99 protein-coding genes, 1 tRNA gene and 2 riboswitches (1 of these 102 running past the window's edge) are annotated in these 115343 nt (G+C 71.2%); of the genes, 40 read left to right on the top strand and 60 right to left on the bottom strand.

Translation table 11 applies throughout. From position 1 onward, the window contains the following. Positions 1 to 188: 188 nt before the first annotated feature. From ACFQPD_RS01945 to cobI, 7 genes are all read right to left on the bottom strand, one after another. The gene (locus ACFQPD_RS01945) at positions 189 to 422 is read right to left on the bottom strand and encodes a hypothetical protein (protein WP_385897876.1); all 234 of its coding nucleotides are present in this window, start codon (positions 420 to 422) and stop codon (positions 189 to 191) included. A 302-nt stretch (positions 423 to 724) separates the two neighbouring features. Then, entirely contained in the window at positions 725 to 1234 is a 510-nt protein-coding gene (locus ACFQPD_RS01950) for a hypothetical protein (RefSeq protein WP_385897879.1), read from the bottom strand. 143 nt (positions 1235 to 1377) lie between these two features. After that, positions 1378 to 1710, bottom strand: coding sequence for a hypothetical protein (locus ACFQPD_RS01955; RefSeq protein ID WP_385897882.1), 333 nt, complete (start codon positions 1708 to 1710; stop codon positions 1378 to 1380). A gap of 106 nt (positions 1711 to 1816) precedes the next feature. After that, positions 1817 to 3043 carry a CbiX/SirB N-terminal domain-containing protein gene (locus ACFQPD_RS01960; RefSeq protein ID WP_385897885.1) on the bottom strand — a complete coding sequence of 409 codons (1227 nt, stop codon included), beginning with the start codon at positions 3041 to 3043 and terminating at the stop codon, positions 1817 to 1819. Further along, positions 3040 to 5589 (bottom strand): precorrin-3B C(17)-methyltransferase, encoded by a 2550-nt coding sequence (gene cobJ / locus ACFQPD_RS01965; protein ID WP_385897887.1) that lies wholly within the window; start codon positions 5587 to 5589, stop codon positions 3040 to 3042. Before cobJ ends, ACFQPD_RS01960 begins: the two co-directional genes overlap by 4 nt. Next, positions 5586 to 6416, bottom strand: a complete 831-nt coding sequence (gene cobM / locus ACFQPD_RS01970; RefSeq protein ID WP_385897890.1) for a precorrin-4 C(11)-methyltransferase — start codon at positions 6414 to 6416, stop codon at positions 5586 to 5588. Before cobM ends, cobJ begins: the two co-directional genes overlap by 4 nt. Further along, positions 6413 to 7291 (bottom strand): precorrin-2 C(20)-methyltransferase, encoded by an 879-nt coding sequence (gene cobI / locus ACFQPD_RS01975; protein WP_385897893.1) that lies wholly within the window; start codon positions 7289 to 7291, stop codon positions 6413 to 6415. The genes cobM and cobI overlap by 4 nt, the downstream gene beginning before the upstream one ends. A 29-nt stretch (positions 7292 to 7320) precedes the next feature. Next, positions 7321 to 7447, bottom strand: a riboswitch (cobalamin riboswitch). A 156-nt stretch (positions 7448 to 7603) separates the two neighbouring features. On the opposite strand from cobI, the gene ACFQPD_RS01980 reads away from it, so the two are divergent. Beyond that, positions 7604 to 8611 carry an alpha/beta hydrolase gene (locus ACFQPD_RS01980; protein WP_385897896.1) on the top strand — a complete coding sequence of 336 codons (1008 nt, stop codon included), beginning with the start codon at positions 7604 to 7606 and terminating at the stop codon, positions 8609 to 8611. A gap of 131 nt (positions 8612 to 8742) precedes the next feature. Here ACFQPD_RS01980 and ACFQPD_RS01985 read toward each other — a convergent pair whose 3' ends face one another. The 3 genes from ACFQPD_RS01985 to ACFQPD_RS01995 form a co-directional block, all read right to left on the bottom strand. Further along, positions 8743 to 10197, bottom strand: a complete 1455-nt coding sequence (locus ACFQPD_RS01985; protein ID WP_385897899.1) for a cobyric acid synthase — start codon at positions 10195 to 10197, stop codon at positions 8743 to 8745. Positions 10198 to 10306: 109 nt separating this feature from the next. Further along, positions 10307 to 11254 (bottom strand): cobalamin biosynthesis protein, encoded by a 948-nt coding sequence (locus ACFQPD_RS01990; protein WP_385897902.1) that lies wholly within the window; start codon positions 11252 to 11254, stop codon positions 10307 to 10309. 71 nt (positions 11255 to 11325) lie between these two features. Then, the gene (locus ACFQPD_RS01995; RefSeq protein WP_068751614.1) at positions 11326 to 11673 is read right to left on the bottom strand and encodes a carboxymuconolactone decarboxylase family protein; all 348 of its coding nucleotides are present in this window, start codon (positions 11671 to 11673) and stop codon (positions 11326 to 11328) included. Between the two features lie 120 nt (positions 11674 to 11793). Between ACFQPD_RS01995 and ACFQPD_RS02000 the strand changes: the two genes are divergently transcribed. After that, the gene (locus ACFQPD_RS02000; RefSeq protein ID WP_385897907.1) at positions 11794 to 12621 is read left to right on the top strand and encodes an aldo/keto reductase; all 828 of its coding nucleotides are present in this window, start codon (positions 11794 to 11796) and stop codon (positions 12619 to 12621) included. A 153-nt stretch (positions 12622 to 12774) separates the two neighbouring features. On the opposite strand, the gene ACFQPD_RS02005 is transcribed toward ACFQPD_RS02000, so the two are convergent. Continuing rightward, the gene (locus tag ACFQPD_RS02005) at positions 12775 to 13434 is read right to left on the bottom strand and encodes a TetR/AcrR family transcriptional regulator (protein ID WP_385897909.1); all 660 of its coding nucleotides are present in this window, start codon (positions 13432 to 13434) and stop codon (positions 12775 to 12777) included. Between the two features lie 133 nt (positions 13435 to 13567). Between ACFQPD_RS02005 and ACFQPD_RS02010 the strand changes: the two genes are divergently transcribed. Continuing rightward, positions 13568 to 15841 (top strand): glycoside hydrolase family 3 N-terminal domain-containing protein, encoded by a 2274-nt coding sequence (locus ACFQPD_RS02010; RefSeq protein WP_385897912.1) that lies wholly within the window; start codon positions 13568 to 13570, stop codon positions 15839 to 15841. Positions 15842 to 16420: 579 nt separating this feature from the next. Here ACFQPD_RS02010 and ACFQPD_RS02015 read toward each other — a convergent pair. The 5 genes from ACFQPD_RS02015 to ACFQPD_RS02035 all read right to left on the bottom strand — a co-directional run bounded on the left by ACFQPD_RS02015 (position 16421) and on the right by ACFQPD_RS02035 (position 21167). Continuing rightward, a complete protein-coding gene (locus tag ACFQPD_RS02015) occupies positions 16421 to 17464 on the bottom strand; it encodes a hemolysin family protein (protein WP_385897915.1) in 1044 nt (347 codons plus the stop codon). Further along, the gene (locus ACFQPD_RS02020) at positions 17457 to 18821 is read right to left on the bottom strand and encodes a hemolysin family protein (protein WP_385897918.1); all 1365 of its coding nucleotides are present in this window, start codon (positions 18819 to 18821) and stop codon (positions 17457 to 17459) included. The genes ACFQPD_RS02015 and ACFQPD_RS02020 overlap by 8 nt, the downstream gene beginning before the upstream one ends. Positions 18822 to 18894: 73 nt before the next feature. Beyond that, entirely contained in the window at positions 18895 to 20142 is a 1248-nt protein-coding gene (locus tag ACFQPD_RS02025; protein ID WP_385897921.1) for an MFS transporter, read from the bottom strand. An 8-nt stretch (positions 20143 to 20150) separates the two neighbouring features. Then, positions 20151 to 20510, bottom strand: a complete 360-nt coding sequence (locus ACFQPD_RS02030; protein WP_068751620.1) for a metalloregulator ArsR/SmtB family transcription factor — start codon at positions 20508 to 20510, stop codon at positions 20151 to 20153. Positions 20511 to 20561: 51 nt separating this feature from the next. Next, positions 20562 to 21167 (bottom strand): CueP family metal-binding protein, encoded by a 606-nt coding sequence (locus ACFQPD_RS02035; protein WP_385897924.1) that lies wholly within the window; start codon positions 21165 to 21167, stop codon positions 20562 to 20564. 213 nt (positions 21168 to 21380) lie between these two features. Between ACFQPD_RS02035 and ACFQPD_RS02040 the strand changes: the two genes are divergently transcribed. Both ACFQPD_RS02040 and ACFQPD_RS02045 read left to right on the top strand, forming a co-directional pair. After that, positions 21381 to 23486, top strand: a complete 2106-nt coding sequence (locus tag ACFQPD_RS02040) for a copper-translocating P-type ATPase (RefSeq protein ID WP_385897925.1) — start codon at positions 21381 to 21383, stop codon at positions 23484 to 23486. A 120-nt stretch (positions 23487 to 23606) separates the two neighbouring features. Beyond that, positions 23607 to 23780: a hypothetical protein gene (locus ACFQPD_RS02045; RefSeq protein WP_385897928.1), complete on the top strand. Its 174-nt coding sequence runs from the start codon at positions 23607 to 23609 to the stop codon at positions 23778 to 23780. A gap of 71 nt (positions 23781 to 23851) precedes the next feature. Here ACFQPD_RS02045 and ACFQPD_RS02050 read toward each other — a convergent pair whose 3' ends face one another. Beyond that, positions 23852 to 24880 carry a LacI family DNA-binding transcriptional regulator gene (locus ACFQPD_RS02050; protein WP_385897931.1) on the bottom strand — a complete coding sequence of 343 codons (1029 nt, stop codon included), beginning with the start codon at positions 24878 to 24880 and terminating at the stop codon, positions 23852 to 23854. Between the two features lie 239 nt (positions 24881 to 25119). Here ACFQPD_RS02050 and ACFQPD_RS02055 point away from each other — a divergent pair, with 239 nt between their 5' ends. Continuing rightward, positions 25120 to 26577: a hypothetical protein gene (locus ACFQPD_RS02055; RefSeq protein ID WP_385897932.1), complete on the top strand. Its 1458-nt coding sequence runs from the start codon at positions 25120 to 25122 to the stop codon at positions 26575 to 26577. A 91-nt stretch (positions 26578 to 26668) separates the two neighbouring features. On the opposite strand, the gene ACFQPD_RS02060 is transcribed toward ACFQPD_RS02055, so the two are convergent. Continuing rightward, positions 26669 to 29113 (bottom strand): hypothetical protein, encoded by a 2445-nt coding sequence (locus ACFQPD_RS02060; RefSeq protein WP_385897935.1) that lies wholly within the window; start codon positions 29111 to 29113, stop codon positions 26669 to 26671. Beyond that, the gene (locus ACFQPD_RS02065; protein WP_385897937.1) at positions 29110 to 31683 is read right to left on the bottom strand and encodes a glycoside hydrolase family 2 protein; all 2574 of its coding nucleotides are present in this window, start codon (positions 31681 to 31683) and stop codon (positions 29110 to 29112) included. The genes ACFQPD_RS02060 and ACFQPD_RS02065 overlap by 4 nt, the downstream gene beginning before the upstream one ends. 141 nt (positions 31684 to 31824) lie before the next feature. Between ACFQPD_RS02065 and ACFQPD_RS02070 the strand changes: the two genes are divergently transcribed. The 5 genes from ACFQPD_RS02070 (at position 31825) to ACFQPD_RS02090 (ending at position 37214) form a co-directional block, all read left to right on the top strand. Beyond that, positions 31825 to 32865 (top strand): LacI family DNA-binding transcriptional regulator, encoded by a 1041-nt coding sequence (locus ACFQPD_RS02070; RefSeq protein WP_068751628.1) that lies wholly within the window; start codon positions 31825 to 31827, stop codon positions 32863 to 32865. Between the two features lie 110 nt (positions 32866 to 32975). Next, a complete protein-coding gene (locus tag ACFQPD_RS02075; RefSeq protein WP_385897940.1) occupies positions 32976 to 34271 on the top strand; it encodes an ABC transporter substrate-binding protein in 1296 nt (431 codons plus the stop codon). Continuing rightward, the gene (locus ACFQPD_RS02080; protein ID WP_385897942.1) at positions 34268 to 35209 is read left to right on the top strand and encodes a carbohydrate ABC transporter permease; all 942 of its coding nucleotides are present in this window, start codon (positions 34268 to 34270) and stop codon (positions 35207 to 35209) included. Before ACFQPD_RS02075 ends, ACFQPD_RS02080 begins: the two co-directional genes overlap by 4 nt. Beyond that, positions 35206 to 36099, top strand: a complete 894-nt coding sequence (locus tag ACFQPD_RS02085; protein ID WP_078919782.1) for a carbohydrate ABC transporter permease — start codon at positions 35206 to 35208, stop codon at positions 36097 to 36099. Before ACFQPD_RS02080 ends, ACFQPD_RS02085 begins: the two co-directional genes overlap by 4 nt. Further along, complete coding sequence (locus ACFQPD_RS02090; RefSeq protein WP_385897945.1) at positions 36096 to 37214, top strand: SGNH/GDSL hydrolase family protein; 1119 nt, start codon at positions 36096 to 36098, stop codon at positions 37212 to 37214. Before ACFQPD_RS02085 ends, ACFQPD_RS02090 begins: the two co-directional genes overlap by 4 nt. A gap of 56 nt (positions 37215 to 37270) precedes the next feature. Here ACFQPD_RS02090 and ACFQPD_RS02095 read toward each other — a convergent pair whose 3' ends face one another. From ACFQPD_RS02095 to ACFQPD_RS02135, 9 genes are all read right to left on the bottom strand, one after another. Next, positions 37271 to 39886: a cellulase family glycosylhydrolase gene (locus ACFQPD_RS02095; RefSeq protein ID WP_385897947.1), complete on the bottom strand. Its 2616-nt coding sequence runs from the start codon at positions 39884 to 39886 to the stop codon at positions 37271 to 37273. A gap of 103 nt (positions 39887 to 39989) precedes the next feature. Further along, positions 39990 to 40541: a hypothetical protein gene (locus ACFQPD_RS02100; RefSeq protein WP_385897950.1), complete on the bottom strand. Its 552-nt coding sequence runs from the start codon at positions 40539 to 40541 to the stop codon at positions 39990 to 39992. After that, entirely contained in the window at positions 40538 to 41821 is a 1284-nt protein-coding gene (locus ACFQPD_RS02105) for a DUF58 domain-containing protein (RefSeq protein ID WP_385897952.1), read from the bottom strand. The genes ACFQPD_RS02100 and ACFQPD_RS02105 overlap by 4 nt, the downstream gene beginning before the upstream one ends. Next, positions 41821 to 42795, bottom strand: a complete 975-nt coding sequence (locus ACFQPD_RS02110; protein ID WP_385897954.1) for an AAA family ATPase — start codon at positions 42793 to 42795, stop codon at positions 41821 to 41823. The genes ACFQPD_RS02105 and ACFQPD_RS02110 overlap by 1 nt, the downstream gene beginning before the upstream one ends. Next, positions 42792 to 43301, bottom strand: a complete 510-nt coding sequence (locus tag ACFQPD_RS02115; protein ID WP_385897956.1) for a hypothetical protein — start codon at positions 43299 to 43301, stop codon at positions 42792 to 42794. The genes ACFQPD_RS02110 and ACFQPD_RS02115 overlap by 4 nt, the downstream gene beginning before the upstream one ends. Next, positions 43298 to 44020 (bottom strand): DUF4129 domain-containing protein, encoded by a 723-nt coding sequence (locus ACFQPD_RS02120; protein WP_385897959.1) that lies wholly within the window; start codon positions 44018 to 44020, stop codon positions 43298 to 43300. Before ACFQPD_RS02120 ends, ACFQPD_RS02115 begins: the two co-directional genes overlap by 4 nt. Further along, on the bottom strand, positions 44017 to 44823 hold the full coding sequence (locus tag ACFQPD_RS02125) for a mechanosensitive ion channel family protein (RefSeq protein WP_385897961.1): 807 nt from the start codon (positions 44821 to 44823) through the stop codon (positions 44017 to 44019). The genes ACFQPD_RS02120 and ACFQPD_RS02125 overlap by 4 nt, the downstream gene beginning before the upstream one ends. A gap of 56 nt (positions 44824 to 44879) precedes the next feature. Continuing rightward, positions 44880 to 46142 carry a fatty acid desaturase family protein gene (locus ACFQPD_RS02130; protein WP_385897964.1) on the bottom strand — a complete coding sequence of 421 codons (1263 nt, stop codon included), beginning with the start codon at positions 46140 to 46142 and terminating at the stop codon, positions 44880 to 44882. 8 nt (positions 46143 to 46150) lie between these two features. Further along, positions 46151 to 47266: a ferredoxin reductase gene (locus tag ACFQPD_RS02135; protein ID WP_385897967.1), complete on the bottom strand. Its 1116-nt coding sequence runs from the start codon at positions 47264 to 47266 to the stop codon at positions 46151 to 46153. Between the two features lie 68 nt (positions 47267 to 47334). On the opposite strand from ACFQPD_RS02135, the gene ACFQPD_RS02140 reads away from it, so the two are divergent. Further along, entirely contained in the window at positions 47335 to 48930 is a 1596-nt protein-coding gene (locus ACFQPD_RS02140) for a phytoene desaturase family protein (RefSeq protein ID WP_385897970.1), read from the top strand. Positions 48931 to 48945: 15 nt separating this feature from the next. Here the strand turns inward: ACFQPD_RS02140 and ACFQPD_RS02145 are convergent, their stop codons facing one another. The 3 genes from ACFQPD_RS02145 to ACFQPD_RS02155 are packed head-to-tail and all read right to left on the bottom strand — an operon-like array spanning position 48946 to position 50839. Next, positions 48946 to 49452, bottom strand: a complete 507-nt coding sequence (locus tag ACFQPD_RS02145) for a hypothetical protein (RefSeq protein WP_385897972.1) — start codon at positions 49450 to 49452, stop codon at positions 48946 to 48948. A gap of 30 nt (positions 49453 to 49482) precedes the next feature. Beyond that, the gene (locus tag ACFQPD_RS02150) at positions 49483 to 50031 is read right to left on the bottom strand and encodes a histidine phosphatase family protein (protein WP_385897975.1); all 549 of its coding nucleotides are present in this window, start codon (positions 50029 to 50031) and stop codon (positions 49483 to 49485) included. A gap of 4 nt (positions 50032 to 50035) precedes the next feature. Continuing rightward, positions 50036 to 50839, bottom strand: a complete 804-nt coding sequence (locus tag ACFQPD_RS02155; RefSeq protein ID WP_385897978.1) for a spermidine synthase — start codon at positions 50837 to 50839, stop codon at positions 50036 to 50038. A gap of 36 nt (positions 50840 to 50875) precedes the next feature. On the opposite strand from ACFQPD_RS02155, the gene ACFQPD_RS02160 reads away from it, so the two are divergent. Beyond that, a complete protein-coding gene (locus ACFQPD_RS02160; RefSeq protein ID WP_385897981.1) occupies positions 50876 to 52183 on the top strand; it encodes an MATE family efflux transporter in 1308 nt (435 codons plus the stop codon). A 520-nt stretch (positions 52184 to 52703) separates the two neighbouring features. Then, positions 52704 to 53900, top strand: coding sequence for a PQQ-dependent sugar dehydrogenase (locus tag ACFQPD_RS02165; RefSeq protein ID WP_385897984.1), 1197 nt, complete (start codon positions 52704 to 52706; stop codon positions 53898 to 53900). Position 53901: 1 nt separating this feature from the next. Here ACFQPD_RS02165 and pdxH read toward each other — a convergent pair whose 3' ends face one another. Beyond that, positions 53902 to 54546, bottom strand: a complete 645-nt coding sequence (gene pdxH / locus ACFQPD_RS02170; RefSeq protein WP_068751646.1) for a pyridoxamine 5'-phosphate oxidase — start codon at positions 54544 to 54546, stop codon at positions 53902 to 53904. Positions 54547 to 54629: 83 nt separating this feature from the next. Here pdxH and ACFQPD_RS02175 point away from each other — a divergent pair, with 83 nt between their 5' ends. Together ACFQPD_RS02175 and ACFQPD_RS02180 are read left to right on the top strand one after the other, a co-directional pair. Next, positions 54630 to 55004, top strand: a complete 375-nt coding sequence (locus tag ACFQPD_RS02175) for a hypothetical protein (protein WP_385897987.1) — start codon at positions 54630 to 54632, stop codon at positions 55002 to 55004. A gap of 46 nt (positions 55005 to 55050) precedes the next feature. Then, positions 55051 to 55677 carry a DUF1707 domain-containing protein gene (locus tag ACFQPD_RS02180; RefSeq protein ID WP_385897990.1) on the top strand — a complete coding sequence of 209 codons (627 nt, stop codon included), beginning with the start codon at positions 55051 to 55053 and terminating at the stop codon, positions 55675 to 55677. A 61-nt stretch (positions 55678 to 55738) separates the two neighbouring features. Here the strand turns inward: ACFQPD_RS02180 and clpB are convergent, their stop codons facing one another. Beyond that, positions 55739 to 58309: an ATP-dependent chaperone ClpB gene (gene clpB, locus ACFQPD_RS02185; protein ID WP_385897993.1), complete on the bottom strand. Its 2571-nt coding sequence runs from the start codon at positions 58307 to 58309 to the stop codon at positions 55739 to 55741. A 110-nt stretch (positions 58310 to 58419) separates the two neighbouring features. Here clpB and treS point away from each other — a divergent pair, with 110 nt between their 5' ends. Further along, the gene (treS, locus tag ACFQPD_RS02190; protein WP_385897995.1) at positions 58420 to 60660 is read left to right on the top strand and encodes a maltose alpha-D-glucosyltransferase; all 2241 of its coding nucleotides are present in this window, start codon (positions 58420 to 58422) and stop codon (positions 60658 to 60660) included. A gap of 36 nt (positions 60661 to 60696) precedes the next feature. Next, entirely contained in the window at positions 60697 to 61656 is a 960-nt protein-coding gene (locus ACFQPD_RS02195; protein ID WP_385897998.1) for an L-lactate dehydrogenase, read from the top strand. Here ACFQPD_RS02195 and ACFQPD_RS02200 read toward each other — a convergent pair. Genes ACFQPD_RS02200 through ACFQPD_RS02210 form a run of 3 tightly spaced genes read right to left on the bottom strand, consistent with a single transcriptional unit; the run spans position 61653 to position 63307 of the window. Then, positions 61653 to 62222, bottom strand: coding sequence for a hypothetical protein (locus ACFQPD_RS02200; protein ID WP_068751650.1), 570 nt, complete (start codon positions 62220 to 62222; stop codon positions 61653 to 61655). The two genes, ACFQPD_RS02195 and ACFQPD_RS02200, sit on opposite strands and share 4 nt — an antisense overlap. Next, the gene (locus tag ACFQPD_RS02205) at positions 62219 to 62356 is read right to left on the bottom strand and encodes a DUF2277 domain-containing protein (RefSeq protein ID WP_385898000.1); all 138 of its coding nucleotides are present in this window, start codon (positions 62354 to 62356) and stop codon (positions 62219 to 62221) included. The genes ACFQPD_RS02200 and ACFQPD_RS02205 overlap by 4 nt, the downstream gene beginning before the upstream one ends. Positions 62357 to 62395: 39 nt before the next feature. Beyond that, positions 62396 to 63307, bottom strand: a complete 912-nt coding sequence (locus ACFQPD_RS02210) for a PfkB family carbohydrate kinase (RefSeq protein ID WP_385898003.1) — start codon at positions 63305 to 63307, stop codon at positions 62396 to 62398. Between the two features lie 109 nt (positions 63308 to 63416). Here ACFQPD_RS02210 and tdh point away from each other — a divergent pair, with 109 nt between their 5' ends. Continuing rightward, complete coding sequence (tdh, locus tag ACFQPD_RS02215) at positions 63417 to 64445, top strand: L-threonine 3-dehydrogenase (protein WP_068751653.1); 1029 nt, start codon at positions 63417 to 63419, stop codon at positions 64443 to 64445. A gap of 7 nt (positions 64446 to 64452) precedes the next feature. Next, complete coding sequence (locus ACFQPD_RS02220) at positions 64453 to 65652, top strand: glycine C-acetyltransferase (protein WP_385898005.1); 1200 nt, start codon at positions 64453 to 64455, stop codon at positions 65650 to 65652. Between the two features lie 182 nt (positions 65653 to 65834). Here ACFQPD_RS02220 and ACFQPD_RS02225 read toward each other — a convergent pair whose 3' ends face one another. Beyond that, positions 65835 to 66746 carry a type IV toxin-antitoxin system AbiEi family antitoxin domain-containing protein gene (locus ACFQPD_RS02225; protein WP_385898008.1) on the bottom strand — a complete coding sequence of 304 codons (912 nt, stop codon included), beginning with the start codon at positions 66744 to 66746 and terminating at the stop codon, positions 65835 to 65837. A gap of 326 nt (positions 66747 to 67072) precedes the next feature. Continuing rightward, positions 67073 to 67168, top strand: a riboswitch (TPP riboswitch). On the opposite strand from ACFQPD_RS02225, the gene thiM reads away from it, so the two are divergent. The 5 genes from thiM to ACFQPD_RS02250 all read left to right on the top strand — a co-directional run bounded on the left by thiM (position 67161) and on the right by ACFQPD_RS02250 (position 72810). After that, positions 67161 to 67961 (top strand): hydroxyethylthiazole kinase, encoded by an 801-nt coding sequence (gene thiM / locus ACFQPD_RS02230; RefSeq protein WP_068751656.1) that lies wholly within the window; start codon positions 67161 to 67163, stop codon positions 67959 to 67961. It overlaps the preceding riboswitch by 8 nt. Further along, positions 67958 to 68638, top strand: coding sequence for a thiamine phosphate synthase (gene thiE, locus ACFQPD_RS02235; RefSeq protein WP_385898011.1), 681 nt, complete (start codon positions 67958 to 67960; stop codon positions 68636 to 68638). Before thiM ends, thiE begins: the two co-directional genes overlap by 4 nt. After that, positions 68635 to 69486: a bifunctional hydroxymethylpyrimidine kinase/phosphomethylpyrimidine kinase gene (gene thiD, locus ACFQPD_RS02240; RefSeq protein WP_385898013.1), complete on the top strand. Its 852-nt coding sequence runs from the start codon at positions 68635 to 68637 to the stop codon at positions 69484 to 69486. Before thiE ends, thiD begins: the two co-directional genes overlap by 4 nt. Then, positions 69483 to 70169 carry a TenA family protein gene (locus ACFQPD_RS02245; RefSeq protein WP_385898015.1) on the top strand — a complete coding sequence of 229 codons (687 nt, stop codon included), beginning with the start codon at positions 69483 to 69485 and terminating at the stop codon, positions 70167 to 70169. The genes thiD and ACFQPD_RS02245 overlap by 4 nt, the downstream gene beginning before the upstream one ends. A gap of 82 nt (positions 70170 to 70251) precedes the next feature. After that, complete coding sequence (locus tag ACFQPD_RS02250; RefSeq protein WP_385898018.1) at positions 70252 to 72810, top strand: glycogen/starch/alpha-glucan phosphorylase; 2559 nt, start codon at positions 70252 to 70254, stop codon at positions 72808 to 72810. A 51-nt stretch (positions 72811 to 72861) separates the two neighbouring features. Here the strand turns inward: ACFQPD_RS02250 and ACFQPD_RS02255 are convergent, their stop codons facing one another. Genes ACFQPD_RS02255 through ACFQPD_RS02275 form a run of 5 tightly spaced genes read right to left on the bottom strand, consistent with a single transcriptional unit; the run spans position 72862 to position 77557 of the window. Further along, positions 72862 to 73656, bottom strand: a complete 795-nt coding sequence (locus ACFQPD_RS02255) for an ABC transporter ATP-binding protein (protein WP_385898021.1) — start codon at positions 73654 to 73656, stop codon at positions 72862 to 72864. After that, positions 73649 to 74668 carry a FecCD family ABC transporter permease gene (locus ACFQPD_RS02260; protein ID WP_385898023.1) on the bottom strand — a complete coding sequence of 340 codons (1020 nt, stop codon included), beginning with the start codon at positions 74666 to 74668 and terminating at the stop codon, positions 73649 to 73651. Before ACFQPD_RS02260 ends, ACFQPD_RS02255 begins: the two co-directional genes overlap by 8 nt. Then, positions 74665 to 75639: a FecCD family ABC transporter permease gene (locus ACFQPD_RS02265; protein WP_385898026.1), complete on the bottom strand. Its 975-nt coding sequence runs from the start codon at positions 75637 to 75639 to the stop codon at positions 74665 to 74667. Before ACFQPD_RS02265 ends, ACFQPD_RS02260 begins: the two co-directional genes overlap by 4 nt. Beyond that, positions 75636 to 76685, bottom strand: a complete 1050-nt coding sequence (locus ACFQPD_RS02270; RefSeq protein ID WP_068751664.1) for an iron-siderophore ABC transporter substrate-binding protein — start codon at positions 76683 to 76685, stop codon at positions 75636 to 75638. Before ACFQPD_RS02270 ends, ACFQPD_RS02265 begins: the two co-directional genes overlap by 4 nt. Before the next feature lie 29 nt (positions 76686 to 76714). Then, a complete protein-coding gene (locus ACFQPD_RS02275) occupies positions 76715 to 77557 on the bottom strand; it encodes a siderophore-interacting protein (protein ID WP_385898028.1) in 843 nt (280 codons plus the stop codon). A 93-nt stretch (positions 77558 to 77650) separates the two neighbouring features. On the opposite strand from ACFQPD_RS02275, the gene ACFQPD_RS02280 reads away from it, so the two are divergent. Beyond that, positions 77651 to 78241: a DUF1707 domain-containing protein gene (locus tag ACFQPD_RS02280; protein ID WP_385898031.1), complete on the top strand. Its 591-nt coding sequence runs from the start codon at positions 77651 to 77653 to the stop codon at positions 78239 to 78241. Between the two features lie 4 nt (positions 78242 to 78245). Here the strand turns inward: ACFQPD_RS02280 and ACFQPD_RS02285 are convergent, their stop codons facing one another. The 4 genes from ACFQPD_RS02285 to dnaK are packed head-to-tail and all read right to left on the bottom strand — an operon-like array spanning position 78246 to position 82304. After that, positions 78246 to 78665: a heat shock protein transcriptional repressor HspR gene (locus tag ACFQPD_RS02285; protein ID WP_385898034.1), complete on the bottom strand. Its 420-nt coding sequence runs from the start codon at positions 78663 to 78665 to the stop codon at positions 78246 to 78248. Between the two features lie 2 nt (positions 78666 to 78667). Next, a complete protein-coding gene (gene dnaJ, locus ACFQPD_RS02290) occupies positions 78668 to 79825 on the bottom strand; it encodes a molecular chaperone DnaJ (RefSeq protein ID WP_385898037.1) in 1158 nt (385 codons plus the stop codon). Between the two features lie 32 nt (positions 79826 to 79857). Beyond that, positions 79858 to 80457 carry a nucleotide exchange factor GrpE gene (locus ACFQPD_RS02295; protein ID WP_228383449.1) on the bottom strand — a complete coding sequence of 200 codons (600 nt, stop codon included), beginning with the start codon at positions 80455 to 80457 and terminating at the stop codon, positions 79858 to 79860. Then, positions 80454 to 82304, bottom strand: a complete 1851-nt coding sequence (dnaK, locus tag ACFQPD_RS02300; RefSeq protein WP_385898040.1) for a molecular chaperone DnaK — start codon at positions 82302 to 82304, stop codon at positions 80454 to 80456. The genes ACFQPD_RS02295 and dnaK overlap by 4 nt, the downstream gene beginning before the upstream one ends. A gap of 210 nt (positions 82305 to 82514) precedes the next feature. On the opposite strand from dnaK, the gene ACFQPD_RS02305 reads away from it, so the two are divergent. After that, positions 82515 to 83531 (top strand): beta-propeller fold lactonase family protein, encoded by a 1017-nt coding sequence (locus tag ACFQPD_RS02305; protein WP_068751669.1) that lies wholly within the window; start codon positions 82515 to 82517, stop codon positions 83529 to 83531. Between the two features lie 3 nt (positions 83532 to 83534). Here the strand turns inward: ACFQPD_RS02305 and ACFQPD_RS02310 are convergent, their stop codons facing one another. The 7 genes from ACFQPD_RS02310 to mptB all read right to left on the bottom strand — a co-directional run bounded on the left by ACFQPD_RS02310 (position 83535) and on the right by mptB (position 91375). Then, a complete protein-coding gene (locus ACFQPD_RS02310) occupies positions 83535 to 84575 on the bottom strand; it encodes a glutathione synthetase (protein WP_068751670.1) in 1041 nt (346 codons plus the stop codon). Then, the gene (locus ACFQPD_RS02315) at positions 84572 to 85744 is read right to left on the bottom strand and encodes a flavohemoglobin expression-modulating QEGLA motif protein (RefSeq protein WP_068751671.1); all 1173 of its coding nucleotides are present in this window, start codon (positions 85742 to 85744) and stop codon (positions 84572 to 84574) included. The genes ACFQPD_RS02310 and ACFQPD_RS02315 overlap by 4 nt, the downstream gene beginning before the upstream one ends. Then, entirely contained in the window at positions 85737 to 86501 is a 765-nt protein-coding gene (locus ACFQPD_RS02320) for an N-formylglutamate amidohydrolase (protein WP_385898043.1), read from the bottom strand. Before ACFQPD_RS02320 ends, ACFQPD_RS02315 begins: the two co-directional genes overlap by 8 nt. Positions 86502 to 86553: 52 nt before the next feature. Beyond that, on the bottom strand, positions 86554 to 87966 hold the full coding sequence (thrC, locus tag ACFQPD_RS02325) for a threonine synthase (RefSeq protein WP_385898045.1): 1413 nt from the start codon (positions 87964 to 87966) through the stop codon (positions 86554 to 86556). 18 nt (positions 87967 to 87984) lie between these two features. Then, positions 87985 to 88860, bottom strand: coding sequence for an ABC transporter permease subunit (locus ACFQPD_RS02330; protein ID WP_385898047.1), 876 nt, complete (start codon positions 88858 to 88860; stop codon positions 87985 to 87987). Then, a complete protein-coding gene (locus ACFQPD_RS02335; RefSeq protein WP_385898050.1) occupies positions 88860 to 89834 on the bottom strand; it encodes an ATP-binding cassette domain-containing protein in 975 nt (324 codons plus the stop codon). Before ACFQPD_RS02335 ends, ACFQPD_RS02330 begins: the two co-directional genes overlap by 1 nt. A gap of 74 nt (positions 89835 to 89908) precedes the next feature. Continuing rightward, complete coding sequence (gene mptB / locus ACFQPD_RS02340) at positions 89909 to 91375, bottom strand: polyprenol phosphomannose-dependent alpha 1,6 mannosyltransferase MptB (RefSeq protein WP_385898053.1); 1467 nt, start codon at positions 91373 to 91375, stop codon at positions 89909 to 89911. Between the two features lie 95 nt (positions 91376 to 91470). Between mptB and ACFQPD_RS02345 the strand changes: the two genes are divergently transcribed. Genes ACFQPD_RS02345 through deoC form a run of 6 tightly spaced genes read left to right on the top strand, consistent with a single transcriptional unit; the run spans position 91471 to position 96638 of the window. Further along, on the top strand, positions 91471 to 91848 hold the full coding sequence (locus tag ACFQPD_RS02345; RefSeq protein WP_068751677.1) for a VOC family protein: 378 nt from the start codon (positions 91471 to 91473) through the stop codon (positions 91846 to 91848). Further along, a complete protein-coding gene (locus tag ACFQPD_RS02350; RefSeq protein ID WP_385898055.1) occupies positions 91845 to 93203 on the top strand; it encodes an NAD(P)/FAD-dependent oxidoreductase in 1359 nt (452 codons plus the stop codon). Before ACFQPD_RS02345 ends, ACFQPD_RS02350 begins: the two co-directional genes overlap by 4 nt. Before the next feature lies 1 nt (position 93204). Then, on the top strand, positions 93205 to 93675 hold the full coding sequence (locus ACFQPD_RS02355) for a DoxX family protein (RefSeq protein ID WP_385898058.1): 471 nt from the start codon (positions 93205 to 93207) through the stop codon (positions 93673 to 93675). Between the two features lie 40 nt (positions 93676 to 93715). Next, positions 93716 to 94441 (top strand): response regulator transcription factor, encoded by a 726-nt coding sequence (locus tag ACFQPD_RS02360; RefSeq protein ID WP_068751680.1) that lies wholly within the window; start codon positions 93716 to 93718, stop codon positions 94439 to 94441. Next, positions 94438 to 95892: a sensor histidine kinase gene (locus tag ACFQPD_RS02365; RefSeq protein ID WP_385898061.1), complete on the top strand. Its 1455-nt coding sequence runs from the start codon at positions 94438 to 94440 to the stop codon at positions 95890 to 95892. The genes ACFQPD_RS02360 and ACFQPD_RS02365 overlap by 4 nt, the downstream gene beginning before the upstream one ends. A 50-nt stretch (positions 95893 to 95942) precedes the next feature. Then, positions 95943 to 96638 (top strand): deoxyribose-phosphate aldolase, encoded by a 696-nt coding sequence (deoC, locus tag ACFQPD_RS02370; protein ID WP_385898064.1) that lies wholly within the window; start codon positions 95943 to 95945, stop codon positions 96636 to 96638. Positions 96639 to 96643: 5 nt separating this feature from the next. Here the strand turns inward: deoC and ACFQPD_RS02375 are convergent, their stop codons facing one another. Continuing rightward, a complete protein-coding gene (locus tag ACFQPD_RS02375; protein ID WP_385898066.1) occupies positions 96644 to 98518 on the bottom strand; it encodes an ABC transporter ATP-binding protein in 1875 nt (624 codons plus the stop codon). Positions 98519 to 98641: 123 nt separating this feature from the next. Between ACFQPD_RS02375 and dcd the strand changes: the two genes are divergently transcribed. After that, complete coding sequence (gene dcd / locus ACFQPD_RS02380; protein WP_385898068.1) at positions 98642 to 99217, top strand: dCTP deaminase; 576 nt, start codon at positions 98642 to 98644, stop codon at positions 99215 to 99217. Positions 99218 to 99957: 740 nt separating this feature from the next. On the opposite strand, the gene ACFQPD_RS02385 is transcribed toward dcd, so the two are convergent. Together ACFQPD_RS02385 and ACFQPD_RS02390 are read right to left on the bottom strand one after the other, a co-directional pair. Further along, positions 99958 to 101406: a DUF222 domain-containing protein gene (locus ACFQPD_RS02385; RefSeq protein ID WP_385898070.1), complete on the bottom strand. Its 1449-nt coding sequence runs from the start codon at positions 101404 to 101406 to the stop codon at positions 99958 to 99960. Between the two features lie 581 nt (positions 101407 to 101987). Continuing rightward, positions 101988 to 103628, bottom strand: coding sequence for an aminotransferase class I/II-fold pyridoxal phosphate-dependent enzyme (locus ACFQPD_RS02390; protein ID WP_385898073.1), 1641 nt, complete (start codon positions 103626 to 103628; stop codon positions 101988 to 101990). 234 nt (positions 103629 to 103862) lie between these two features. On the opposite strand from ACFQPD_RS02390, the gene ileS reads away from it, so the two are divergent. Further along, the gene (gene ileS, locus ACFQPD_RS02395; RefSeq protein WP_385898076.1) at positions 103863 to 107012 is read left to right on the top strand and encodes an isoleucine--tRNA ligase; all 3150 of its coding nucleotides are present in this window, start codon (positions 103863 to 103865) and stop codon (positions 107010 to 107012) included. Positions 107013 to 107033: 21 nt separating this feature from the next. On the opposite strand, the gene ACFQPD_RS02400 is transcribed toward ileS, so the two are convergent. Both ACFQPD_RS02400 and ACFQPD_RS02405 read right to left on the bottom strand, forming a co-directional pair. Next, positions 107034 to 108029: a Gfo/Idh/MocA family protein gene (locus ACFQPD_RS02400; RefSeq protein WP_068751687.1), complete on the bottom strand. Its 996-nt coding sequence runs from the start codon at positions 108027 to 108029 to the stop codon at positions 107034 to 107036. A 50-nt stretch (positions 108030 to 108079) separates the two neighbouring features. Beyond that, positions 108080 to 108718, bottom strand: coding sequence for a YceH family protein (locus ACFQPD_RS02405; protein ID WP_385898079.1), 639 nt, complete (start codon positions 108716 to 108718; stop codon positions 108080 to 108082). 89 nt (positions 108719 to 108807) lie between these two features. On the opposite strand from ACFQPD_RS02405, the gene ACFQPD_RS02410 reads away from it, so the two are divergent. Then, complete coding sequence (locus tag ACFQPD_RS02410) at positions 108808 to 110082, top strand: aspartate kinase (RefSeq protein WP_068751689.1); 1275 nt, start codon at positions 108808 to 108810, stop codon at positions 110080 to 110082. Between the two features lie 42 nt (positions 110083 to 110124). Beyond that, positions 110125 to 111504 carry an N-acetylglucosamine/diacetylchitobiose ABC transporter substrate-binding protein gene (ngcE, locus tag ACFQPD_RS02415; protein WP_385898081.1) on the top strand — a complete coding sequence of 460 codons (1380 nt, stop codon included), beginning with the start codon at positions 110125 to 110127 and terminating at the stop codon, positions 111502 to 111504. 3 nt (positions 111505 to 111507) lie between these two features. On the opposite strand, the gene ACFQPD_RS02420 is transcribed toward ngcE, so the two are convergent. Further along, entirely contained in the window at positions 111508 to 113121 is a 1614-nt protein-coding gene (locus ACFQPD_RS02420) for a helicase HerA-like domain-containing protein (protein ID WP_385898084.1), read from the bottom strand. 39 nt (positions 113122 to 113160) lie between these two features. Between ACFQPD_RS02420 and ACFQPD_RS02425 the strand changes: the two genes are divergently transcribed. Together ACFQPD_RS02425 and ACFQPD_RS02430 are read left to right on the top strand one after the other, a co-directional pair. Continuing rightward, on the top strand, positions 113161 to 113454 hold the full coding sequence (locus tag ACFQPD_RS02425) for a type II toxin-antitoxin system VapB family antitoxin (RefSeq protein ID WP_068751692.1): 294 nt from the start codon (positions 113161 to 113163) through the stop codon (positions 113452 to 113454). A 28-nt stretch (positions 113455 to 113482) separates the two neighbouring features. Further along, positions 113483 to 114019 (top strand): LytR C-terminal domain-containing protein, encoded by a 537-nt coding sequence (locus ACFQPD_RS02430; RefSeq protein WP_385898086.1) that lies wholly within the window; start codon positions 113483 to 113485, stop codon positions 114017 to 114019. Between the two features lie 66 nt (positions 114020 to 114085). Here the strand turns inward: ACFQPD_RS02430 and ACFQPD_RS02435 are convergent. Further along, a tRNA-Ser gene (locus ACFQPD_RS02435) sits at positions 114086 to 114173 on the bottom strand. A 184-nt stretch (positions 114174 to 114357) separates the two neighbouring features. On the opposite strand from ACFQPD_RS02435, the gene ACFQPD_RS02440 reads away from it, so the two are divergent. Continuing rightward, positions 114358 to 115343, top strand: the 5' portion of a protein-coding gene (locus tag ACFQPD_RS02440; RefSeq protein WP_385898087.1) for an MFS transporter. Its footprint extends 196 nt past the window's final position; the window shows 986 of its 1182 coding nt (coding positions 1–986); its start codon is at positions 114358 to 114360; its stop codon lies off the right edge, out of view.

The following is a 115343-nucleotide window of genomic DNA, read 5'->3' on the forward strand; positions in this document are numbered from 1 at the left end:
CTGCACGGCGAACTCGGCATGCGCACCCCGATCGAGATCGAGGACGCGTACTACGCTGACCTCGAATCAGGCCTCCCGGCGACCGCCGGACAGGGAAACCGATAGGAACGAAACCCAGGCCGATTCACATGAGCGGATGTCGGGCCTGCTGTGGGGGCGAACGGTTGGGTCCGCCGTGCACCACCTCGTCAGCGCAGTAGTAGCTCGCCAAACCAGAGAGTTACCGCAGTGAGAGCAAAGAAGAGCTCATCCCAAAGCGTGACCCGGTTAGCAACCCACCTCACTCTGACCAGCACCCATTTCAGGAGTAGATACAACAATCCGCCGATCATGGCACCCACGACTTGTGCCACCGCCCAGTACATCTCAACATCAGCGAAGAAGACCGTGCCAACGATTCCGACGATCGACGCCAATCCCACGACCGTAAGGGTAACTAGCGACAACGTGGCCCCGACGGGGTCCGTTGAGGGGTCCCGCACTTGATCGCGCACGTCCCGAAACGATGGCGCTGGTGCGCCTAACCACCGATGGACCAGCCCAAGAAGCAGCCGCCACGAGAGGAAGACCACGCCTACCCACCTGCTCTCACGGGACCCTCGCTCCGCAAACGAGCAATGGCCGCGGCCCCAAGAACAACTAGTGTCCCACGAGGCCGAGCGTCCACAGGTGAGGTTCACGACGAGCACCGGGTGCGGCATGAGCGGACGTGGTGCTGGTCCTGTCATCGGTGGAGAGCGTCTTCGTCGCGGCGCCAATCGGAGAAGTGGACCATCGGTGCAGCCCTGGGCTGTACGAGACTCTGCTGCAGCCTCGTCATTGCGTACTCGAGGTAGGAGACCGAGATCGCCCTCCAGTACGGATGAGGTTCGGCGAGCGGGAAGTCAGCCATACTGGCGTCCAGGGAGGCGAGCGAAACGCCGCCGAAGTAATTCCCGACGGCCGCACGCACGTCAAAGCGAACGCTGCGTATCCCCGGAGGAAGTGTTGAAGCGTGTTGCATGCACAGCGACTCAAACTCATTCACGGCCGCAGCGACGTCCTCCGAATCCCAGCTCCGCACGCTGGACTCGTGCAGCAACGCGCGCAGTCGCGCCAGCGAAGGAAGGAGCCTGTCCACGGCCGCGGCATGGGCGTTGGTCGCACGTTGTGCCCGTAGGGTCCACCGAGCGACGAGCCAGGATCCGACGAGAGAGACGACGACTGTGAGGACGCTCTCCACCATTTCTGACATTTGCATGGGGCAATCCTCTCCGGGAGCTCCGACAGAAGCTCAGAGGTGCCCCGCCCAGATAGAGCAACCCGCCTCCTGGACAGGCAGATCAGGTAGCTCATCGCGGCAGTTGAGTGCGTCACTGGCCGTAGGAGAAGCGGCGGTCAGCGAACAGCAGGTGGTTGAGTCGTCTTCCGCATGTGTCCGAGCTTGCTGGCGTCGGGTTCCTCGTCGGGCGTCGACAGGATGAACCGCAGCAGCGTGCCACCGTCCTTGGGGCTGAGCTCGAGGTCCACGAGGTCGTTGGGCCGCGAGGGCCACAGGGAGCTCCACTGGACACGGTGCGGCTCGTGACTGCTGAGGATGACGGGTGGCACCTCGTCGTCCAGGAGCACCAACCAGGGACGCGCACCGGGAAGGCCTGGGTGTGTCAGGGAGGTGAACACGACGTGCGGCGGCGCCGGCAATTGTCGGGTCCTATCTCCCAGGATCTGCATGGGGCAAGGCTAGACAAGGGTCCGTGAGCGTCGCGCGAAAGCTCGCTTCTCGGCATGAGCGGAAGTAGCCCGGCGCATTCGGGCAGCACGCTGGAACGAGAGCCGGTCATTCACCTTGAGTCGAGTGTGGCGGCTCCGAGAGTGCCGCCACGATCGCATCGCGGACATCGCGCGTTCGTCGCGGCTCCCGGTTCCCTACCACGCCCACCGTCACACCCCGCACCTCCGCCGTCGCCGGGGTCCACGCCGAACCGCCGCGGGCGTCGTCGGCCCGCACGCAGAACGTGTGCCTCAGCTCCGCGCCCTCCGCGACCCTCGCGTTCACCTCCGGCGAATCCGTGGCCGCCATCACGTACCAGGTGCCGTCGAGGTCGGCGTCGCCGAACTCCCGCGCCAGCCAGGTCAGCCGACCGGCGTCGGCAAGGGCCTCCACGGCCCGCGTGACCGACGGCGCCACCACCCGCACCCGGGCACCTGACTCCACCAGCCGCGACACCCGCCGGCTGGCCACCTTGCCGCCCCCGACGACGAGCACGTCACGCCCACCCAGCATCAGCCCGGCCAGGTAGGCCGGCGACCCGCCCTCCGACACCGGAAGCGTCTCCCGGTAGCGCTCGGCCACCACGTCGGCCAGCGCCGCGCACGCCCCGATCACGTTGGCCACCCGCACCTCCGCGTCCGGGTGCGCCCCCTGCCACTCCGCGGCCTGCTCTCGGGTCCAGCCCTTGAGCCGGCCCGCGAACAACCAGTGCCCCATCACGACGATGCGCCTCGCGCCGTGCGCGTAGGCCCGGTCCAGGGCCTCCGGCAACGACGGCCTGGTCACCTGGATGAACGCGGACTCGACGTCGGCCCACCCGCCCCGCTCGTAGAGCAGCCGCGCCACCCGGAGGTGGTCGGCGTTCGCCTCGGGCACGAGCGCGCCTCGGCCCACGAACACCACCGTCGTCTCGCCGGGGACCCACTCTTCCGCGGCCTCCGTCAGCCGCGCCTCGACGGCCTCGATCAGCCGCGGCTCCGGGCCCAGGTGCCGCGCGTATTCCACGCGGCTGCCCGGCACCCGCGCCGTCGCCTCGGCGATGAACTGCGGGATGTCGGAGCGGACGTGGCCGCCGGTGCCGAGCATGAGGGGCACGACGACGGCGCGGCGCCCGCCGTCGGCCAATGACGCCACCAGCGCATCGGTGATGGTGGGCTCCGCGAGCTCGACGTAGCCGACCGTGACCGGGACGCCGGGCAGCCGCTCCGCGACCAGGCCTGCCAGCTCCTCGCACTGCGCCACGCCCTCGCCCACGCGGGTGCCGTGGGCCGCGATGATCAGCGGCACGCTCATGCGTCCACCTCCTCCACCGTGTCCGGCATCCACTGGTAGTCCCGCGGGGTGACGATCAGCCGCCGCCCGCCGCCCGAGGTGACGAACCTCGTCGTCGACGATCCCACCACCACCAGCGAGTTCATGTCCACCCACTCGGGCTGGAACTCGGCCAGCGTGCTCATGATCACCTTCTGCCGCGGGCGGCACGCCTGCTGCACCACCGCGACGGGGGTCTCCGGTGAGCGGTGAGCGCCGAGGATTTCGAGCGCGCGCGGGAGGTGGGCCGTGCGGGTGCGCGACCGGGGATTGTAGAGCGCGACGACGAAATCGCCGACGGCGGCGCCCTGCAGCCGTCGCTCGATGTTGGGCCACGGGGTGTGGAGGTCGGATAGGGAGATGGTGGCGTGGTCGTGGCCGAGCGGCGCGCCGAGGATCGCGGACACGGCGAGGCTGGCGGTCACGCCGGGCACGATGTCGACGTCGATCCCGTCGGTGCCCTGCTCCAGGACGGGGCTGGCCATGGCGTAGACGGCGGGGTCTCCGCCGCAGACGAGGGCCACGTTCTCGCCGTTGCGTGCGGCCTCGATCGCGGCGGCGGTGCGGGCCTCCTCCGTGCCCATCTTGGAGGCCATGACGCGGACGCCGGGGCGGATGAGGTCGCGGATCTGCTTGACGTAGGGGCCGTAGCCGACCACGAACGTCGCCTGCTCGAGTCGCTGCTTGGCGCGCGGGGTGAGGAGGTCGCGGACGCCAGGGCCCAGCCCCACGACGCTCAGCCGCCCGCGGGCGGGGATCCGGCCGACGGCGCATGTCGCGTCGGTGCTGCGCTGCTTGGCCACGATGAGCTCGGCGCCATGCGCGAGGACGGAGGCCTCGGCCACCGACGGCGTTCCGACGTGCCCCTCCACCATCGCGCTGGGCGTCGGCACGGGTTGGGCGGCGAGCTCGTCGGCCGGGTAGTCGATGAGCTTCACGCCCAGCTGCTTGACGAGTTGGAGCAGCCCGATCTCGCCGGCCTTGAGGTCGACGGTGGTGATCGCGGCGACGGACTCGAGGGCGAGGCCGTGCTCGGCGAGGGTGCGCTCGAGGAGCTCGCGGAGGTGGGCCACGTCGGTGCCGCGGTTGCAGCCCATCCCGACGACGAGGCTCTTCGGGTGCAGGACGACTACGCCCCCCGATTCGTGCGTCTTCGGGGCCTCATCCCCACCGCTGGCTGAGGTGGCGCGGAGCGCCCTCGAAGCCTCAGAAACGCTGGCCTCACGCCCCACCGGAGTCGCGCTGAACGGTTGCGCTTCATAGGCTTCGAGGCCGCTTCGCGGCACCTCAGCCAGCGGAGAGGGTTGCGCTTCATAGGCTTCGAGGCCGCTTCGCGGCACCTCAGCCAGCGGATGGGGTACCTCAGCCAGCGAATCGGTCACGACGATCGTCGCAACGGGGTCCTCGGCGTCCGCCGACACGTTGGCGGGCAGCGGAGGAAGCGGCCACGGCTGCGACTTTTCCACCCGCACGGGGCGACCGTCGAGGATGGCCCTGGTCACGCCCGCGACGTCGCCGTGATACGCCCACCCGAGCGTGTCGAGGGCGGGGATGTTGAGCGCATCGGTGGCGGTGGTGAGCACCGGCGTGCCCCCCGTCGCCCCGGCGATGCGCTTGGCCAGGTCGTTGGCGCCTCCCGCGTGCCCGCCCACCAGCGGAACCGCGAACCGGCCGGCCTCGTCGACCACCACCACGCCCGGATCTTGGCTCTTGTCCGCGAGCAGCGGGGCCAGGATCCGGGCGGTGGCGCCGAGCGCGAGGTGGGAGACGATGAGGTCGCACTCCCGCCACGCCCGCACCAGTCCCTCGGCGGCCGGGCCGTCGTACCGGCGGGTGGCGGCGCCGAGGACTGCGTCGATCGCGTCGGCGTGCCGGCGCGCGGCCTCCGAGTTGGTGACCTGCCCGATGACCGGGCCGTCGGCGTCGCGCTCCTCGGGCACGGAGTCGTCGAGGATCAGCACGACGTTCGGCTCCGCCACCTGCGCGACGGCGGCCTCCTCGGCGCTCAGCTCGCGCACCCGCTGATCCGGCTCCCCGAGCCTCTCCGCGACCACGTAGCGCCGCGGCCACCCCTCGAGCGCCGCGGCCAGCTCGCGGACCCCGGCGCCGGGCCCGGTCAGCACCGCGACCTTGGGGTGCCGCCGCGCCGCTGCCACGGCGTCGTCGATGGGCCGGCCGTGGGCCGAGACCACGACGGCGTCGTCCCAGGGCAGCGCGACGGCGGCGAACGCGGCCGCCACCGAACTGACCGCCGGCGTGACCGCGAGGTCAAGGCCCTCCTCGCGGAGGCGTCGGACGATGCCATGGAATCCGGGGTCGCCGCTGGCCAGCACCAGCGCGTCGTCGCCGTCGGGCAGTGCCTTCAGCCGTTCCACGGCCGGGCTGAGCGCGCCAAGGAGGACGCGGCGCTCGTCGGGAACGCCGAGGGCGTCGAGGTGGCGCCGCCCGCCGACGACGAGCGCCACCCGTCCGGCGAGGCTGCGGGTGGCCGGCGAGATCTCGCCGAGGTAGCCGTGCACGTGGATCATCGGTCCTCCTCCAGGACGCCGCGGGTGCCGTGTTCGCGCAGGTCGGCCTGCGCCTCGGGTTCGGCCGCGCGGTACTCGTGCCGAAAGCCGGGGTGGTAGAGGTGGCTGCGGGTGGCGAGCGGGCCCTCGGCGAGCGCCGGCCCGACGAGGACGACGGTGTGCTTCCACAGCTTGTGCTCCCGCATGGTCTCCGACAGGTCCTTCAGCTCGCAGCGCAACATCAGCTCGTCGGGCCAGGACACCTGGTAGCCGACGATGCACGGCGTCTCCGGCGGGTAGCCGCCGGCGAGCAGTTCCTCCTGGAGCGCCTTGTTGCGGGCGGCCGAGAGGTAGAGCGCCATGGTGGTGCCGTGGGCGGCGAACCCGCGGACGGTCTCGCGCGGCGGCATCGGGGTGCGGCCGCCCTCGAGGCGGGTCAGGACGAGACTCTGTGACACCTCCGGCACCGTCAGCTCGACCTCCATGCGCGCGGCGGCGGCCGAGTAGGCGGAGACGCCCGGGACGGACTCGAACTCAAGGCCGAGCTGGCGGATGAGGTCGCGCTGCTCGGCGGTGGCGCCGTAGATGGCCGGATCGCCGGTGTGGACGCGGGCCACGAGGAGGCCCTCGGCGCGGGCGCGGCGGTAGATCGGCTCGATGTCCTCCAGCGAGGCCGACGCGGAGTCGACGAGCTCGGCCCCCGGCTTGGCGCCCGAGACGATCCCGGGGTGGACCAGGCTGGAGGCCCAGATGATGATGTCGGCCTCCGCGATCACGCGGGCGCCGCGGACGGTGATGAGGTCGACCGCGCCGGGGCCGGCGCCGACGAAGACGACCTTCCCGGTCACAGCCGACCCCCCGTCGTCGAGCGGCTGGGGGCCGCCAGGACGGTGGAGAAGTAGGGGGCGGACTCGCCGTCGGCCAGGTCCGAGAGTCGGACGAGGCGCTGGTTCGGCAGCGAGACGTCCACACCCATGACGGCGTCGCGGTCCTCGCCGCGCAGCAGCTCCGCGACCTCCGGGAGGCGCCGCCCGCCCTTGTAGGCGACGGTGGAGTCGGCCATGGCGAGCACCTCGCGGAGGCGGTCCAACCCGGCCGTCACCGGGACGAGAGCGAGCACCTCCTGACCCTCGACCAGCGGCGTGCGGCTGGCCGCCGCCAGCGCCTGCATCGCGGTGATGCCGGGGATGACCTCGACTTCCACGTCGGGCAGCTGTTCGACGACGTGCGCCGCCAGGTAGGAGAACGTGGAGTAGACGCTGGGGTCGCCCACGGTGGCGAACGCGACGATGGCGGCGCCGTCGACGAACGCATCGACGGCGGCCTGGGCAGAGGTCAGCCACGCCTGCTTGCGACGCGGGGAGACTCCCGACTTGTCGGCCATGGAGAAGGGGACGCGGACGATCCGTGTCGCGGCGTCTGGGCAGGCCGCCTCGACGATCCGTTCCGCGCGGCCGGGCCCGTCGCCGGACTCCTCTGTCGCGGGGACGAGGATTGCGTCGGCTGCCTCAAGGGCGCGCACCGCCTTGACGGTGATCAGCTCCGGATCCCCGGGGCCGACCCCGACACCGATCAGCCGGCGCCCTCGCCGCTCCCTGAGCGCTGCACTGAGGTTCTCGAAGTGGAGGGCCGGGCGCGAAGCGTCCAGCCCGTCTCGAAGGGTCGTGACCGAAGCGTCGGGCTCAACGTGCCCGTCGTCGTGGGGAATGGTGGGTACGGTCATCAGCCGTGGCCTCCTGGGGTCGCTCGCCCGAATGGTTGGCCGCGCAGGCCCGAGTTCCTGACTCCCCCCATCTCGGGGTCACAGTGGCGGCACCGTCCCGGACTCACACCGGGTTCCTCGACGTCGCCTGCGCGCAGCCTCAGTCTGTCAGAGCCCGCAGTTCGACCTGACTTGGGGTCGTCTAGCAGATTCGCGCCTCCGAGCCGTCTGCGGCGGCGCCGAGCGGCGCTCCCCGCGGGCGGGCGGGGAACTAGGGTGGTGGCATCGAGAAGGCGGGGTCGGATGAAGAGGTTGTTGGCGGCAGCAGGGTGGGTGGCGACGGGCGTCGCGCTCGGCGTCGGGGCCGTGGCGGGGGCCACCGCCTGGACCCTGAACGGGCCGAGGCGCCCCTGGCCGAACTACACCTTCACCCCGTTCGAGGTGGGGGCTCCGTCGGAGGACGTCACCTTCACCGCAGCCGACGGAGTTCCCTTGGCGGGCTGGTGGCTCGACCAGCCAGCGTCGTCCACGGTCGTCGTCTGCGCCCATGGCCATCGTGGCAACAAGGCGGACATGTTGGGGATCGGCTCGGGTCTGTGGAGGGCGGGCCACAGTGTCCTGCTCTTCGATTTCCGTGGCAACGGAGATTCCGGTGATGGCCCACAGTCCCTCGCCCACCACGAGCAACGGGACCTGAGTGCCGCCTTGGACCTGGTGCGCGAGCGTCGCCCGGACGCCCGGATCGCCGTCGTGTCATTCTCGATGGGCGCGTCCACGGCCATCCTCACCGCCGCTCAGGATTCCCGGATTGAGGCTCTCGTCGCCGATTCACCGTTCGCCACCCTCAGTGACGTCGTCGCCACGGGATATCGCCGACACCGCCTGCCGAGCGAGCCGCTCATCCCGATCGCCGACCTGGCGAACCGATTGCGCTACGGCTACGCCTTCTCCGAGGTCCGTCCTCTCGACAGGATCGGCGCGATCTCCCCTCGCCCCCTTCTGCTGCTACACGGGACGAACGACAGGGTCATCCCCTACGACCACGCGTTGCAGTTGGCCGCAGCAGCGGCCCCGGGGCCGGTCGAGCTCATCACCTTCGACGGCGCGGACCACTGCGGCGGCTATTTCGCAGACCGTGCGGCCTACATCGCGCTGGTGGCAGATTTCCTTGACCGTTGGCTAAGTCGTCAGCAGGATCTGCTCGCGGGCGGGACGGACCTGACTGAGTCGCGCGATGGATCGAGCACGTCAGCCAACAATGTGGGCTTCGTGCGCGGCACCACACCGATCCCTGAGGAGCGCGCGTCGCGAAGCGACCGCGTGCGTCTCGAAGGGTCGTGACGCGACACCCTCAGGCAAACTCCCAGTCAGGTCACGCTACGACCCTTCGAGACGGCCCAGGCCGCTTCGCAGCTGGGCCTCCTCAGAACGAGAAGGCCGCCACTCGCATGTCACCACGCGAAGGCCGATCGTCAGCGGGCCAGTCCCAGGAGGGCATCGAGGTCGGCGTGGGCCTCCAGCGCGTCGGCGACCGTCTCGATCATCGACTCCCGCCGCGCCGCGAAACCTGGCGACTCCGTCGGCGTCCACGACACCCCTACGGCATCCGCGACCCCTGCGAGCCACGCCCGGCGGAACCCGTCGGACTCCAGCGATCCGTGCCACATCGTCCCCCACACGGCGCCGGACCTGACCCCCTCGAGGAACGGCTCGTGCCCGTCGTCGACCCGCACCCGCCCATGGTGGATGACGTAGCCCTCGACGTCGTGCCCCCGCCAGCTTCCCGACGGCCGGCCCAACACCTTCTCCGGGTGGAACACCGTGTCGCCGGGCAACAGCCCCAGGCCGGGGACCGCGCCCGGGTGGCCGGCCTCGACGGGGTCCGTGATGGTGCGCGTCAGCATCTGGAAGCCCCCACAGATCCCCAGCACCGGCCGCCCCTCCTCGGCGCGTGCCTCGATCGCGGCCGCTATCCCCGTCTCCCGCAACCACGCCAGGTCCGTCAACGTGGACCGCGACCCCGGCAGCACGGCGAGATCCGCCGCCGCAACGGTGGCTGGATCCGTCGTCACCACGACGTCGACCCCCGGCTCCTGGGCCAGCGCATCGACGTCGGTGGCGTTGGAGATGCGCGGCAGGCGGACGACGGCCACCCGCAGCGTCCCGCTCCCCGGGGGCGAGACAGGCCGGGCGTCGCCGCGCCACCGGCCGACCTCAAGCGCGTCCTCGCCGTCGAGCCAGACGCCCGGCAGCCAGGGCAACACCCCGAACGACGGCAGCCCGCAGCGGCGGGTGAGCTCGGTCAGCCCAGGGTCGAGGATCGCCTGGTCGCCACGGAACTTGTTGATCAGGTATCCGGCAAGCAGGGCGCGGTCCTCGTCGTCGAGGAGGCCCCAGGTGCCGTAGATGGAGGCGAGCACCCCGCCGCGGTCGATGTCGCCGACGAGCACCACCGGCAGGTCGAAGGCCCTGGCCAGGCCCATGTTGGTGTAGTCGCCGTCGCGGAGGTTGATCTCCGCCGGGGAGCCGGCGCCTTCGCAGATCACCAATTCGTGCTCGGCGGCCAGGTCCCGGTACGCCTCGTGGGCGGCCTCGGCCAGCAGGCGCCGGCCCGTGGCGTACTCCCCCGCCTCCAGTGCGCCCGCGGGCTCGCCGCGGAGCACGACGAAGGAGCGCCGGTCGCTGCCGGGCTTGAGCAGCACCGGGTTCATCGCCGACGTCGGCGTCTTGCCCGCCGCGATCGCCTGCAGGTACTGCGCACGCCCGATCTCCGCGCCGTCGGCGCACACCATCGAGTTGTTGCTCATGTTCTGCGCCTTGAACGGCACCACGTCGATCCCGCGACGGCGTGCGGCCCGGCAGAGGCCAGTGACCACCAGGGACTTGCCCGCGTCGGACGACGTGCCCGCAATGAGGATCCCGGTCATGCGCCACTCCCCTCCGAGACTTGTTCCAACAGCGTGCCCGCAAGGTCGCGTTTCCTAGGCTTCGAGGCCGCTTCGCGGCACCTCAGCCAACGGGATGCGAGCACCGCAGTCACCGGGAGCTCCTCAGCAAGCGGACTGAGGTGACCGCCAGGGCGGCCAGTCCCGTCGCCATCGCCGTCACCACGCCCACCAGCCGGGCCGCCCTCCGCACGTCGGCCGCGCGGGGGCGCGGGCCGTCGCCGAGGAGGCCCCGCTGCTCCACGCGGGAGAAGTACACGTTGCGTCCGCCGAGCTGCACGCCCAGGGCGCCGGCCCAGGCCGCCTCGCACCAGCCGCCGTTGGGCGACGGGTGGTTGCGCGCGTCGCGGCGCAGCACCCGCCAGGCCTCCGCCGCCGACCCGCCGACGACGGGCGCGGCCACACAGGCGAGCGCACCCGTGAGGCGGGCCGGGATGTAGTCGAGGGCATCATCGAGCCGCGCCGAGGCCGTCCCGAAGCGGGCATAGCGGTCGTTGCGGTGGCCCACCATGGCGTCGAGCGTGTTGACCGCCCGGTGGGCGAGAAGGCCGGGGATCCCGGCGACGGCACCCCAGAACAGCGACGCGACCACGGCGTCGGCCGTGTTCTCCGCCATGGACTCGACGGTGGCGCGGGCGAGCTCCAGCTCATCGAGGCCGGCAGGGTCGCGGCCGCAGAGGTGGCCGAGCCGGGCGCGGGCGCCGTCGAGATCGCCGTCGTCGAGGCAGTCAGCCATCAGCTGGCCCTCGCGGGCGAGGCTGCGGGCGCCAAGGACCGCCCAGGTGGCGAGCGCGGTGGCGGCGACGTGGGCGACGGGGTGACGGCGGGTGGCACGCTCGGCCACGACCCCTGCCGCGACGATCGGCGCCACCGTCGCGGCAGCGAACGCGGCGCCTCGGGCGCGGTCGTCGGCGTACAGGAGCTGCTCGACGCGCGACGCGAAGGTCCCGAACCACGCGACGGGGTGGTGTCTGGCCGGATCCCCAAGCACGGCGTCGGCCGCCACCCCGAGGACGATGCCGAGCGCGCGCGTGATCACGGCGCCGACGCTAGCAGTAGCCAGAGGCGGGTCTGGCGGGCGCCTCGGGAAAGGCTCCAGGTCCCGGAGCGCTACTCCAGGAACTCCAGGAAGGCGTCCATCGCGCGCGGGCCGTAGACCGTCGCGGGGCCGCCCCGCATGAGAATGGCCACTCCGAGCGCCTCCGCCACCTCGTCGGCGGTCGCTCCTGCGCGCGCCGCTCCGCGGGCATGACTGGCGATGCACCCGTCGCACTTGTCCGTCACGCCGATCGCGAGCGCGATAAGTTCCTTGGTCTTCGTGTCGAGCGCGCCCGGGCCGAGCACCGCCTTGTGCATGGCCGAGTAGCCGGCGTACACCTCCGGAATCCGGGAACGCAGTTCCTTCGCGGGCCCCTGGAGGTCCTGCAGCACCTTCTTGCCGTGTTCGTGGGTGGTCATGTCTCTCCTGACTGCCGTAGCGCATGGTGAGCCTTGACCAATTATCGGCCTCCCGAGGCACCGACATCGGCGGCCGGCGACATTCCCGCCGAGGCTTGGCCGGTCCGCAAGAATAGGCGCATGACAACGCTTGCTCCCCGAATTCCCCTGACCGGCGGCACTGCGATCCCGGCGATCGGCGTCGGCACCTGGCCGCTCAACGACGACGAGGTCCGCGCCATGTGCCTGACCGCGTTCGAGATCGGCTACCGCCTCGTCGACACCGCGGAGAACTACCGTAACGAGGCAGGAGTCGGGCGGGCGGTGCGGGAGTCGGGGCTGGCTCGCGAGGAGGTGTTCGTCACCACGAAGTTCAACAAGACGTGGCACGGCGACGCCGTCGCGGGCGTGGAGGGAAACCTCGGCCGACTGGGCCTCGAGTACGTCGACCTGGTCCTCATCCACTGGCCCAACCCGGACCAGGACCTCTACGTCCGGGCCTGGGAGGGGTTGATCGAGGCGCGAGAGCGAGGGCTGACCAAGGCGATCGGGACGTCGAACTTCAAGCCCGAGCATCTGCAGCGGCTCATCGACGCGACGGGTGTCGCGCCCGAGGTGAATCAGATCCAGTGCAATCCGTTCACGCCGCGGACACAGGAGCGCGCGTTCCACGCCGAGCACGGCATCCTGACCGAATCGTGGGCGCCACTGGCGGCCGGCAACGGGCTGGCCGAGCACCCGACCGTGAGCGCCGTGGCCGCCGCGCACGACGTCACCGCGGCGCAGGTCGTCCTGGCCTGGCACATCCAGCAGGGCCTGCTTCCCATCCCGAAGTCGTCGAACCGGGAGCGGCTGGCGGAGAACTTCGCCGCGCTCGACGTCCGCCTGACCGACGACGAGGTGCGTGCGCTCACCGCGCTGGAGAACCCGGACTACCGCGTCGCGGACTCCGACCGCTTCGGCCACTGATCCCCCACCGGGCCGCCGGCCCGGCCCCCCTCTGACGCCTGCGATAACTCACGGCGCCTGCCCTCCGGGGCAGGCGTCTGAACACAAGGCAGGCGGCGCCGAGGCGCCTGCGCTACAGAGCAGGCGCCGGGATGCAAGGCAGGCGCCTGTCGGTCAGATGCGGTTGAGGAGGTCCTGGACCGCCGCCCTCGCCTCCATCGCGTTCTGGCCACTGATCTCGCGGAAGGCCTCAGTAATCTCCTCGGTGAGGTCGAAGTCGCGGCGGATCAACCAGTTCTGCTGCAGCCCGTCCCACACCGCGACGAACTGCCGGGCCATGCGGACCGGATCACGATCCGGGTGGGCCAGGCCCGCCGCCTGCCGGGCCTTCATCAACTCCACCATCTCCGCCATCACCCGCTCGTAGTGGCGCTGGAAGAACGCATGGGCCGGGTGCGCCGGGTCCTGCGCGGCCGACGCCAACGCCACCTGCAACTGGAGCCGCTTGTCCTCGCCGGGAGAGCGGTGGGCGAGGTGGTCGATGAGGTCGCGGAACTCCCCGGGCGGAGCCAGCGGCCGCTCGACGTCGACGTCCTGGCCCTCGCCGTCGATGAACCCCTCGAAGTACTCGATGGCCGCCACCAGGAGGTGATCCCGGGTCGGGAAGTGGTACAGCATCGTCCGTTCGAGCATGCCGGCCCGGGCTGCGACCGCCGCCGTCGTCAGCTGCGGGTGCCCCACCTCCATCACCACCTCGTAGGCCGCCTTGGCGATGGCTGCGCGCTTCTGAGCGGACTTCGCGTACGGGCCACGCTTCGACGGTGTTGTCGACACAGCCATCTCCTTCAAACTTCTCCCCATCCCCAACCTTGAGCCCTCATGATACCGATAGTCAAGCTTGACGCTTCTTGAACTATGCTGTTCACTACGATTTGAATCGTCGCCGCCGACACCACTAAGGACCTCCATGACCGACGCCCCCGCCTACCGCGACTCTGCCCTCTCCGTCGAGGAGCGCGTCGAGGACCTTCTCGGACGCCTGACTCTGGAGGAGAAGGCCGGTCAGCTGACGCAGTACTTCTACTTCGGGCGGCCGGACGCCACGGACGCCGTCGAGGTGGATCTGGAGTCGCTCCCCGATGAGCAGCGCCAGTTCCTCGAGTACCCGGCCTATGTGGAGCGGGAACTGCACGCCGGCCGGGTCGGGTCGCTGCTGTTCGTCAAGAACGCCGCCCAGGCCAACCAGCTGCAGCGGCAGGCCATGGACGCCAACCGCCACGGCATCCCCCTGATCTTCGGCTACGACGTCATCCACGGCTTCCGCACCACCTTCCCCGTGCCCATCGCGGTCGCGGCCAGCTGGGACCCCGACGTGGCCGAGCAGGGCCAGCGGGTGGCCGCCCGCGAGGCGCGCGCCGTCGGCATCAACTGGACGTTCGCGCCAATGGTGGACATCGCGCGCGACCCCCGCTGGGGCCGGATCATCGAGGGCGCCGGCGAGGATCCCTGCCTCGGCGGGGCCATGGCTGCCGCGCAGGTGCGCGGGTTCCAGGGCGACGGCGGCCCTGAGTCCCTCCTTGCCGGCCCCAAGCACTTCGCCGGCTACGGGGCCGCGCGCGGCGGACGCGACTACGAGGATTCGGACATCTCCGACGCTGAACTCCGCAACGTCTACCTCCCGCCCTTCAAGGCGGCCATCGACGCGGGTGCCAAGAACGTCATGAGCGCCTACATGGACCTCAACGGCGTGCCCGCCAGTGGGAGCCGTTGGCTGCTGACCGACGTGCTGCGCGACGAGCTCGGCTTCGACGGGTTCGTCGTCTCCGACGCCAACGCCGTGCGCTCCCTGGAGACACAGCACTTCGCCCGCGACCTCACCGACGCCGGCGCCCGCGCCGTCTACGCCGGGCTGGACATGGAGATGGCCATGTTCGACGCCTCCTACGCCCGCCTCCCGCAGGCCGTGGCAGACGGGCTGGTCGACGAGGCCACCATCGACCTGGCCGTCCGCCGGGTCCTCACCGCCAAGTTCGCCGCCGGCCTGTTCGAGAACCCCTTCGTCGACGAGTCGACCACCGCGTCGATCCTCGGAGACTCCACCCATCGCGACGTCGCTCAGGCCGCCGCCGAGCGCACCGCCGTCCTGCTCAAGAACGACGGCGCCCTCCCGCTGCGCGCCCCGTCGTCGATCGCGGTCCTGGGTGACCTCGCCGACTCGCAGCGCGACATCCTGGGCCCCTGGATCTTCGACTTCGACGTCACCGAGTCGGTCACGATCCTCGACGGCATCCGCCGTCGCGCCGGTGAGGGAACGCGCGTCGAGTTCGCCCCGGCCACCGCCGTTGCCACCCGCCTGTTCCCGTCGATGTTCGACGCCCACGAGGCGGGCCAGCTCCCCCGCACCCCCGAGGGCTTCGACGAGGACGCCGAGCTGGAGCGCGCCGTCGCCCTGGCCGTCGAGTCCGAGGTTGCCGTCGTCGTGGTGGGCCAGCCGCAGAACATGATCGGCGAGAAGGCCTCGGTCTCCACGCTCGACCTCCCGGGCCGCCAGCTCGAACTGCTGCAGCGCGTTCACGCCACGGGCACCCCGATGGTGGTGCTCGTGATGTCGGGCCGCCCGCTGGACCTGCGCTGGGCCGACGCGAACGCCGACGCCATCGTCCAGATCTGGTACCCGGGCGTGCGCGGCGGAGATGCGGTCGCGCGGGTGCTGTTCGGCGACGTCTCCCCCGCCGGCCGATTGCCCTTCACCTGGCCGCGGCATGTGGGCCAGGTGCCGATGGTGCACTCGCACTACCGCACCTTCCAGCCCGAGGAAGCGGACAAGCGCTACTGGGACGAGGAGAGCACCCCGCTCTACCCGTTCGGACATGGCCTCACCTACGCGACGGTGGAGTACTCGGACCTGCGGGCGCCGTCGAGCATCGCCGTCGGGGAGACGGGCACGGTCGCGGTGACCCTCACCAACACGTCCGAGGTGGACTCCGACGAGGTCGCCCAGCTGTACATCCACCAGCGCTACGGCACCTCAACCCGGCCGGTTCGCGAGCTCAAGGGCTTCCGTCGGGTGCACGTGCCGGCGGGTGCGTCGGTGGACATCGAGTTCGAGCTCGGTCCGGACCAGCTGCGCTACTGGAGCGCCGCGACCCGCACCTGGGTGCAGGACGCCACGGTGATCGATGTCTTCGTCGGCGGCAGCTCCGCCTGCGAACTGACGACGTCGCTTGAGGTCACCGCCTGACCCCCTCGCTCACTGACGTCGCGGGCAGTTCCGTTCACTGAGGTCGCGGGCCGACGGCGCAGCCGGCGCGCCCGAGTCTCGAAGTCGCCGCTCCCTCGCTCACTGAGGTCGCGGGCCGACGGCGCAGCCGGCGCGACCGAGTCTCGAAGTCGCCGCCACAGGCGGCGATCACCCTGCCCACAGAGATGGGCACCTCCGGTGCCCGCTTCGAGACTCCCCCGCGGCGACTGCGTCGCCGGGGCGGAACCTCAGCGAGCGGGATCGCGGCGACTGCGTCGCCGGGGCGGAACCTCAGCGAGCGGGATCGCGGCGACTGCGTCGCCGGGGCGGAACCTCAGCGAGCGGGATCGCGACGACTCCGCCGGGGCGGAACCTCAGCGAGCGGGATCGCGGCGACTGCGTCGCCGGGGCGGAACCTCAGCGAGCGGAACTCTCCACTGCCTCGCCGGGGCGGAACCTCAGCTCACGGGGACCGTGAGGAGCCGGACGGGACCCACCAGCCCGTAGTCGCGGACGTGGGTGTGCTGCATCGCCTCCATGCACAGATGCAGCTCTCCAGGAAGCGGAACGTAGACGCCCCTACCCCCGCGACACCGTCGCCGCATCCTTGACCTCGCCGATCAGACGCTCGACGACGTCCTCCAGCATGGCGGCGCCGATCGTCTCGTCGCCGTCGACGACGAGGGCGAAGTGCGTACCGCCCGCCTGCATCGCGGCCAGCGCGGCCTCGAGCGTCGTGTCCTTGGCGATGGTGGCCAGTGGCCGCACCACGTGATCGTCCAGAGGCCGCGCGGCCTCGTCGTCCGACAGCCCCAGGAAGTCCTTGAGGTGGACGTAGCCCAGCACTTCTCCATCCTCGGCTGTGACCGGGAAGCGAGAGAAGCCCGTGCGGACGAAGGCGGCCTCGACGTCGCTCGGGGACGCGCCCCGCGGGACCGTTTTGAGGGAGTCCAGCGGCACCATGACCGCCTCGACCGTCTCGGTGCCGATGGTCAGGGAGCCGCTGAGCAGCTGGTGCTCGCGATCCTCCAGCAGGCCCTCCTCGCGGGACTCGGCGATGAAGGCCGCGACCTCGTCGGCGGTGAACGCGGAGGCCACCTCCTCCTTGGGCTCCACGCGCAGTAGCCGGAGGACCGCGTTCGCGATCCAGTTGAGCAGCCAGATGAGGGGGCGCAGCACCACGACGATGCCGTAGAGGATCGGCCCGAGGAGGAGCGCCGAGCGCTCGGGCCCGGCGATGGCGATGTTCTTGGGCAGCATCTCGCCGAGGACCATGTGGAGGAACACGACGATCGCCAGCGCGATGATGAAGGAGACCGTGTGCAGCGCGGCGCCCGTGATGCCGACGGCGGCCAGCGGAATCTCCAGCGCGTGGGCGACGGCGGGCTCGCCGATCGCACCGAGCCCGAGGGAGCACATGGTGATGCCGAGCTGCGCGCCGGCCATCATGAGGGAGACGCGCTCCATGGCCCGCAGCGTGATGCGGGCGGCGCGCGAGCCGGCGGCCGCACGGGGTTCGATCTGGGTGCGGCGAGCGGCGATCAGCGCGAACTCCGCGCCGACGAAGAACGCGTTGCCGATCAGCAGCGCGATGGCGATCAGGATGGCGGTCGCATCAAGCATTCTGCTCACCCTCCTCGAGATCCTCGACGGCGAGGGTCAGCCGATCGACCCGCCAGCCGTCCAGCCGCGTGACCGTGAGCCGCGCCTGCGCGGGCGACGGAAGCCCGTCGTCGTCGGGGCGGGACTCGTCGCGGACAGCCAGGACCACCTCGTCCCCGATGCGGGGGAACCGCTCCAGTTCCTCGGTGATGAGGCCGCCGAGCGTGTCGGACTCGCGCCCCTCCGGCAGTTCCAGATTGAGCGTCTCGCCCACCTCGTCGGGCCGGAGGAGGCCGGACAGCGACCACCGCCGCTCCCCCAGCTCGCGGTAGGCGCGTGTCGGGCGGTCCTGCTCGTCGTCGATCTCGCCGACGATTTCCTCGACGACGTCCTCGAGGGTCACGATCCCGTCGGTGCCGCCGTACTCGTCGACGACCACCGCCATCTGCACGCCGCGCCGCAGCACCTCGAGGACCGGGCCTAGCGGCATCGTCGACGGGACGGCCCGCAACGGGCGGATCAGGCCGGCCACCGGGGTGGTCGCGCGATCCGCGGCCGGCACCGCGACCGCGTCCTTGAAGTGCACGACGCCGCGGACGTCGTCGACGCTGTCGCCCATGACCGGGAAGCGGGCGTGCCCGGTGGCGCGCACGGCGTCGAGGACGTCGGCGGCCGTCTGGTCAAGTTTCAGGAAGCGGACTCGCGGCCTGGGGGTCATGGCGTCGGAGGCGGTCCGCTCACCCAGGGCGACGGAGTGCTCGAGACGGCGCGCCAGGTCCTCGTCCAGGAGCCCTTGCCGGGCGGAACGGGCCGCGAGCGCCGCCAGTTCCTGCGCCGACCGCGCGGATGCCAGCTCCTCCTGCGGTTCCATGCCGAAGGCCCGCACCAGCCGGTTGGCGGTGCCGTTGAGGAACCACAGCAGCGGCCGACTCACCCAGGTGAAGGCGCGCTGGAATCCGACGACGGCCCGGCCCACCTTCAGCGGCTCGGCGATGGCCCAGTTCTTGGGCACCAACTCACCGAAGACCATCTGGACGACGGTCGCGATGAGGAACGCGGCTGTGAAGGCGACCACGGAGGCGGCCTCCTCGGGCAGACCGACGGCCTCGATGGGCACCTCGAGCAGCGCCGCGATGGACGGCTCCGCGATGAAGCCAACGACGAGGCTGGTGATGGTGATGCCGAGCTGGGCGCCGGACAACTGGGTCGACATGGTGCGCAGCGCCTCGCGGAGCGACGCGGCCTTGGCGTCCGTCTCGGAGAGCCGGGACACGGTCGGCCGGTCCACCGTCACCAGCGCGAACTCGGCGGCGACGAACGTGGCGTTCGCCGCGATCAGTATGACGACGGCGGCGAGGAGCAGCCACTCGACGATCATCGCCCGCTCTCCTGCGTCGCGGAGTTGGGGGCGGGTGGGGCGGCCCCGAAGGGCGAGGGACTATGACCGTCGTTCACGCGTCGATCATATGCGCGCCGCGCCCCGGCTCCGGGATCGTCGCGCGATTCGGGGCCCAGGCACGGGCCGCCCACACCACCCCCGGCACCGCGACCGCGACCAGAACGAGCGCCACCCCCGGCAGACCGAGGAGCGCTCCACCCACACCGGCCAGCGGGTAGGTGACCAGGTAGCAGGCATGCGACAGCGAGAACTGCGCGGCGAACACCGCGGGGCACGTCTGCTCCGTCGAGTTGCGGCGCAGGAGCCGGGCCGACGGCGTCAGCACCGCGGACGTGGCGGCACCGACGGCGAACCACAGCCCGAGCAGCACCGGCCAGGCGCGCTCGGCGTCGACCCACGCGAGGACGGCGGCGGCCGCGGCGAGGGCCATGGGGAGGACCGCGGCCCCCGCGAGCATCACCCGGAGGTCTGGCCGGCGGTCGAGCAGGCGAGGGACCGCCAGCGCCACCAGCATCGACCCGGCGCCGTAGGCCGCCAGCAGCAGCGCGACGTCGTCGTGCCCCCGGCCGAGGTCCGTCCCCACGATGACCACGGAGTTGACGATCACCATCGCGGTCGCCGCGGCGACAACGAGGTTGATCCCGATCAGGCCGCGCAGCTCGACGGACGCCCAGAACTGCCGGGTGCCGCCGGTCAGCCGGCTCAGGAACGGCGCCGCGGGCGGCGCGGCCACCCTGGGGATCGTGGTCGCCGCCACCAGGACGGAGGATGTCGCGAAGCCCGCCACCGTGCCGAGGAAGAGGATCTGGTACCCGGCCACCGTCAGCAGGAGCGCGGCGAGCATGGGGCTGACGAGCGCCTCCATGTCGTAGGCCAAACGCGACAGCGACAGCGCGCGGGTGTATTCACGCTCGATCGGCAGCACCGTCGGGATGAGCGCCTGGAACGCGGGCGTGAAGGTCGCGGATGCCGACTGCAGCAGGAAGATCAGCACGTAGATCTGCCACGCCTCGGTCACCAACGGCAGAGACAGCGCCACGGCGGCCCGCACCAGGTCCGCGGTGATCAGCAAGGGCTTGCGGGGCAGCCGAGCCACGAGTGCCGAGATGACCGGCGCGACTCCCACGTAGGCGACCATCTTGATGGTCATCGCCAGGCCCAGCACCGCGCCGGCCCGGTCCGGCGCGACATCCAGGGCCAGCAGCCCGAGGGCGACGGTGAGCAGGCCGGTCCCCAGGAGGGCGATCACCTGGGCGGCGAACAGGTGCCGGTAGGTGCGGTGGCGCAGCACGGAGAGCACGGTGGCGCTCAGGCTTCGTGCGAGTGGTGCAGGGGCAGTTGACCGGCCGAGGCGACGGAGTGCTCCGCCTGCCTGACCGCCTCGATGACGACGCTCAGGGCGTGCTCGTCCGCGAGCTTGTACAGCACGCGCGTGCCGTCCTGGCGTGTGGTGACCATGCGGGCCATGCGCAGCCGCGCGAGGTGCTGCGAGACGCCCGACGGGTTCTTGGCGACCGCCTGCGCCAGTTCGCCCACCGACAGTTCGCCGGCCGCGTCCAGGGTCAGGATGATCCGGATCCTGGTGGGGTCGGACAGGAGGCTGAGCACTTCCGCGGCGAGGTCGACGAACTCCGCGGGGACTGAGTTAATCTTCTTATCCGCGTGCATACGCAGATACTAACGCACCGCAGGGCGTCTAGACCCTGCGGGACGCCCTTCCTACGCCAGCTGGAGGGTGGTCAGGCAGGTGGGGCCCTCGGGATCGGAGGAAAAGCGCGTCTCAGCGCGCTGACCGTCCTTGGTGACCACAACCGTCCCCGCGACGTCCTTGGGGATCCAGAATCCGACGAATCCGTTGGCGTAGGTGGTGGCGGCCTCGTCGACCAGAACCTCACCGTCGTCGGTGGTGATTGTCACGTGGACCTGCTCCCCGGCCAGCTCGCCCCGGCAGGTTCCGAGATTGTGGAAGTAGCACTCGTGCGTGCGCGTCACATACGGCGCCAGCGAGAGGTAGAACTCGTCGCCCTCGAGCGGCAGGGCCGCCTGCGAGGCTCCGTCGCTGAGGAGCACCTCGTCGTAGCGGACCGAGGCCGCCAGCGGCAGGGGTCGCGCCGCATCGAGCTGGTCGAGCGCCTCCACGACCTCCCGACCCGAGCGCCCCTCCAGCCCCTGCGCGGCCAGCAGCGTCCCGGCGTCGACGGTGGCAACGCTGGGCGACGACACCGCCTGGCTCGTCGCGGGGCCGGCCTCCGACGCCGAGCAGGCGGCGAGCGTCAGCGACGCCGAGCACACGGCGGCGAGCAGGGCGGGTCGAAGTCGGGGCATCAGGGTCCTCCAGGGCGGTCGATTTCACGTGGTGTCCACCCTGCCCCATGCCCGGCGTGAATCCAGCGGGTGAACGGTCAAGATCCGGTCAAGATTGCGGGTCACACCTAGCGAAGGGTGGTCAGCATCCCGACCTCCGCGTGATAGCTGCTGTCGCAGTGCAGCATCTACTGATCTATTGATTACTACCCCCTGGGGGTATATAACGGACGCATGGAACACACCGGACACCATGACCACTCGACACACGGACAGGCGATGCCACAGGGCCACGCCCACTCCGCCGTCGACGAGAAGCAGGTCCACTCCCACGGAGAGCACGCCGGGCATTCGACGGCGATGTTCAAGAACCGCTTCTGGGCGTCCCTGGCGCTGACCATCCCGGTGGTGATCTTCAGCCCGATGGTGGCGCACCTGCTCGGGTACCACCTGCCGGAGTTCCCCGGCTCCACGTGGATCGCGCCGATCCTGGGCACAGTGATCTTCGCCTACGGCGGGGTCCCGTTCCTCAAGGGCGGGTGGCGCGAGCTGAAGACCCGGCAGCCGGGGATGATGCTGCTCATCTCGTTGGCCATCACCGTCGCGTTCGTTGCCTCCTGGGTCACCACGCTCGGCGTCGGCGGCTTCGAGCTCGACTTCTGGTGGGAGCTGGCCCTGCTGGTGACCATCATGCTGCTCGGCCACTGGATGGAGATGCGGGCGCTGGGTGCGGCGTCGTCGGCGCTCGACGCGCTGGCGGAGCTGCTGCCCAACGAGGCGGAGCGGGTGACCGACGACGGCACGCTCGTCGTCCCGATCGCCGAGCTGGCGGTCGACGACGTGGTGCTCGTCCGGGCAGGCGCCCGGGTGCCCGCGGACGGGACGATCGTCGACGGCGCGGCCGAGTTCGACGAGTCGATGATCACCGGGGAGTCGCGGCCGGTGGCGCGCGGCGAGGGCGAGCGCGTCGTCGCCGGTACCGTCGCCACGGACAACACGGTGCGGGTGCGGGTCGAGGCCACCGGGGACGACACCGCCCTGGCGGGCATCCAGCGGATGGTGGCCGACGCTCAGGCCTCGTCGTCACGGGCACAGGCCCTCGCCGACCGGGCGGCCGCGCTGCTGTTCTGGTTCGCGCTCGGCGCCGGCATCCTGACCGCCATTGCGTGGACGCTACTCGGCAGCCCGGACGAGGCCGTGGTGCGGACCGTCACCGTCTTGGTGATCGCCTGCCCCCACGCGCTGGGCCTGGCGATCCCGCTTGTCATCGCGATTTCCACCGAGCGCGCGGCCAAGAACGGCGTGCTGATCAAGGACCGGATGGCGCTGGAGCGGATGCGCACCATCGATGTGGTGCTGTTCGACAAGACCGGCACGCTGACGGAGGGCGCCCACGCGGTGACGGGTGTCGCGGCGTCCGGGGTGTCCGAGGCGGAACTGCTGTCGCTCGCGGCGGCGGCCGAGGCGGACAGCGAGCACCCCGTCGCGCGGGCCATCGTCGCGGCGGCCGCCGCGCACCCTGAGGCCTCGGGCATGCGGCGGCGTGGGACGGACTTCTCGGCCTCCACCGGCCGCGGGGTGCGGGCCACCGTCGACGGCGCGGTGATCCAGGTGGGCGGGCCCACCCTGCTGCGTGAGCTGGGCCTGGAGACGCCGTCGGCTCTCACGGAGCAGACCGACTCCTGGTCCGGGCGAGGAGCCGGCGTGCTTCACGTCATCCGCGACGGCGAGGTGATCGGCGCGATCGCCGTCGAGGACAAGGTGCGCGCGGAATCGAGGGCGGCGGTCAGGGCGCTGCAGGATCGCGGCGTGCGGGTGGCGATGGTCACCGGCGACGCGCGGCAGGTGGCCGACGCCGTCGGCGCCGAGCTGGGCATCGACGAGGTGTTCGCCGAGGTGCTGCCGCAGGACAAGGACACAAAGGTCACCGAGCTGCAGGGTCGCGGCCTGACCGTGGCGATGGTGGGCGACGGCGTCAACGACGCCCCCGCGCTGGCCCGAGCCGAGGTGGGGATCGCGATCGGGGCAGGGACGGACGTCGCGATGGAGTCGGCCGGCGTGGTGCTGGCGGGCAACGACCCTCGTGCCGTGCTCTCGATGATCGACCTGTCGCGGGCCAGCTACCGCAAGATGATCCAGAACCTGGTCTGGGCGGCGGGGTACAACATCGTCGCGGTGCCGCTTGCCGCGGGAGTGCTGGCGCCCCTCGGGTTGGTGCTGTCCCCCGCCGTGGGGGCGGTGCTGATGTCGCTGTCGACGATCATCGTCGCGCTGAACGCACAGCTCCTGCGCCGCCTGGACCTCGACCCAGCGCGGTTATCCGCAGGAGGGGCAGCCTGACCGCTCGTCCGGCGGATCTGATGGCGACTACGCCACCACTTCCACCGGACGAGACAGCGGTATGCGCGACGCGGTCCGCACCTGCCGGCAACGTGCGCCATCCAGGGGTGGTGCCCGCCGATGGAGGTGATCCGGCGGCTCGGGGTGCGGACGCGCAAGGAGATCGAGGTGGAGCGGACCGCCTTGAAGGCGCTGCGCGGCGACTTCCGCGACCTCACGTTCGACGGCGACGACCCCGCGGCCGCCGCCCCGGCCGCCCTCGAGGCGGCGGAGCGGGAACAGAAGGGACGCTGAGCAGGACCGGCGGTCTTAGTTGGTAGATCTGGGTGGGAGTACCCGCCCAGATCTACCCAACAGAGGCGACCTCACTCGGGCAGGGGCGCAGACTCGCGGACCACGAGCGACGGCTGGAACACCGTGCTGGAGTGGTGGTGCATCCTCGACTCGGCCATGCCTTCCGACTCTCTGATGAGGTGGTCGACGGCCGCCCTGCCGAGATCGGACATCGGCTGGCGGACCGTCGTCAGTGGCACCGAGGCGCTCCGCGCCACCGACGTGTCGCCGTAGCCGACCACGGCCACGTCCTGCGGGACCCGCAGGCCGGCGCGAGTCAGCTCGTTGACCACCCCGACCGCGAGCTGGTCGTTGACGCAGAAGACCCCGTCCGGACGGGGATCCATGGCGAGCAGGGCCCGCGCCGCCTCCCCGCCGCCCAGGAAGTCCGAGGAGTCGGCATGGACCACCGCCGGTTCGACCGACACTTCGTCGGCGGCCGCAGCGTCGCGAAAGCCCTGCAGCCGCCGCTCCGCCTGCGGCACCCCGACCGGACCGGCGACGAACGCCAGCCGCCGACGCCCTAGCGCCACCAGATGACGGGCCGCCATGCGCCCCCCCTGCACGTCGTCGATCGACACCGAACAGCCGTCATGCTCCGAGGCGGGCCGGTCGATGAGCACCAGATGCATGTCGAGGGCGCGCAGCCTGCGGAGATGGCGCTCGTCGGCCATCCGCGGGGCGATCAGTGCACCGATGGACCGGTGCCGCGCAAGGGTCTCGAGCTGTCTCACCTCGCGGTCAAGGTCGTCGCCCGTGTCGAACAGGAGCATGGCGTGACCGTGCTCCTCGGCCCGCCGGGCCACCCCCTTCGCGATCTCGGCGTAGAACGAACTCGCAATGTCAGGGACCACCAACCCGAGCAGTCGGCTGCTGCCGCTGCGGAGCCGGGCGGCACCCTCATTCGGCACGAACCCCAATTGGCGGATAGCCGCCTGGACCCGTCGTCGGGTCGCGTCCGCCACGCTCTCGGGGCGATTGATCGTGTTCGAGACAGTCCCGGACGACACTCCGGCCGCCTTGGCCACGTCACTGAGCGTGACCTTGCCCGGCTTCGCCACTCGTGCCCCTCTCCTGCTCGCGGCACGAACTGTACCCTCCTGAAGCCGACCCGCCAGCAGCCGGAGTGAGGCCAGCATATCTGAACCGCTTCAATCTTGATCAGTTGTTCAGAGACCGCACCCACGCGCCGGATCTGCCGTACTTCCTGGTAGAAGCGCATTGACCAGGCCGACCGTGCCAGCTACGGTTATTGAACCGGTTCAAGTTACAGCGACGCAGGAGTCGCGGAAGGCAGAACATGTCGATCATCGAACGTAGGAAACCGCTGACGGCCCGGGTGGGCATCGTCTCGGTCGGGCATCACGTGTACTGGGGGCAGTTCGAGGGGCTGCTGGAGGACATGCACCGCAAGGCGGCTGTGCTGGAGGGCAAGGTGGCCTGCCACGGCGTGGAGGTGGTGAACTTCGGGCTACTGGACGAGGCGCAAGGCACCTACGCGACGCTCCCGCGAATCCGTGCGGCCGATCTCGACCTGCTCCTGGTCGACATGGTGACCTACGCGACCTCGTCGACGTTCGGCGCCCTCATCCGCGCGCTGGACATCCCCGTCGTCCTCGTCGCGCTCCAGCCCCGAGCCGCCCTCGACTACGCCAACGCCACGACCTACATGCAGCTGAGCAACGACGACTTCTGCTCCGTCCCCGAGTTCGCCGCCGTGGCCGTCCGCATGGGCAAGCGGCCCCCGGAAGTGATCATCGGAACGCTTCACGACGATCCGGTCGCAGACGCGGAGATCGCCGAGTGGTGCCAGATCGCGAAGGTGTACCGCAGCCTGCGCACGGCGCGCATCGGCCTGATGGGGCACGTGCTGGAGGCCATGCTCGACATGCACACGGATCCGACCGCCCTCACGTCCGCGTTCGGCAGCCACGTCGTCCTCTGCGAGCCCGAGGACATCCTCCGGCACTGGAGCGATCCCGATCCGGCACTTGTCAGCGCCAAGAAGGAGGAGATCCTGGAGTTCTTCGACACTCCCGATCCGGTCTCGGACCCCATCACCATGCGGCTCACCGACGGCGACCTCCACACGGCCGCCCGGGCCGCGGTCGCACTGGACGGCTTCGTCGAAGAGAAGAACCTGGACGGCCTCGCCTACTACTACGAGGGCCTCCCGGGGTCCGAGACCCGCACCCTGATGACGAACCTCATCGTCGGCAACTCCCTGCTCCAGGCTGCGGGCTTCCCCATGTGCGGCGAGTTCGACATTAAGACGTGCGTCGCGATGATGGTGATGGACCGCCTCGAGATCGGCGGCAGCTTCGCGGAGTTCCACCCGATCGACTTCGAACGCGACGCCGTCCTCGTCGGGCACGACGGCCCCCACCACATCAACATCGCCGAGGGGCGCCCCGCGATCCGGAGCCTGCGCAAGTATCACGGCAAGCCTGGCGCGGGCGCGAGCGTGGAGTTCAACATCAAGGAGGGCCCCATCACGATGCTGGGCAACACGATCACCTCCGACGGGAAGTTCAAGTTCGTCGTCGCCGAGGGTGAATCGCTGCGTCTTCCCGTTCCCCCCACGGGAAACACCAACACGCTGGGCCGCTTCCGCCCGGACGTGCGGACGTTCCTCAAGCGCTGGGTGGCCGAGGCCCCCACGCATCACTACGCCCTCGGCGTCGGCCACCACGCGGAGACCATCTCGAAGGTCGCCGACGTGCTCGGCATCGAGTCGGTCGTCGTCGCGCAGGACTGAGAGATGAAGGCCGGGTGGACGCTCAGCGTTCACCCGGCCTCAGTGCCGTCTCCGCCAGCGGGATGCCTGTGCTCGGCAGAGACTGCGCCCCTCAGCGCGTCTCCTCCCACATGATGGTGATCTCGCCGGTCAGGCCATCGACGATCACGTCCTGTCCGTCTCTCCTCCAGGTGACGGCCCCGCCCGGCTCGGGCGCCGCGTTGAGGTCGACGACGTGCCCGGCGACGGTGGCCTCCACGGCCCCCGTGCGACGCGGCAGCAGGACCGTCACGCGGGCGTGACTCAGCCCGCTCACGGAGATCCCGCGCGTCATGAACGCCGGGAATGGCGCCACGTCGCGGCACTTCACCACGCCGGCGGCGGCCTGGTCGACGAGGACCCGGCACTCCACATGGAAGGACTTGGGCAGCTGGTGGACGCTCATGCCCTCCTCCATCCACGCCTCGCGCTGCTGCAGGAGGGGGGCGCCGCCGGGGAGGCGGAGGCGCACGGACGTGGTGGTGTCGGGCAGGTAGCCGCTGAACCAGTACGCGTTGTCGTGGCGGTGGATGGCCTGGACGACGCGGCCGGAGCCGGGGCCACGAAGGTCGTGCGAGACATGGATGCCCGCACGGCGCAAGAGACGCAGCATGACCTCGCCCGGATGCGCGTAGCGCTCCGGGTCGGGCGACTGATGGTGACGTACCCCGCGGTCGTCCGGATCCGAGTAGGTGACCGGCGACGAGCCACGGACCCACATCACGCGGCCCTGCCCCAGCGGTCGATCGCTCGCGTAGACACGCTCACCATCCTCGGAGCGCGCGCTGGCGACGACGGTGGCGCCACCGGGCGCCGCCACCTCGGTCACAGGGCCGGCGGAGAGTCGCGCGGCGTGGGCAACCGGCAACCCTGAACCCTCCTCGTCGACGCCCGTCAGCGACAGGGTCCCGGCGACGCCGCCGTCGGCGACCTCCAGCCCGAGGAACTCGCGGCCGTCGGCCCCGACTGCCGACACGGCGCCGTAGGCCAGCACCGTTCCGCCTGCGGCGGCGTGACGGCGCAGGTGCTCGACAACCGCGGCCGTCAGGGCCCCGGCCGGAACGACGAGCACACGGCCGTCGACGGCGCCGTTCGCGACGGCCACGGCGAGGTTGTCCGTGCTCACCACGGTGTTGAGGGGCAGGCCGGCGTTGACCGCCGACGTCAGGTACCAGTCCTCGAAGTGTGGTCGGTTGATCGAGGTGGGATCGGCCGCCATCGCCTGGTGGTACTCGCGGAACGGATACACCCACACCAGCGGGCCCGCCTCGTCCGGGTGCGCCTCGAGCGCCGTGACGACGTGACCCGACACCTCCCGGCCGCAGCGGTCATCCAGGAGGCCGTGGCACGTGTCGATCGACAGCACGTTGACCTCGTCGGGGGGCTGGGTGCGCCCGTCGGCGTCGAGGCGGGCGATGCTCAGGGGAAGGTAGATGTCGAACGGCTCCCGGTGGTAGAAGTCCCACCACGGCTGCTGCCAGAACCAGGGGTCGTTGGCGTAGAAGCGGAACCGGTAGCCCTCCGCATCCGCCGGCAGCATCGCGATCCGCGACATGAAGCCGGTGATTTCGATACCGAAGTCCTCGTTCAGCGGCCCCCAGGGCGAGTTGGGGGGCGGGGAGGAGATGTACCCCCGCTCGTACACCTCAAGGGCCGGCACCGAGTCCGCCCCGATGTCGATGCCCGCGGTGTGGTTCGTCCCTCTGACCTGGACGGGGAAGGTCAGGTGGCGAGACAGGTCTGCCCAGAAGCCGAGGGCCCGCTCGCGGAGTTCCGGCGTCCGCTCGGCGGCGAACCTCTCCCCGTCGAAGGACTCCCCCAGTTCCGACCAGGCATAGGAGCTGAACCCGAACCCGTTCGACAGCCACAGATAGTCGAATCCCAGCGCGGCCAGGTAGTCCTGGGCCTGGCGCCCCAGGAACTCACCGAAGGTCGTGCCCTCGGGGATCCCGGTGGGAAATGCGGCGTACGCGTGGTCGTCGGCGGACAGCACCGAGAAGTGCCGCACCATGGCGATGATGGGCCCGATGCCGACGTCCTCGCCCCTGGCCACGATCTCGGGATGGCGGTGGTACTTGAACTCCGACGGCGCGAACTCCGGCCCCGGATCGAACGTGGCCCCGACCTGGGTGGGGATGCCACGTCGACGACCCTCGGCCTTGATCTCGGCGACGAGCCGGGCGAGATCGCGGTAGGTGACGTCAGGCGTGTTCTCGGCGAACGGGATGGCCCGCCGACGGGGCGGCTTCCATTCCCCGTACGGGGCGGTCTCGGTGTTGTTGAACCCGATGAACCGGGCCCACTCGAATCCCTGATCGAGGTCCCCGGCCCAGTCGAGGATCTCGCTGCCGTCGGAGGCCCACAGCAGCACGGAGCATTCCTCGGCTACGTCGAGCAGGACCGACCAGTCGTCGAAGATGCGTTGGACGGTGGACGACAGCGTCTGGGCGCCGAAGTCGGCGAACGGCTTCAGCGACACCTCAAGATTGGCCCGGCGCAGCGCGGTCGGTCGGCTCATCGGGCCAGGCTCTCACGGCGCGCGGCCGCGCGGAGGTCGGATCCGTCGATCCCCACCGGCTGCGGGGATGCGCCTCCGGTCCGCCGCTGGCGGGGGGCGACCAGGTCGTTCGCCGTTCGCAGCACCGGCGCGCCAGTCAGTCTGGTGGTGAGGTGCGGCCTCGTGGACGAGACGGTGAATACCACCTCGTCGCCGGGGAGCAGCGTCACGAGCCCGCGGTCGACGGTGGCGTCCGGGTCGGCGTGGTCCACGAGCAGCGTCAGGTCCTTGGTGAGCGCGTGGGCCGTCACGGTCACCCGGTATCCCCCTGCCAGCTCCTCCGCGGTGGCGGTGACGGGATCGGCCGCGAGCTCGAGCCGCGTGTCCTCCTCGAAGTACCAGAAGGCGCGCTGACCGGATGACAGGTCGGCGACCACGAGCTCCCGACACGCGTTCTGCGACTGGGTGATGGTCGTGTCCAGCGGCACGACGAGACTGGCCCTCGGGTCGATCTGCAGCTCGATGATCTGGACAGCGAGGTGCCGCCCTTCGACGTCGATGCGCCGTACGGTCGCCGTCGAGGTCCAGGGCTCGTCCGACTCGTTGTGCAGCGTGAGGCTGAGTCCGCCGTCGCGTGGCTGGATACTGCAGAGTCGGTCGGCGAACGCCTCGCGCAACGCGAACCACAAGGGCTTGCGGCGTCCGAGAGAGTCGACGGCAGACCAGGACACGACCGGCCAGCAGTCGTTGAGCTGCCACACGATGGACCCGGTGTTGAACGGGGCGAGCGAACGGAAGTACTCGACGCCGAATCGGACGGCCCGTGCCTGGTTGAGCTGCGTGGCCCAGTGCCAGTCCACGTAGTCCGTGGGGAGCGGCAGGTGATCTCCGAGCCCTCGCTCGAGCTTGAGATTTCCCGACTCCGCCTTCTGGTGGACGAGCATCTGCGCGCCGAACGGCGAGCGAGGCTCGTCGTGGACGACGGACTCGAGGGTCGCGAACGCCGGGGGCGCCTGGAACCCGAACTCGGAGACGAAGCGGGGGCGGTAGGTGCGGTAGGCGGTGTAGTCACGGCTGTTCCACACGTCCCAGATGTGCATGCACCCGTCGGAGTCCTGGTTCGGATGGAGATAGCGGTCGAAGGAGAACGGGCTGCCCTCGCTGTAGGGGACCTCGTCGGCCAGGCGTCGGACGAGCCCCGGGAACAGGTCCATGTAGTAGCCCTCCCCCCAGGTGGCCCCGTCCAGGGCGCGCCGCCAGCCCCAGTCCGCCCAGCCCCAGATGTTCTCGTTGCCGCCGTTGAGGAGCGCGAGCGACGGATGAGCGGCGAGCCTGACGATGGCCTCGGCGGCTTCCGCCTCGAACTCGTCCCAGAGCTCGGGATCCTCGGCGTAGGCGGCGCAGGCGAGCGTGAAGTCCTGCCAGACGAGCAGCCCCAGCTCGTCACACAGGTCGTAGAAGTCGTCGGACTCGTAGATGCCACCGCCCCAGACGCGGATGAGGTTCATCCCCGCGTCGGTAGCGTCGTGGAGGGAGCTTGCCAGCGTCTCTCGCGTGACGCGCGGCAAGTAGGTGTCGGCGGGGATCCAGTTCGCGCCCCGGACGTAGATGGGACGGCCGTTGACCGCGACGGTGAAGCGGTTGCCGTCGGCGTCGGGCGACGTGTCGAGGGTGACGGAGCGAAAGCCGACGCGGCCGCGCCACTCGTCCAGGCAGTCGCCGTCGGCGTCGGTGAGCCGGATCCGCGCCGGGTACAGCGGCTGTTCCCCGTGGCTGCGCGGCCACCACGCCTGGGCGTCGGGCACCTCCAGGCGGACACTCGCCGCGCCGTCAGACACGGGCATGCTCACCCGGCGTCCCTCGACCTCGACGTCGAGGCTCAGCGGTGGGTGGCCGCGGTCGACTTCGACGTCCACGAGTAGCTCGCCGCCGGCGCCCGTCCAGCGCGTCCTCCGGCGCAGCTGAGTCATCCGGGCCCCGCTGCGGCCCTCGAGCCGCAGCGGCCGCCAGATACCGGCGGTGACGATCTCCGGTCCCCAGTCCCACCCGAATGCGTAGGCGGGCTTGCGGATGCAGTTGAAGGGGTGCGGGTTGGAGTGCGGGCGCACGCCGAGGACCGCTTCGCGTTCCTCGGCAAAGCTGAGCGCCCCCCGGAACTCGACCCGCAGATCGTTGGTTCCGGCGCGGAGATGGTCGTGGACGGGGAACCGGTAGGAGCGATGGTGATTGCGCGCGTCGCCGACAAGTTGACCGTTGAGCCAGATCCGCGCCACCGTGTCCAGCCCCTCGGCGACGAGGTCGTGGTCGGTGTGCGAATCGGGCTCCCAGGTGAAGCTGCGCGAGTACTCCCAGTCGGTGCGTCCGATCCAGGTGAGTGCGGACTCGTTGTCCCCGTCATAGGGGTCGGGGATCAGGTCCGCGGCGAGCAGGTCCAGATGCACCACCCCCGGGACGGTTCCCGCGATGCCGTCGCGGAGGACGGCCTCGAGGTGGGACGGGATGGGCCCCCGCGCCGCGCGGCAGGTCCACACCCCTCCGAGGTCGTGGACGGTCGGGATGCGGCGGGACGCCTCGTGAGGTGAGATGTGCACGGACAAGACTCCGATGGTGAATCGTGGGATTGTTCTGAGGCCGGCCAGGCCCGAACGATCCCGCGGATGACCATACGCGACCTTGGGGAGCCTGTAAAGCGGTTTAGCACATCTCCGCACTCCGGCCGATAGGCTCTGTGCATGAACCACCCCTCGGAGCCCTCCGCCAGGCGCCTCACCATCGCCGAGATCGCCGCACGGGCCAAGGTCTCCCCCACGGCGGTCTCATTCGCCCTCAACGGCAAGCCGGGCATCTCGCCGGAGACGCGTGACCGGATCCTGGAGGTGGTGAGGCAGTCGAACTGGCGCCCCAACTACGCCGCCCAGGCGCTCTCGATGTCCAAGGCCGGCGTGATCGGGGTCGTCACGATTCGGCAGCCGGGTCAGCCGTTGTGGTCCGCGAGCTTCGGCGGCCACTTCCTCGCCGGCGTCCAGGCGGCACTGGCGGAGAGAGGCGTGCTCCTCATCCTTCACACGGTGGATTCGCTGGCCGACGAGTCGGCCCTGTACGAGCGATGGATGAGCGAGCGCCGGGTGGACGGCGTTCTGGTCATCAACCCCCACGTCGACGACCCCCGACTGCGCGAACTCGAGCGCGTCGGCCTCCCGGCGGTCATCGTCGGCGACACCAGGGACCGCTCGCCGCTGGCATGCGTGTGGACCGACGACGAGGCCGCGGCGGAGCGCGCCGTGGGCTACCTGGCCGAGCTCGGACACACACACATCGCACGCATCGGCGGCGACCTCGATCTGCTGCACTACGCCATCCGCGAGCGGGCCTTCATGGCCGCGGCCCGCCGCGCCGGCGTGCGGATGAGCGCCGAGACCATCGATGCCGACGCCGGGGCCGCCGACGCGGTGGCCCTCCTCGCCGATCGGGCGGGCAACCCGCTGACCGCCGTCATCGTGGAGGACCTGGAGTTCGCGGTCCACCTCACCGGCGCCTTGATCAGCCGCGGCATCAGGGTCCCGCAGGACGTCTCGGTCCTCGCGTGGGACGACGGTCCCGCGGCGACGCTGGTGACCCCCACGCTTACGTCCCTGTCGCGAGACATCGCCGCCTACGGCAGCCTCGCCGCCCAGGAACTCCTCGATCTCATCGGCGGCGCGGCCCCCCGTGCGACCCAGGGGACCACCACGGATCTCATCGTCCGGGAGAGCACATCCACGGCCAGGGGTTGACACTAAAGCCCTTTAGTTGTTGACTGGTCTCACCGGCCAGGTCTGAGCACTCCCATCCACTCAACGTCGAGAGATTCGAGGACACAATGCGTGCATCATTGAGGCGCCACATGGCTGCCACCGCGGGCGGGATCATGGCTCTGAGCCTGTTCGCCTCCTGCTCCCCCGCCGAAACCCCCAGCGGCGGCGCCGCCGCCGGGTCCAGCGGCTCCGCGTCGGCCACCGCCGAGGAGCTCGGCGGCACCCTGACCCTCGCCACCACCAGCGACATCGGCCCCAAGCTCTTCATCGAGGACTTCCAGGAGGAGACGGGCGTCACGGTCAACGGCACCTACGCCGAGGCCGGCGCGCTGGGCGAACAGCTGCGGATCCAGATCACCTCGGGCACAGCCCCGGACCTCTTCCGCTCCGCTCCTGGGTACGCCGCCCCGTCCTCCGTGCTGAACCTGGCCGAGGAGGGCGCCCTGATGGACCTGTCGGACCAGCCCTGGGCCGCGAACGTCCCCGAGTCGTTCTCGCGCCTCCAGCAACTGGACGGCAAGACCTACGCCTTCCCCACCTACGGTCAGGCGATCCTCGCGTTCTACAACAAGGCCGTGTTCGAGGAGGTCGGCGTTGAGCCGCCGACCACGTGGAGCGAGTTCATAGACGTGCTGGACCAGTTGAAGGCTGCCGGCAAGGTACCCCTGGCGCTCGGCCTCGCCGACAACTACGTCATCCAGTTCCTGCCTTACGCGCTGTCGGCGACGCTTGTCAACGGCCTCGAGCCCGACTTCTACGACCAGCTCGAGGCCGGCGAGACGTCGTTCGCCGAGTCCGCGGGCTGGCGCGCCACGTTCGAGCAGTTCCTCGGCCTCATCGAGGACGGCTACACCACGCCCAGCCCCCTGGGCATGCCCGGCGATCCCGCGATGCAGTCCGTCGGCAACGGCGAGGCGGCCATCGTCGTGATGCCTTCGGCAGCCTCGCCGGTCCTGGCCGGATTCATGGAAGGCGGCGCCGACCAGATGGGCTCGTTCGCCATCCCGGCCACCGACAGCGCCGACGAGACGCACATCCCCTTCACGCCGGACTTCCTCGTGGTCAACGCCAAGGCCGAGAACCCGGACGCGGCGCTGGCGTTCCTGGAGTACATCTCCGAGCCGGAGCGCACCGCCGCCTGGGCTGCCGAGGTCGGCGCGATCCCGGCCCTCACGAACGCCGAGCCGCTGGACAACCCGCTCAACCAGACCGTGCAGCCGTTCCTCGATGAGGGCCGCACCACGCCGTTCGCCAACCACGTGTGGCCTGGCGGGCAGGTGGCCACCGCTCTCATGGAGGTCGGCCAGCAGGCCGTCGAAGGCTCGAAGACCGTCGACGATCTCCTGCAGGCGCTCGACGCGGCATACCAGGAGAGCATGTCGTGAGCATCGCTCTCGCCGAGAGGGGGTCTGCGATCCCGCAGGCCCCCTCGCCGGCCGCGCCGGGCCGGCGGCGCAGCGGCGCGCGGCTCGTCCCCCAGTGGTTCCTCCTCCCGGCCCTCGCCCTGTACGCGATCGTGGTGCTGTACCCCTCGGTCGCCGGCGGCTGGTACGCCTTCACCGACTGGAAGGGTGGCGCTGAGGCCAACTGGATCGGCCTCGACAACTTCCGCGAGCTCATGGCCGATCAGGCCGCCGTCGCCTCGCTGCGCAACACGCTCACCATCGCCGTGACGCTGACCGTCGCGCAGTCCGGGCTCGGCCTGCTCCTGGCGCTGGCCCTGAACTCCGCCATCCGGGCCCGGAACCTCCTGAGGACCCTGTTCTTCGCCCCGATGATGATGCCGCCGGTCATCGTCGGCCTGCTGTGGCAGTACATCTACACGCCCGACGGCCCCCTCGACACCGCCATGGGCGCCCTGGGCATGGACGGGCTGATCCAGAGCTGGCTCGGCAACTCCCAGCTCGCGCTGTGGGCCATCATCGCCAGCGTCATCTGGCACCACGTCGGCATGTCGATGGTCATCTTCCTCGCCGGACTCCAGGGAATCCCCGACGAACTGTACGAGTCCGCCGCACTCGACGGGGCGAGCACCCTGCAGCGCTTCTGGTTCGTCACCCGCCCCCTGCTCGGCCAGGCCACGACCATCGCCACCGCCCTCACCATGACGTCGTCCCTGAAGCTCTTCGACCAGGTCTTCGTCATGACCGGTGGCGGGCCCGGTGTCTCCACGCAGACCCTCTCGCTCATCATGTACCGGGAGGCGTTCGTCTACGGCGAGTACGGTTACGGGTCAGCGATCGCCCTCGTCCTGACGATGATCGTCGCCTTCATCGTCTTCCTCCAGATGTCCGTCACGCGGCGGGGAGAAACCGAAGCATGAGCACCTCAACCAGCATCCCCGTTCCGCCGACGACGGCGACCCCCGTCCGCCGCCGCTCGCGGCGCCGCCCTCGCCAGGGCTACGGGCGCCCGATCCTCGAACTCGTGATGGTCCCCGTCACCATCGCGTACCTGTTTCCCCTCTACATCATGGTCACGATGTCGTTCAAGACGACCTCGGAGATCGCGTCGTCCACCGTCGCGCCGCCCGCGTCCCTGTTCCTCGGCAACTACCAGACCGCTTGGGAGTCCGCGGACCTCGGCCGGGCGATGGTCAACAGCCTGCTCATCACCGCGGTCAGCATCACCGTCGCCGTCCTCATCGGCGCGATGGCCGCCTACGCGATCGTGCGCGGCAGCCGGCGGACCAGCACGGCGAAGCTCATGCTCTTCCTCCTCGGACTGATGATCCCGGGCCAGCTCGGAATGGTGCCGCTCTACATGCTCATGCGCGACGTCGGCCTGCTCCAGACGCACGCCTCCCTCATGATCTTCTACGTCGGCAGCCTCATGCCGATGACCGTCTTCCTCTACACAGGGTTCCTCAAGACGCAGTCGCCCACGTACGAAGAAGCCGCCAAGATCGACGGCGCGGGCTGGTGGCGCGCGTTCTTCCACGTGGTGTTCCCCCTGCTGCGGCCGGTGACCGGCACCGTGATCATCGTCAACACGATCAACACCTGGAACGACTTCCTCACCCCGCTGCTCTACCTTGCGGGAACTGAGAACCGCACCCTCCCGGTGGCCGTGTTCTCCTTCCAGGGCGAGTTCGCCAGCGAGTGGGGTCTGATCTTCGCGGGGATGATGATCGCTGCCCTCCCCGTGCTCATCGTGTACTTCTTCCTGCAGCGCCACGTCATCCAGGGCTTCGCGGGCGGACTGAAGGGTTGAGCCTTCCCGATGAGGTGCCGGGCGGTTGGCTGCCGCTCGGCAGCAACACCCACCTCCCGGTCCGCGTCGGTCCACCGTTCAACGCGGCCCGTGCGGCGGGTGTGACCACCCGGCTTCACCACCCCCTGACCGGAGCACCGCGGACACTGCGGCTCGTCTTCGCCAACTGGATGAACGACGGCGGCCGCGATGCACCCGGTCCCAACACCCTCACCCTCGGAGTCACCGTGGAGTCGGCAGGCGACCACCGTACGGTCCGCTTCGCAGGCCTCCCCGAGGCGACCCTGATGCCCGGCCAAGCGCTGGTGTCCGACCCGCTCGATCTCGGCGCCGCCGCCGACGCGATCACGACCACGACGCGCGTCCGCCCCACGTCAGGTGACCACGTCCCGCTCGGGCCGGAGGCCGACACCACAGCGGGCGAATCCGTCCAGGCCCTCCTCCCCGACGGGACCTGGGACGTCCTGCGCCATGGCTTCGGCCCCTGCCAGATCCTCGGCGTCCCCACCCGGGACCACCACCCGGAACACGTCCTCGTCGTCGGCGATTCGAACGCCGTCGGCTTCGGCGACCGGCGCGGCAGCGCCGCTCACCTCGGATGGGTTCGGCGGCTGTTCGACGGCCGCCGCCTCGCCGTCAACGCGTCCACGAGCGGAGCGACGGCCGCCGCGGCCCTCGCCGAGGAGCCCTCGCTTCGGCGCGCCCAGCTGTCGGCGGCTGCCGTGCCCGGGTTGGCCGTCGTCGCGCTCGGCACCAACGACCTCCAGCGCGGCGGCGACCTCGCCGCGGTGCAGGCTGCCCTGCAGTCCCTGTGGCGTGTCCTCAGCGACGAGGGATGGCGCATCGCGGCGGTCACCATCCCGCCCGTCACGGAGTCCAGCGACGCCTGGGTGACGGTCGACTCGCAGGCCCCCACTCCCGGCCACCGGGAGCGAGTGGCCCTCAACGAGTGGCTCCGCCGCCGCCCGGACCCTGTCGACGAGGTGTGGGACCTCGCCGAGGTCGTGGCCGCCGGTTCCACGCGGTGGAGACCGGGCCTGACGCACGACGGCGTGCACCTCAGCCCCCATGGACACGCGGCGGTCGCCCACAGGTTCGCCGGCCGCCTCCGCTGAGAGCGAGCACACTCGAGGGCCGGCCGGGTGAACCCCGGCCGGCCCTCGGTCCCTGGTCAGCTCTCGATGCGCAGAATGGCACTCCGCCACTTCGTGAGCGGCACCCGGATGCCCTGCGCCGCCAAGGCTGCGGCGTCGCCGCTGAACACCTCCTGCCCGCTCTCGGCCACGAGCCGGAACGTGCCGGTGCGCTTGAGGATGGGATGGATCTTGTCGCGGTCCTCGTTCTTCGCCGCCCGCCGATAGACGACGACGTGCTGCGGACCCTCCGTCCACACGTGGTCCGTGCTGGTCCGCTGGTCGACGGCCACGCCGGCGTCGCTCAGGAACTTCGCCAGCTTCTGCGGCTTGAGGGCCTCCATGTCGTCGACCCAGAGGATCGGGACGGGGAAGCCGTCGGCCGCCAGCACGCTCCGAACCCGCTCGTCCAGGTTGCGTCGATCCACAACGACCGCCTTGTAGTCGAACTCCGCGCTCAGACCGTCGACCTGCTCGAGCCCCGTCGGGACCATCGTCAGGAGCCGATCGATCACCTCGTCATCGGTCAGCAGATGGAACGGACCGAGGTGCAGGTCGAGCGCCAGCCGAACGAACGGCACGACCGAGAAATTGTGACCGTTGGCGATCGGCACGGCGGCCGGGTTCTGGATGACAGCCACCTCGGCGGCGGACCAGTCCACGGGTCCGGCCGCGTACACCGGCGCGAAGCGGGTGAAGTGGCGGTCGAAGGACTCCCGGAAGGGCACGAAGTCGGAGGCGTTGTGCCACAGCGCCCAGTGGAGCTGGCCCACGGCGCCGGCGGCGTAGTACTGCGCCAGTCCCGCCTCGATCATGTAGTCGCCGGCCTCCCGCTGCGTCATGTCGGGCAGGAACGACTCCCAGCCATAGCTCCCGCCCTCGCCGTTGTACACCGGGGCACGGCCGGTCGAGTACGGCGCGAACAGCGACGCGATGGCGTGGGAGAAGACGGCGTCGACGTCGCGGGCCAGCCACGGCGACCGGCGCTGCTCAGCATCCGCCCGCAGCGGCAGGGGCGCGTTGGGCATGTAGTGGTGGGGCGCATTGCCGTCGACGAGGTTCGGCAGCTGCCAGGTGGACACCGACGTCGAGACGTCGTGGCCGTAGGCGGGCACCATGGCGAACACCAGTCGCTCGGGATCGGCTGATTTCACCGCGAGGGCGGCCTGCTCCGTGACGCGTCGCCAGTTCGACTGGATGGACATGAAGGCGTCGTGCGGCTCGTTGTGCGGGATCTCGATGCCCATCACGTTGGGATCGCCCTTGTAGTGGGCTGCCAGCCAGCGGTGCGCGTCGAGGAGCGCCGCCAGATGGTCGCGGTCGGCGAGGTTGAGCGTCCCCCGCTCCGTCGGCGACGGCGCCAGGTAGCCGAATCCGGTGCCGGGCTTGCCCGTGCCGGCGTCGTGGTTGTTGCCGCCGCTCCAGTAGTCGTAGGGGTCCACCGGGTAGCGGTGCCAGTCGAGGATCAGCCGGACGCCGTGCGCGCCGGCGCGGGCGACGAAGTGATCGAGCATGGCCGGCCATGAGGTGTTCATGCCGCGCGAGGAGATCTCACCGGCCCACGCGTCGTCGTCGGGGAAGACACCCCGGGCGGGCTGCACCATGCCGAGGTTGATGGGCACGCGGACGGCGCGCAGCCCCCACGCGGCCATGAGCGCGACATCGGCGTCCAGCCCGGTCCAGTCGGCGTTGCGGGGGAACTTCAGCATCATGAGGTCGTAGTTGAAGCCGGTGAACCCGAACGCCCGGTCGCCCTCCATGAGGCGGCCGTCGACCACCCGGAGCATCGCGAGGTCCTGGGGTTCGCGCACTTCCACCGGGAACTGGTGTGTCACGCCGAGGTGGTCGACGGAGATTTTGGCCGAGCCAGCCCGCAGCGGTGTCAGGTACCCGTAGGCGTTGACGGCGACCACGTCCGGTGCGCTCGACACCAGCTCCGAGTGCTGCGTGACGTCCTTGCGCTTGCCGTCGGCGTACACGGCCCGCACGACGAGCGGGACGATGTCCTCGTCGCCCGTGAGGATCACGGGGAGCCCGGTGGTCTCCAACGTCGACGGCGGCACGGGCTCGACGGTGTGCTCGACCCGGACGTCGTCGAACCACGCCGTCGCGCTCGTCGAGCCCAGGGTCATGTGGTCCTTCCACAGCTGCAGCTCGAGCCGGATCACGTCCTGCATGCCGGCGATGTTGTTCCAGTGGGTCACCTCCACGTGCTGCCACCCGGCGGCGCCCGGGGTCACGTTGACCTGGGCGTTGCGCTGCCCCTGCGTGGAGCTCACGAGGCGCACTTGGACGCGGGTGACCCGTTCGGTGGCCACCTTGAAGCTCACCTTGGTCACGGCGAGGCCGTCCAGGGTCTTGCGGAGCGCGACGTAGCGCCCCGCCTTGGCGAAGTCGCCCGTGAGCCTGCCCGACCGCAGCCCCTCCGCCGCGCGGGTGTCGTCGCGGACGAACTCGGCGACCGCGGCGCCGTACTCGTTGCCGAGGTGGACCGCCCACGGCTCATGGCGCGACTCGAAGTGGCCGACGACGTCGATCCACGTGGTCGGGGCCGCGCTGGCGGTGCCGGCTGGGCCTGCCGCGAGCAACGATGTGGCGACGACGGCGCCGGTTCCGATCAACAGACTGCGCCGGGTGACTTGGGTGTCCTGCATAGACCCTGCTCCTGGGTAGGGCGCCCGCTCCTTTGCTAAAGCGCTTTAGTAGCATATCGTAGGGCCACGATCGACCACGGTCAATGGATCGACGCGATCCGGTTCAGGGGCGCAGCGCGGCGACGGCGACCACCGTCGCACCCGCCACGGCCGCGACCCCGGCCGCCACCCACGCCGGTCCCAGCAGTGCCGCCGGCACCCCACTGAGCGCCACCACCGCGAGCCCCGCGCACACGCTGATCGCGACGAACCCCATCACGCCCAGCGCCATCCGGCGGGCTGCACGGGCGGTGATCGCGGCGTACGACGGACCCGCGGCGGCGAGGGCCGTCACCAGGTGGAACCCCGCGACCACCGCCGCCACCGTCAGCCACTGCCACCAGGGGGCGTCGGCTCCGCCGGCCAGCCACATGATCGCCACGACCCCGACGAGTCCCAGCGCCGCCCCCGAGTCCGGTCGGACTGTGGCGGCCAGCGCCAGCACCGACCCCGCCACGAGCAGCGCCGTCGAGAGGATCATGGGGAACCAGAGCCATCCCAGCGCAGCGGCCCCCATGCCGCACGCCAGGACCCCCACCCGCAGCACCCACTGCGGGCCGCTGGTGATCCGGAGGGCGTAGAGCCAGCCGGCGACGAGTTCGGCCAGATCCCTCATCGGCCGACCACCCGCCTGGGGGCGGAGCGGGCCGCCTCCATCGACAACAGCACGCTGGCGAGGCTCCCGGTCCCCCGCCAGGGCGTCACCGGGATGCCGAGCGACCGGAGCCGCGCCACCGCTGCGTCGCGCTCCATCCGCCGGATCATCCATGCCTCGCCGAGGAAGGTGTCGCGCCGGAACGACGCGATGTCGTCGAACCGGCCGATCTCCTCCGGCAGCGTGTCGACACCGATTACCTCCGCGCCCATTCGGCGCAGCCTCACGATCTCGTCCTGGGCCTCGCGCTCCAGGAGCGGCGAGCAGAAGAACACCAGCATCCCGCTGGTCACGGACCCCACCGGCCGGAGCACGTCCCAGTCGGGCACGCTGCGGTTCGCCCGCGACAACACGTTCAGCACCACCCGCGCTTGCCGGGGGCCGGTTCCGGAGCGCACGTGGCCGATGCGGCGGCCGAGGTCGTGGATGGCCACGCGGTCGCCGAAGCCGACGTAGTGCCGCGAGATGGCGGCGACCGCCCGCACCGTCGCGTCCAGGCTGGTGGCCGCGCCCGCGTCGGCGGGGACGATGTCGAGGAGCGTGTCAGCCACGATGAGCACGTCGGTGTCGCGTTCGGTGAGGGTGGAGTTCACGTGCACGGCCCCCAGCCGCGACGTCACGCGCCAGTTGATCCGCTTGAGCCGGTCGCCGGGCCGGAACTCGCGGACGTCGGCCAGGTCGCTGCCGTCACCGCGGTGCCGCGAGCGGTGCATGCCGACGATGCCGATCGGGTGGGCGACCCCGCTGCCGCCCTCGAGGGTCGACGACGCGGGCCGCACCGTCACGGTGACCCGGGGCAGCATCGTCGACGCCCGCCAGGAACCGCTGGGGTCCGCGACCGCCACGCGGCCGGGGCCGACGTCGTAGCGGCCCCACCGCTCGGGCTGCACCGCCATCGTCACGCCCTCCGGCACCACGGCGTCCACCACGGTTCCGGCGTCGGGCTCGAGCGCGACGCCTGCCCGCACCGGCCATTGAGCCGTGACGAGCGACGACGGCCACGCCGCCGAGACTGAGACCGCCAGCGGCACCGACTCGCCCTCCGGCACCACGACCGCCCGCGGGCGCACGTCGACGCGCGGCCCGCCACGCCGTCGCATGCCCCACCCCCAGGCGAGGTGCACCACGAACGGCGCGACGAGCACCACGAGGTCGGGGCGCCGGGCCACGAGCGCGACCACCCCGAGCACGGCCGCGGCACCCAGTGACCGCAGCAGCGCCGGGGTGTGGGTCAGCTGCATCACACGCTCTCCGCGTGGGGGACGGGGACGACGTCCAGCACGGCCCGAACGATGGATTCGGGCGCGACGTTGTTGAGCCACAGCTCCGGCCGGATCACGATGCGGTGCCCGAGCGCGGGCACGGCCAGTCGCTTGACGTCCTCAGGGATGACGAAGTCGCGGCCCTCGATCAGCGCCAGCGCCCGCGAACACAGCAGCAGCGCCAACGACCCGCGCGGCGACGCCCCGACCAGCGTGTCCTGGTGCTCGCGCGTGGCGCGGACCAGGTCGATGGCGTAGCGCCCCACGGACTCCGCGACATGGATGCGCTCGACGCAGTCCTGTACCGCCAGCAGGCCGGCGGGGTCGAGCACGGCCGGCACCGTGACCTCCTCGCGCCGCCGTTCCATCCGCCGCGACAGCACGTCCCACTCCTCGTCGAGCGACGGGTACCCGAACGCCAGGCGCAGGAGGAACCGGTCGAGTTGGGCCTCCGGCAGGGGGTAGGTGCCCTCGTGCTCGATCGGGTTGGCGGTGGCCAGCACGTGGAACGGGCGCGGCAGCACGAACGTGTGACCCTCGACGGTGACCTGGCGTTCCTGCATCGCCTCGAGCAGCGCGGACTGGGTCTTCGGCGGGGTGCGGTTGATCTCGTCGGCCAGCAGTAAGCCGGTGAAGACGGGTCCCTCGCGGAAGCTGAACTCGGCCGTGTGCTGGTCGAAGATGTAGGAGCCCGTCAGGTCGGCCGGGAGGAGATCGGGTGTGAACTGCGCGCGGGTGAACTCCAGGCCCAGGGCTTGGGCCAGCGACCGGGCGGCCAGCGTCTTGCCCAGGCCGGGGAGGTCCTCGAGCAGCACGTGCCCCCCGGCGAGCACCCCGGCCAGCACCAACGTCATCTGGTCGCGTTTGCCGACCAGGGCGGTGTCGACGGCGTCGAGGACCTGCCGGACGAGCGCGGTGGCCTCCGCGGGGGCGAGCGCATCTGGGCTGCTCATAGCGAATCGATCTCCTTGAGGTGGGCGTGGAGGGTCTTGCGGGTGAGGACCTGCGCGTGGTCCGCCTCGGCGCTGCGGAGGTAGCGCAGCAGCGCCGGGGAGAGGGCGCCGTCGGCGTGCGCGAGAGGGTCCGGCACCCCGTCGGGCACCCGCCCGGACAACACGAGCCGGCGGGCGGTGAGGTCGCCGAGCTGCCGGGCGAGCCGGCGCGCGTCGAAGTCGCGGCCGGGCTGGGCGTGCGCGAGCATCGACGAGGTCCTACGGGTCCGGATGTCGGCCTGGAAGTGCGGAGAGCGGGTCTCCCACGACGGCTGGACCCACTCCGGGGGCTCGCCGGCAGGGCGCAGGTGTGCCCCGGCCCACGTGCCTACCGCGACGACGACGGCGGTGAGGAACGCAATGAGCGGATCGACCCGCAGGTTGAGTGCGCCGTCGACGGCGACGACGATCGCCGCCAGGCCGAGCCACACCGCCAGCCGCAGCGCGAGTCCACGCGCGGCCGTCACGGGGCCGCCTTGCCGGTGAGCTGGGCGCTGAGTGTCTCCAGTGCCGCGATGGCGCGGTCGCGGTCGGCGTCGGTCAGCTCGTGCGTGGAGAACATCGCCTGCCGGTACAGCTCGGCCAGGTCGCCCAGCGCGGTGGCGTCGACGGCGGCGTGGCTGATCACCTCGACGGTGAACTCTTCCGACGTCTGCGCGGGCCGCCGGAAGACCCCGGAGGAGACCGCGACGTGTTCGAGCCGCCGCCAGCACTCGATGACCGCCCCGTCGACGGCGATCCCCCGCCGCAGCTCGGCGACGGCCTCCTCCAACGTCTCGGCCAGCTCCTCGTCGTCGATCTCGGGGATCTCGGCCTCGTTGCCGGCCGGGTCGGCGGCGTGACGCCGCTCCGTGCGGATGAGCTCGGCCCGCAGCCGGTAGAGGAAGGCTCCGACGAGGGCCAGGATCGCGGCGGCGACGAGCAGCCGGAGCACGTCGTCGGCCCACGCGGGCAGGACGAGGGGTTCCACGTCCGGGGCGGGGAACAGCGGCGACGCGGAGGGCAGGACGTCGAGGTCAGGCAGCGAGGGCGCCGGCTCCGGTGACAGGGTGGGCGCGGGCCTGGGCAGGATCTCGACAGCCGAGGGGCGCGGGCTGGCCGCGCCGAGCACCACCACCGCGAGGAGTACGAACGTGGCGGCGACCGCGAGGACGGTGCCCGCCCAGTGTCGTTGCGGCGCGCTCACTGGCCTCCGCCGTCGACGAGCTTCACGGTGACGACGTCGTCGCCCGACTTCACGCCGTGGGTCCGGAACGCCTCAAGGACCCGCTGGATGACCGCGTCCTGCGCGGTCCGGGTCTCCAGCTGGCGGGCGCCCGACCAGAACCGCAGGTCCATGCGGACCGTCGCCGTCCCGATCTCGCGCAGCAGGGCGTCGGGCGCGGGGTCCGCGAGTACGGACGGCACCGTGCTGATGGCCTCGAGCGCCACCAGGCGGGCGCGGCTGAGATCGGTGGCGTCGTCGAGTTCCACCGACACGGTGGACCGCACCCGCTCGTACCCCGTCTGGACGGTGACGATCTCCGAGTGCAGTGACGAGTTCGGGATCAGGACGAGCCGGCCGTCGAACGTGCGCAGCGCCGTGTGGGACAGTCCCATCTCGCTGACGGTGCCGGCATGGTCGAGGACGGAGATCTGGTCGCCGACGCGGAACCGGTCGCGGGCCAGGATGACGATACCGGCGAACATGTTGCCCAGCACCGTCTGGAACGCGATGCCCGCGGCGAGCGAGATGATGGTGATGCCACCGAGCACGTCGACGGGTTTGACGCTGGGGAACACGACCGTGACCGCCGCGGCCGCCGACAGCACCACGATCGTCACGTGGACGAGGTTGGAGAACACCCGCGTCGAGCTCGCGCTCCGGCCGCGCCAGGCCAGGAGCCGTCGCACGACGGCGCGCGCCGCGAGCCCGACCAGGACGCCGACCAGCAGCACCGCCAGCCCGGTCGCCACGGCCTGCCAGGTGATGGGTGGAAGCTCGATCACGTCCCGGCTCCTTTCGTGGCTGCTCAGAGCCTACGACGCCGGGGACGGCACCGGGGTCAGGCGGGGGCGGCGGCCAGGCTGCGGCGGTCGCGGCGCCACATGCCGCGGGTCGAGTCCAGCACGTCGGTGACCGCGTCCCGGGCGGCGGCGACGACGTCGCCCAGTTGGCTGTGCCCGGGCCGCTTGTTGGGCAGCGAATGGCGGAACACCTTGGCCCAGGCCGACCCCACCTGCTTCGGCAGCGGACCGGTCACGTAGCGCAGCCCGTAGCGCTCCATCAGCGCCCGGATGCGGGGGGCGATCTCGGCGTACCGGTTGCTCGGCATGTCGGGGAAGAGGTGGTGCTCGATCTGGTGCGACAGGTTCCCGGTCATCACGTGCATGAACCGCGAGCCGCTGATGTTGGCCGAGCCGAGCATCTGACGCACGTACCACTCGCCCCGGGTCTCGCCCTCGATGGACTCGGTCTCGAACGTCTCCACGCCGTCGGGGAAGTGGCCGCAGAAGATCACCGAGTGCGTCCACACGTTGCGGGCGGTGTTGGCGATGGCATTGGCGAGCAGGGTCGACAGCGCCGACGGCCCCGACAGCAGGGGGTGCACCACGTAGTCCTTGCCCATCTGGGCGCGCAGCTTCTTCAGCACCTTCTTCAGGTCCGCCATGAAGACGTCCTTGTCCTTCGTACCGTCCTTGAAGCCCTTGACATCGAGGTCGTACGCCGCGATGCCGTACTCGAAGAACAGTGCCGTGAAGAAATTGGTGACCGGCTGGAACAGGTGGTTCAGCTTCCACTCCTGATCTGGGTCCACGCGCAGGATGTTGTAGCCGAGGTCGTTGTCCATGCCGACGACGTTGGTGTAGGTGTGGTGCTCGACGTTGTGGGACTTCTTCCACTGCTCGGCGGGCGAGGCGAAGTCCCACTCCCACGTGCTCGAGTGGATCTTCTCGTCGCGCATCCAGTCCCACTGGCCGTGGAGGATGTTGTGGCCGATCTCGGTGTTCTCGATGATCTTGGCCACCGTGAGGCCGGTGGTCCCGACGACGAACGCGGGCGGGAACTTCGAGAACAGCAGCACGACGCGGCTGGCGAGTTCGAGCGACCGCTGGGTGCGGATCATGCGCCGGATGTAGGCGGCGTCGGCGGCTCCGCGGCTCGCGAGGACCTCGTCGCGGATGGCGTCGAGCTCGCGGCCGATGTCCTCGATGTCCTCCGGTGTGAGGTGCGCGATGGGGTTGCGCTTCCCGCTGGCGGAGACCTCTGCGCGGGCCTCGGGGCGGGTGGTGGTGATGCGGTTGGTGCGGGTGGGTGATGCGGTCATGATGGCTCTCAAACTCGGAGGTGGCAGGGGCCGGCGGCGGCCGACACGCAGGTCTGGACGAGGACCGGATCCTCGGGGTTGGCGGTGGTGACCTCGCCCGTGCGCAGGTCTCGCACGCTGCCGTCGGTGAGGGGCAGGACGCAGTTGAAGCAGATGCCCATCCGGCAGCCCGACGGCATGAGCACACCGGCGTCCTCACCGGCGTCGAGCAGGGTCGTGGCGGCGTCGGCCGCGACCGTGACCCCGGCGCCCGTGAAGGTGACCTCGCCGCCGTCGCCGACGGCGTGGATGCGGGGCCGGAACCGTTCGGTGTGCAGGCGTCCCGAGAGCCCTGCGGCGGCCCAGTGGGCTTCGGCGTCGTCGAGCAGTCCGGTGGGCCCGCAGACCCAGACGTCGCGGTCGCGCCAGTCCGGGACCACGCCGTCGAGGGCGGTCACGGGGAGGATGCCGTCGGTGCCGGTGAACCGGGTGACGAGGGAGATGCGGCCTTGGGCCGCGAGCGCGGTGAGGTCGCGCCGGAACAACATGTCGCCGCTGGTGGGGGCGGAGTGCACGACCACGACGTCCCGCGGGAGGGGATCGTTGCGGAGCATGCCCATGACGGGGGTGATTCCGCTGCCGGCGGTGAGGAAGAGGACCCTGTCCGGGGCGGGGTCGGGCAGCACGAAGTCCCCGGTGGCCTGGTCCAGCATGAGCACCGTGCCGGGGCGCAGGCCGTGGCGGACATGGTTGCTGACCTTGCCATCGGGGATGGCGCGGACGGTGATGGAGATGGTCTCGGCGCCGACGGGGCTCGTGATCGAGTAGGCGCGCCAGTGGCGTACCCCGTCGACGTCCAGACCGATCCGCGTGTACTGCCCCGGGCGGTGACCCCGCCACCCGCGGCCGGGCCGGATGAGGATCGTGGTCGCGGTGGGGGTCTCCGGGGTGACCGCGACGACCCGCCCCCGCAGGTCCGCGCCGGAGCGGAGCGGGTCGACCAGATCGATGAAATCCTCGGGCAGCAGGGGCGTCGCGAGGGCCTCTGCCACCCGGCGCGCACCGCGACCCACGCGGGCCAGGGCGCGCTTGACGGAGGAGCGGTCCGCCTGTGGCGGGGCGACGACGTCGCCCGGTGAGGTCACTCCCCCAGGTTAACCTACGGTTGCGTAGGTTCAAGTGCTTCGGCCGTGAGGGTACGTAGGATCGGGGTATGGAGCGCAGCGTCGACGCCGTCGTCATCGGAGCGGGCCACCACGGGCTGGTGGCCGCGGCCCTCCTGGCGGACGCGGGCTGGGACGTCGCCGTGTTCGACGGCAGGCCGGTGCCCGGGGGCGCAGTGGCCCACCGGCACGTGGACGGATTCGTCGTCGACGAGTTCTCCTCCTGCTATCCCCTCGGCATGGCCTCCCCCGTGCTCCGGGACCTGGATCTCGAGGATCACGGCCTCACCTGGGCCGACCACCGGCCGGCCCTCGTGCACGTGGCCGACGGCACTGACGCCGAGGGCTCCGTCGTGGCCGCGACCGCGGAGGACACCGCCGTGGCCCTCGACGCGGACCACCCGGGCGACGGCGACGCCTGGCTCGCGCTCGTGTCCGGCTGGCGGCGGGTGCGGGAGCCCCTCATCGCAGCCCTGCTCACCGACTGGCCCCCCGTGCGACCCGGCGCGCGCCTCCTCCGCACGCTCGGCGGGTCGGGGCTGCTGGACTTCGCCCGCTTCGCGCTGCTGCCCTCGGACCGCATGGGACAGGAATGGTTCGGTGGCGGGCGGGCCCGCGACCTCCTGGCCGGCAACGCCATGCACGCCGACGTGTCGCCGCTGGCCCCGGTCAGCGGGCTGATGGGCTTCATCATGACGATGCTGGCGCAGGATGTGGGTTTCCCGGTGCCCCGCGGCGGGGCCGGGCACCTGGCGGGCGCGCTGGCCGCCCGCGCCCGCGCCGCCGGGGCGGTCGTCCACCTGGGGTCGCCCGTCGCCGGCATCAGCGTCACCGCCGGCCGGGCCGACGGCGTGCGCCTGGCCGACGGCACGACGGTCCGGGCGCGCCGCGCCGTGCTGGCCGACGTGTCCGCGACCGCCCTCTACCTGGCCCTCCTGCCCGCGGACGCGGTGCCCAGCGGCCTGCTGCGCCGGCTCGACCGGTTCGCCTGGGACCCGCCCACCCTCAAGCTCAACCTGCGGCTCGACGCCCCCCTGCCGTGGCGGGCGGCCCGGGCGACGGGCGCCACCGTCGTACACGCCGGTCACTCCGCGCGGGGACTCGTGCGGTGGCACGCCGACATCGCCACCGGGCGGGTGCCCACCCGCGCCTTCGCGTTGATCGGACAGATGACGACGGCGGACGCGTCGCGCTCGCCGGCAGGCACCGAGTCGCTATGGGCCTACACGCATCTCCCACGCAGCGGGCCGGCGGGCGCCGCCCGGTCGCTGGACACCCTCGAGGCCCTCTTCGACGACCTCGCCCCAGGCTGGCGGGCCCTCGAACGCGGACGCTGGGTGCAGACACCCGCTGATCTGCACGCCGCCGACCCGAACCTCGTCGACGGCGCCCTCGGCTCCGGCACCACGCAGCTGTTCCAGCAGGGCCCCTGGCGGCCGCTGGCCGGGCTCGGGGGGCCCCTCACCCATGTGGAGGGTCTGTACCTGGCTTCGGCAGCCACGCATCCGGGCGGGGGCGTGCACGGCGGCGCCGGCTACTCCGCCGCCCGGGCTGCGCTGCGGGGGGCCCGCTGGTGGTCGCGACCGGTCGGGCGGGCCACCACCGGGGTCCAGCTGTGGCTGCAGCGTCGCGATCCGGACTTCTGACCTGCAGCGCGGGGCTCAGCCGTGGGGATGGACGGTGAACCGCGACACAGCGGTCGCCTCGCTCACCTGCACCACCCTCGCCCGCTGATCCTCGCACCGCTCCACCATCGACTGGCAGAAGGCCTTGTCCAGGCGCTCGTCGACGTCGGCGAGCACCACGAGGGTCTCCCACATCATCTGCTGCGCCCGCACGGCGGCGGCCAGCGCGTCGAGTTCCGTCTGGGTCATCAGCCCGTCGTGGTTGCGGGTGGGGTTGAGCGGGTTGAGCCGGCCCGCCGCTTGCACCAGCCCGGCCACCATGTTGCGGGCGGTGCTGACCTCGTAGCCGAGGTCCTCGATGAGATCCGCGACCGTTGAGTGCGACTCGGCCAGCTCGTCATGGAGCCGCTCGAACGTCACCGCGTAGGGCGTGCCGGCCCACGTGTCCGCCGCCGCCTTGAACGCCTTGACCCCCGCATCCGCCGCGACGAGATGCTGATTGAGATAGGCGGAGTACTTGTCGTGATCGAGTTCGACCGCCATGGCGACCTCCTGTGTCGGTGTCGTCCCAACCTAACCCGTCGGCACCGACACGACCTGGCCGTTGGCGAACTCCACCCACGCGACGTCGCGGTGCCCCCGCCCGGCCAGGACGGCCAGGAGGATGCGCAGCGTGTCGCCGTGCGAGACGACGGCCAGGTGCTCACCGACGCCGTGGTGCGATCGCAGCTCGGCGACGAACTCACTGAGCCGCCCGTGCACCTCGGCCACCGACTCTCCCCCGCCCCAGCGCACCTCGCTGAGGTGGAGGCCGTCCGGCACGGGTTCCTCGGTGAGGTCGTCGTAGCTCATCCCCTCCAGCGACCCCAACGCCTGTTCCCGCAGCAGCGCGCTCGTGCGCAACGGGGCGCCGTGCCGCGCCGCGATAACCTCCGCGGTCTGGACTGCGCGGAGCTGATCCGAGGCGACGACCTCGCTCAGCGGCACGCCGTCGAGGACCCGGGCCGCCGCCTCGGCCTGGCTGAGGCCCAGCGCCGTGAGCGGGACATCCATGCGTTGGCCCTGCAGGCGGCGCTCCAGGTTCCACGTCGACTGTCCGTGCCGCACCAGGTGCAGGATCACCGCCTCACCACCCGCGGCCCGTCGGCCCGGGCGACGGCTCCGCCGCGCCGTCGTGGTAGGGCTCCGTGCCCCCGGGCCAGGACCTCGCGGCCCGGCCGCTGATCCAGCGGTATCCGACGGTGAGGCCAGCCGAGGCCCGCTCGATGCCGGCGATGTCCGGCCGGGTGTCGGCGGCCGCCAGGACGATGTTGCCGAACCGCTTGCCCTTCTGCACCACCGGTTCCATGCCGATGATCAGGTGTGGCCAACGCTCGGCCAGCCCGGCCGCGAGGCGCTTGGCCCAGGCGAACGGAGCACGGTCCGTGACGTTGTAGATCACCACCGCCTCCTCGCGCCCGACACGCCGCAGCTCGTCGAGGCACTCGGCCGTCGCCAGTTCCCCCGGCACCTGGGAGCCGTCGAAGGCGTCGACGATCACGACATCGGCCCACCCCTCGGGCATCGCGGACAGTCCCGCCCGCCCATCGACGTCGCGCACCTTGATGCCGGAGCGCGACGGCAAGGGGATCTTGCGCCGCACCTCGTCGGTGAGCTCGACATCGGGTTCGCACACGACCTGCGCCGTCCCCGGGCGGCGCCACGCCACCCATCTCGGGATCGACATGCCCGCCCCGCCCAGGTGGACGATCCGCAGGCGCCGGTCGGCGGGGGCGCCGAGGACGGTGTGGTCGAGCACCATGGCGATGTGCTGGACGTACTCGAACGCCAGGAAGTCGGGCCGGGCGGGGTCCACCCAGGACTGCGACGTCAGGCCGAAGCGCACCCAGAACGCGCCCGGGGTGTCCCGGTCGGGGATGAGGCGCTCCATTCGCCCGAGCCTAGCCCGCGTAGACTCCGGCTCGCCATGAGCACCTCCCGCCGCATCCTCGCCCTCGCCGTGCCCGCCTTCGCGGCGCTGGTGGCTCAGCCGCTCATGATGCTCGCGGACACGTGGATCGTCGGACACCTGGGCACGGTGCCGCTGGCCGGTCTGGGGATCGGCAGCGGTCTGCTGACGACCGTCACCGGGCTGATGATCTTCCTCGCGTACGGGTCGACGGCGGTCGTGGCCCGCCGGATCGGAGCGGGACAGCGCGCCGACGGCATCGGGCTGGGCGTGCAGGCAATGTGGTTGGCGGCCCTCCTCGGCGCCGTCGTCGGCGTGCTCGTCTGGGCTGCGGCGCCGTGGCTGGCCACGGCCCTCGGCGCCGACGGGGAGGTGCGCACCCAGGCGGTGACCTACCTGCGCTGGTCCATTCCGGGGCTGCCCGGCATGCTCGTCATGCTCGCGGCCACCGGCACCTTCCGGGGCCTCGCCGACGCCAGGACCCCGCTGGTGCTGTCCATCGGCAGCGCGGCCCTCAACCTCGTCCTCAACGCCGCTCTGGTGTTCGGGCTCGGGATGGGCATCGCCGGCGCCGCGCTCGGCACCGCGGCCGCCGAGACGACCTTGGGAGCCACCGCCACCGCCCTCGTGGCTCTCCAGGCCCGCCGGGCCGGCGCGCGGATGCGGCCGTCACGGCGAGGCATGGCCGGAAGCCTGGCCGTCGGGACGCCCCTCCTGCTGCGCACGGTGACACTGCGGATCGCGCTGCTCATCACCACGTACGTCGCGGCCGCGCAGGGTGCGGCCGGCCTGGCGGCGCACCATGTGGTCATGCAGGTGTGGGGGCTCATGGCGTACGCGCTCGACGCGCTCGCGATCGCCGGCCAGACCATCATCGGCACCGCCCTCGGGGCTGGCGACGCGCGGGAAGCCCGCTCGTCGACCCGCCTGATGACCTGGTGGTCGGTCGCGGCGGGTGGGGTCATCGGCGTCGCCGCGGCGCTGCTGCGCCAGCCTGTCGCGGCGTTCTTCGCGCCCGACGACGACGTGCGGGCACTGGTCGCGTGGCTGCTCGTCATCGTCGCGGCGACACTGCCGCTGGCCGGCTACGTCTACCTGCTCGACGGCGTGCTGATCGGCGCGGGCGACGGCCGCTACCTCGCTGCTGCGGGCGTCGTCACCGTGGTGGCGTACGCGCCGGTGGCGCTGCTCGCGCTGACCGCGGCCGAGGGGCGGCAGGGGCTGACGTGGCTGTGGATCGCGTTCACCGTGGTCTTCATGGGTGCGCGCGCCGTGACGCTGGGGTTGCGGGCGCGCGGCGACCGCTGGCTCCGGCTGGGCGGCTGAGGGTCCTGCCGGTACACCGCAGGACAGGGCCTCCCTCGGATCGCGGTGAGGGGGTGAGATGGTTGGTGGCGTGTGCACCAGGCACGCGCACGTGAACTGAGGAGAGGGCTACACCGCGATGGACGAGCGTCGCGCGATCAAGGTGCTGCTGACTCCCCCCACCGCAGGCTGAGGAGCCGCTCCCCCCACCGCTGGCTGAGGTGCCGCGCAGCGGCCTCCCCACCGCTGGCTGAGGTGCCGCGCAGCGGCCTCCCCACCGCTGGCTGAGGTGCCGCGCAGCGGCCTCCCCACCGCTGGCTGAGGTGCCGCGCAGCGGCCTCGAAGCCTCGAGAAAGTGACCTTGTCAGCTCAGGTTTCCCAGGCTTCGAGGCTCGTCGCTGCGCTCCTCGCTCCTCAGCCAGCGGGGAGGACGCGCGCCCACGCGCACCGACCGCTTTCTGCCATTGTTCGGCATTGCGGCGAAATACGTGACTCCACGTACTCCTCGACCGGCTTGAGGGCGGCGGGTAGCGTCGACCTCATGCGACGACTCGCCCCTGCCGCCCTCGCGCTCGCCGGTCTCGCCGCCTGTTCGGGCCCGGCAGACTCCCCGACCCCCGCCGGCACGGTCGCCTCGAGCCCCGCCTCCTCGTCGGCCGCGGGCGGGCCCTCCCCCTCAGCCACCTCATCCGCGTCAACATCAGCAGTCCCGACGACGCACGAGTTCGTCGTGACCGAGCACCAGGCGTTCGACGAGCCCTGGGCCCTGGCGTTCCTGCCCGGCACCGACACCATGGCGATCACGCAACGCGGCGGGGCGCTCGTGCTGCGCGATCCCGACGGCACCGTGCGGGAGGTCAGCGGCGTGCCCGACGTGGCGGTCGCGGGGCAGGGTGGCCTCGGCGACATCATCCCCGGGCCCACGTTCGCCGACGACGGCACCGTCTACCTCTCGTGGGTGGAGCGGGGCGACGGGGGCTCAGGCGCCGTGGTCGGCCGCGGCCGACTGGACGTGGCCGGGGCAGCCCTCACCGGCGTCGACGTCATCTGGGAGCAGACCCCCAAGGTCGACGGCGACGGCCACTTCTCGCATCGCCTGCTCATCGACGGCGACCACCTGGTCGTCAGCTCCGGGGACCGCCAGAAGTTCGACCCGGCGCAGGACATGGGCGGCAACCTGGGCAAGATCGTGCGCCTGACACTCGACGGTGCCCCGGCGCCCGGCAACCCCTGGGCCGACGAGGGAGGGGTCGCGGCGCAGTTCTGGAGCATCGGGCACCGCAACCCGCTGGGGTTGGCCCTCGACGCCGACGGCCGGCTGTGGGCCTCCGAGATGGGCCCGCAGGGCGGTGATGAGCTCAACCTCATCGTCGCCGGCGCGAACTACGGATGGCCGGAGGCCTCCAACGGCTCCCACTACGGCGGCGGCGACATCCCCGACCACGCCCCTGGAGACGGCTTCGAGCCGCCGAAGGCCTTCTGGACCCCCAGTGTCTCTCCTGGCTCGCTGATGATCTACGACGGCGACCTCTTCCCGGCCTGGTCCGGGGACGCCTTCCTCGGCGCTCTGTCCGGCGAGGCGCTGATCCGGGTGGACCTGGAGGGCGAGTCGGCGACCGTCGCGGAGACCTGGCCGATGGGGGCGCGGATCCGCGCGGTGGCCCAGGCACCCGACGGCGCGATCTGGCTGCTGCAGGACGGCGACGGCGGCCGCCTGCTGGAGCTACGCCCGGCCTGAGTCAGGGCTGCAGTCGCGTCACGTGCCAGCCGTCCGCGAGCCGCCGGCAGGACACCCGGTCGTTGAGCCGACTGGCCTGACCCTGCCAGAACTCGATCTCGTCGACCAGCACGCGGTAGCCGCCCCACGACGGCGGACAGGGCACCTCCGCGTCGTCGGCGAAGCGCCGCGCGGCGGCCTCGACCGCGGCCGCCAACTCCTCACGCGACCCCAGCGGGCGCGACTGGTGGGACGCCCACGCCCCGATCTGACTGGCCCGCGGCCGGCTGCGGAAGTAGTCCTCGTTCTCCCGCTCCGTCAGCCTCTCGACCGCGCCGACCGCCCTCACCTGCCGCATCAGGGTCGGCCACCAGAGGTTGACCGCGGCGGCGGGCGTCGCGGCCAGCTCCTCGCCCTTCGGCGAGTCGTAGTGGGAGAAGAAGGTCAGCCCGGCCGGGCCCGCGTCCTTGAGCAGCAGCACCCGGCTGCGCGGACGCCCGTCGACGCCCACCGTCGACACCGTCATCGCGGTGGGCTCGGGCTCCTGCGCGGCCAACGCGTCGGCGAGCCAGCCGTCGAGGAAAGCCCACGGATCGAAGCCGGTGAGGTCCGCCGGCAGCGGCTCGCCGGCGTAATCGCGGCGGATGTCACGCAGGGTCGTGTTCATGCCCTCATCCAACCAGCCAGGGATCCGCGCCGGCGGTCCCCCACCCTGTTCGCAGCCGCTATCGTCCAGCACAGGAGGTTCCCATGAGCTACGACATCCTGGTCTTCGATCCCGACTCCGTGCCGCGCGACGTCGACGCGTTCCTCGCGTGGACCGAAGGCATCGGCTACGGCGGCGCCGGGGTCGATCTCGACGACCCCGAGAACGGCACGGTCGCGCTGCGCAGCTGGTACTCCGACTTCACGCAGAGCTTCCCGCCCGTCAACGGCCCGCTCGCCGACGCCGACGACGGGACCACGACGTACCGCTGCGGATCGTCGTTCACGCTGGCGCAGTGCCCCGACGACGAGACCGACCGGGCGGTCGAGGCGGCACGCAACCTCGCCGCGAAGCACGGGGTCGGGTTCTTCGATCCGAACACCGACGACGACCCCCTCTTCCCGGTCGATCGTCCGTAGACCCTGGTCGGACGGCCTTCCGGCAGGGCGGGAGTACGCTCGTGGCATGGCCAACGAGGACATGCGCATCGGCGACCACGAGCGCGACGAAGCGATCACGCTGCTGCAGGAGCACATGTCCGCCGGCCGGCTGACCACAGACGAGTTCAACGAGCGGATGTCGCGGGCGCTCGAGGCCCGCACCTGGCGTGACCTCGGCGTCCTGTTCACCGACCTCCCGGGGCGCCGCCCCATGCCCCCGGATGTGCCCACCCCCGCGTTCCCGGCGCCCGGCATGGGCTGGGTGGCCCCCGCTCCGACCTACGGCGCCTCCCCCGACACCCCCGAGGTGCGCCAACACGGCGGCAAGCCCTGGTATTCGCAGTGGTGGATCCTCATGGTCGCCATCCTGGTGACCACGATGTCCAGCGGGCGGCTGGGGTTCCTCCTGCCCGCTGTGGCCATCTGGATCTGGGTCATCGCGCCGGCGCTCGACCGCGAGCGGCAGCGCCGGCGGCCGGCCGTGACCGGCCCGCCCCGCCCCTTGACGTTCTACGAGCGCGAAGAACTGCTCGACGAGATCCGCGCCGGGCGCCCGATCTCCGCCGTCAAGCGCTACCGGGAGCTGACCGGCGCGGACCTCTACACCGCCAAGATGACCGTCGACGCCCTGCGCCGCGAGATCGGCCGCTGACACGGGGAACCGGCCGCTGGTGCGGGTGACCCCCACCAGCGACCGGTCCCGTGAAGCCCGCTCAGACCTGCGAGATCCCGTCGCCGACCCGGTCGAACCGGACCGTCTGCCCGTCGTGGATGTCGCCGGCGAGCAGCCCGCGCGCCAACTGGTCCTCGATCGTGGTCTGCACGAGCCGGCGCAGCGGCCGCGCGCCGTAGACCGGGTCGAAGCCCACCTCTCCCAGCCACTGCTTCGCCGCCGCCGACACGTCGATCGAGATGCGCCGCGACTCCAGCCGGCGGTTGAGCTTGGCGATCTGGATGTCGACGATCTGCCCCAGCTCCTCCGTCGTCAGCGCGTCGAAGAGCACGACGTCGTCCAGCCGGTTGAGGAACTCCGGCCGGAACGCCTGCCGCACGACCCCCATGACGGCGTTGCGCTTCTCCTCCGGCTCCATGTGCTGGTCCGCCATGAACTGCGACCCAAGGTTCGAGGTGAGGATGAGCAGCGTGTTGCGGAAGTCGACCGTGCGACCCTGGCCGTCGGTGAGCCGGCCGTCGTCGAGGACCTGCAGCAGGATGTTGAACAGATCCGGGTGCGCCTTCTCCACCTCGTCGAGCAACACGACGGAGTAGGGGCGACGGCGCACGGCCTCGGTGAGCTGCCCGCCCTCCTCGTAGCCGATGTAGCCCGGAGGCGCCCCGACGAGGCGGGCCACGGAGTGCTTCTCCGAGTACTCGCTCATGTCGATGCGCACCAGCGCCGTCTCGTCGTCGAAGAGGAAGTCGGCCAGCGCCTTGGCCAGCTCGGTCTTGCCGACACCGGTCGGCCCGAGGAACAGGAACGACCCCGTGGGCCGGTTGGGATCCGAGATCCCGGCCCGCGACCGCCGCACGGCGTCCGAGACCGCCTTGACTGCGGCCCGCTGCCCGATCAGGCGCTCGCCGATCCGTTCCTCCATGTGGAGCAGCTTCTCGGACTCCCCCTGCAGCAGGCGGCCGACCGGGATGCCCGTCCAGGCGCCGACCACCTCGGCGATGTCCGGCGCGCCGACCTCCTCGGAGACCATCTGCGTCGTCGTGTCCTCGCTGGCCTCGGCCTCGGCGAGCTCGCGCTCGGCCGCGGGGATGTCGCCGTAGAGAATCTGCGACGCCCGGGTCAGGTCGCCCTCGCGCTGGGCGCGGTCCGCCTCGACCCGGAGCTGGTCGATGCGCTCCTTGAGGTCGCCGACGCGGTTGAGTCCGCTCTTCTCCGATTCCCAGCGGGCCTCGAGCCCACGCAGCTTCTCCTGCGCGTCGGCCAGCTCGGCGCGCAGCGCCGCCAGCCGTTCCCGCGACGCCTCGTCGTCCTCCTTCTCGAGGTGGAACGCCTGCATCGTCATCCGGTCGACGTCGCGGCGGAGCATGTCGATCTCCTCGGGCGAGGAGTCGATCTCCATCCGCAGCCGCGACGCGGCCTCGTCGACGAGGTCGATGGCCTTGTCCGGCAGCTGCCGAGACGTGATGTAGCGATCCGAGAGGGACGCGGCCGCCACCAGCGCGGAATCGGTGATGCGCACCTTGTGGTGCGCCTCGTAGCGCTCGCGGAGCCCGCGCAGGATCGCGACGGTGTCGTCGACCGACGGCTCACCGACGTAGACCTGCTGGAAGCGGCGTTCCAGGGCCGGGTCCTTCTCGATGCGTTCCCGGTACTCGTCGAGCGTCGTCGCGCCGATCATGCGCAGCTCGCCGCGCGCGAGCATCGGCTTGAGCATGTTGCCCGCGTCCATGGCGCCCTCACCGGAGGCGCCCGCCCCGACGACGGTGTGCAACTCGTCGATGAAGGTGATGATCTGGCCCTCGGCGTCGCGGATCTCGTTGAGCACGGCCTTGAGCCGCTCCTCGAACTCGCCGCGGTACTTCGCCCCCGCCACCATCGACGCGAGGTCGAGAGAGACGAGGCGCCGGTTCTTCAGCGAGTCCGGGACGTCGCCGGCCACGAGGCGCTGCGCGAGGCCCTCGACGACGGCGGTCTTGCCGACGCCGGGCTCACCGATCAGGACGGGATTGTTCTTGGTGCGCCGGGCCAGCACCTGGACGACGCGGCGGATCTCGGAGTCGCGCCCGATGACCGGGTCGAGCTTGCCGGAGCGCGCCCGCTCGGTGAGGTCGATCGAGTACTTGTCGAGGGCGGACTCGCCGCCCTCAGACTCGGCCGACGTCACACGCTTGCCGCCGCGCAGCTCCTCGAAGCGTTCCTTGAGGGCCTCAGCCGTCACGCCGGCGCGGTCGAGGATGGTCTTGGCGTCCGAGGGCACCATGGTCAGGCCGATCAGCAGGTGCTCGGTGGCGACGAAGTCGTCGCCCAGCGAGTCGGCCAGCGTCTCGGCCGAGGCCAGGACGCGCGCGAACGGGCCGGACAGCGCCGGCTGCGACACCGACGAGCCGCTCGTGGAGGGCAGTCGGCCGATGGCCGCGTCGGCCGCGGCGTCGACCTGCGCCGGATCCGCGCCGGCCGCCGTGAGCAGCGCGCCGACGGTGTTGTCAGGGGTCAGCAGGAGTCCGTGCAGCAGGTGCACGGGCTCGGTGTTCGGGTTGCCGTGCGTGAGGGCCTGCCGGACCGCCGCCGTGACGGCGTCTCGGGACTTCGTCGTGAGCTTCTCGGTGTTCATGCGGATGGTCTCCTCAGAGTCAGGAATACAAGTTGAGTCTACCTCACTCAACCTGATGTCGGGAGCCGGTATTCCCGCGGACCCTGGGGCGGCCCGGTAGCCTCGGAGCCGTGATCAAGCGCACCGAGGACCCCGCCGACCTGCCCGTCGCCCCCGATCTCCCGGTCGACGACTCCGCCGACGAGGAGATGCCTGAGATCAGCTTCGACGAGGCACGGTTCGCCGCCCGCCCGGCCCGGCTGCGGCCCCGCGCCCGCCGTCGCCAGGTGGATGAGAGTCCGATCACACCCCCGTTCGAGCCGTCGGGCGCCAACCGCGCCTACGTCGAGTGGCTGGAGGAGCAGTCGATGCTGCACGACGCCGAGAAGGTGTCGCGGCAGCTGGCCGGCAAGCACCTCATGTGGTCCAACCCCTACGCGCACCCGGATCCCCGGGCCGCCGTGCAGCGGGCCTCCGTCTGGTACACCGCCTACCCGCTGTCGCACATCACGTCGCCGGGGCAGTCCTTCCTCTCCTCGCTCGGCTCGACCGAGTTGTGGGACGCGTTCTCCGCCGTCGGGATCGACGCCGTCCACACCGGCCCGGTCAAGCTGGCCGGCGGGCTCGACGGCTGGGACCTGACGCCCAGCGTCGACGGCCACTTCGACCGCATATCCATGGCGATCGACCCGCTGTTCGGCACCGAGGACGAGTTTCGCGACATGTGCGAGACCGCCGCCCGGCACAACGGCACGATCATCGACGACATCGTGCCCGGCCACACGGGCAAGGGCGCCGACTTCCGCCTCGCCGAGCTGAACTACCGCGACTACCCGGGCATCTATCACATGATCGACATCCCGGAATCGGCGTGGCACCTGCTGCCCGACGTGCCCGAGGGCAGGGACTCGGTGAACCTCACGGCCGAGGCCGAGTTGGCCCTCGCGGACGAGGGCTACATCATCGGTGCACTGCAGCGGGTGATCTTCTACGAGCCCGGCGTGAAGGAGACCAACTGGTCCGTCACGCCCCCCATCCGCGACTACAAGGGGACGCTGCGGCGCTGGGTCTACCTGCACTACTTCAAGGAGGGGCAGCCCACCATCAACTGGCTCGACCCCACCTGCGCCGGGATGCGCCTGGTCATGGGCGACGCGCTGCACTCGCTGCTCGACCTCGGCTCGGGCGGCCTGCGCCTCGACGCCAACGGGTTCCTCGGCGTCGAACGCTCCTTCGACCGGTCGCCGGCCTGGTCCGAGGGGCACCCGCTCTCCCAGGCGGCCAACCAGCTCATCGGCTCGATGGTGCGCAAGGTGGGTGGCTTCACGTTCCAGGAGCTCAACCTGGCCATCGACGACATCCAGCGCACCAGCGCCGTCGGCCCGGACCTGTCGTACGACTTCATCACGCGCCCGGCCGCGCAGTTCTCCCTGGCCACGGGCGACACCGAGTTCCTGCGGCTGGTCCTGCGGGAGGCCATGGACATCGGCGTGGACCAGGCCTCGCTGGTGCACGCCATGCAGAACCACGACGAGCTCACCTACGAGTTGGTGCACTTCGCGGCCGCCCACCGCGACGACATCTACACCCTGGGCGGCGTCGACTACCGGGGCCACGAGCTGGCCGAACACATCCAGCAGACGATGCGCGACCTGCTGACCGGGCCCGCGGCCCCCTACAACTCGGTGTTCACCCAGAACGGCATCGCCAGCACCACGGCGTCGATCATCACCGCGTCCCTGGGTGTCACCGACCTCGACACCCTCACCGACGCCGACATCCGGCGCATCGCCAACGCCCACCTGCTGCTGTGCATGTACAACGCCTGGCAGCCGGGCGTGTTCGCCCTGTCCGGCTGGGATCTGGTCGGCGCCCTCCCGCTGGAGCGGGACGCGGTCAAGAGCCTGATCAGCACCGGCGACACCCGATGGATCGAGCGCGGCGCCTACGACATCCTAGGCGTGGCGCCCGAGGCGAAGAAGTCGCCGTCGGGCATGCCGCGGGCCCGCACGCTGTACGGGCCGCTGCCGGAGCAGCTGAAGAAGGACACGTCGTTCGCGTCGCGGCTGGCGGCGATCCTCAAGGTCCGCAAACGCAACGGGCTCGCGACCGGGCGCCTGCTGGACGTCCCCGAGGTGGGCCACCGGGCGCTACTGGTGCTGGTGAACGAGCTGGAGATCGGGGCGGTGCAGATCACCGCGCTGAACTTCGGTGGGGACCGCATCGAGGCCAGGGTGCAGTCGGACTTCCTTCCGGCAGGCCGCGTCTTCGACCTCAGCACGCGCCGCAAGGTGGGCACCGTCGACGACCTGGGCGGCTTCACCGTCGACCTGCCTGCGTTCGGCGGTCTGGCGATGATCATCCGCGACTGAACCCCGCGCGGTCCCGCCTGCTGACACAATCGACGCATGTCTGAGGCTCGAAACAGAGAAGGCGCCAAGCTCGCGATCGTGGGCGCCGGCGCGGTCGGATCGTCGTTGGCCTACGCGGCCCTCATCCGGGGCGTTGCCCGGCAGGTCGTGCTCCACGACATCAACGGCGCGAAGGTGCGCGCCGAGGCACTGGATCTGGCGCACGGCGGCCAGTTCCTCCCGGAGGCGGTGGTCGAGGGGTCGGACGACGTCGACATCACGCGCGGCGCCGACGTCGTCGTCGTCACGGCCGGCGCCAAGCAGAAGCCCGGCCAGACCCGCATGGACCTCGCCGGCTCAACGGTGTCGCTGATGGAGAAGGTGATCCCCCCGCTGGTGGAGCGCTCGCCGGACGCCACGTTCCTCATGGTCACCAACCCGGTCGACGTCACCACGCAGGCGGCGCTGAAGATCAGCGGGCTGCCCACCAACCGGCTGTTCGGGTCCGGCACGGTGCTGGACTCGTCGCGGCTGCGCCAGCTCATCGCCACCACCTGCGACGTCGCCGTCGGCAACGTGCACGCCTACGTGTGCGGCGAACACGGCGATACCGAGACCCCGCTGTGGTCGACCGCGACCATCGGCGGCGTGCCGCTGACCGAGTGGGAGCGCACGACGGGCCGGCTGGGCGCGGCGGAGCGCGACGAGATCGCCCACCGGGTCGTCAACGCGGCCTACGAGGTCATCGAGGGCAAGGGCGCCACGAACTACGCCATCGGCCTGGCCGCCACCCGCATCATCGAGTCGATCCTGCGGGATGAACGGCGCGTGCTGCCGGTGTCGCGGATGCTGGACGGCTGGCACGGCATGTCCGGCGTCTGCATGGCGGTACCCACTGTCGTCGGTCGCGACGGCGCCGGCACGCAGTTGGAGCCGCCGTTGTCGGCCGACGAGCTGCAGCGGCTGCGCACGAGCGCGGAGCACATCCGCTCGATGGCGGTCGGGCTCGGCTTCTAGCGCAGGACGGCGACGACGTCGTGGCGGGGGCCCGCGTCGTCGGTCCAGCGGCTGACGAGCGAGCCGATGACGTCCTCCGGGGTAGGGGCCGCGCGGGTCAACAGGCGCATGATCTCGAGGCGCCCGCCCTCGCCCGCGACCACCCCGGTGCCCTGCACCGTCATGGTGAGCGGGAGCTCGTCGCCGTGCACGTCGCGGATGTCCGCCTGCGTGTCGCCCTCGCGGATCACCCGGGTGGCCTCGGCGACGAACACCGGGTCGGTCTGCGCGTCGTAGCAGTAGCGCAGGCCGAGTTCCGAGTGATCCAGCGTGCCGATGAGGTCGCCGCCGTCGAGTGGTGCGGAGCGCCACGTGACGGGGACGAAGTAGTAGTCCCCGGAGGTGGTGACGACCATGCAGTCGAGCCCGACGGCGCCCGCCGGGTCGACGAACCGGAAGAACGCTGCGCGCGAGAGCTGCTCGGGGTCGCCGTCGAACCACGGCTGGCGCGGGAGCCACCCCGCCAGGAGCTCCATCTTCGACGGCGTCAGCGTCGCCCCGACGTGGACCTCGGCCGCCCCGCTCACGAGGCCACCTCGTTCGCCTGACTGGGCTTCGTGGTGCCCGCGACCTTGCGGACGTACTGCAGCGCGGCCGCGTGGACCTCGTCAGGCGTGGCCGGCGGCTCGAAGTTGTTCAGGGGCCGGATGTTGCGACACATGTCCCAACCCTACGCCGCGCTGGTGCCGCGGCACGACCCTCAGCCGCGCACGGCGAACAGCTCGAGGGCCCGCTCAGCGGCGGCGCGGAAGGCGGCGTCGTCCGCCCCCGCCACGTGCGCCGCGGCGCAGGCGGACGCCCAGGCGACGGTCTCAAGCGCGCCGCGGTCCTCGAGGATGCCCGTCGCAAGGCCGGCCACGAAGGCGTCCCCCGCGCCCACCGACAGTCGCGGGCGCGCCACGGGGCAGGATCCGAGGCGGACCTCGCCGTCGTCGAGGAAGGCGACGCCGTCGGCCCCGCGAGTGATCACCGGCAGCCCGACCCCCGCCTCGGCCAGCACCCACAGATATCCGGCCAGGTCCGGGGCGTCGCCCAGGGCCGTGACCTCCTCGTTGTTCGGCTTCACGGCGGCCAGCACCCCGGTGCCGACGGCCGCGGCGAGATAGGGCCCCTGGTTGTCGGAGACGACCCGCGCGCCGCGCTCGGCCAGCGCGCGGACGGACTCCGCGAGCGCCTCCGGCGGCAGCGCCGCGGGGATCGAGCCGTTGAGCGTGACGACGTCCCCGGCGCGCGCGTCGTCGACAACCATGCGCAGCAGCGTCTCGGCGGGTGCCGCGGAGGCGAGCTGGTATCCCGGGGACACCATGTGCGCCGCGACACGGTCCTCCATCATCAGCGTGAGGTTGTGCCGGGTGCGGCCGGGCACCGCGACGGGATGCACGACGACCCCCGCCGCTTCGACGGCGCCGACATGGTGTGCCTGCTCCCGCTCCCCGATGAGGTAGTAGGCGTGGGCCGGCACCCCGCACGCGACCGTGCGGCGGGCCACGAACACACCCTTGCCCGACGGCTGCGACTCGAACGCCCGCGCCTTCTCGACGCCGCCCCACGTCACGCCGTCGACGAGGAAGTGGTCGTCGAATCCGGTGTTGAACGTCACCGTGCGCACCACCGGGCCCATGGTTCTCCCTCCGCGCCGCGTCGTCGTCGGCGACGCACCCAACTTAGCGATCCCCCGCCCGCACCGCTCCCCCGCCGCCGCATCTGCCACGATGGGGGCCATGTTGGCGCTTGCGAAGACGCGGCCGGGTCCGGGACTCGAACTCATCGAGCTCCCGCGCCCCACCCCGAGTCCGAACGAGGTCCTGATCCGCGTCCTGCGGACCGGCATCTGCGGCACGGATCTGCACATCGACAGCTGGGACGGCTGGGCAGCGCAGGTCGTGCGGACGCCGCTGGTGCTCGGCCACGAGTTCTGCGGGGAGATCGTCGAGCTGGGGTCGTCGGTGACCGGGCTCGAAGTCGGGCAGTTCGTGTCCGGCGAGGGGCACTACGTGTGCGGCCGCTGCCGCGCCTGCCTCGCCGGGCGGCGTCACCTCTGCAGCAACACCCGCGGCATCGGCTACCACGTCGACGGCGCGTTCTGTGAGTACTTCGCGATGCCCGCCGGGAACGTGTGGGTGCACCACACGCCGGTGGACCCGGATGTCGCGGCGATCTTCGACCCGTTCGGCAACGCGGTCCATGCCGCGCTGCAGTTCCCGGCGTTGGCCGAGGATGTGCTCGTCAGCGGCGCCGGCCCGATCGGGATCATGGCGGCACTGGTGGCGAAGTTCCAGGGGGCGCGCAACGTCGTCATCACCGACCTCGGGGACGAGCGCCTGGAGCTCGCACGGAGCGTCGGGCTGGCGAACACCGTCAACGTGTCGCGGGAGAACCTCGCGGACGTCTACGAGCGGTTCGACATGCACGAGGGCTTCGACATCGGGCTGGAGATGTCCGGCTCCGGCGCGGCGCTGACGTCGATGATCGAGCACATGACGCACGGCGGCCGGATCGCCCTGCTCGGCACACCCACGAAGCCGCTCGAGGTGGACTTCGCCACCATCATCTTCAACATGCTGACGATCCAAGGCGTGACCGGCCGGCAGATGTTCGAGACCTGGTACGCCATGAGCGCCCTGCTGCGCTCGGGGCTGGACATCTCCGGCGTCATCACGCACCGCTTCCCGGCGTCGTCGTTCCGGGAGGCGTTCGATGTCGCGGCGGGCGGGCACGCCGGCAAAGTCATCCTGACCTGGGACGAGTGAGGACACCATGGCATTCCTGGACCACATCCGCGGCGAACTCGCACAGCTGCGCGCCGACGGCCTGTACAAGACGGAGGCGCCGCTGACGACGGCGCAGGCGGCGCACGTCGGGACGCCGTCGGGCGAGGTGATCAACCTGTGCGCCAACAACTACCTGGGGCTGGCCAACTCACCGGTGCTCATCGACGCCGCCAAGAAGGCCTACGACCGGTGGGGCTTCGGCATGGCGTCGGTGCGGTTCATCTGCGGCACCCAGACCCTGCACCAGGACCTCGAGGCACGCCTGACCGGGTTCCTGCGCTCCGGCCCCGAGGGCCACGACGGCTGGGACACCATCCTCTACTCGTCGTGCTTCGACGCCAACGGGGGACTGTTCGAGACCCTGTTCGGCGCCGAGGACGCCATCATCTCCGACGAACTCAACCACGCCTCCATCATCGACGGCGTGCGGCTGAGCAAGGCCGCCCGCTACCGCTACCGCAACCGCGACATGGCGGACCTGCGAGCACAACTGGAGGCGTCGCGGGGGGCGCGGCATCGGGTGATCGCCACCGACGGCGTGTTCTCGATGGACGGGTTCGTGGCGCCGCTCGACGAGATCTGCGCTCTGGCCGACGAGTACGACGCGCTGGTCATGGTCGACGATTCACACGCCGTCGGCTTCGTCGGCGAGACGGGCGCGGGGACGCCGGAGCGCTTCGGGGTCATCGACCGCGTCGACATCCTGACCGGCACGCTCGGCAAGGCCTTGGGCGGGGCCTCCGGCGGCTACACGTGCGCGCGGTCCGAGGTGGTCGAGCTGCTGCGGCAGAGGTCGCGGCCGTACCTGTTCAGCAACTCGCTGGCGCCGTCGATCGTGGCGGCGACCATTGCCTGCCTGGATCTGCTGGAGACGACGTCGGCGCTGCTGGAGCGGCTGGCGGAGAACACCGCCTACTTCCGCCGCCGCATGGTCGAGGAGGGGTTCGAGATCCCCGAGTCGGACCATCCGATCGTCCCGGTGATGCTCGGTGACGCGGTGCTGGCCGCGCGGATGGCCGACGAGGTGCTCGCCCGCGGCGTGTATGTGCGGGCGTTCTCGTTCCCCGTCGTGCCGAGGGGCGCCGCGCGGATCCGGACCCAGATGTCGGCCGGGTTGTCGCGGGCGGACCTGGATGCGGCGATCGCGGCGTTCGTCGCGGCGCGCGCCGCCGTCGGTTCGTCCTGACGCCTGCCTGCGGTCCCGACGCCTGCCCCCGGTCCCGACGCCTGCCCCCGGTCCCGACGCCTGCCTTGGATCATGAAGCGCCTGCCTTCCGTGGCGACGCCTGCGCTGGAGGGCAGGCGTCACTAGCTAGGGCAGGCGTCGAGCGCGCCAACGGACGCGCGCATCAGGACAGGCGCCTATGGTCAGGAAGCGCGGGGCAGCGCGTTGCGCAGTCCGTCCTCAATGATCATCGCCATCTTGCGACCGTCCACGATCTCCGCCCACCCCCACCGGACAATCCAGTAGCCCGCGCGTCGGATCTCCTGCTCGCGCCGTTTCTCCCGCATGATCACGTCCTCGGCACTCTGGCCCGGCTTGAGGAGCCGTCCGTACTTGGCCTTGCCGTCGACCTCCCCGACGAGGCCCAGTTCCGGCCAACCGAAGTCCGTCCTGGCAACCACCACGCCGTCCGCGTCGACGACCTCGAACTGAAGGAGGGGCTCGGGCAGCCCCCACCGGCGCATCTGCACCCGGCTGAGCGACTCCGCCGCCGATTCACTGCGGGGGTCCGCGAACGCCATCACGCGCTTGGCGACGTGGACCCCCTGCAGCCGCGGATGTAAGGCCAGGATCCGGCGGATCTCGGCCGGGTCAGCACCCCGCCTCAGGCCAGCATCGACCGCAGCCACCCCCCATTCGAGGGGCGAGAGCCGCGCGAGGTCGCATAGCGTCCGTTCCAGCGTCGTCACGGAGAACCCGTCGACGACGGTGATGTGCTCGCCCAGGAGGCTGGTGTTGCGCACTCTGAGCTGGGGGCTTCCGTTCCCATGGCCGGGCGTGGTGCGGATCATCGTGGCGACGCCCAGGGTGGCTTCGTCCACCGGCAGCCCGTGGAGGACGGCCGCCGAGGTGTGGCTGAAGACACTCGACTGCGCCACGTCGAGCGCCGTCGCCCTCATGAGCCGCAGATGTTCAGCCTCCGGGCTAGCCTCGGAACCGATTGCGTAGTGCCCGCGCCTGAGGCGCACGAGAGCACCTGCCTTGGCGCGGGCGCGGAGGTCTGCGGGTGAGAGGCCGAGGTCGAGGAGTTGCTTGGCGGTCCATTGCGCGTTCACGCTCCCATTGGACGACGGTGAGTGCCACCGTCGCCCGCCGCCTGGGCCAGTTGTGGATAACATCCGCGAGTTGAAGCTCGTTGTCCACAGCTCAGACCGCCCTCGCCGCTGGAGCATCCCTCACGAGCTGGAGTCGGCTCTGCGCGCGGGGGCGCCTGCCTTGGTGCCATCCGCCTGCTCTGGAGGACAGGCACCCAGCCTTAAGGCAGGCGCAAGGGGCACGCCTGCGCTCCGGGGCAGGCGCCGCGACGGAGGGCAGGCGCCACGACGGAGGGCAGGCGCGGAGCGTGGACCGGCGAGGGCGACGACGGGGACGCTGGTACGCTCGACGACAGCCGGGGTGCCCCGAGGTCGGGGCTGAGAACACACCCGCAACACCTGATCTAGGTCGTGCTAGCGAAGGGAGCCACCTCCATGACCGTGTCCGCCATCCTCAGCGCCGTCCGCGCCTCCACCCCCCTCGTCCACTGCATGACCAACACCGTCGTGCCCGAGGTCACCGCGAACGTGCTGCTCGCCGCCGGCGCCGCCCCCGCGATGATCGACCTCCCCGAGGAGGCCGCGATCTTCGCCACCGTCGCCTCCGCCCTGCTCATCAACGTCGGCAACGGCCTGAGTGAGCAGCACGAGGGCATGCGCCGCGCGGCCGCGGCCGCCGACGGGGCGGGGACGCCCTGGGTGCTCGACCCGGTCGCGGTCGGGGCTCTGCCCGTGCGCACCCAGCTCGCCCGCGACCTCCTAGCCCACCGCCCCACCGCCATCCGCGGCAACGCGTCCGAGATCCTCGGCCTGGCCGGCGCCAGCGGCGGCGGCCGCGGCGTCGACGCCACCGACGAGGTCGACGCGGCCATCGCCACCGCCCACCGCTTGTCCGCCGACACCGGCGCCGTCGTGGCCATCTCGGGTCCCGTCGATGTCATCGTCAGCGCCGGCCGCACCACCCGCGTCACGGGCGGAGACCCGCTGATGCCGCTGGTCATCGGCACGGGCTGCGCCCTCGGGGCGACGGTCGCCGCCGCGCTCGGCGCCACCCGCGACACCCACGCCCCGCACGACGCCGTCGTCGCCGCCCACGCCCTCTTCGGCGCCGCGGGGCTGGCAGCCGCCGAGCTCGCGAGCCATCCGGGCAGCTTCCGGACGGCCTGGCTCGACGCGCTGCACGCGTTGACCCCCGACGAGGTCGCCGCGCTGGTCACCGTCGAGGACGAGCCGTGAGCCAGGCCTCCCCCGGCCTCGCCGACGCCGTCGACTGGCGCCTCTACGTCGTCACCGACACCGCGCTCTCCGGCGGCCCGGACCGGGTCCCGTACATCGTCGAGCAGGCAGCTCTCGGCGGCGCCGGCGTGGTGCAGGTCCGCGACAAGCACCTCCCCGACGCCGATTTCCTGGCCCTCACCCGCGCCTGCCGCGACGCCGCCCGCCGCGCGGAGGACGTCACCGGCCGCCCGGTGGCGCTGGTCGTCAACGACCGCCTCGACGTCGCCGAGGAGCTCGGGCTGCACTTTCACCAGGGTCAGGACGACGGCGACATCCGCCAGGCGCGCCGCCGCCTGGGCACCGATCTCCTCATCGGCCTCAGCATCTCCAGCCTCGCCGAGCTCGAGGCGGAGCTGGCCGATCAGACGGCCGACGTCCTGGGGCTTTCCCCCCTCTGGGCGACCCCGACCAAGACCGACGCCGCCCCCGCGCTCGGCCCCGACGGCGCCGTCCGCCTGATCGACGCGACGTCCGGCCGGGCCAAGACCGTCGCGATCGGCGGCATCAACGCCGCCACCGCCCCCGATGCGATCGCCACCGGCGTCGACGGCATCTGCGTCGTCTCCGCGATCGCCACCGCCCCGGACCCCCGCGCGGCAGCCGCGCACCTTCTCGCACTCTGGAGGACCCGATGACCACTCCGAAGATCGTCCTCAGCATCGCCGGCTCGGACCCCAGTGGCGGCGCCGGCATCCAGGCCGACCTCAAGACCTTCACCGCACTCGGCGTCTACGGCGCCGCCGCCCTCGCCGGGCTGACCGTCCAGAACACCCAGGGCGTGCGCGCGGCCCGGCCCGTGGACCCCGACTTCGTCGCCGCGCAGATCCACGCCGTGTTCGACGACCTCCCGGTCGCCGCGACCAAGCTGGGCATGCTGTCGAACGCCGAGGTGGCCTCCGCCGTCGCCGATGTGCTCGAGGCGCGACGCGACGACGCCGGCCTCATCGTGCTCGACCCCGTCATGATCGCGACCTCCGGCGACGCCCTCCTCACCGACGACGCCGTCGAGGTGGTCCGGACGCGCCTCGTGCCGCTGGCCGACGTCGTCACCCCCAACGTGCCCGAGGCCGCGGTCCTGCTCAGGGAGGCGCCGGTGTCCGACGACAACGGCCTCATCCGTCAGGCCCGCGCGCTGGTCGCCGCCGGCGCCCGCGCCGTCCTGGCCAAGGGCGGCCACCTCTCGGGCGCGGAGATGACCGACGTCTACGCCCACGGCGACACCTTCGCGCTGCTGACCGGCCCCAGGATCGACACCCGGAACACGCACGGGACCGGCTGCACCCTCAGCTCGGCGATCGCGGCCGTCGCCGCCCGCCGTGGCGACACCCGCGCCACCGGGGTCCGGCTGGAGTCGGTCGAGGAGGCCCGCGACTACCTCATGAGGGCACTCGACTCCGGCTCGACCTGGCGTCTCAGCCGGACGCCGGACCAGGGCCACGGGCCCGTCGATCACCTCGTCGGGCGGGCGGAGGCCGGCCTGTGAGCATCGACTGGGCCCCCGGCGACTTCAGCGCCCACGCCTGGGACACCACCGCGGCCATCCGCGACCGCATCGACCGCCTCCCCCTGCTGACCGAACTCGCCGACGGCACCCTCGAGCCGCACCGCTTCGTCGAGTATCTCGGCCAGGACGACTTCTACCTGCGCGGCTACACCCGCGCGCTCGCGACGCTCGCGTCCCGCGCCCCCACCTCGGCGGCGGCCGCATTCTGGGCGCGCAGCGCGGGCGAGGCGGTCGAGGCCGAGGTGCTCATGCACGACGCTCTGCTGGCCGACGACCGGCTCCGCGACCTCCCCCGCCCCGCCGTCGCGTCCCCCACCACGCGGGCCTACGTCAACTCGCTGCTCGCGGCGACTGCGTTCGAGCCGTACCCGGTGGGCGTCGCGGCCGTGCTGCCCTGCTACTGGGTGTACGCCGACGTCGGCGCCACGCTCGCCGGCCGCGCCGCGGCGCTCAGCCCGCACCCCTACGCGGGCTGGGTCGCCGCGTACGCGGACCCGGCGTTCCAGGACGTGACGCGGCAGGCGATCGGCTGGCTCGACGACGCCGCGACGGCGGCCGACGAGGACACCCGGGCGCGCATGCTGACGGCCTTCGTCGACGCCACCCATTACGAGGAACTGTTCTGGGCGCGCTCTTACGATCTGGAGGCGTGGCAGGCCTGACAACGGCGCGCTGACTTGGACCGTTATCTGGCCGTGACATGCGGTTACGACTTTCCGTTGGCGCTCAACTAATCTGTGCCCCATGCCTGACATTGCGCAGCCCGGACGCACGCTCCCCGCAGATGAGTCGCCCAACACCGACACCCGTACGTACGGCCCCGCGTCGACCCCGACGCACCCGCTCGCGACGGCCCCCGTCGGCACGCCCCCGTTCTCCGTGGACGGGTTCGTGCGGGAGTTCCTGCACGAGCTCAACACCAACCAGGGCGTCACTCTCTCGCGTTCCAGCGTCAACGACCAGTACCTCGCGCTCGCCAGCACGGTGAAGAACTACCTCATGGCCCGCTGGCTCGAGACGAACCGCAAGACCCGCGAGGCCAAGGTCAAGACCATCGGCTACCTCTCCGCCGAATACCTGCTCGGCCGGCAGCTCGGCAACGCCCTGCTCGCCACCGACCTCAACGACATCGCCCGGCAGGGCCTGGAGCTCTGCGGCCTCGACCTGCCGACGCTGCGCGCGCAGGAGGTCGAGCCGGGCCTCGGCAACGGCGGCCTCGGCCGGCTCGCGGCCTGCTTCATCGACTCGATGGCTACCATGGACGTGCCCAGCATCGGCTACGGCATCCGCTACGAGTACGGCATCTTCCGTCAGACCTTCGTCGACGGCCGCCAGGTCGAGCAGCCCGACACGTGGCTGGCGCTCGGCTCGCCGTGGGAGTTCCCGCACCCCGAGGCCGCCGTACGGGTGGACTTCGGCGGACACACCGAGACCTATGTCGACGACGACGGCCGCGAGCGCTGCCGCTGGATCCCGGCCTGGAACGTGCTGGGCGTCCCCTACAACTACATGGTCCCCGGCTACCTCAACGGCCGCGTGAACACGCTGCGCCTGTGGAGCGCGCAGGCGACCAAGGCGTTCGACCTGCAGATCTTCAACGCCGGTGACTACGCGCAGGCAGTCCGGGCCCAGACTTTCGCCGAGAACATCTCCAAGGTGCTCTACCCGGAGGACTCGACGCCGCAGGGCAAGGAGCTGCGCCTGCAGCAGCAGTACTTCTTCGTCGCCTGTTCGCTGCGTGACTTCCTCGACAACGAACTCGAGGAGGGCTTCGACCTGCACCACCTGTCGGAGCGGATCATCTTCCAGCTCAACGACACCCACCCGGTCATCGCCGTGCCGGAGCTCATGCGCATCCTCATGGACGAGAAGGGCTTCGAGTGGGAGGAGGCGTGGGAGGTCACGAAGTCCTGCTTCGCCTACACCTGCCACACCCTGCTGCCCGAGGCGCTGGAGGTGTGGTCGACGGAGCTGCTGGGCCGCCTGCTGCCCCGCCACCTGGAGATCATCTTCGGCATCAACGAGCGGTTCCTCAAGGAGGTCCGCGCCGCGTTCCCGGGCGATGAGATGCGCGCCCGCCGCATGTCGATGATCGCCGAGCACCCGGAGCAGGGCGTGCGGATGGCGTACCTCGCCACCGTGGCCGGCACGAAGGTCAACGGCGTCGCCGAGCTGCACTCGCAGCTGCTGCGCGACAAGGTCCTGCCCGACTTCTCCCAGCTGTGGCCGGACAAGTTCACCAACGTCACCAACGGCGTCACCCCGCGTCGCTTCGTGCGCATGGCCAACCCCAAGCTGTCGGAGCTCATCACCGACGCGATCGGCAGCAACTGGGTGACCGACCTCGAGCGCCTGAAGGAGCTCGAGCCCTACGCCGACGACCCGGAGTTCCAGGCCCGGTTCAGCGAGATCAAGGCGTGGAACAAGAAGCGCCTGACCGACCTCCTGCGGCAGCGCGACGGCATCGACCTGCCGTCGGGGCACCTGCTCGACGTCATGGTCAAGCGCCTCCACGAGTACAAGCGGCAGTCGCTCAAGCTGCTGCACATCGTCTCCCTGTACGAGCAGGTCCTGTCCGGGACGCTCGCGGTGGAGGACCTGGCGCCGCGCACCGTCGTGTTCGGCGCGAAGGCTGCCCCCGGCTACAGGATGGCGAAGGACACGATCCACCTCATCAACAAGGTGGCCAAGGTCATCAACGCCGACGAGCGGCTCGAGGGCCGGCTCAAGGTCGCCTTCCCGGCGAACTACAACGTCACGCTCGCCGAGAAGCTCATCCCGGCGGCGGACCTGTCGGAGCAGATCTCGCTGGCGGGCATGGAGGCATCCGGCACCGGCAACATGAAGTTCGCGCTCAACGGCGCGCTGACCATCGGCACGGACGACGGCGCCAACGTCGAGATCCGCCGGCTGGTGGGCGACAAGCACTTCTTCCTGTTCGGCATGTCCGAGCCGGAGGTCGCCGAGTTGGGCGCGAAGGGGTACACCCCCGGCTCGTACTACGAGTCGAACCCGCAGCTCAAGGCCGCCCTGGACCTCATCCTGTCGGGCGAGTTCAGCGAGGGCGACCGCCACATGTTCGACTCGGTGGTCTACAACCTGCTCCACCAGGACCGGTTCATGGTGCTGGCGGACTTCCAGTCCTACATCGACGCGCAGGCCAGGGTCGAGGCGAAGTACGCCGACGAGGCGGCCTGGACCCGCTCCGCCATCCTCAACGTGGCGCGCACGGGCTACTTCAGCTCGGACCGCTCGATTCGCGACTACCTGCAGCGCATCTGGCACACCACGCCGATGATCTGAGACGCGACGCCGGCGTCAGCGAGGGCCCTCACCGCACGGTCGGGGCCCTCGTCAGTGTCGCCGGTGGTGACGGCCGATCGGGACCACCAGCGGGGTACCCGAGACCGGGTCCGGGATCACTCGGCTCGGGACGCCGAAGACGTCGTAGACCATCGCCTCCGTCACCACGTCCGACGGCGCCCCCGCGGCGACGATCGCGCCGTCGCGCATCGCGATCAGCCGGTCGCTGTAGCGGGCCGCGAGGTTGAGGTCGTGCAGCACCATCACCACCGTCGTGCCGCGCTGGCGGTTGAGGTCGACGACGAGGTCCAGCACCTCGACTGCCCGGGCGATGTCGAGGAACGAGATGGGCTCGTCGAGCAGCAGGGTCGCGGCGCGCTGCGCCAGCACCGTCGCGATCCACACCCGCTGCCGCTGACCCCCGGACAGCTGATCGACGCGTCGTCCGGCCAGGTCAGCCGTGCGGGTCATCTCGAGGGCCTCATCGACGGCGTCCTGATCGGACCGCGACCACCCGCCGAGCATCGCCCGGTGCGGGTGCCGTCCGAGGCCCACCAGCTCCGCGACCGTCATCGCCTCCGGCGTGATCGGCGACTGCGGCAGCAGCCCCAGCCGGCGCGCCAGCTCGCGGGCCGAGAGCGTGGCCACGTCGTCGCCGTCGAGCAGGATCTGCCCCGTCGACGGCGCCAGGAGCCGGCTGAAGCCGCGCAGCAGCGTGGACTTGCCGCAGCCGTTGGGCCCGACGATGCTGGTGATCCGCCCGGCGGGCACCTCCACGTCCAGGTCCCGGGCGACGATCCGGTCGCCGTAGCCCAGCGTCACGGAGCGCGCGATCAGCTCACCCATGGATGTCCTCCTCCGAGGTCGAACGCAGCAGCAGCGCCACCAGCATGGGCGCGCCGAGGAGGCCGGTGATGATCCCCACCGGCAGGGGTCCCCAGGGCCAGCGGGCGTCGCCCAGCAGGTCCGCCCCGAGCACGACGGCGGCGCCGACGAGCGCTGCCAGCGGCAGCGACGACCGGCCGGAGTTGAGCCGGCGCGCGATCGGCCCGGCCAGCAGGCCGACGAAGGCGATGGGCCCGGCCACCGAGGTGGCGGAGGCGGTGAGTAGCACCACCACCAGCAGCACCGCGAGCCGCACGCGCGGCACCCGAATGCCCAACCCGCCGGCCAGATCGTCGCCCACCTCGATCAGCCTGAGCGGCCGGCCGAGGAGCAGGAGTAGCGGCAGCCCCACCGCGACCGCCACCCACAGCCGCGACACCCCGTCCCACGTCATGGCGTTCAGGCTCCCGCTCAGCCACCGCATGGCGTCGCGCGCCTGGTAGACGCTGCCGCGGATGAGCACCCAGTGGATGACGGCCTGCAGCGCGAACGCCAGGCCGAGCCCGATGAGGATGATCCGGTTCGACGCCGAGTGCGCGCCCCCGGAAAGCACGAAGATGCCGAGCGCCACCGCCAGGCCGCCCGCGAACGCGGCGGCCGTGACCTGCGCCCCGGTGAGCCCCGCCACCACGAGCCCGGTGACCGCGGCCGCGCTGGCACCAAGCGTCACACCCATCACGTCGGGGCTGGCCAGCGGGTTGCGCAGCATCGACTGGAACGCCGCCCCTGAGCCGCCGAGCGCGAGCCCGGCCGCCAGCGCGACCAGCGCCGTCGGCAGCTTGGTCTCCAGAAAGATGAAGCTGGCCGGCCCCAGATCGGCGCCGAGGAGGATCCGCACGGCGTCGGGGGCGGCGATCTGGTAATCGCCGAGCAGCGCGCGGGCCACGAACAGCGCGACGGTCGCCGCCGCGGCGGCGGCGAGGACGAGCCGACGACGGCGCGCCGTCGCGGCCCGGAGTGCGGCGGCGGTCATGCGTGCACCGACCTGCGTACCAGAGCCACCAGCACGGGCGCGCCGAGCAGGAGGACGACGAGGCCGGCGGAGATCTCCGCGGGCGGCATGACGACGCGCCCGATGATGTCGGCGGTCAGCAGCAGCACCGGGCCCAGCAGCACCGAGCCGGCGATGACGACGCGGTAGTCAGGGCCCATGAGCAGGCGGACGATATGCGGCACGACGAGGCCGACGAAACCGATGGGGCCGACGACGGCGACGGAGCCGGCCGCCAGCAGCACGGCGCCGGTGCCCAGCAGGGCCCTCGTCCGGCCGATCCTGGTGCCGAGCGCGGTGGCGAGGTCGTCGCCGACCGCCAGCGTGTTGAGCGTCGATCCGGCCCACACCGTCAGGACGGCACCGAGGACCAGGACGGGCAGGGACGGCAGCAGCAGCGGCAGCCCGCGGCCGCCGATGGACCCGACCTGCCAGAACCGCATCACCTCGAGCGCGGCCTGGTTGCGGATGGTGACGGCGGACACGGCGCTGAGGCAGGCGGCGGTGACGGCGGCACCGAGGAGCACCAGAAGCACGGGGTCCGGCCGGCCGCGGCTGAGGAGCGCGACGAATCCGGCGGCGGCGCCGGCGCCGAGCAGCGCGAGCGCCACGACGGTGCCCTGCGAGGCGCCGATCCCCGTGACGACGCCCACGGCGACGGCGAGCGCGGCCCCCGCATTGATCCCGAGCAGGCCCGGATCGGCGAGCGGGTTCCGGGTGACGCCCTGGAGGACCGCCCCGGACAGGGCGAGCGCCGCCCCGCAGACCACGCCCACGAGGGTGCGGTCCACGCGGGCGGCCAGGATGGTGGCGGTGGCGGGGTCGGCGCCGGTGAGGAACCCGACGACGTCACCGACGGGCACGCTCACAGCGCCGATCGCGAAGGACGCCAGGACGCCGGTCGCCAGGCCGCCGACGGCGATGGCGCCGCCGGCCGCCCGGGGGACGGTCACTGGACCTTCGCCGCGGCCTCCGCGAGCAGCGGCACGAACTTCTCGACCGCGATCGGGATGCTCAGCGGGGTCGGGCTGGACAGCGGGAGCGCCAGCGTGGGGTCGTCGGCTGCGACGAACGCCCCGCTCTTCAGGGCCGGCAGGTCCTGGATGAGGGGCGCGGCCTGGATGTCGGCGAGCTTCACCGAGTCGTCGGTGTAGAAGACGATGACGTCGGCGTCGAACTCGGCGGCCCGCTCGGCCGACACGTCGACGGAGAACTGGCCGGGGGCGCCGCCGCTCAGCTCCGTGACGATGGCCGGGGTCTCGAAGCCGACGGCGTCGAGGAATCGCGGCCGGGCGTCCGTCGCGGTGTACACCCCGAACTTGGAGTAGTCCGCGGCGGCGAACCACAGCCAGGCCGCGCTCGTGCCGGCGATCTCCGGGTACTCGGCTCCGGCCTGCTGCAGCAGGGCGGTGGTCTCGGCCTCGACCTCAGCGGCCAGCTCGCTGCGGCCCACCGCCCGGCCGACGAGTTCGAGCGAGTCCTGCCAGGACGTCGACCACGGCGCCTCCGGGTACGCGACGACCGGTGCCACGCGGCTGAGCGTGTCGTACTCCTCCTGCGTCAGGCCGGAGTTGGTGGCGAGGATGAGGTCTGGCTCGAGCGCCACGATCTCCTCGATGGGCGCGCCCGCGGAGTCGTCGTAGCGGGTGGGCTGCTCGCCGCCCAGCTCGGCGACGGCGGCGTCGAACCAGTCCGTGGACCCCTGGGCGTTGCCGCCCCACGTGATCTCCACGGCGCCGACGGGCACCACGCCCAGCGAGACGAGGGTCTCGTGGTCGGTCCAGCCGACGGTGGCGATGCGGGTGGGCTCGGCCTCGATGACCGCCTCGCCCAGGGCGTGGGTGACGGTGACCGGGAAGGCGTCAGTCGCCGGCGCTGAGGACGCGGCCGGCGCGGTCGAGGAGGCGGCGTCGGGGGTCGGCGTCGCGGGGCCGGTGCTGCAGGCCGTCAGGGCGAGCGCGGCGAGCGCCGCCCCCGCCACGCGGAGGGAGAGGGACATATCGGTTTCCTTCGGGGTGATCGTGCCGGTCAGACGCGCGCCTGGCCGAGCTTCCAATAGCCGGAGAACAGCACCTGCCGCCGCGCGACGCCGCGCCCGCTGACGAGCAGCCGGCGGCACGAGGCGGCGAGGTCGCTCTCTCCGCAGAGGTAGAAGTAGTCGAACGCTGTGGCGTCGGCGTCGGCGAGGGCCGCGCGGGCGACCTCACCCGGGATCCGGTCGTGGCGGGTCAGCACGGTGAGGCCGGGATGCCACGGCAGCGGCGTGAGGTGGGCCAGGTCCGGTGTCTCGACGATGATGCGGCAGTCGGGTCCGAGGTCGTGCCGCTCCATGATGGCCGCGAGCCCGGGGGCCGCGGTCTCGTCGACGACGAAGCAGATCCGGTCGGAGTCGCCGGGCAGGAACAGTGCGCCGCACTGGCGGACGCCGACCCGGTCTCCCGGGCGGACGGTCAACGCCCAGGCCGACCCAGGGCCAGAGGTGCCGTGGGTGACGATGTCGACGTCGATGGTGCCCGCGACGTCGTCGTGTCGACGCACTGTGTACCACCGCAGGGCCGGCCGGGCGTGCTCGGGCAGCTCGGCGACGGCGGCCCGGATGTCGACCCGATCTGGATCGGGGAGGACGAGCCTCTGCCCGGTGGGCGGCATCAGCAATCCGAGGAACTCGTCGGCGCCGGACGTCCGTAGTCGGACGAACTCCGCGGCCCCGAGGGTGACCCGGCGCACCGCGGCGGCGGGGGCGGCGACCGCCAGGACCTCGGCCTCGACGAGGAGCTGTCCGCTCGGCTCAGGGGTCGCGGCCATGGCGCTGCCGGCGCGGCGCCGTGCCGTTCGGGATCGGGGCTGCTCGGCCTGCGTCGCGATGCTCACGCGGTAAGGTTAGCCTAACCTGTGCTTTTGGCAAACGGTGTCTTGCGAAATAAGGCAGGATCCTCGGAACCCGGGGCGGCCTAGACTGACGGCATGCCCGACGACCTGGTCCCGCGGCCTCGGATGCGAGCCGGCGATGCCGACCGCGACGATACCTTGCGTGTGCTGCAGCAGGCGCACGCGGCCGGCCGGCTCAGCGTCGAGGAGCTGGGCTCCCGGCAGGACGCTGTGCTCGCCGCGCAGTACGTCGACGACCTGCTTCCGGTGGTCGCGGACCTGCCGGAGGGAGCGCTCCTGCAGGCCGGGCCGGCCGTCGCGATGCCATCGCCAGCGACGACCGACGTCGGCATGTCAGTCACCTTCATGACCGGCCGCGACGTCGACCTGGCGCCGGGCACGAGCCTCTACCGCAACTTCGCGTGTTGGGGCGGCGACGACATCATCCTCGACCGGGCGCTCGGCCCAGGCGTGCTGCTCACGCTCGAACTGTCCGCCGTGATGGCCGGACACGACATCTACGTACCCGAGGGCGTGCGGGTCATCGACGAGTCGTTCGCCATCATGGCGGGCAACGACATCGACCAAGACGCGCGCGGCGACGGCTCCAACGGCACGCTGATCCTCAAGGGATTTCTCTTCTGGGCCGGCCACGACGTCAAGCTGTCGCGGCGGGAGCGGGGCTGACTGCTCAGCGCGACGGCGGCAGCGCGAGGCGGCGGGCGGGCCGGAACCGCCCGGCGTGCACGGCGCCCGACGACTCCGCCGTGAACACGCGCGCCGCGCGGTCCGACGACTGCAGCCGGCGCACCAGGTCGGCCAGGCGATCGAGCTGTTCGCGCACGCCGTCGAGTTCGGCCTCCAGCGCCAGGATGCGCCGGATCCCTTCGAGGTTGATGCCCTCGTTCTGGCTCAGGTGCTGGACGTGGCGGAGCTTGGCGATGTCGCGCAGCGAGTATCGCCGGCCTCGGCCGCGCGTGCGCTGCGGGACGACGAGGCCGAGCCTGTCGTATCCCCGCAGCGTCTGGGCGTGCATGTCCGCCAGCGACGCCGCCACCGAGACGGTGAAGACCGGCGCATCGATGTCGAACCGCTGGGGAAAGCTGTCCATGGTCAGCTCCCGAACAGTGCGTCGCGCGGGTTGGCCTGGTGCGCCTTCTCGGCGTACTCCTGCAGCGCGCGCTTGGCGTCGTCGGTCAGCCCGTCGGGCACCTGGACGTTGAGCGTCACCAGCAGGTCGCCCAGCGAGCCGTCCGGTTTGCGGGCGCCCTTGCCGCGGACCCGCATGGTGCGCCCGTTCGGCGTGCCCGGGGGGACGCGGAGCTTGACGTTGGGCCCGGCGAGGGTCGGGATGGTGATCTCCGCGCCCAGCGTCGCCTCCGTGAACGTGACCGGCACCTCCAGCGTGAGGTTGTGGCCCGTGCGCCCGAACAGCCGGTGGGGCGTCACCGCGACCGTCACGTACAGATCGCCCGGCGCACCGCCGTTCTCGCCGGCCGCGCCCTTGCCCTTGAGCCGGATGCGCTGCCCGTCCGAGACGCCGGCGGGGATGCGGACCTGCATGGTCTTGGCGGACCGGCCGCGGCCGGAACCGGCGCAGTCGGGGCAGGGGGTGTCGACGATCAGGCCGCGGCCCAGGCACTCCGTGCAGGGTTCGCTCATGTGGAAGACGCCGCCGGCCTGCGTGGATTGCATGCCGGAGCCCTCACACTTCGGGCAGACGCGCGGCAGCGTGCCGGCCTTGGCGCCGGTCCCCCGGCACGACGGGCACGGCTGGTCGCTGATGGTGCGCATGGTGACGGTGGCGCCCTCGACGGCCTGCTCGAAGCTGATGGTCACGTCGCCTTCGATGTCGGCGCCGCGGCGGGGGCCGCGCTTCGTGGTGCGCCGCGTGCCCCCCGTCGCGCCGAACAGACCGCCGAACAGGTCGCCGAAGCCCGCCGTCGACGCGGTGCCCCCGCCGGCGTTGCGGAAGAGGTCCTCGAACCCCGCCGGTCCGCCGCCCGGGCCGGGCTTGGAGAACTTGAAGCCGCCGCCGAACAGGCTGCGGGCCTCGTCGTACTCCTTGCGCTTCTCGGCGTCGCTGAGGATCGCGTTGGCCTCGGACGCCTCCTTGAACCGGGCGAGGGCGGCCTGGTCGTCGGGGTTCTGATCCGGGTGGTTGTCCCGGGCGATCCTCCGGAACGCCTTCTTGATGTCGTCGGCCGACGCGGTCTTGGAGACGCCGAGGACCTTGTAGTAGTCCTTCTCGAGCCAGTCCTTCGTGCTCATCTACTCGATCATCTCCTTTCGGCGTGGGTCGATCAGGGGTGGGCGACGGCGACCCGCGCCGGGCGGATCACGCGGCCGTGCAGCGAATAGCCCTGCTGCATGACCTGGGAGACGGTGACGACCTCGACGGGCTGGTCGAGCGGCGCGGACATCAGCGCCTCGTGGCGGGTGGGGTCGAACTCCTCCCCCACGTCACCGAACGCGACCAGGCCATGCTTGGCCGCCACCTTCTGCAGCTCGTCGGCGATCATCTTGAAACCGCCCTCGAGGGTCTCGTGCTGCTTGGCCAGCTCGATGTGGTCGAGCACGGGCATGAGATCCCCGACGACGACCTCGATACCGGCCTGGCGCGCCAGGTCCCGGTCCCGGTCGACGCGCTTCTTGTAGTTGACGTACTCGGCGTGGACCCGCTGGAGGTCGAGCGTCCGCTCGGCCACGAGGGACTCCAGCTCGGCGAGGCGCGCGTCACGCGGGTCCTGGTGGACGCCCCCCTCGTGCTCGTCGACGAGGGCTTCGGCTTCCTCGGCCCGCGCGTCGGCTGCTTCCATGTCCTGAACGGCCTCGGGCGAGGGTGCCGAGTCGGCACCCCCACCCTGAGCCTCGCCGTTCGGACCGAACTGCGAATCGGTCACTTGTCGTCCTTCTCCTCGTCGACGATCTCGGCCTCAACCACGTCGCCGTCGCCCTGCTGGCCCGACTCCGTGCCCGCGTCGGAGGTCTCCGACTCCTGGGCCTTCGCCTGGGCAGCAGCGTAGATGGCCTGGCCCATGGAGGCGGCCTTCGTGTTGAGGTCGTCGATCGCGGCCTTGACCGCGTCGTTGTCCTCGCCCTTCAGGGCCTCCTTGAGCGCGTCGGTGGCCTCGACGACGGGCGCCTTGACGTCCTCGCCGATGGTGTCGGCGTGCTCGGCCAGCAGCTTCTCGGTGCGGAACACCAGGGCGTCACCCTCGTTGCGCATCTCGACGGCCTCGCGGCGCTTGCGGTCCTCCTCGGCGTGCGACTCGGCGTCGCGCACCATGCGGTCGATGTCTTCCTTGGACAGCGCCGAGCCGCCGGTGACAGTCATCGACTGCTCCTTGCCGGTGGCGAGGTCCTTGGCGGACACGTGGACGATACCGTTGGCGTCGATGTCGAACGTGACCTCGATCTGGGGCACCGAGCGGGGGGCCGGCAGGATGCCGGTCAGCTCGAAGTTGCCCAGCGACTTGTTGTCGCGGGCGAACTCGCGCTCGCCCTGGTAGACCTGGATCATCACGGCAGGCTGGTTGTCCTCAGCGGTCGTGAAGACCTCCGAGCGCTTGATCGGGATCGTGGTGTTGCGCTCGATGATCTTGGTCATGACGCCGCCCTTGGTCTCGATGCCGAGGCTCAGCGGGGTGACGTCGAGCAGCAGCACGTCCTTCACCTCGCCCTTCAGGACGCCGGCCTGCAGCGACGCGCCGAGCGCGACGACCTCATCCGGGTTGACGCCCTTGTTGGGCTCCTTGCCGCCGGTCAGCTCCTTGACCAGGTCGACGACGGCCGGCATGCGGGTCGAGCCGCCGACCAGCAGGACGGTGTCGATCTTGTCGATCGACGTCTTGGCGTCGTTGATGACCGCGTTGAACGGCGCACGGCACCGGTCGAGCAGGTGCTGCGTCATCCGCTGGAACTCCGAGCGGGTGAGCTTCTCGTCGAGGTGCAACGGGCCCTCGGAAGACGCGGTGATGTAGGGCAGGTTGATCGAGGTCTCCGAGGCGGAGCTCAGTTCGATCTTCGCGCGCTCCGCGGCTTCCTGCAGGCGCTGGCGGGCCATCTTGTCCTTCGACAGGTCGACGCCGTTCTTGTTCTTGAACTGCGTGACGAGCCAGTCGACCACGACCGAGTCCCAGTCGTCGCCACCGAGGCGGTTGTCGCCCTTGGTGGCCTTGACCTCGAACACGCCGCCGTCGATCTCGAGCAGCGAGACGTCGAACGTGCCGCCACCGAGGTCGAACACGAGCACGGTGTGCTCCTGGTCGCCCTTGTCGAGGCCGTAGGCCAGCGCCGCGGCGGTGGGCTCGTTGATGATGCGGTCCACGACCAGGCCCGCGATCTCGCCGGCCTCCTTGGTGGCCTGACGCTCGGCGTCGGAGAAGTACGCCGGGACGGTGATGACCGCGTTGGTGACGGACTCACCGAGGTACGCCTCGGCGTCGCGCTTCAGCTTCTGCAGCACGAAGGCGCTGATCTGCTGGGGGCGGTAGTCCTTGCCGTCGATGGTGGTCTTCCAGTCCGTGCCCATGTGGCGCTTGACGGAGCGGATGGTTCGGTCGACGTTGGTGACCGCCTGACGCTTGGCGACCTCACCGACGAGGACCTCGCCGGAGTTCGAGAACGCGACGACCGACGGGGTCGTGCGCGAGCCTTCTGCGTTGGGGATAACGGTGGGCTCGCCGCCCTCGAGGACGGCGACGACAGAGTTGGTGGTGCCGAGGTCGATGCCTACTGCACGAGCCATGGGTTCCTCCTGTGTAGGTGGGTTCAAGTCTTCAAGTTCGATGGTTCTTGAGCCGAGCTGACTCAAGTTAACCACAAGCCGGCGTCCCGCTCAAGCCGGGTTGAGTCGACCCGGCTCAACCTTTGTGCGCCCACTCAGCTCGCCCGGGGCGACTCCCTCAGGGTCGCCGGCCAAGGCTCCAGGGAGGCCGTCCCGGCTAGGCTGACGGGCATGGAACCCCTCCTCGCCCTCATCGCGAACGCCAAGGACGGCACCATCACGACGCTGCGCGTCGCCGACGGGAGCCTCGCCGCTGTCGCCACCACCGCCGTCGCCCCCGGGCTCCCCCTGGCGGTCGACCGCGACCGCCGGTTGGTGTTCGCCGGCACGAGCGACCCGACGGGGGTCAGCGTCCTGCGGCTGGCCGACGACGGCTCGTTGGAGCCCATCGCGTCGTACCCCGCGCATGGGGCCCCGGTGTACCTCACGCTGTCGAGCGACGGCGGGCTGCTGTTCAGCGCGTCCTATCACGACCACGTCGGAGAGGTGTGGCAGGTCTCGGCGGAGGGCGCGCTCACTCCCGTCGGGGAGCCCATCCGCCGGCAGAACATGCACAGCGTCATCCTCAGCCCCGACGACCGCTTCGCCTACTTCGTCTCCCTGCGCGAGGACCTGGTGGCGCAGTTCGCCGTCGGTCCCGACGGCGCGCTCACGCCGCTCGACCCGCCCACCGCCCCGGCGCCGGAGGGATCGGGCCCGCGGCATCTCATCCTCGACGCCGCCGCCACCTCGCTGTACGTGAACACGGAGTACTCCGGCGAGGCCCTGCGCTACCGGCGGGATCCCGAGACGGGGACGCTGGACGTGGCCGAGCGGGTCACCAACATCCCGATCGACCGAGGGCTGTCGCACAGCCGCTTCGGCGCCGACCCCCGCGCCGAGGACCTGATCTGGGGCTCAGACCTGCGCCTCAGCACCGACGGCCGGCGTCTCTACAGCGCCGAGCGCACGCGCGGCACGATCACCGCCGTGGAGGTCGGCGCCGACGGCGCCCTGGGCCGGGCCACGGCGCACTCAGACGTGGTCGCGCAACCGCGACACTTCGTCGTCCTTCCCGACGACACCCTGCTGGTGGCGTCGGAGATCGATCGGGTCGTTGCCCTGTACCGGCCGGATGCCGACGGGGCGCTGACGGAAATCGCGCGGCACGCCGTCGGCCTCGGGGCCAACTGGATCGAGATCCTCTGACGGTCAGAGGGTCGCGAGGTCGACGTTGCCGATGCCGGGGTTGTGGCGGCGGATGTCGAGCTTGCGCTCCAGATCCTCGATGATCGCGACCGAGAAGTTCTCCTCGTACAGCGACTGACAGCTGCCCAGCCCACCGGGGCTGAACACGTTGACCTCCATGAGCTTGTCGCCCACGATGTCGAGCCCGACGAGGAACATGCCGTCGGCGACGAGCTTGGGCCGCACGACGTCGACCATGGCCAGCATCTCGTCGGTCACCTTGACCGCGAATGCCTCACCGCCCGCGGACATGTTGGACCGGATGTCCGACCCGCTCGATTTGCGCCGGAAGGCCGCGTACTTGCCGTTGACGACGAGCGGCTTGCCGTTCATGACGAACATCCGCACGTCGCCGTTCTTCGCCTCCTCCAGATACTCCTGCGTCACGACGTAGCCGTCACGCGCGATGGCCTCGATGATCTGGTTGAGGTTCGGCGACTCGTCGGTGTTGACGAGGAAGACCCCGCTGCCCCCTGAGCCCTGCAGCGGCTTGAGGACAGCCCGCCCCCCGAGGTCGCTGACGAAGGAGGCGATCTGCTCGCGGTCGCGCGAGATGAGGGTGCGGGGTCGCACCACCTCGGGGAAGTGCTGGAAGTACGCCTTGGACAGCGCGTTGGCCAGGCTGCCCGGGTCGTTGACCACCAGGACGCCGGTCGAGGCGATGAGCTGTCCGAACGCGACGCCGGCGTTGTTCGCCCACGCCGCCTCGTGCGCGTCGTCGGCGGGGTCGCTGCGCAGCATCACGACGTCCATCTCCGACAGCGTGACCCGCTCCTCCACCTCAGGCTTCTGCACGTCGTCGAGATAGCGCTCGAGCGACCGGTAGTTTTTGCCCGTCACTCCCCGTGCCCGGGCGCTGAGCGAACCGTCCGGCTCGTAGGCGAAGTTGCCCATGCCGATGAGCCACGCCTCGTGGCCCATGGTCGTGGCCTGCATGGCGAGCCGGGTCGTGGTGTACGTGGCCTTCTCGGTGAGGACGTCGTTGACGACGAATCCGATTCTCATGCTGCAGCACCTTTCTGGATGAGTGCGGTGGGGTCGGTGGTCCGGGCCGCGACGTCGAGCCGCTCCCGACCGGTCGGGTCGTCGAACCAGCGCGGGATGAGCACAGGGGGGTGCAGGACCCCGCGGGCCTCGAGGTCGTCGGCCAGCGGGAGGTCGACGAGGGAGAACTTCCCGAGGAACAGCGCATCGAGTGTCCCGCCGCGGCGCAGGTGCGCCAGGAGGTCGAGCAGGCCGCGGAGATAGATCGCATCCTTGGTCAGGCCACCGGAGCGGAAAACGCGCATGACGGTCGTGTAGGCGCCGCCCGGGTGGAAGCCCTCGTCGACGAGGGCGGACCAGCACTCGCGGAACCCGGCCCCACCGAGCATGCGGTGCACGCTGACGACCCGGCCGGCCAGCTGCCGCAGCCGGGTCGCGGTCAGCTCCCCGCTGGCGATCTCGGCCAGGACGGCGAGCCCCTCCTGCGTCTCGTCGTAGCCCGCCAGCCCCGTGCCGAGCACCTGGAGGGGCTGGTGCGAGCCGTTGACCTGGGTGACCAGGTGGGTCCCCACCTCGTGCTGGATCAGGGCCGTGGCACGGTCGCAGGCCACCGACGCCTCCGGTCCGATGAGCAGCAGGTTGCCGGAGACCATGACCCCGGTGGAGTCCGGCCGGATCTCGGCGTGGATGTCGACGTCGGGCTCGAGCGAGCGGTAGTAGTCGATCTCCTCGCGAGCCAGGTCGAGGAACTCCTCGGCTGTCAGCCGGTCCCCGCCCCAGGACTGCGGCTCGACCCGGGCCAGGATGGCGTCGGCCGCGGTGAGGAGGTCGGGGTGCACGCCTCCGTAGAGCTCCACGCTGAGCGTTCGGAAGTCGGCGGAGTCCCGCGCACGGAGCATGGCCAGCTGCAGCCCGAGCTCGCGCTTCTTGCCCTCAAGCAGGGACGCGACGGTGCCGTCCCGCACCGCACCGACGTCGATGCGCTCGAGCACCGTTTGGAGCACCTCCGGATCGGTTTCGAGTTCGCGGTAGGTGAAGGTGGGCTCGTCGACGTCGCCGGCCAGGAAGGCGTCCTTGACGTCGTCGGCGTCGACCGGCGTCACGTCGAGGACGAACCGGAAGCTCTGCCCGAGCTGGGACAGCTGATGATCGATGGCGCGGTCGATGACCGCCACTGGGTTGTCAGTCACGGGGCAGCGCCTCCAGGACCGGGTCCATCGTGGCGGCGAGCGCCCGCGACAGGAAGGTGATGCGGTCGTCGTCGGGGACGCCCGTCCACTCGTCCATGAAGGTCTTCTTGAACTCGATCGCGAGCACGCAGCCGACGCCTGCGTAGCGGTCGTGGACCCACCAGGCAAGGTTCTGTCCCTTGAACTTCACGTTCTCGCGGATGTCGAAGCCCTGGCCGAGCATCGAGCCGCGGAAGGCGTCGACCACCCCCTGGAAGCGGTCGAGATCCACCGAGCCGGTACCCAGGTTGATCTCCGGGTTCTCGACCCACGGCTCGGCGTCGGCCTCCTCACCGTGGCGGCGGTGGTTGTAGGAGTGCACGTCGTAGAGGACGAACGGGCCACGGGCCGCCACGGCGTCGAGGCGCTCCCCCAGCGCCGCGAAGAAGCCGTCGTAGACCTCGAGTGAGCGAGCGACGACGTCGTCCGGGAGCGGATCGACCGACCACATGTGCAGGCCCCACGCGTCCTCGGGCCGGCGGTACACCGCCTTCTCCCGGACGCGGTTCAGATCGGTCTCGAAGCGCGAGCGGTGCACCCGCACCCTGGCGGGCGCCAGCGCCGCGATGCGGTCGGTGTAGGGGTCCTCCTCGCGGAACCGGTCGTCCTCGGGCAGCACCATCAGGTCTGCGACCTCCGGCCGCAGATCATGCCCCCCGTGGATGGACGTGGCGACGAGTTGCCCGGACCAGTCCCCGACGAAGTCGAATGGTTCCATGCCCCCATCCTTACCCCGCTCCGGGGAGGACGACACGGATCCGGGTGAAGATTCAGCCCTCGATGAGTGCGCGCAGCGCGCCGGCGTCGCGCGGCAGCTCCACCACGTGCCGAGGCAGATCCTCGATGCCGGCGAATCGCTCGGGGCGGGGCGGCACCTGGCCGGTCGCCTCGACGATGGTGGCGGCGAACTTCACTGGCAGCGCCGTCTCGAGCACGACGATGGGTGCCGGCACCCCGCTGGCGCGCGCGACGTGCACGGCGTCGGCGGTGTGCGGGTCGATCATCACGCCGTCGGCGTCGAGGACGCGGCGGATCTCCGCCAGCCGGTCCGCGTGCGTGGAGGCCCCGGCCACGAACCCGAACCGCTCGAGCTGGCCGGCGAACTCGGGTGTCGCCGAGAGGTCGAACTCGCCGTCGGCCAGGTCGTCGACGAACAGCGCCCGCAGGCGGTCGGCGTCGCGGCCCAGGAGATCGAAGACGAACCGCTCGAAGTTCGAGGCCTTCGAGATGTCCATGGATGGCGACGACGTGGCCAGCGTCTCGGACGCCCCGCGGATGCGATAGCGCCCGGTGCGGAAGAACTCCTCGAGCACGTTGTTCTCGTTGGTGGCCAGGATCAGGCGATGGATCGGCAGCCCCATCTGGCGGGCGATGTGCCCGGCCGCGATGTTGCCGAAGTTGCCCGACGGAACCGCGAAGCTCACGGGGGCGTCCCCGGGGATCTGCAGCCAGGCGGCGAAGTAGTACACGACCTGGGCCATGAGCCGGGCCCAGTTGATCGAGTTCACGGCGCCGAGGCGGTGCCGGGCCTTGAAGTCGGCGTCGGCGTTGAGTTCCTTGACCAGGTCCTGGCAGTCGTCGAACACGCCCTCGACGGCGATGTTGACGATGCCGGGGTCGTCGATCGAGAACATCTGCGCCTGTTGGAAGGGGGTCATGCGCCCCCGCGGCGACAGCATGAACACCCGCACGCCCGGCTTACCGAGCAGCGCGTACTCCGCCGAGGAGCCGGTGTCACCGGACGTGGCCCCCACGATGGTGATGGTCTCGCCCCGCCGGGCCAGTTCGTAGGCGAACAGCTCCCCCAGCAGCTGCATCGCCATGTCCTTGAAGGCCGCGGACGGCCCGTTGCTGAGGTGCGCCAGCCACAGCCCGTCGCTGAGGCGAGTGACCGGCACGACGGCCGGATCGAGGAACTTCTCCGGGGCGTAGGCCCGTTCGACGATGCCGCGGAGGTCGTCGGCCGGGATGTCATCGACGAAGAGGCGCACGATCTCGAAGGCCAACCCCGCGTATCCGTCGCGGGCGAGGAGTTCCCGCCACGCCTCCAGGGTCTCGGGGGTCACCGTCGGGTAGGCCTCCGGCAGGTACAGCCCGCCGTCGGCGGCCAGGCCCTCGAGCAGGATGTCGCTGAACCGCTTGCCGGGCCGGCCCGAGGTGTCACGGGTGGAGATGTAGCGCATGCGCGCCATGCTACCGAGCTAGTTCTTGATGTCGCGCCGCTCGAACAGCGGGAGCGTGACCGCCGCCACCAGCAGGACCACCAGCAGGTGGTAGACGACCGCCTCCACCCGGCCGATCGTCAGGAACATCTCGCCTGCCATGTTGTAGGACTCGGCCGATCCGTGGAGCAACGCGTAGGCCTGCTGGGTCGGCAGGAGGTGGTACACCCACCCCGGCAGAGTGGCCTCGACGCTCAGCGACAGCGTCAGCACGTCGACGACGAACACCCCGAGCAGGAGCGTGGCCGCGAGGCTGGCCCCGCCCGCCAGCACCGTCAGCAGCCCGCCCAGACTGCCGAGCACGAGCCCGTAGAAGAGAGCCGCCAGGACGAGTCCCAGAAGGGCTGGCGTGGCGTCGAACGCCTCGTAGCCGTTGAGGGCGATGAACCAGATGGCAGACACGACGGTGCTGACCACCGTGGCGATGGCCATCACGCACCCGCCCAGGAGCCCCGAGACCGCGCTGCGCGTGAGCACCAGCGCGGTCCTGCGCGGGGTGAAGGTGAGCTGGGTGGCCACGGCGCCGGACCGGAAGTCGGAGCCGACGTAGAGCACGGTGATCCCGAGCGTCATCACCGCGACCATCACGACGAACGGCAGGATGCCCGACTCGACGACGACCGAGAACGGCCAGGGGTCCCGCAGGAAGTCGGCCACGCTGCACTCCGGACAGTCCCCGACGGGGATGCTGTCGAACGTCGCCTGGGCCTCCGCCAGCTCCTGCTGCGAGAGCGGCCGGGCCGCGTCCATCCACAGCATCGGCGCCGCGAGGCTGACCAGCAGCACCGCGAGCAGCCCCCAGAGGAACCGGCGCCGGTAGCGGAGCCGGTTGAGTTCGGCGCGCAACAGGTCCATCACGCCACCTCCCGCCGGCGGCCCTGGGCGCCGACGAGATCCGCGCCCGAGGTGAGATCCAGGAAGACGCGCTCGAGGCTCTCCCGCTCCAGGGACAGGTGGTCGGGCCAGAGGTCCGCCCGACCGAGCTCGCGCGCGATGTCGGCGGGGCAGGGCGCGGCCGCGCTCCGGGCGAGGACCCGCACCCCGCCCTCGGCCGGTTCGACGCGCCACCCGGCGCGCCGCAGCACCTCCGCCGCGGCCACCGGCCGGTCGATCCCGACCCGGACGTGCGGCGTCGCTCCCTCCAGGAACTGGCCCATGGGGCCCGCCGCGACGACGCGGCCCTGCGCGATGATCGACACCGAGTCGGCGACCTGCTCGATCTCAGACAGGATGTGCGACGACACCAGCACGGTGATCCCCGCGTCAGCCAGGTCGCGCATCGTGGCACGGATGTCGCGGATGCCGACGGGGTCCAGCCCGTTGGTGGGTTCGTCGAAGATGAGCAGCTCGGGGCGCTTGAGCAGGGTCGCCGCGATGGCCAGCCGCTGCTTCATCCCGAGCGAGTAGGTGCCGAAGTCGCGGTCGGCGTCGGTGCCCAGGCCGACCTCGAGGAGCACCTCCGTCACGCGTCGACGGTGGACGCCGATCGAGTCGGCCAGGACGTCGAGGTTGTGCCGTCCGGTCATGCGCGGCGCGAAGCGGGGCGACTCGACGATGGCGCCGACCCGTCCGATGACCCGCGGCAGCTCGGCCGGGACCTCGTGCCCCAGCAGCCGGACCGTGCCGGCGTTGGCCCGGACGAGCCCCAGGAGGATGCGGATCGACGTGGTCTTGCCCGAGCCGTTGGGGCCGAGGAGCCCGTGGACGCCACCACGTGGCACCCGCAGGTCCAACCCGGCCAGGACCCGCCGCCCCCCGTAACGCTTCACCAACCCCGTGGCCTCCACGGCCCAGTCGGAAGCCCCGTCGGGCCAGGCGATGTGAGTCATGGCACCGACGCTAGTCCGTGCGGCGCCCGCCCCGGATCCGCCCGTGGTCCCTGCGGGATGGGCCCGCGGTCGTCCTAGCGGCCCGCTGCGGGCAGGGGGCTGACCGCGGCGCGGGCCATCCACCGCCACAACAGCCCCAGGGGGACCGCCACCAGCGGCATCGCGATGAGCGGCGGCATCATCGTCTGGAGCGCGGGGAGCAGGGTGAAGCCGACCACGACCACCAGCCAGGCCCGATGCCAGCGGGCCCCGGTGCGCCAGAAGACGTACAGCGGCAGCAGCCAGGTGAGGTACCAGGGCTGCAGCGCCGGGCCCAGGACACAGAACGCCGCCAGCACGGCCATCGCGAAGGCCCAGGGGTCGCGCGGGTCGTCGCCGCGGGGCCCCAGCTTGACCCAGGCCACGGCTACCGCGGCGAGGATGAGCAGTGTCGACACGGCGGTGACGATCGAGTTGGCGGCGTCGTCGGTGAGGGGGTAGCGCAGCCCCTCGGCTACCCATGACAGCGGCGCGTTGCTCATGGCTCCGACGGGGTTGCCGGCGGTCGGGCTCCGCCACCCGAAGCCGAACCGCAGCGACGTCAACGCGAACACCGCGATGGCCACCACCCCGGGGACGACCGCCGTCAGGGCCAGTCGCCACCATCCCGCAGCGCTCCCGCGGGCCGGGTGGGCATCCGACCCGGCGACGGCGGGCGCCGCCCCCCAGGACCGGAACCGCACCGCCCAGGCCACGGCGACGACGCCCAGCCCGTAGAGGGCGGCCGACTGCTTGATGCCCATCGCCAGGCCCAGCAGCACGCCCGCGACGAGCAGCCCGCGCCACCCCCGCCAGCCGAGGTCGGTGGCGGCGAGCAGCGCGGCCACGCCCAGCGCCACCATGAGCGCGTCGTTGTGCACGCCGCCCACCCACTGGATGAGCATGATCGGGTTGGTGAGGCCGGCCCAGATCACCAAGCCCTCGTCGAGGGCGAATCGCCGGGCCAGCCGCCGCAGCACGAGGCCGAGCAGCAGCAGCGCCAGCAGGTTCGGCAGGCGCAGCGCCACGGTGGTCCAGTACGGATGGCTGCCCGTCAGCTGCGCGAGGGCCCCGAACAGCTCCAGTGACAACGCCGGGTACACCGCGGTGGTCTCGAACCAGTGCACTCCGACGAGCAGGCCCGGCTGCCCCGCGTCGCCCAGGGCGGTCGTGTACGGGTCGACCCCGCGGGCCACCATCCACCCCTGGGCGGCGTAGGCGTACGCGTCCCGGGAGTACATCGGCAGTGCCATCAGCATCGGGGCGGACCAGACGGCGGCGGGGATCCACTGGCGCCGGAAACGCGGGCCGATCTGCCACCAGGCCAGCAGCAGGACCGCCAGCGCCGGCAGCGAGACCGCGGCCCGCCACCAGGAGTCGCCGCGCTCCAGGAGCCCCGGAGCGTCGACGAACTGGGTGCCGACCAGCGACAGGATGGCAACCAGACCGGCGACGATCCACCACCACGGCGCCCGAGGATGACCGTCGGGGGCGGGCCGCAGCCAGCCGATCCATCGGTCCACGCGGCGCCTCCTCCCCGACTCCAAGCCGCACCAGCCTACCGGCCGGAGCGCCGCGACCCCTCCCCCGCCCCTGCGGGGGCGGTTACCCTGGGTCAATGCGACTCGCCATGTGCAGCCTCCACGTCACGGATCCGGGAGCGGCCCACCGCTTCTACACCGACGTGCTCGGCTTCGAGACCATGATCGCGATGCCGGAGCATCACGTGTTCGTCATCACCGGCCGCGGGCAGGACGTCGGCCTGCTGCTGGAGCCGAGCGACCATCCGGTGGCCTCCGCCTACCGGGCGGGCCTGTACGCCGAGCGCATCCCGGCCCTCGTCGTCGGCACCGACGACCTGGATGCCGACATCGAACGGCTGTCGGCGCAGGGCATCGGCTTCGTGAGCGAACGCTTCACCGACGCGTCGGGCTCGTCGATCAACCTCGACGACACCGTCGGCAACATCATCCAGCTGCATGAGGCCGCGCGATGAGCCGGCACCGCGTCGTCATCATCGGCTCCGGCTTCGGGGGGCTGTTCGCCGCCAAGGCGCTCCGCCGCACCGACGTCGAGGTGACGCTGATCGCCAAGACCACGCATCACCTCTTCCAGCCACTCCTGTACCAGGTGGCCACCGGGGTGCTGTCCGAGGGCGAGATCGCGCCGGCCACGCGGGAGATCCTGCGCCGGCAGGCCAACGCGCAGGTCCTCCTCGGGCTGGTCGAGGACATCGACCTCACCAACCGCGTCGTGAAGTGGCGGTTCCACAACGAGTACAACGAGACGCCCTACGACTCGCTGATCGTGGCCGCCGGAGCCGGGCAGTCCTACTTCGGCAACGACCAGTTCGCCACGTTCGCCCCCGGCATGAAGTCCATCGACGACGCCCTCGAGCTCCGGGCCCGGATCTTCAGCGCGTTCGAGATCGCCGAGTTCACCCAAGACCCGGACGAGCGCACCCGCATGCTGACGTTCACCGTCGTGGGCGCCGGCCCCACCGGTGTGGAGATGGCCGGCCAGATCCGCGAGCTGGCCACCTCGACGCTGCGCAACGAGTTCCGCACCATCGACCCGGCGAGCGCGCGGGTGCTGCTCATCGACGGCGCCGACCAGGTGCTGCCCCCGTTCGGGCCCGAGCTCGGCGCCAAGTCCCAGGAGACGCTGGAGCGGCTCGGGGTTGAGGTGAAGCTGGGTGCCCTGGTCACCGACGTCGACGACAACGGGCTGACCATCCGGTACAAGGACGGGACCACGGAGCGCATCGAGTCGTTCGCGAAGGTGTGGGCGGCCGGCGTGCAGGGCAACGAGCTGGGCCGGACGCTGGCCGAGCAGTCGGGGGCCGAGCTCGACCGCGCGGGCCGGGTCGTCGTGGAGCCTGACCTCAGCCTGCCCGGTCACCCTGAGGTGTTCGTGGTCGGCGACCTGATGGCGGTGCCGGGGGTGCCGGGGGTGGCGCAGGGCGCGATTCAGGGCGCGCGGCACGCCGCCGCGAAGATCCGCTCCCGCCTCGAGCACACCGGGGATCCGGGCGCGTTCAAGTACAAGGACAAGGGCTCGATGGCGACGATCTCCAAGTTCGCGGCCGTCGCGAAGATCGGGTCGATCAAGCTCAGCGGCTTCATCGCCTGGGTCGCGTGGCTGTTCCTGCACCTGCTCTACATCGCCGGCTTCAAGCAGCGGGTCACCACGCTGCTCAGCTGGGCCATCACCTTCATTACCAACGGCCGCTCCCAGCGGGTCGTCACGAACCAGCAGATGGTCGGTCGGCTCGCGCTCGAGCACCTCGGCCGTGGCAGTTCGGGTCGGCTCATCAAGGGCCGCCGCGACGAACTCACCCCGGGATCCTGACGTGCGGGGCGTTCTTCGCGTCCTGCGCGATCTCGGACTGCTCGTAGCGCGCGTCGTCGCGGGCGTGACCCTCGTGGCCCGCGGCTGGCACCGCTGGCAGGTCACCGGACTCGACGCCCAGGAGGCGGTCCTCCGGGCGGCCGGGATGCCGAACCCCGAGGTGCTCGCTCTCGCCGCCGTCGCCTTCGAACTCATCGGCGGCGTCCTGCTGGTCTTCGGGTTGGCCACCCCCCTGGTGGGGCTCGGGATCGTCGCGGTGAACGTCGCCGTCATCCTGACGACCCGCGCCGACGCCGGCTTCTACCAGCACGAAGGCGGCTGGGAGTACAACGCCACCCAGGCGGCCCTGGGGCTGGTGTTCCTGGTGTTCGGCGCCGGCCGGACCGGTCTGGACCATCTGTTCGTCCGCCCCCGCGACGACCACGACCGCCTGATCGCCGACCCGCACGACGCACAGCTCGCTCACAGCTGACGCATAGCGTCGGCCCTGTCCGGGGTGCCAGAGTAGGCGCATGCCAGTGACCGAACCCCTGACGCGCCCCGACGGCACGCCGATCCGGATCCTCACCGTCGACGACGAGCCCAGCCTCATCGAACTGCTGGCCATGGCGATGCGCTACGAGGGCTGGGAGGTGTTCACGGCGTCGTCGGGTGGCGACGCCGTGCGGGTGGCCCGAGACGCCAAGCCGGACGCGCTGGTCCTCGACATGATGCTGCCGGACTTCGACGGGCTCGAGGTCATGCGGCGCATCCGGACCGAACAGCCGGATGTTCCGGTGATCTTCCTCACCGCCAAGGACGGGGTCACCGACCGCGTCGCGGGGCTCACCGCCGGCGGCGACGACTACGTCACAAAACCGTTCTCGCTCGAGGAGGTGATCGCCCGGCTGCGGGGGCTGCTGCGCCGCAGTGGGGCGACCAGTGTCCGGCCAGACACCCAACTGGTCGTGGGGGACCTCATCCTCGACGAGGACTCCCACGAGGTCAGCCGCGGTGGGGTCCCGATCAAACTCACCGCCACCGAGTTCGAGCTGCTGCGGTTCCTCATGCGCAACCCCAAGCGCGTCCTCAGCAAGGCCCAGATCCTGGACCGGGTGTGGAACTACGACTTCGGCGGCCAGGCAAACGTCGTCGAGCTGTACATCTCCTACCTGCGCAAGAAGATCGACGCCGACCGCGAGCCCATGATCCACACGATGCGCGGCGCGGGCTACGTGCTGCGCCCGGCGGGGTCGTGACCCGGGCGCAGCGTCGCGGCTCGCTCGCCGCCCAGCTGCAGCCGCGGCTGGTCCTGACGGTCGCGGTGATGGCGATCCTGGTCGTGATCACCACGCTCGTCGCGCTGCGCACGATCCTCTACAACCAGCTCGACGCCGAACTCGACGCCGCTCAGGTGCGTCAGAGCCGCAGCAGCATCCACGACGACGGCCCGCCCGGGTTGGAGACCCCCGGGATGCGCGTCGGGACCGCGATCGCGGTGCGCCTGATCGACGGGCGGGCGGTGGGCGGCGTCGTCGGCGACGGCTCCACGAACGCGTCGATGACCATCGAGGCCTGGTCGGCGCTGACGTCCGTGCCGGTCGACGGCGGGAAATACACCGTCGACGTCCCCGGGCTCGGCACCTACCGCGTGGAGGCCCGCGAGTCCTCGCTCGGCACGGTCGCCGTCGGGCTGCCGGTCGCGGACATCCGCCGCACCCTGCTGTGGCTGACGGCGTTCGCGGGGGCGCTGGGTCTGTTCGCCGTCGCGGCCACCGCGTTCGTCACGCGGGCGGTCCTCGACCGCGCCACCAAGCCGCTCGTCGCGCTCACCGACACCGCCGACGAGGTGAGCCGTCTGGAACTCGAGCGCGGCTCGGTGGCCGTGCCCCGCGTCGAAACCGGCCCCCTCCCCCAGCACAACGAAGTCACCCGCCTGTCGACGGCCTTCAACGACATGCTCGGCCGCGTCGAGGGAGCCCTCCAGGCCCGCGAGCTGTCCGAGGCCAAGCTCCGCCGTTTCGTCGCCGACGCCTCCCACGAGCTGCGGAATCCGCTGGCCGCCATCCGCGGCTACGCCGAGCTCGGTCAGCGGTCGCCGGAAGGCACCGCGCACGCGCTGGGGCGCATCAGCGCCGAGTCCGAGCGCATGACCAAGCTCGTCAACGACCTGCTGTTGCTCGCGCGGCTCGATGCGGACGCGCGCGTCGAGCCCCGGCCCGTGGACGCCGTCGAGGTGGTCCTCAACGCCGTCAGCGACGCCCAGGCCGCCAGCCGCGACCACCGGTGGCTCCTCGACGTCCCCGAGGACCCGGTCGAGGTCCTCGCCGACGCGGATCAGCTGCACCAGGTGATGGTCAACCTGCTCGCCAACGCCCGCACCCACACCCCGCCGGGGACGAGCGTCACCGCGACGGTGGAGCGGCGCGGGGCGTCCGCGCAGCGGGGCGGCGGGGTCGCGGTCATCCGGGTCCTGGACGACGGGCCCGGCATCGCGCCGGAGGTGCTGCCGAGGGTGTTCGAGCGGTTCGCCCGCGCCGACGACGCCCGGGCGCACTCGGCCGCGCAGTCGACCGGCCTGGGCCTGGCGATCGTGCGGGCCGTCGTCGAGAGCTTCGGCGGGTCCGCGTCGGTGGAGTCGCGGCCGGGGCACACGGTGTTCACGGTGGTGCTGCCGTTGGCCCACCGCGACGAGGGAGGCCCGCAGTAAGCTCGGCTACGACGGTGCCCGCCGGGGCCCGCACGCCCGGAAGGACCGCCATGGAGATCACGCGCTCGGCACTCGCCCAGATGGTCGACCACACGCTGCTGAAGACCGACGCCACCCGCGCGCAGGTATCCGCGCTCGTCGCCGAGGCGCGCGAGCTGGGGGCGTTCTCCGTGTGCGTGTCGCCGTCGATGCTACCGATCACCGACGAGCTGGGCGACGTGAAGGTCGCCACCGTGTGCGGATTCCCGTCGGGCAATCACACCTCCTCGGCGAAGGCGGCGGAGGCTGCCGAGTCGTCGCGGCTGGGTGCCGACGAGATCGACATGGTGATCAACATCGGCCTGCTCAAGGAGGGCCGGCCGGACGCCGTCGAGGCGGAGATCCGGGCCGTGCGCGAAGCGACGACCGGCCTGCTCAAGGTCATCATCGAGTCCGCGGCGCTGACCGATGAGGAGATCGTCGCTGCCTGCAGGGCCGCCGAGGCCGCGGGAGCGGACTACGTGAAGACCTCCACCGGGTTCCACCCGGCCGGCGGGGCGTCGGTGCACGCCGTGGAGTTGATGGCGGCGACGGTGGGCGGCCGCCTCGGCGTCAAGGCCAGCGGCGGGATCCGCGACTACGCCACCGCCAATGCGATGGTCGAGGCGGGTGCGACGCGGCTGGGCCTCTCCGGTACTCGCGCGGTCCTCGACGGCGCTGACGGCGACGAGCCGGGCGGCCAGGTCGGGATGGGCTCGGCCTACTAGAGGGCTCAGTCGCTGAACTGGGTGGCGTACAACGTCGTGTAGGCGCCGCCGGCGTCCAGGAGCTGCGCGTGCGTCCCCCGCTCGACGACACGCCCCGCCTCGACGACGAGGATCTGGTCGGCGTGCCGCACCGTCGAGAGCCGGTGCGCGATGACGATGGCGGTGCGCCCGGCCCGGGCGGTGTCGAGGGCCCGCTGGACCAGCGTCTCGGACTCGGAGTCCAGGTGCGCGGTCGCCTCGTCGAGGACGAGGATCGGGGGCGCCTTGAGCAGCAGACGCGCGATCGCGAACCGCTGCCGCTCCCCGCCGCTGAGCCGGTAGCCGCGTTCGCCGACGACGGTGCCGAGCCCGTCGGGCAACCGCCGCACCAGCCCGGCGATCTGGGCGGCGTCCAGCGCGCCCCACAGCTCCTCGACGGTCGCGGTGGGCTTCGCGTAGCGCAGATTGGCCTCGATGGTGTCGTGGAAGAGGTGGGCGTCCTGGGTGACGTAGCCGATCTCGTCCTGCAGCGACGCCAGCGTCAGCCGGCGCACGTCCGCGCCGGCGATCTCGACGACGCCGGAGTCGACGTCGTACAGCCGGGCGAGCAGGTGCGTGATGGTGGTCTTCCCCGCTCCGGACGGTCCCACCAGGGCAACCGTCTGACCCGGCTCGGCCTGGAAGGAGATCCCCCGCAGCACCGGCGTGTTGGCCGACTCCCCCGCGGCCGCCGTCGGCTCGAGCGACTCCAGCGACACGGTCGCGGCGTCGGGATAGGTGAACCAGACGTCGCGGAAGGCCACCGACGGCGGGCCCGAGACCGGCCGGGCGTCCGGGGCGTCGACGATGAGCGGCTCCAGGTCCAGGACCTCGAAGACGCGTTCGAAGCTCACCAGAGCGCTCATGATGTCCACCCGCAGGTTCGACAGCTGCATCAGCGGGCCGTAGAGCCGCGCCAGCAGCGCGACGAGGGCCGTGAGGGTCCCCACGGTGAGGTCGCCGGCCACCGCCGCCACGCCGCCGAAGCCGTAGAACAGGGCGGTCGCGAGCGCCCCCACGAGCGCCATGGCGGTCATGAAGACACGCGAGATCATCGCGATCTTGACGCCCGAGTCCGCGACGTCCTTCGACTGGCGGGCGAACGTGGCGTGCTCGGTGTCAAGATCGCCGAAGAGCTTCACCAGCAGGGCTCCCGAGACGGTGAACCGCTCGGTCATGGTCGCCGACATCTCCGCGTTCTGGGTCATCCGGAGCCGCGACAGGTCCGCGAGCCGCGTCCCCACCATCCGCGCCGGGACCATGAAGATCGGCAGCAGCACCAGCGCCGCCAGGGTCAGCGGCCAGGACAGCGCCAGCATCGAGCCCAACACCAGCACCAGCGTGATGGAGTTGCTGACGACCGTGGACAGCGTCGAGGTGAACGCCTGCTGGGCGCCGTTGACGTCCGACTGCAACCGCGAAACCAACTTCCCGGTGTGCGAACGGCTGAAGAACGCGATCGGCATCCGCAGCATGTGGTCGAAGATCTGCGTGCGCATCGAGTAGATGAGCCCCTCGCCGATGCGCGCCGAGCACCAGCGCTCCACGATCTGCAGCAGGGCGGACCCCAGTGCCATGGCGGCGACGGCGACCGAGAGCCAGACGATGACATCGACGTCGCCGGCGAGCACGCCGTCGTCGATGATCCTCTGGAACAGCAGCAGCGGGGCGACGGACAGCGCGCTGCTGACGATCACCGTGACCAGGAAGACGACGATGAGTCCTTTGAAGGGGGCCCCATAGGCGATCACCCGGCGCGCGGTGCCGCGGTCGAGCTTGTGCTGCTTGAGCTCCGGGTCTGCCGCGAGGCGCCCGAGCATGCGGCCGCCACCCATGCCGCCCCCGCCGTGCCCGACGCTCATCCGCACTCCTCGCCGCCCGCCGACGGGCTGGTCGCCGCGGCCTCCGCCGACGGCTCCCCCAGCGTAGCCGCGCCCCCATGGGCCGAGGGGGACGGAGCCACCGCGGGGCATTAGGCTCACCCCATGCTGCTGAGCGACCGCGACATCCTGGGCGAAGTGCACACCGGGGGGATCCTTCTCGATCCATGGGATCCGGCCATGGTGCAGCCGTCGAGCGTGGACGTGCGGCTCGACAAGTTCTTCCGGGTGTTCGAGAACCACCGGTATCCGTCGATCGACCCGTCGGTCGAGCAGCCGGACCTCACGCGCCTCATCGAGACGCCCGCGGACGAACCGTTCGTGCTGCATCCCGGGGAGTTCGTGCTGGGGTCGACGTTCGAGCGCGTGACGCTGGGGTCGTCGGTCGCAGCACGCCTCGAGGGCAAATCGTCGCTGGGCCGGCTCGGGCTGCTCACGCACTCGACGGCGGGCTTCATCGACCCTGGTTTCTCCGGCCACGTGACCCTCGAGTTGTCGAACATGGCCACGCTGCCGGTGAAGCTCTGGCCGGGGATGAAGATCGGCCAGCTGTGCTTCTTCCGGCTGAGTTCTCCGGCGGAGCATCCGTACGGGTCGGCGCAGTACGGGTCGCGGTACCAAGGGCAGCGGGGCCCGACTCCGTCGCGGTCGCATCTGAACTTCCACCGCACGCAGGTCTGACAACGTCGGGGTCGCCGCTGCGGTCGCGCCTGCCCGCCCCCCGAGGTCACGCGGCCTCGCTCGCTGAGGTCGTGCCGCCCGTTCGCTGAGGTCGCGACTGCCTCGTTCGCTGAGGTCGCGCCCGGTGCGGAGCACCCGGGCGAGTCTCGAAGCCGACGCCTTCCCGCTCGCTGAGGTCGCGCCCGGTGCGGAGCACCCGGGCGAGTCTCGAAGCCGACGCCTTCCCGCTCGCTGAGGTCGCGCCCGGTGCGGAGCACCCGGGCGAGTCTCGAAGCCGACGCCTTCCCGTTCGCTGAGGTCGCGCCCGGTGCGTAGCACCTGGGCGAGTCTCGAAGCCGACGCCGTAGGCGTCGATCTCCCAACCCCGTCCGCTGCTGGTGTGGGGAGCCGTGACCCGTCGCTCGGGCGGCCCTTGTGGCCGGGTGCCCCGTTCAGCTGACCGAGGAGTTGGGGCCGGGTAGATCGAGGCCGCCCGAGCGTCGGTTCCCGTCTCCCCACACATGTTTCGGCGGTGGCGTGGCCGGGTCCGGAGGCGTGCCGGTGGGGCGGCCCTGGGTCGGGTCTGTCTGGGCGGGACGCCAGTTGGGTGATCGTCGGGTTGGGCATCCCTGCGCGCAGCCGCCCCACCGTCCCACCCCCTCGCGGGAATCCCCAGTGACGCTGAGGTCGCGCCCGACGGCGGAGCCGTCCGGGCGAGTCTCGAAGCCGACGCCGCAGGCGTCGATCCCCCTCGGCGCAGGTCAGGTGCCGTCGCCCCAGATGGCGGCGGAGCGGCGGATGAGGTCGTCAAGGTCGGGCCGGTCGGCGTCGGACAACTCCGTCTCGGGCGGGTCGACTTCCGGTGGGCCGGTGTCTGGCGGGTCGTCTTCTGGGCAGGGTCGTGCCCCGGCGCGGATCTGTTGGAGTCGGAAGCGGCGGTGTTGCCGCGGGCGTCTGGCGGGATCGATATGCCGGGGCGGGGTGAACCACGGCAGCCCGGTCACCGGATCCAGATCGACACGCCACTGCGAGGCCTCGGACTGCAACGGATCGGGCTCCACCAGGCGGTGATGGTGCGGGCAGAGGAGTACCCCGTTTCCTAGCCGGGTCTCGCCGCCCTGCCACCACGGGACGATGTGATGCGCCTCGCAGCACGCCGAGGTGGCGGTGCAGCCAGGGAACGCGCAACCCCCGTCGCGCTGCACCAGCGCTGCACGCAGGCCGGGAGTGAACATGCGGTAGGTGCGGCCGACATCCAGCAGCCGGGATGGCCCGCCGAGCACGACGGGAATGATCCCCGCGTCGCACGCCAACCTACGCACCTCGCCGGCAGACAGGCCGTCGACGTCGTCGAGACCGATCAGGCCAACCCGACCGAGGCCGGTGGTGAGGGTGTCGAGGTCGAGGGTGACGTGTACCTGCGGCCGGTCCCCACCATGCGCGGGCAGCGTTCCGGTGTTGGCGGCTTTCTGGGTGAGCAGGACCAGCGCGTCCGCACGCCTGGCGTCCCGGGACGCGGCCTCACCGGTGGCGGTGTAGGTGGAGGCGTCGGGCATCAACGCATCCAACTGCGCGCTGAGGAGGGCTGCGTCGGAGACCGGGAGTTGGCCGGTGATTCGCATCGAGCCGTGGTAGTCCGGGGCGAGGCGCAGGAACCTGGCCCGATGCGCTGCGGCTTCCTCGCGGGCGAGACGCTTCGCATCGTCGGCATCCGATGCGTCGGGGTAGATGATCTCGACCAGGCGAGACGCTAACACTCGCAGTTCGGACGGGCCGAGGGTGTCGACGTGGTGCAGGATCTCCTGCTCGCAGCGGGTGAGCTCCGCCCGGGTGAGCCGGCCGGGGAGTTTGCGCAGGCCGGAGACGATGGCGTCGGCCTGCGCCAACGAAATCGAGCCGTCGTTCAAGGCGGCTCCGATCAGCGGGAACCTGTCATACAGGTCCTGCGCGAGCCGGAGACTGGCGGTGGCTTGGGCGGGGGTGGTGCGCACCGACTGCCGCATCCCGTCGATCACGGCCTCCGCCGCTGCGAGCTTTGCCTCATGGAGCAGGTGGAGGCGTAACCCGGCGAGTTGCGCCTCGGCTTCCGTGACCGCCGCGACGAGGCCGGAGAGACGGTCCGCAGGGGTGTCGTCGGTGGTGAGTGACAAGGCGGCATCCCACAATGCAGCGATGGATCGCTGCATCTGCTCCCGCCTCGAATCACTCATGTGCACTATTCTGACGGAGACCACTGACAATTTCGTATCGCCGGCGTGGTCCGGGATCGACGCCTACGGCGTCGGCTTCGAGACTCGCCCGGACGGCTCCGCCGTCGGGCGCGACCTCAGCGAACGGGTGGTCGCGACCTCAGCGAACGGGTGGGCGCGACCTCAGCGAACGGGCCGCCGCCACCAGCACGACACGCCGTCGAACTCCACCCTCAACGCCCTAGACCGCCCCCGCGCCCGAGTTTGGCTGCCATCCGTGCTGCGCTCGGGGGATCGACGCCTACGGCATCGGCTTCGAGACTCGCCCGGACGGCTCCGCCGTCGGGCGCGACCTCAGCAAACGGGGAGGGCGTCGGCTTCGAGACTCGCCCGGACGGCTCCGCCGTCGGGCGCGACCTCAGCAAACGGGGAGGGCGTCGGCTTCGAGACTCGCCCGGACGGCTCCGCCGTCGGGCGCGACCTCAGCGAACGGCAAGGCGCGACCTCAGCGGACGGGCACGTGCGACCTCAGCGAACGGGCAAGCGCGGCCTCAGCGAACGCGGGGCGCGACCCGGGAGAGCCGGTCGGAGGCACTCACCGGTCAGGGGGTCTCACGCGGCGGCTCGATCCGCAACGACACGCCCTCGCCGATATCCAGGATCGTGCCCACCTCCACCTGCACCGACGCCCCATCGCGGAGGGTGAACGGCGAGCCGTTCGGGGGCACCACCACGGTGCCGTTGACGGAATGCAGGTCCCGCACGATCACGTCGCCCTTGTGAACCTCGACGGCCACGTGGTTGCGGGAGATGTCGAGGTGGGGGCTCGACACCCGCAGGACATGGGCACGCTCGTACCCCGCCGTCGCGCGCGGTTCCCGCCCGACCACCACAGCAGTGACGACGTTGACGAACTCCCCACTGTTGGTGTGCAGGCCCGCCAAAGCGGGCGGCGCCATCCGTGCCGTCGCAGGACCCGGATCCTCGACCGCCCGCATCGGAGCGGTCACCGGTTCGGCGGGGACGACAGGCAGGGGCGCTGTCGGCGGTCCCTGCTCGACGACCCGCGTCGGCTCCGCATCCGAGTCCTCCCCCGCCGGGACGTGCACGGCGGCCGGCCGCTCCGCCGCCCGCACCTCCTGCAGGGACGCGGCCATCCGTTCGACCGCCTCGGCGATGATCTCCCGCGACGTCGCCAGATTCACCCGCACGAACCCCGGCGTCGCCGGGGAGAACTCGCGGCCCAGGTTGAACCGAACCCGGCCGACCTGATGGAAGTGCCGGCCCGGCTCGTCGAGCCCGAGGGCGCCGCAGTCCAGCCACGCCAGGTAGGTGCCCTGGGACGGCTCGTAGTGCAGCTCGGGGATGAGTCGGGCCAGCTCGGCGGCGAAGAACTCCTTGTTGCCGGCGACCTCGGCCGATGCTTCCGCAACCCAGTCGCGGGCCTCGTTCAAGGCCGTCGCGTGGGCCAGCACCCCGAAGTAGCTGGCGCCGTCGGGCATCATCGGGTTGAGGCGCTCGAGCAGGGCCGCGTCGCCGATCACGAGGCCCGCCTTGAGGGCCGCGAGGTTCCAGGACTTCGACGCCGACGTGACGACGAGCGCGTTGCCCGCCCCCGGCACCGTCAGGTACGGAACGTGCGCCGCCCCTGCCAGGGGGGCGTGGATCTCATCCGAAACCACCACGACCCCGTGCCGCTCTGCGAGGCGCGCGACCGCGGCAAGTTCCTCGGCGGTGTGGATCGCGCCGTTCGGGTTGTGCGGCGAACACAGCAGGTACACCGCCGGCCGCTCGCTGGCGAAGGCCTCCTCGAGGCCAGGCAGGTCGAGCCGGTCATCCACCAGGGGCACGTCGACGATGCGGCGCCCCGTGGTGGTGACGACGTGCCGGAAGGGGGGATAGACCGGGGAGTTGATGACGACGCCGTCGCCCGGCTTCGACAGCCCCAGGACGGCCTCCCGCATGCCCGTGACGACGTCGGTGGCCAGCTTCTGGTCCGCGACACCGACCCGCCAGCCCCACTGCCAGTCGGCGTACGCGGCGAAGGCCTCCTGGTAGGCGGGGAGCTCCGGGTATCCGGTGTCGCCGTCGGCCAGCGCCCGCTCCAGGGCCTCGCGGATAGGGGGCGCCAGGTGCGCGTCCATCTCCGCGACGAACAGCGGCAACACGTCCGGCTCCCAGCGGCGCCACTTGATGGTGCCGCGCCGCCGCAGATCGCCGAGGGGGACGTCGAAGATGGCCATGGCCCCAACCTAGCGAACCGACCCCGACTTGACGTCGACGGCATAATGGACCGCGTCGCACGGCATTGATGAGGCCATCACCTCGGAGCTGCCGGAAGAACGGCGGGGTGACCCGCTCACTAGACCCGGCCGCGGCGGATGAACAAGTGGGGCGCCCCGGCGCCCAAGAAGGGTGGTACCGCGGGCTTCGGCTCGTCCCTTCACCTCAGCGACGATTCGATGAAGGACCACCCGATGACCGACCAGGCTGCCAGCCAGTCCCCCGGCTACCGCGCCGTGCCCGCCCAGGTTGACTTCCCGACCCTCGAGCACGAGATCCTGAGCCTGTGGGAGGAGCGCGACACCTTCGCCCGCTCCCTGGAACGCACGGCCGACGGCGAGCCGTGGACCTTCTACGAGGGCCCGCCCACCGCGAACGGCATGCCGGGCACGCACCACATCGAGGCGCGTGTTTTCAAGGACCTGTTCCCCCGCTACAAGACGATGCGGGGCCACCGCGTTGAGCGGAAGGCCGGCTGGGACTGCCACGGCCTCCCGGTCGAGTTGGCCGTCGAGAAGGAGCTCGGTTTCTCCGGCAAGGCGGACATCGAGGCATTCGGCGTCGAGGCGTTCAACGCGAAGTGCCGCGAGTCCGTGCTGCGGCACGTCGACGCGTTCAGCGAGCTCACGGAGCGCATGGGCTACTGGGTCAACATCGACGACGCCTACGTGACGATGACACCGCAATACGTCGAGTCGCTGTGGTGGGCACTCAAGCAGATCCACGGCAAGGGCCTCCTGGAGGAGGACTACCGCGTGGCGCCGTACTGCCCGCGGTGTGGCACCGCGCTGTCGGACCACGAGCTCGCGCAGGGCTACGAGGACATCACCGACCCGTCGATCTACGTCCGCTTCCCGCTCACCTCCGGCCCGCTCGCCGGCGAGGTGGACCTGTTGGTGTGGACGACGACGCCCTGGACGCTGGTCTCCAACACCGCGGTCGCGGTGCACCCGGACGTGACCTACCGCGTCGCCACGCACCCGCAGCAGAAGGCGCTGGTCGTCGCCGAGCCGCTGGCCGACAAGGTGCTGGGCGACGAGTGGACCCTCACCGACACCTTCCTCGGCCGCGACCTCGAGCGCTGGACCTACCAGCGGCCCCTCGAACTCGTGGAGTTCCCGGCCCCGGCCCACTTCGTGGTGCTCGCCGAGTACGTCACCACCGAGGACGGCTCCGGCCTGGTCCACCAGGCGCCCGCCTTCGGCGAGGACGACATGCACGTGTGCCGCTCCTACGGCCTGCCCTTCGTCAACCCCGTCCGCCGCGACGGCACGTTCGACGAGGACCTCGACCTGGTGGGCGGTCTGTTCTTCAAGGACGCCGACACCGCCATCGTCGCCGACCTCAAGGCGCGGGGCCTCATGTTCCGCGTCCTCGACTACACGCACAGCTACCCGCACTGCTGGCGCTGCCACACCCCCCTGCTCTACTACGCCATGCCGTCGTGGTACATCCGCACCACGCACATCAAGGATGAGCTGCTCGCGGAGAATGAGGCCACCACCTGGTACCCGGACACCATCAAGCACGGCCGGTACGGCGACTGGCTGAACAACAACATCGACTGGGCGCTGTCGCGGACCCGCTACTGGGGGACGCCGCTGCCGATCTGGCGCTGTGAGGACGACCACCAGGTCTGCGTCGGCTCCCGCGCCGAACTCAGCGAACTCACCGGCGCGGACCAGAGCGACCTGGATCCGCACCGTCCGTTCGTCGACGACATCGTCTTCCCATGCCCGACCTGCGGCAAGGAGTCGCGCCGCGTGCCCGAGGTCATCGACGCCTGGTTCGATTCCGGCGCCATGCCCTTCGCGCAGTGGGGCTACCCGCATGTGCCCGGCTCCGAGGAGGTGTTCGCCGAGCGGTACCCGGCCGACTTCATCTGCGAGGCCATCGACCAGACCCGCGGCTGGTTCTACTCACTCATGGCCGTCGGCACCCTGGTGTTCGACCAGAGCTCGTACCGCAACGTCGTCTGCCTGGGCCACATCCTCGCCGACGACGGGCGCAAGATGAGCAAGCACCTCGGCAACGTGCTGGAGCCGATCCCGCTCATGGACCAGCACGGCGCGGACGCGGTGCGCTGGTTCATGGCCTGCTCCGGGTCGCCGTGGATGGCGCGACGCGTCGGCCATCAGGCGATCGGCGAGACGGTCCGCAAGGTGCTGCTGACCTACTGGAACACCGTCGCGTTCCACACGCTGTACGCGCGGGCGTCGGACTGGACGCCCGCCGGCGAGGCGCCGCCCGTGGCGGAGCGCCACGTGCTCGACCGCTGGCTGACGTCGGCCACGCAGCAGCTGATCGTGGACACCACCCGGGCCCTCGACACGTTCGACACGCAGCACTACGGCGCGGTGCTGAGCCAGTTCATCGACGACCTGTCGAACTGGCACGTGCGTCGCTCCCGCCGCCGCTTCTGGGCCGGCGACCCCGGTGCCCTCTGGACGCTGCACGAGACCCTGCACGTCCTCACCCGCCTCCTGGCGCCGATCATGCCGTTCGTCACCGAGCGCGTGTGGCAGGACCTGTTCTACGCCGCCGACCCCGACGGCGTGGACTCCGTGCATCTCGCGGAATGGCCGGTGGCCGACGAGTCGCTCATCGACGTCGACCTCACCGAGGCCATGCGCCTGACACGGCGCACCGTGGAGCTGGGCCGGGCGGCCCGGGCGGAGTCCAAGGTGAAGATCCGCCAGCCGCTGCGCCGGATGCTCGTGGCGTCCAGCGTCGTCGAGCGCCTCACGCCCGAGCTGCGTGAGGAGATCATGGCTGAGCTCAACCTCGCCGCCGTCGAGTCGTTCGCCTCGCACGGTGATCTGGTCGACTACTCCGCGAAGGGCAACTTCCGCAACCTCGGGAAGCGGTTCGCGAAGCGCACGCCGGTAATCGCCCAGGCGGTGGCCGACGCCGACGCCGCGTACCTGGCCGCGTCGCTGCGCGGCACGGGGACGGCCCGGGTGGTCGTCGACGGCGAGGAGATCGAGCTCACCGCCGACGACGTGCTCATCACGGAGCGGCCGCGCGAGGGCTGGTCGGTGGTCAACGAGCAGGGCGAGACGGTCGCGCTGGACCTCGAGCTGACGCCGGAGCTGATCCGCTCCGGGCTCGCGCGCGAGGCGATCCGGTTCATCCAGGAGTCCCGGAAGCGGGCGGGGCTGGACGTCTCGGACCGCATCACCGTGCTGATCGAGGCCGACGAGGAGCTCGCTGCCGCCGTCGAGGCCCACCGGGCGCAGATCGCCGACGAAGTGCTGGCCGTCGAGTTGGCCGTTGGCCCCGTCGAGGCACCCACGGACGAGGACGCCGACCTCGGCATCAAGCTCGCGCTGCGTAAGGCCTAGTCACACGCCAGGAGGCTGCTGTCACCCCAGGTCGACGGCGGCCTCCTGGTGCGTCACGCCGGACTGGCGCAGGCACTTCTCCAGGACCCGCATCACCTCGAGCGTGTCGCTGAGCGGCATGGTGGGGGATTCGGTGGCGCCCTCGCGGATCCGCTGAGTCACCTCCGCGAACTCGTGGCTGTAGCCGCGCCCCGTCGGCATCGCCTCGATGATCCGCGGTAGCACCCCGTTGCGATGGACGGTGATCATGGACGGGTGGTGGAAGCGCGGCTCGATCTCGATCCAGCCCTTCGTCCCGACGACGATCAGCCGGCCGGGCCCGTAGCCGTCGAAGCCGAACGTCAGCGACGACAACCCCTCGCCGGCGTGCACCAGGTTGACGGTCGCGGCGCGCTCCACCCCCGAGGGGTAGAGCCGGGCGCGGCAGTCGATCTCCTTCACCTCGCCGAGGAAGGCCTGCGCCACGTTGATGGGGTACACGCCGAGGTCCAGGATGGCCCCACCCCCCAGCTCCCGGGAGAACAGCCGATGGTCGGGCTGGTACTCGCGGAAGGCGTACAAGTCGCCCTGCACCCCGACCACGTCACCGATGCGCCCCCAGGCGACCACTTCGCGTGCGGCGGCGATGACCGGCAGGAACCTGGTCCACATCGCCTCCATGGCGAAGACTCCCTTGGCGCGGGCCGCGTCGACCACCTGGCGCGCCCCCGCGAGGGTGGCGGTGAACGCCTTCTCGACGAGCACCGCCTTGCCACGCTCGATGGCCGCGAGCGCCACGTCGCGGTGCTGCGGGTGCGGGGTGGCGATGTAGACGACGTCGATGTCGGGGGAATCCAGGAGCTCCCGGTACGAGCCGAACGCCTTGGGCACCTGGTGCTCGGCCGCGAAGTCACGTGCCTTCGCCCACGTCCGCGACGCCACCGCCGTCAGTTCGGCCCCCGGCACGAACTGGAAGTCCCCGGCGACGCCGTGCGCGATGGCGCCTGTCCCCACGATGCCCCAGCGAACGGTAGTCATGGCCCCAGGCTAGTGGTGTGACCGCCCTCCGGCGCCGGAACCGGCGGTCCTCAGCGGCGGGCGTCGATGCCGCTGGTGTCGGCCGCGGCAGACGCGTCGTAGCCCGCGACGACCGCGGCGTCACGCTCGGCCGGCCCGCCCGCCAGGATCGCCTCCCGGTCCTCCGCCGCCGGCGCCGCGTCGGGCGGCGGGTCACCCAGCAGGTGGATCCACCGGTGGTCCTGCTGGCCGGGGCGCCGCTCCAGCCGGAGCACGAGCGGCTCGTCGCGCGCGGCCATCCGCTCCAGACAGGCCTCGACTGCCTCGCGATCCGCGAAGGTGTACAGCCGGTCGGTGCGCGCCCTCAGCTCGCCTGGCGACTGCGGGCCGCGCAGCAGGAGGACTGTGATGAGCGCCCGCTCGTCGTCGGCCAGGCCGAGGAGGTGCGTCGCGGTCTGCAGGTACTTGAGCGTCCGCCGCCCGTAGTCGGCCCAGGTCACGCGCGCCAGACCCCCGTCCTTGAGGGCACGCACCGCGTCCTGCACCGTCCGCTCGTCGAAGTCGACGATGGGGTCCCGGTTGCTTTTCTGGTTGCAGGCGGAGCGCAGGGCGTTGAGCGTCAGCGGGTAGGTGTCCGGCACGGTGACCTCCTTCTCGAGGAGGCACCCGAGCACGCGCTGTTCGTCGGCGGTGAGTCTCGGCAGCGTCACACCGTCGACCCTACTCCGCGGGGTCCACGGACGAGGTTCCCCGTCGCGGCCCGCGACAACTATCCTGTGACGGTCCAGAGGAGGTTCGCATGGGTCGCATTGTCCAGAAGTTCGGCGGGTCGTCGGTGGCCGACGCCGAGTCGATCAAGCGTGTGGCGCGCCGCATCGCCCGCACGCGGGCCGAAGGGCACGACGTCATCATCGTCATCTCGGCCATGGGCGACACGACCGACGAGCTCATGGACCTGGCGCTCCAGGTGTCACCGCGCCCGAAGTCCCGCGAGCTGGACATGCTCCTCACCACCGGCGAGCGCCAGTCGGCGGCACTCCTGGCCATGGCGCTGTCGGACCTCGGCGTCGACGCCGTCTCCTACACCGGCTCCCAGGCCGGCGTCATCACCACGCCGACGCACGGCAACGCACGCATCATCGACATCACCCCTGGGCGGGTCATCAGGGCGCTCGAGGAGGGCAACGTCGCGATCGTCGCGGGGTTCCAGGGCGTCGCGCAGACCACCAAGGACATCACGACCCTCGGCCGGGGCGCCTCCGACACCACCGCCGTCGCGCTCGCCGCGGCCCTCGACGCCGACTACTGCGAGATCTACTCCGACGTCGACGGCGTCTACACCGCCGATCCGCGCATCGTGCCCTCGGCTCGGCACATCGACCAGATCGGCTACGAGGACATGATGGAGATGGCCGCCTCCGGGGCCAAGATCCTGCACCTGCGCTGCGTCGAGTACGCGCGCCGCGAGGGCGTGCCGGTACACGTGCGCTCCTCCTTCACCGACCGGCCGGGAACCTGGGTCAAGAGCCAGGACGAGATCGACAAGGACGAATCCATGGAAGAAGCCATCATCACCGGAGTCGCGCACGACCGCGGCGAGGCCAAGATCACCATCGCGGGTGTCCCGGACAAGATCGGCGAGGCCGCCCGCATCTTCAAGGCGATCGCGGAGCACGAGATCAACATCGACATGATCGTGCAGAACGTGTCGCGGCTCTCCGATGTCAAGACCGACATCTCGTTCACCCTCCCGATGACCGATGGCTCCCGCGCCATCGAGGCGCTGGAGGCCATCAAGGACGAGGTCGGCTACGACGAGGTCCTCTACGACGACCAGATCGGCAAGGTGTCCGTCGTCGGCGTCGGGATGCGGTCCCACCCGGGCGTCTCCGCGACGTTCTTCGAGGCACTCGCCGGTGCCGAGGTGAACCTGCAGATGATCTCGACCTCGGAGATCCGCATCTCGGTCATCGTCGGCGCCGACGACGTCGACCGCGCCGTGCGCGCCGCCCACACCGCATTCGGCCTCGACGCGGAGGAGACGGCGAAGGTTTACGCCGGGACCGGCCGCTGACCCGTCATGGCATAAAGTTGGGCTGTTCTTCGGAAGGTGCCCATGCCACGTCCTAGCCGCCGTCAGCTGCTCACAGCGTTCGCCGTCGCCGCTGTGGGGCCGCTGGCCGCCTGCACGGGCACCCCGTCCCCGGGGCCATCGTCGCCGGCCAGCCCGACGCCGTCGCCGAGTGGCCTGCCCTTCGGGCTCGTCACCCCCTCGCGGGTGGAGGCCGTCGTCTTCGACGGCGCGTTCGGCGTCGGCTACGTGGAGGCCGCGGCGGCCACCATGAGCGCGAACCATCCGGGCGTCCGGGTGCGTGTCCGCCCGGTCCAGGACATCATCGCCGTCGTGGAACCCCGCCTGGCCGAGGGCGGCACCCCGCCCGATCTGGTCGACAACTCCGGCGCCCGCCTGCTCCCGGTGGCGAAGCTGGCCGACCAGTTCGCCGAGCTGGACGACCTCATGGACTCGGCCTCCCTGGACGGCGGGGTGCTGCGGGACACCCTGCACCACGACGTGCTCGCCACCGGCACGTTCAACGACCGGCTCATCGCCCTCAACTACGCCCTCAGCGTGTTCGGGCTCTGGCACTCGGCCGCGGACTTCGCCGCCGCGGGGTGGGAGGTGCCGCGCACCTGGGACCGCATGTTCGAGCTCGGCGCGGCCGCGAAGGAGCAGGGCCGGTTCCTGTTCGCGTGGGGCGACGAGGCCGCCGACTACTACCAGGAGCTGGCCATCGCGTCAGCGGTCAAGGAGGGCGGTCACGAGGTACGAATCGCCCTCGATTCGCTGGCCGAGGGGGCCTGGTCCCATCCGGCCGTCACCGGGGTCCTCGAGCAGCTCGAGGCGATCGTCGCGGCGGGCTTCGTGGTCCACCGCGGGGACTACCTGGCGGCCCAGGCGTCCTGGCTGAAGGACCGCGCCGCCCTGCTGTATCCGGCCGGATCCTGGCTCCCAACGGAGATGTCCGAGCAGATCCCCGCCGACTACGAGTTGAGCGTGGCGCCGGTCCCGACCCTGACCGCGGCGCCCGTCCTGCCGCACGCCGCCGTCCACGCGACCCCGACGGAGCAGTTCCTCGTGCCGCGGCGCGCATCCAACGTCGCGGGCGCGTTCGAGCTCCTGCGCACCATGCTGACGCGGGAGGCGGCCACCGAGTTCTCCCGCGAGCATCTGGTGCCGACGATCGTGCGCGAGAGCGTCCCGGCGGACGTGACGGACACGGCGCTCACGTCGCAGGCCCGGCTGCTGGCGGACGCCGGCGCCAACGTCTTCTCGTGGCGGTTCGTCGCCCACTACGGGCTGAGCGGCGAATCGAATGTCGCCTGGGCGGACTTCCTGTCCGGCCAGATCACGGCCTCCGTGCTCGCGGCACGGTTGCAGACCCTCGCGAACCGGGTTCGCAACGACCCAGCGGTGGAGCGCTACGCCGTCGAGTGAGGGTCAGCGCCGCCGGCCGGTGCCGAAGATCCCCCGGACGATCTCGCGTCCGGCCGTGCGGACGAGGTCGCGGAAGACCGCGGACTTGGTGACCTGCTGGATCAACCCCGGATTCTCCCGCTCGTAGCGGCGGCGTGCGGCCTCCTCCGCGCGGGCCTCGCGTTCGCGCCGCGCCAACTCCTTCTCGGCCGCAGCCATCTCCTTCTCCGCCTCTTCCCGGCGGCGCCGCTCCTCCTCGGCCCGGGCCTCGGCCTCAGCGGCCGCGGCTCCCTCGGCCAGCTGGCGGGTCAGCACTTCGTAGGCCGACTGCCGGTCAAGCGGCGTGCCGTACCGCGCCATCAGCGCGGACTGCGCGACGCCGGCCTTCAGGTGGTCGGGGTCGGTCGGACCCATCCGCGACTCAGGTGCGAAGATGCGCGTCCAGGCCACTGGCGTGGGCGCGCCCCGCTCGCTCATGACGGTGACGACGGCCTCCCCGATCCCGAGCTGCTGCAGGACCTCCTCGAGGTCGTAGTCGGACGTCGGGTAGGTCGACACGGTGGCCCGCAGCGCCTTGGCGTCGTTGGGGGTGTGGGCGCGCAGCTGATGCTGCACCCGCGATCCGAGCTGCGCCAACACGTCGTCGGGGACGTCCTTCGGGGTCTGGGTGACGAAGAAGATGCCGACCCCCTTGGACCGGATGAGACGCACCGTCTGCGTGATGGCGTCGAGGAACGCGTCGGAGGCATCGTTGAAGAGCAGGTGGGCCTCGTCGAAGAAGAACACGAGCTTCGGCCGGTCGAGGTCGCCCACCTCCGGCAGGGACGAGAAGAGGTCGGCGAGGAGCCACATCAGGAACGTCGAGAACAGCGCCGGCTTGCTCGCCAGCTGGGGCAGTTCGAGCAGGGACACGACGCCGCGGCCGTCCGGCGCGACGCGGAGCAGGTCCGCCGGATCGAACTCCGGCTCGCCGAAGAAGGCGTCCCCGCCCTGGTCGGCGAGCGTGACCAGGGACCGCAGGATGACGCCCGCGGTCGCCGTCGAGACGCCGCCGATCCCCTTGAGCTCCAGCTTGCCCTCGTCCGACGTCAGGTACTTCAGCAGCTCGACGAGATCCTTGAGATCCAGCAGCGCCAGACCCGCCTTGTCCGCGTAGTGGAACACCAGGCCCAGCGACGACTCCTGGACCTTGTTCAGGTCGAGGATCTTCGACAGCAGGATGGGACCGAACGACGACACCGTCGCGCGGATCGGCACGCCGACCCCTTCGCCGCCCAGCGAGAAGAACTCGCAGGGGTACGCCCTCGGCTGCCAGTCCTGGCCCTGCTTGGCGACCCGGGCCAGGAGCTTCTCCGACGGCTCCGCCGGGGTGGCCATGCCGCTGAGGTCGCCCTTGATGTCGGCGGCGAACACGGGGACGCCGGCGGCGCTGAGCGCCTCCGCCAGAACCTGGAGGGTGACGGTCTTGCCGGTGCCGGTGGCGCCCGCGACGAGGCCGTGCCGGTTGAACATCGACAGGGGAATCCGGATGCGGGCGTCCACCACCGGCTCCTCGTCGTGCAGCACGCCCAGCGTGACCGACGGGGCTTCGAACGCGTAGCCGGTGGTGATGGTCTCGATCAGGGCCTCGTTGCTCACCGTCCTACTCTGGCACAGCCCAGCCGCTAGGGTGGGGCCGTGATCTTCAAGCGAGTAGGCGACTCCCGCCCGTACCCGGACCACGGCTACACCCAGAAGCAGTGGATCGCGATCGCCCCTCATCAGGTCCGGCTGGACGAGCTGGTCACCACCAAGCGGACCCTGGACCTGGAGGCGCTCCTGGAGGAGGACTCCACGTTCTACGGGGATCTGTTCGCGCATGTCGTGTCCTACCGCGGCGAGCTGTACCTGGAGGACGGCCTCCACCGCGCCCTGCGCGCCGCGCTCCAACAGAGGCAGACGATGCACGCCCGCGTGCTGGAGCTGACGTAACAGTCCCCGATCAGAGGAAAGAACACCCGTGCGCATCTTCCGGCTCATCGCCACCCCGGTCCTGCTGCTCAGCCTGCTGGGCCTGCTCGTCTGGGGTGCGACGTGGGGGTGGAAGGCGCTGACCGAGCCGCTGCCGTCGCCGTCGCCGACGCCGTGCGTGATGGAGCCGGCGGAGATCGTGACCGTCCGCGACGTGACCGTGCGCATCTACAACGGCGGCTTCACCAGCGGGCTGGCCAACCGCGTCGGGAACCAGCTCACGGAGGCGGGCTTCGACGTCGCCCGCGTCACGAACACCGAGGAACGCGTCACCGGCACCGTGATCCGCGCGAACCGGCGTGAGACCCCGCAGATCCGGCTGGCTGCCTCCTACTTCGTCGAGCCGGTCATCCAGTACGACGATCGGGTCGACGGCGTCGTCGACATCCTCGTCGGCACGGACTTCGCCGGCTTCTCGGAGGCCCCGTTCGCCCAGGTGAGCTCCACGGACGGCCAGCTGTGCCGGGTCCCGACGCCGTCGGCGAGCGCCCCGGAGCCGTCGCCGTCGCCGTCGCCCAGCTCCTGAGTCTGCACACGTTGAGGGCCCCCGAACCTGGTGGATCGGGGGCCCTCAACTGGTCCCTCAGGACCGTGGCGGTGATGGAGGGATTTGAACCCCCGGTGGGTTGCCCCACACCCGCTTTCGAGGCGGGCTCTTTCGGCCGCTCAGACACATCACCGCCGGATACTGTACCGGCGGACCCCGGGGTTTGACCAATTGGCGGCCGGCTCGCGCAGCCGCGCCCTCCCGGCGCCCGCCCCCAGCGTTGAGCCTGATCCATGTCCCGACGCCGAGATCGCTTGGGTTGAACGATCCAACTCCTGTCGAAACCAGGCGCAGGCTCAACCCACTAAGGTGGGCAGGTGCGTGACATCGCGACGCTGATGCGGGCTCCGGGGCTGGCCCACATCCTCGTCGCCCAGCTGGCCGCCCGCTTCCCGGCGGGGATGTACTCGCTCGGCATCCTCATGCACGTCCGGGCCACGCAGGGCAGCTACACGGCCGCCGGCCTCGTCCTCGCGGCGTTCTCGATCGGTATGGCGGTGGCCGGCCCCGTCGTGTCGCGGCTGCTCAGCCGGCTGGGCACCTTCCGGGTCCTGACCGCGACACTCCTCATCTCGGTGACGGCCTTCGCCCTCCTCGCGCTGCTCCCTCTCCCCCTGGCCGGCGCGATGGCGCTCGCCGGCCTCGGCGGGGCCGCGATGCCGCCGGTGATCCCCGCCGTCCGCACGCTGTATCCGCAGCTGGCGCCCCAGCACCTGCTGACGGGCCTGTTCAGCCTCGACGCCGCCCTGCAGGAGATCATCTGGATCATCGGCCCCGTGGCGATCACCCTGCTGGTGGGCACGCTCGGGTCCGGGCCCGCGCTCCTGGTGGTCATCGGCATCCAGATCGTCGGCGGGCTGCTGTTCATCCTCGCTCGCCGGGTGCGGGAGCTGCGCATCCCGCCCACGACGCGGAGGTTCGGCCGCGTGCTGGCCAACCCGTCGGTTCTCCTCATGACGGTGACGTCGCTGCTGATGATCGGGGCCTTCGCGGCGATGGAGGCGGCCATCGTCGCCTCGTTCGGAGACGGCTCCGTGCAAGCCGGCGGCGTGTTGGCGCTGTCGGCCGTCGGATCCCTGATGGGTGGCCTGGCGGCGGGGAACCGGCCGATCAGCCGCTGGTCCCTGGCCCTGCGCATGCTGGTCGTCGTCGCGGGGTTCAGCCTCGCGGCGATCCTCAGCGGATTTTGGGGCCTCGCGCTGGCCCTCTTCCTCGCGGGGTTCGGGATCGCGCCGGCGCTGGCGGCAGTGTCGTCGGTCATCGCCGGCAGCGTCCCGTTCTCGGACACGGCCGAGGCCTACGG

Source organism: Tessaracoccus sp. O5.2 (assembly GCF_964266725.1).
Taxonomy (GTDB): Bacteria; Actinomycetota; Actinomycetes; order Propionibacteriales; family Propionibacteriaceae; genus Arachnia; species Arachnia lapidicapta.

Coding starts and splice junctions, on each gene's coding strand:
- ACFQPD_RS01950 (WP_385897879.1), bottom strand. CDS start 1,234: ATGTCAGAAATGGTGGAGAGCGTCCTCACAGTCGTCGTCTCTCTCGTC.
- ACFQPD_RS01955 (WP_385897882.1), bottom strand. CDS start 1,710: ATGCAGATCCTGGGAGATAGGACCCGACAATTGCCGGCGCCGCCGCAC.
- ACFQPD_RS01960 (WP_385897885.1), bottom strand. CDS start 3,043: ATGAGCGTGCCGCTGATCATCGCGGCCCACGGCACCCGCGTGGGCGAG.
- cobJ (WP_385897887.1), bottom strand. CDS start 5,589: ATGATCCACGTGCACGGCTACCTCGGCGAGATCTCGCCGGCCACCCGC.
- cobI (WP_385897893.1), bottom strand. CDS start 7,291: ATGACCGTACCCACCATTCCCCACGACGACGGGCACGTTGAGCCCGAC.
- ACFQPD_RS01985 (WP_385897899.1), bottom strand. CDS start 10,197: ATGACCGGGATCCTCATTGCGGGCACGTCGTCCGACGCGGGCAAGTCC.
- ACFQPD_RS01995 (WP_068751614.1), bottom strand. CDS start 11,673: ATGACCACCCACGAACACGGCAAGAAGGTGCTGCAGGACCTCCAGGGG.
- ACFQPD_RS02000 (WP_385897907.1), top strand. CDS start 11,794: ATGACAACGCTTGCTCCCCGAATTCCCCTGACCGGCGGCACTGCGATC.
- ACFQPD_RS02010 (WP_385897912.1), top strand. CDS start 13,568: ATGACCGACGCCCCCGCCTACCGCGACTCTGCCCTCTCCGTCGAGGAG.
- ACFQPD_RS02015 (WP_385897915.1), bottom strand. CDS start 17,464: ATGCTTGATGCGACCGCCATCCTGATCGCCATCGCGCTGCTGATCGGC.
- ACFQPD_RS02020 (WP_385897918.1), bottom strand. CDS start 18,821: ATGATCGTCGAGTGGCTGCTCCTCGCCGCCGTCGTCATACTGATCGCG.
- ACFQPD_RS02030 (WP_068751620.1), bottom strand. CDS start 20,510: ATGCACGCGGATAAGAAGATTAACTCAGTCCCCGCGGAGTTCGTCGAC.
- ACFQPD_RS02035 (WP_385897924.1), bottom strand. CDS start 21,167: ATGCCCCGACTTCGACCCGCCCTGCTCGCCGCCGTGTGCTCGGCGTCG.
- ACFQPD_RS02040 (WP_385897925.1), top strand. CDS start 21,381: ATGGAACACACCGGACACCATGACCACTCGACACACGGACAGGCGATG.
- ACFQPD_RS02045 (WP_385897928.1), top strand. CDS start 23,607: ATGGAGGTGATCCGGCGGCTCGGGGTGCGGACGCGCAAGGAGATCGAG.
- ACFQPD_RS02055 (WP_385897932.1), top strand. CDS start 25,120: ATGTCGATCATCGAACGTAGGAAACCGCTGACGGCCCGGGTGGGCATC.
- ACFQPD_RS02060 (WP_385897935.1), bottom strand. CDS start 29,113: ATGAGCCGACCGACCGCGCTGCGCCGGGCCAATCTTGAGGTGTCGCTG.
- ACFQPD_RS02070 (WP_068751628.1), top strand. CDS start 31,825: ATGAACCACCCCTCGGAGCCCTCCGCCAGGCGCCTCACCATCGCCGAG.
- ACFQPD_RS02075 (WP_385897940.1), top strand. CDS start 32,976: ATGGCTGCCACCGCGGGCGGGATCATGGCTCTGAGCCTGTTCGCCTCC.
- ACFQPD_RS02085 (WP_078919782.1), top strand. CDS start 35,206: ATGAGCACCTCAACCAGCATCCCCGTTCCGCCGACGACGGCGACCCCC.
- ACFQPD_RS02095 (WP_385897947.1), bottom strand. CDS start 39,886: ATGCAGGACACCCAAGTCACCCGGCGCAGTCTGTTGATCGGAACCGGC.
- ACFQPD_RS02100 (WP_385897950.1), bottom strand. CDS start 40,541: ATGAGGGATCTGGCCGAACTCGTCGCCGGCTGGCTCTACGCCCTCCGG.
- ACFQPD_RS02105 (WP_385897952.1), bottom strand. CDS start 41,821: ATGCAGCTGACCCACACCCCGGCGCTGCTGCGGTCACTGGGTGCCGCG.
- ACFQPD_RS02110 (WP_385897954.1), bottom strand. CDS start 42,795: ATGAGCAGCCCAGATGCGCTCGCCCCCGCGGAGGCCACCGCGCTCGTC.
- ACFQPD_RS02130 (WP_385897964.1), bottom strand. CDS start 46,142: ATGACCGCATCACCCACCCGCACCAACCGCATCACCACCACCCGCCCC.
- ACFQPD_RS02140 (WP_385897970.1), top strand. CDS start 47,335: ATGGAGCGCAGCGTCGACGCCGTCGTCATCGGAGCGGGCCACCACGGG.
- ACFQPD_RS02145 (WP_385897972.1), bottom strand. CDS start 49,452: ATGGCGGTCGAACTCGATCACGACAAGTACTCCGCCTATCTCAATCAG.
- ACFQPD_RS02155 (WP_385897978.1), bottom strand. CDS start 50,839: ATGGAGCGCCTCATCCCCGACCGGGACACCCCGGGCGCGTTCTGGGTG.
- ACFQPD_RS02160 (WP_385897981.1), top strand. CDS start 50,876: ATGAGCACCTCCCGCCGCATCCTCGCCCTCGCCGTGCCCGCCTTCGCG.
- ACFQPD_RS02165 (WP_385897984.1), top strand. CDS start 52,704: ATGCGACGACTCGCCCCTGCCGCCCTCGCGCTCGCCGGTCTCGCCGCC.
- pdxH (WP_068751646.1), bottom strand. CDS start 54,546: ATGAACACGACCCTGCGTGACATCCGCCGCGATTACGCCGGCGAGCCG.
- ACFQPD_RS02175 (WP_385897987.1), top strand. CDS start 54,630: ATGAGCTACGACATCCTGGTCTTCGATCCCGACTCCGTGCCGCGCGAC.
- ACFQPD_RS02180 (WP_385897990.1), top strand. CDS start 55,051: ATGGCCAACGAGGACATGCGCATCGGCGACCACGAGCGCGACGAAGCG.
- clpB (WP_385897993.1), bottom strand. CDS start 58,309: ATGAACACCGAGAAGCTCACGACGAAGTCCCGAGACGCCGTCACGGCG.
- ACFQPD_RS02195 (WP_385897998.1), top strand. CDS start 60,697: ATGTCTGAGGCTCGAAACAGAGAAGGCGCCAAGCTCGCGATCGTGGGC.
- ACFQPD_RS02205 (WP_385898000.1), bottom strand. CDS start 62,356: ATGTGTCGCAACATCCGGCCCCTGAACAACTTCGAGCCGCCGGCCACG.
- tdh (WP_068751653.1), top strand. CDS start 63,417: ATGTTGGCGCTTGCGAAGACGCGGCCGGGTCCGGGACTCGAACTCATC.
- ACFQPD_RS02220 (WP_385898005.1), top strand. CDS start 64,453: ATGGCATTCCTGGACCACATCCGCGGCGAACTCGCACAGCTGCGCGCC.
- thiM (WP_068751656.1), top strand. CDS start 67,161: ATGACCGTGTCCGCCATCCTCAGCGCCGTCCGCGCCTCCACCCCCCTC.
- thiD (WP_385898013.1), top strand. CDS start 68,635: ATGACCACTCCGAAGATCGTCCTCAGCATCGCCGGCTCGGACCCCAGT.
- ACFQPD_RS02250 (WP_385898018.1), top strand. CDS start 70,252: ATGCCTGACATTGCGCAGCCCGGACGCACGCTCCCCGCAGATGAGTCG.
- ACFQPD_RS02255 (WP_385898021.1), bottom strand. CDS start 73,656: ATGGGTGAGCTGATCGCGCGCTCCGTGACGCTGGGCTACGGCGACCGG.
- ACFQPD_RS02260 (WP_385898023.1), bottom strand. CDS start 74,668: ATGACCGCCGCCGCACTCCGGGCCGCGACGGCGCGCCGTCGTCGGCTC.
- ACFQPD_RS02270 (WP_068751664.1), bottom strand. CDS start 76,685: ATGTCCCTCTCCCTCCGCGTGGCGGGGGCGGCGCTCGCCGCGCTCGCC.
- ACFQPD_RS02280 (WP_385898031.1), top strand. CDS start 77,651: ATGCCCGACGACCTGGTCCCGCGGCCTCGGATGCGAGCCGGCGATGCC.
- ACFQPD_RS02285 (WP_385898034.1), bottom strand. CDS start 78,665: ATGGACAGCTTTCCCCAGCGGTTCGACATCGATGCGCCGGTCTTCACC.
- dnaJ (WP_385898037.1), bottom strand. CDS start 79,825: ATGAGCACGAAGGACTGGCTCGAGAAGGACTACTACAAGGTCCTCGGC.
- dnaK (WP_385898040.1), bottom strand. CDS start 82,304: ATGGCTCGTGCAGTAGGCATCGACCTCGGCACCACCAACTCTGTCGTC.
- ACFQPD_RS02305 (WP_068751669.1), top strand. CDS start 82,515: ATGGAACCCCTCCTCGCCCTCATCGCGAACGCCAAGGACGGCACCATC.
- ACFQPD_RS02310 (WP_068751670.1), bottom strand. CDS start 84,575: ATGAGAATCGGATTCGTCGTCAACGACGTCCTCACCGAGAAGGCCACG.
- ACFQPD_RS02320 (WP_385898043.1), bottom strand. CDS start 86,501: ATGGAACCATTCGACTTCGTCGGGGACTGGTCCGGGCAACTCGTCGCC.
- thrC (WP_385898045.1), bottom strand. CDS start 87,966: ATGCGCTACATCTCCACCCGTGACACCTCGGGCCGGCCCGGCAAGCGG.
- ACFQPD_RS02330 (WP_385898047.1), bottom strand. CDS start 88,860: ATGGACCTGTTGCGCGCCGAACTCAACCGGCTCCGCTACCGGCGCCGG.
- ACFQPD_RS02335 (WP_385898050.1), bottom strand. CDS start 89,834: ATGACTCACATCGCCTGGCCCGACGGGGCTTCCGACTGGGCCGTGGAG.
- ACFQPD_RS02345 (WP_068751677.1), top strand. CDS start 91,471: ATGCGACTCGCCATGTGCAGCCTCCACGTCACGGATCCGGGAGCGGCC.
- ACFQPD_RS02350 (WP_385898055.1), top strand. CDS start 91,845: ATGAGCCGGCACCGCGTCGTCATCATCGGCTCCGGCTTCGGGGGGCTG.
- ACFQPD_RS02360 (WP_068751680.1), top strand. CDS start 93,716: ATGCCAGTGACCGAACCCCTGACGCGCCCCGACGGCACGCCGATCCGG.
- deoC (WP_385898064.1), top strand. CDS start 95,943: ATGGAGATCACGCGCTCGGCACTCGCCCAGATGGTCGACCACACGCTG.
- ACFQPD_RS02375 (WP_385898066.1), bottom strand. CDS start 98,518: ATGAGCGTCGGGCACGGCGGGGGCGGCATGGGTGGCGGCCGCATGCTC.
- dcd (WP_385898068.1), top strand. CDS start 98,642: ATGCTGCTGAGCGACCGCGACATCCTGGGCGAAGTGCACACCGGGGGG.
- ACFQPD_RS02385 (WP_385898070.1), bottom strand. CDS start 101,406: ATGAGTGATTCGAGGCGGGAGCAGATGCAGCGATCCATCGCTGCATTG.
- ACFQPD_RS02390 (WP_385898073.1), bottom strand. CDS start 103,628: ATGGCCATCTTCGACGTCCCCCTCGGCGATCTGCGGCGGCGCGGCACC.
- ileS (WP_385898076.1), top strand. CDS start 103,863: ATGACCGACCAGGCTGCCAGCCAGTCCCCCGGCTACCGCGCCGTGCCC.
- ACFQPD_RS02400 (WP_068751687.1), bottom strand. CDS start 108,029: ATGACTACCGTTCGCTGGGGCATCGTGGGGACAGGCGCCATCGCGCAC.
- ACFQPD_RS02410 (WP_068751689.1), top strand. CDS start 108,808: ATGGGTCGCATTGTCCAGAAGTTCGGCGGGTCGTCGGTGGCCGACGCC.
- ngcE (WP_385898081.1), top strand. CDS start 110,125: ATGCCACGTCCTAGCCGCCGTCAGCTGCTCACAGCGTTCGCCGTCGCC.